Genomic DNA, 115,343 nt, shown 5'->3' with positions numbered 1-115,343 from the left:
CATGACCCCGTGTTCGGTCTCCGCGATCTCGAAGCGGAAGGACTCGAAGGCGAAGTCGGCGGCCAGCCAGACGTACCGGCAGCGGCCGGGCGTGACGCTCGGACCGTAGTGCCCGGCGCCGCTCTCCCGGGTCGCGCTGTGCACCCCGTCGGCGGCGATCACCAGGTCGTGGGAGGCCGCGAGTTCCCGGGCGTCCGGTGCCTCGGCCCGAAAGCGGAGGTGGACCCCGAGGCCGGCGCAGCGCTCGTGGAGGATCTCCAGGAGCCGGCGCCGTCCGAGGGCGGCGAAGCCGTGGCCGCCGGAGGTCAGCAGCCGGCCGCGGTGGACGACGTCCACGTCGTCCCAGCGGACGAACTCCGCGCCGAGGGCGGCGTGGACGACCGCGTCGGCCCGTTCGATGCCGCCCAGGGTCTCGTCGGAGAGCACCACGCCGAAGCCGAAGGTGTCGTCCGGGGCGTTGCGCTCCCAGAGCTCCACGGCGTGACCCTGCCGGGCCAGCAGCGCCGCCGCGTACAGTCCGCCCGGTCCGCCGCCCACGACGGCGACCCTCAGGGTCTTCTCGACGGCCACGGGGGCTACCTGCCCTTCCACTGCGGCGGGCGCTTGCCGGTGAAGGCGGCGTGGAACTCGGCGTAGTCGGCGCCGTTCATCAGCAGTGCCTGGGTGTTGGCGTCCAGCTCGACCGAGGCGGCCAGCGGCATGTCGAGTTCGGCGGTCAGCAACGCCTTGGTCTGTGCGTAGGCCAGGGCCGGGCCGGCGGCCAGGTGGGCGGCGAGTTCGGCGGCCCGGGTGTGGGCCTTGCCCTCCTCGGTCAGCTCGCTGAGCAGGCCGATCCGTTCGGCCTCGGGGGCGCGTACGGGTTCTCCGAGCATCAGCAGCCGGGTGGCGTGGCCGAGGCCGACGACCCGGGGCAGCAGGTAGGCGGCGCCCATGTCGCCGCCGGAGAGGCCGACGCGGGTGAAGAGGAAGGCGAAGCGGGCGGTGGGGTCGGCGATGCGGAAGTCGGAGGCGAGCGCGAGGACGGCGCCGGCCCCGGCGGCCACCCCGTGGACGGCGGCGATCACCGGGAACGGGCATTCGCGCAGGGCCCGGACCACCTGGCCGGTCATCCGGTTGAAGTCGAGCAGTTGGGCGGTGTCCATGGCGAGGGTGGCGCCGATGATCTCGTCCACGTCTCCGCCGGAGCAGAAGCCGCGCCCCTCGCCGCCCAGTACGAGGGCGCGCACGGAGCGTTCACGGGACAGTTCGGCGAGCAGATCGCGCAGGTCGGCGTAGGCGCCGAAGGTGAGCGCGTTCAGCTTGTCCGGTCGGTCGAGGGTGACGGTGGCCACGCCGTCCTGCCGGGTCACCCGGAGGTGGCGCCACCGTTCGGTCGCTGAGGTGGAACCGAGGAAGGGGCTCACCCGACCGACGGTATCACCGGTCCGTGACTCCCGTCACAGAAACGCGACACCCGACGCGGGCGTGTCCGCGCCCCGCGCCGAAGGTCCCCGCCGCCCGTGGCACTGGTCCCCCCGCGTTTCGGACGGGGTGCCCTACGGGGCCACACTTCGGGTTCGTATCGTTGAAACCGGGAGTTACCCACCCCCGGCCCGCCTCCCATGGAAAAGGACAGCCCCGCCTTGCCCGACCCATCCGCCTGGCGGATCGCCCTGCCGCACACGGCCGCCGCCGTGCCCCTCGCGCGCGCCCTGGTCCGTACCGCCCTCGCCGACGTCGAACCGTCCGCGGACAGCGACACCGCGGAGCTGCTGACCGCCGAGCTGGTCGCCAACGCCGTCGAGCACACCGCGGGCCGGGCCCCGATCGAACTGGTCGTGGAGCTGCTGGCGAACGGCTGCCAGGTCGAGGTGCACGACGGCGACCCCCGCCCCCCGGGCGATCTCGTGACCCGCCGGGACGACGCGCACCCCGATCCCTGGCAGGAGCACGGCCGGGGCCTGCTGCTGATCCGGACGCTGAGTTCCGCCTGCGGCCACCGGCCCACCGAGCACGGCAAGGCGGTGTGGTTCACGCTGGCCGCGCGCCGGCACGCGTGACGAGGCGGCGCGGCCCGCGGGAAGCACACGGCCGGAACCGTGCGACCCGGGTCCCGCGACCCGGGCCCAGCGATCCACGACCCACGACCCGCGATCCGCGATCCGCGATCCGCGATCCGCGATCCGCGATCCGCATGACTATGCGGGGAGATCCGCTCCCGGCTTGGCCAGCGTCGCGACCAGCACGGCCTTGATGGTGTGCAGGCGGTTCTCGGCCTCGTCGAAGACCACGGAGTGCTCGGACTCGAACACCTCGTCCGTCACCTCCAGGGACTCCAGCCCGTGCCGCTCGTGGATCTCCCGCGCCACCGCCGTCCCGAGGTCATGGAAGGCCGGCAGGCAGTGCAGGAACCGCACGTCCGGGTTCCCGGTGGCGCGCAGCACGTCCATCGTCACCGCGTACGGGGCCAGGGCCGCGATCCGCTCGTCCCAGACCTCCTTGGGCTCGCCCATGGACACCCAGATGTCGGTCACGACGAAGTCGGCCTGCGCCACGCCCTCGGCGATCTCCTCGGTGAGGGTGATCCGGGCGCCGCTGCGCGCCGCGAGGTCGCGGGCCGCGGCCACCACCGACTCGGCGGGCCAGTAGGCGCGGGGCGCGACGATCCGCACGTCCATGCCCAGCAGCGCGCCGGTCACCAGGTAGGAGTTGCCCATGTTGAAGCGGGCGTCGCCGAGGTAGGCGAAGGTGATCCGCTCCAGCGGCTTGGCACAGTGCTCGGTCATGGTGAGCACGTCGGCCAACATCTGGGTGGGGTGCCAGTCGTCGGTGAGGCCGTTGAAGACGGGCACGCCGGAGTACGCGGCGAGTTCCTCGACGATCTCCTGGCTGTCGCCCCGGTACTCGATCCCGTCGAACATCCGGCCGAGCACCCGGGCGGTGTCCTTGACGGACTCCTTGTGTCCCATCTGGGATCCGGTGGGGTCCAGGTAGGTGGTGTGGGCGCCCTGGTCCGCGGCGGCGACCTCGAAGGCACAGCGGGTGCGGGTGGAGGTCTTCTCGAAGATCAGCGCGATGTTGCGCCCCTGGAGCAGGCGCCGCTCGGTCCCGGCCCGCTTGGCGGCCTTGAGGGCGGCGGCGAGTTCGATCAGGCCGCGGAACTCGGCGGCGGTGAAGTCGAGCTCCTTGAGGAAACTGCGGCCGACGAGTTCGGTGGCCATGGGGACACTCCAGGGTGACACTGACAGGGGATGCTGGAAGTCTATACGATCCTCCGCATTGATATACAGCCGCATCGATGTACGGCGCACCCCCCGGCAGGTCACCGCCCCCGCCGCCCTCCGGCAGACGTCAGACCGGGTCCCGCTCCACCGGGCAGCTCATGCAGCGCGGCCCGCCCCGCCCCCGCCCGAGCTCGCTGCCCGGGATCTCGATCACCTCGATGCCCTCCCGCCGCAGATGGGTGTTGGTGGTGACGTTGCGCTCGTACGCGATCACGACCCCCGGCTCCACCGCCAGCACGTTGCAGCCGTCGTCCCACTGCTCCCGCTCCGCCGAGTGCACGTCCTGGGTGGCGGTCAGCACCTTGATCGAGTCCAGTCCGAGCGCGGCGGCGATGGCCCGGTGCATGTGCTCCGGCGGGTGGTCGGTCACCTTGAGTTCGCTCGCCTCGGATCCCGGCTCGATCGTGTAGGAGCGCAGCATGCCCAGTCCCGCGTACTGAGTGAACGTATCTGCGGCCACCATCGTCATCACCGTGTCCAGGTGCATGAAGGCCCGCCGCTTGGGCATGTCCAGCGCCACGATGGTGGTCGCCGACCCGGCGGCGAACAGTCCGCGCGCCAGCATCTCCACGGCCTGCGGGGTGGTGCGCTCGCTCATCCCGATCAGCACGGCGCCGTTGCCGATGACCAGGACGTCGCCTCCCTCGATCGTCGAGGGGTAGTCGGCCTGCCCCTGCGACCAGTAGTGGAAGGCGCCGGAGGAGGTGAAGAGGGGGTGGTGCCGGTAGATCGCCTCGAAGTGGACGGTCTCGCGCTGCCGGGCCGGCCAGCGCATGGCGTTGATGGACACCCCGTCGTAGATCCAGGCGGAGGTGTCCCGGGTGAACAGGTGGTTGGGCAGCGGTCCCAGCAGGAAGTCGTCCAGCTCCATCGCGTGGAAGCGGACCGACACCGGCTCGGCGTGCGCGTCCAGGAACTCCCGCTTGGTCATCCCGCCGACCAACGCCTCGGCGAGCGCGTGCGCGGACAGCCCGTCGAAGACCGACCGCAGGTGGTCGGTGGCCAGCGGCCCGTACTCCTTCTCGTCGAAGACCCGGTCGAGGACGAGGTGTCTCGCCTCCGGGATGTCGAGGGCCTGCCGGAGCAGATCGCCGAAGAGGTGCACCGCGACGCCCCGGTCGCGCAACACGTCCGCGAAGCCGTCGTGTTCCTGGCGGGCGCGCCGCACCCACAGGACGTCGTCGAAGAGCAGGGCGTCCTTGTTGCTTGGTGTGAGCCTCTTCAGCTCCAGGTCGGGCCGGTGGAGGATGACGCGGCGAAGCCGCCCGGTCTCGGAGTCGACATGGAATCCCATGCCGTACACATTCCCAGACCGGGCGGCTTTTTGACCTGGCGTCGGCTCAGCGACCTCGGCGCAGGCCGAGAAGCCCTCAGCGCAGGCCGAGAAGCGCCGCCGGGGCACCGGTGAGCTCGGGGGCGGTCAGACCCAGCTTCGGGGCGGTGAGCCGCGGGAGCCCGTGGTTGCTGCCGTCCGGCATGCTCAGCGGGGCGCCGATCACCGCGCCGGGGCTCTTGGCGAGCAGGGTGGTCGAGGGAGCCTCCACCGAACCCTCGCCGTCCGTCTCGGGGCTGCCCGCCAGGTTCGGCACCGGGGAGGTGACGAGGGTGTGACCGAGGTCGGTGCCGATCGGAACCACCGGGAGTAGTGGGGCCGGAAGCAGGTCTCCCTTGTGGTGGCGCGGGGCCTCGGGGGCGCCGACGACCGGCACCGGAACACCGGTGGCCACACGCGGGGTGTCCACGCCCAGCGTGGTCTCGACGGCCTCGAGCGGGACGGCGACGGGTACCGCGTCGGCCAGGGCCGGGGTGGCCGCGCCGGCAGCCGCCAGACAGGTCATGAGCGCCGCAATGCTTCCGCGCGCGGTCATCTTCATAGGTGGGGTTCCGTCCTTTCGGGGTCGCGGACGTTCCGCTGCCCTGGATGAACGATCCCGCCGGTGGTTTTCCCGGAGTTCTCCGCGAAAGTTCCCCCATACGACCTAATTCGAGGCCGTACGGGGGCCCTTGCTTTACGCGCCGTGCGGGGGCCTTGCTCTACGCGTCGTGCGGGCGGCCCGGCGCGCGCGGTGTCACAGTCGCGGGTCGACCGGCTCCGACTCCAACGCCAGGACGGCGAACACCGCCTCGTGCACCCGCCACAGCGGCTCACCGGCCGCCAGCCGGTCCAACGCCTCCAGTCCCAGGGCGTACTCGCGCAGGGCGAGCGAACGCTTGTGACCGAGGAACCGCCCGCGCAGCCGCTCCAGGTTGTCCGGGCGCGTGTACTCCGGACCGTAGATGATCCGCAGGTACTCGCGCCCGCGCACCTTCACCCCCGGCTGGACCAGGCGCCCCTTGCCGTCCCTGGCGTACGCCACGAGCGGTTTGACGACCATCCCCTCGCCGCCGGCGGCGGTGAGGTCCAGCCACCAGTCGGTGCCCGCCCGCACGGAGGCCTCGTCGCCGGTGTCGACCACGATCCGGCCCGTGCCGCGCAACAGCCCGGTGCCGGCGGCCTCGTCGGCGGCGACGAGCCGGTCCAGGAGGGCCAACTGCTCGTCGTGCGGCACGGCGGCCAGCGAGCGCCCGGCGGCCGCCAGGACCTGGAACGGCGCGAACCGTACGCCGTCCAGCCCGTCGGTGCTCCAGCAGTAGCGCCGGTAGGCGTCGGTGAACAGGGCCGCGTCGCCGGCCCGTTCGCGCTGGCGGGCGGTCAACGCGGCGGTGTCCACGCCCCGGGCCCCGGCCGCCTCCAGTGCGGCGAGGGCGTCGGGGAACACGGCACGGGAGGCGGCGCCCACGGCGGCGTACTGGTTGCGCAGCAGGCCGGTGGACTTCAGCGACCAGGGCAGCAGTTCCCCGTCGAGGAGCAGCCAGTCCGTGTCGAGTTCCTCCCACGTCCCGGCGTCGGTGACCGCCCGACGGATCCGGGTGAGCACCTCCTCGGTGACCTCGGGGTCGTGGAAGAAGGGGCGCCCGGTGCGGGTGTGGACGGAGCCCGTGGGGCCGTCCACACCGAACCGCTCACGGGCGGCCCCGGCGTCCCGGCACACCAGGACGGTGGCGCGGGAACCCATGTGCTTCTCCTCGCACACCACCCGTTCGACGCCGTCCTTGCGGTACTGCTCGAAGGCCTCGGCGGGGTGTTCCAGGTAGCCCTCCTGCCGCGAGGTGGCCGTGGGCGCCATCGTGGGCGGCAGGTACGGGAGCAGCCGCGGGTCCACCGCGAAGCGGCTCATGACCTCCAGGGCCGCCGCCGCGTTCTCCTCGCGCACGTTGACGTTGCCCAGGTGCCGGGTCTCGACGATCCGGCGGCCGATGACGTCGTCCAGGTCCAGCGGACGTCCGTCGTGTCCGCCCGGGGTCTCGGCGGCGAGCGGCTTGACCGGCTCGTACCAGACCTTCTCGGCCGGTACGTCGACCAGTTCGCGCTCGGGCCAGCGCAGGGCGGTCATCTTCCCGCCGAAGACCGCGCCGGTGTCGAGACAGATGGTGTTGTTGATCCAGGACGTGTTCGGGACCGGGGTGTGGCCGTAGACCACGACGGCCTTGCCCCGGTAGTCCTCCGCCCACGGGTAGCGCACGGGCAGGCCGAACTCGTCGGTCTCGCCGGTGGTCTCGCCGTACAGGGCGTGCGAACGGACCCGGCCGGAGGTGCGGCCGTGGTACTTCTCCGGCAACCCCGCGTGGCAGACCACCAGCCTGCCGCCGTCGAGCACGTAGTGGCTGACGAGACCGGCGATGAACGTGCGGACCTCCCGGACGAACTCCTCCGGCTCGCGGGCGAGCTGCTCGATGGTCTCGGCCAGGCCGTGGGTCCGCCGGACGTCGGATCCCTTGAGGTGGCGGCCCAGCTTGTTCTCGTGGTTCCCCGGTACGCACAGGGCGTTGCCCGAGCCGACCATGCCCATGACGCGGCGCAGGACTCCGGGGCTGTCCGGGCCGCGGTCGACGAGGTCGCCGACGAAGACGGCGGTGCGGCCCTCGGGGTGGACCCCGTCCTCGTAGCCGAGTCTGGTGAGCAGGGTCTCCAGCTCGGACGCGCAGCCGTGGACGTCGCCGATGATGTCGAAGGGGCCGGTGAGGTGGGTGAGGTCGTTGAAGCGCTTCTCCAGCACGACCTCGGCCGTCTCCACCTCCTCGACGGTGCGCAGGACGTGGACCTTGCGGAAACCCTCGCGCTCCAGTCCGCGCAGCGAGCGGCGCAGTTCGCGCCGGTGCCGCTGGATGACCTGGCGCGGCATCCCGGCCCGGTCGGGGCGGGCGGCGTTGCGTTCCGCGCAGACCCCCTCGGGCAGGTCGAGGACGATGGCGATGGGCAGGACGTCGTGCTCGCGGGCGAGGCGGACCAACTGTCGGCGGGACTCCTGCTGCACGCTGGTCGCGTCGACCACGGTGAGGCGGCCCGCGGCGAGCCGCTTGCCGGCGATGTGGTGCAGGACGTCGAAGGCGTCCTTGCTCGCGCTCTGGTCGTTCTCGTCGTCGGCCACCAGGCCGCGGCAGAAGTCGGAGGAGATGACCTCGGTCGGCTTGAAGTGCTTGCGGGCGAAGGTCGACTTGCCCGATCCGGTGGCGCCGATGAGCACGACGAGGGACAGATCGGTGACGGGGAGCACGCGCCCCCGGTCGGTGGTGGTGGCGCCGTCTTCGGTGGCGGTGGTGCCGTCTTCTGCGGCGGTGGTGCCGTCTTCGGTGGTCATGCTGCCTCGCCCTCCTTCGGGGTGTGGGTGTGGGTGTGGGTGTGCGGCGCGTCGGCCGCGGCGGTGTCCTCGCGGGTGAAGACGGCCATCTGGGTCGGCGGCCCGACCTGCGGGTCCTCGTCCCCGACGGGCGCGTGGGTGACGGAGTAGCCGTGCCGCGCGGCGACCCGGTCCGCCCAGGCGCGGAACTCCTCGCGGCTCCATTCGAAGCGGTGGTCGCCGTGCCGGACGTGCCCGGCGGGCAGGGACTCCCAGCGGACGTTGTACTCGACGTTCGGGGTGGTCACCAGGACCGTGCGCGGGCGGGCCGCACCGAAGACGGTGTACTCCAGGGCGGACAGCCGGGGCAGGTCCACGTGCTCGATGACCTCGCTGAGGACGGCCGCGTCATAGCCCGCCAGCCGCTTGTCGGTGTACGCCAGGGAGCCCTGGAGGAGGGTGAGTCGGGAGCTCTGCCGCTCCCCCATCCGCTCCGGCCGCAGCCGCTTGACGGCGGTGCCGAGCGCCCGCATGGACACATCCACCCCGACGACCTCCGTGAAGGACACGTCCTTGAGCAGGGCCTGCAGCAACTGCCCCTGGCCACAGCCCAGGTCGAGGACGCGGGCCGCACCGGCGGCGCGCAGCGCATCGAGGATCGCATCGCGACGTCGCACCGCGAGCGGCACCGGACGTTCCTCGGTGTCCTTCGTCTCGTCCACCGCGTTGTCGATCTCCTCGACCTCGCTGCCGTCCACCTCGGCGAGGCGGACCAACTCCAGGCGTTCCAGGGCATCCTGGGTGAGCCTCTTGTGGCGGGCGAGGTAGCGGGCGGTGATGAGCCCGTTCTCGGGATGGCCGGCCAGCCAGCCGTCACCGGCGCGCAGCAGCTTGTCCACCTCGTCGGGCGCCACCCAGTAGTGCTTGGCGTCGTCCAGCACGGGCAGCAGGACGTACAACTGGCGCAGCGCGTCGGCCAGGCGCAACTCGCCTTCCAGCACGAGCCGTACGTACCGGGAGTCGCCCCACTCGGGGAACCGTTCGTCGAGGGGTACGCGCGTCACGCCGACGGACTCCCACCCCAGCGGGCCGAACAGCCGGCGCACCAACTCCTCCCCGCCGCGGGCGGGCAGCGCCGGGATCTCGATCCGCAGCGGCCGGGTCTGCTCCGGCAGCTCCGGGCGGGCGAAGCACTGCCCCTTGAGGGCGCTGCGGAAGACCCCGCTGAGCGCGACGGCCAGCAGTGAGGAAGCGGCGTAAGGACGGTCGTTGACGTACTGCGCGAGGGCCGCGTCGGGCGCTCCGCCCCGCCCCTTGCCCTGCCCGCGGCGAACGAGTGCGACGGGGTCCACTTCCAGCAGCAGCGCCGCGGTGCACTCCTCGTCCGACGCCACGGGGTAGAACACGTGCGCGGTGCCGTGGGAGGTGGAGAACGCCTGCGCCTTCCCGGGATGCTTGTGCAGCAGAAAGCCCAGGTCGGTGGCGGGGCGTACGGGGGTGCCGGTCGTGGAGATCGTCAGGAACATGCGGTCGAGTATGTGCGGATCACGTCTTCCCGGACAACGGAATTCCGGTCGTGGGGGAACGCCGCTCCCCCTGCTCGATCGGCCTTCCGTCTCATTCCCCGTACACCGGCCGGCGCGCTTTGGCATTGTCGCTTCTTCGAACGCCATTCGGCCCACGCGCATCCCGGGAGACCCGTGTACCCACCGCCCCACGCCTACGCGCCCGCCCACCCCGTCAGACGGTGGTGGCAGCACCCCGCGCTGATCATCGGCGCCCTGGTCCTGCTGCCCCCGGCGGGCATCGTCCTCGCCTGGACGAGCCGTTGGAACCGGACACAGAAGATCGTCGCCACCGTGCTGTCCGGTGTGTGGTTCCTGATCATCATGCTGTCGGACCCGCCGAAGGAGCCCGTCGACGACGCGAAGCCGAAGGCCGCCGCGGTCGCCACGACCTCCCCCGCCGCCACCCCCTCGGCGAGCCCGAGCCCCACGCCCACCCCGAGCGCCGAGCCCGTGATGCCGGCGGTCGTCGGCAAGCCGTTCGGCGCGGCGGAGAAGGCGGTCGAGGCCCTGATCAAGGGCGAGTTGACCGCGCGCAGCGCGTACGCGGACGTCCCCCTCCCCGCGGACCACACCACCTGGCTCGTCTGTTTCCAGGGCTTGGGCGCGGGCACGCGACTCGGCGCGAACACGGCCGGCACGGACGTCCACCTCGTCGCACCGGGCACCGCCTGCCCGGCGTCGGTCGGCGCCGTGCTCCACCCGAAGCCGACGCCGAAGCCGACGCCCACCGAGCCCGCCGACGACTCGAACGGCACGGGCTCCGGCTCGGCGTCGAACTCGGGCTCCTCGACGACAGGCGGCGGCTCGTCCACCACAGGCGGCGGCTCGTCCTCGACCGGCGGCGGATCGTCGACCACGACCGGGGGCTCCTCCACCGGCGGCGGCTCCTCGACCGATGGCGGCTCCTCGACCGGCGGCGGAGACGTCTACTACCGCAACTGCGCCGCCGTGCGGGCCGCCGGCGCCGCCCCCATCCGGCGGGGCGACCCCGGCTACAGCAGGCACCTCGACCGGGACGGCGACGGCATCGCCTGCGAGTAGCCCTCCGGGCGGGGCGCCCTCCAGGCCTGTTTCGTGCTACCCCTCCCGCAGCCGCCCGGCCAGAGACGCGATCTCGGCCGGGCCGATGCGGCAGCAACCTCCGACGAGTCGGGCGCCTGCGGCGCGCCAGTCCTCCACGGGCCAGGGGGCCGGCGTGGCCGGCGCCTGCCAGGTGTCGGTGTCGGCCTCCCACACGGAGCCGTCGTTCGGGTAGGCCACGAGTGGTTTCCCGGTGGCCTCGGCCGCGGCCCGCAGGGACGGCAGCACGTCCCGCGGGTCGCAGCAGTTGACCCCGACCGCGATGATCCCGGGCGCCCCGGCGGCCAGGGCGAAGGCCTCGGCGAGCGGTTGCCCGGCCCGGGTCCGGCCGCCGGCCGGCGTGTAGCTCAGCCAGGCGGCGGCGCCCGTCTCCGCCACGACCGTGAGCAGCGCCTCGGCCTCGACGGCGTCCGGGACGGTCTCCAGGGCCAGCACGTCGGGTTCCGCCGCCCACAGCGCCTCGATGCGGGGCCGGTGGAAGTCGATCAGTTCGCGCACCCCGAGGCCGTAGCGCCCCCGGTACTCGGAACCGTCCGCGAGCACCGCCCCGTACGGCCCCACGCTCGCGGCCACCCAGACGTCCCGCTCGGCGGCTTCGGCGGCGGCCGCGGCCAGCCGTACGCTGCGACCCAGCAGGGCCGTGGTCCGGTCCCGCCCGTACCCCCGCGCGGCGAATGCCTCGTACCCGACCTGGTAGCTCGCGGTGATCAGCACCTCGGCTCCGGCCCGCGCGTAGGCCGTGTGGGCGGCCTCGATCAGGTCCGGTCGCTCGGCGAGCACCCGGCCCGTCCAGAGGCCGCCGGACAGGTCACAGCCCTCGGCGGCGAGCTGATTGCTCAGCCCGCCGTCGAGGAGCACGGGGGCGCCGGCCAGGGCTTCGGCGAGCGGGGAGCGGGCACGGGGCATCGGGTCCGCCTCCCTCAGCCGAGCTGGGACAGCACCTGGTCGGAGATCAGCTCCAGGTGGTCGAGGTCGTCGAGGTCGAGGAGCTGGAGGTAGATCCGGGAGGCGCCGATGGCCCCGTACGCGCCGATCTTCTCGACGACCTCGGCCGGTGAACCGGCCAGGCCGTTGGCCTTGAGCTCGTCCACCTCACGGCCGATCGCCGCGGCACGGCGGGCCACCTCGGCGTCGTCCCTGCCCACACAGACCACGAGCGCGTTGGAGTAGACGAGCTCTCCGGGCTTCCGGCCCGCCTGCTCGGCTGCGGCCCGGACCCGACCGAACTGCCGCTCGCTGTCGGCGATCGACGCGAACGGCATGTTGAACTCGTCCGCGTACCGGGCCGCGAGACGCGGTGTGCGCTTGGCTCCGTGACCGCCGATGAGGACGGGCACCTTGGCCTGGGCCGGCTTGGGCAGCGCCGGGGAGTTCTCCACCTGGTAGTGGGTGCCCCGATGGTCGAAGGTGGCCCCGGGCGCGGTGGCCCACAGTCCGGTGACGATGGCCAACTGCTCTTCGAGTCGGGCCATCCGCTCCGCCGGGAAGGGAATCCCGTACGCCTTGTGCTCGTCCTCGAACCAGCCCGCCCCCAGGCCGAGTTCGACACGGCCGCCGGACATCTGGTCGACCTGGGCCACCTGGATGGCGAGCACACCGGGCAGCCGGAAGGTGCCGGCCGTCATCAGGGTGCCCAGCCGGATCCGGCTGGTCTCGCGGGCCAGGCCCGCGAGGGTGATCCAGGCGTCGGTGGGACCGGGCAGGCCGTCGGCCGACCCCATCCGCAGATAGTGGTCGGAGCGGAAGAAGGCGTCGAAGCCGAGGTCCTCGGTGGCCTTGGCGACGGTCAGCAGGGTGTCGTAGCTCGCACCCTGCTGGGGCTCGGTGAAAATGCGCAGGTCCATGCTCCTATCCTGCCCCTCCGGCCCCGCCCGGGTGAATCTCCGTCAACCGGACGGTCCATCCCGGCCCCGCCGACGACCGGGATGGACGGTGATCGTCGCCCGGACGGCGATCATCGCCCGGACGGATCCGGACCACCCGCCCCGCGCACCGACCGGCCCGCGCACCGCCCGGCCCGCGCGCCCGCCCGGGAAGTCCCGCTCGGAGCGGCACGCCCCGGAAGTCCGGCCCGGCACCCCGGCCGGAAACCCCGCCCGGCACCCCGCCGACACCCCACGGGACCACCGCCGCATCACCACCGCACCACCGCCGCACCACCGCCGGAGCCTCGTCGCACCACCGCCGGAGCCTCGTCGCTCAGGACACGCCCGAGGCGGAACCCCGCTCCCGGACGGACATCTTGCGCAGTATCGCCCGCACCCGGTCGCTCGACTCGTCGGCCGCGTCGATGGACTCGATGCACTGCCAGTACAGACCCTCGTCGTCCGTTCCACAGGCCACCCCGACCAGTGCTATGCCGACCTCGCCGAGCAGCGCCTGGAGCCCCAGCAGCGCCTGCCGGACATCCGCCACCCCGGCCAGTTGCGCCGCTCTCGGCGGCAGCTCGGGCGTGCTGCCCTCGCCCCGCAGTGCCGCGCGATCGAGTACTCCGCAGCCTCTGCCACCTGCCTCTCCCAGTCCCCGTGACTCCGCTCTGAGCTCCGGCGGCCCGGTGACCGCCAGCCAACTCCCTATCCCCTGGGCGAGCGCCTGGGCCTGCCAGGCCTCGCCCACGATGTCCCACGCAGCCCCGCTCTGTGCCAGCGCGTGCCGGCCGGCCGCGATGAGCCGTACCGCATCCATATGCCGTCCCCCGTCCGCACGACATCCCACCGTTCCTCACTACCCAGAGTGAAGGCAACGAGCCAGTAAAGCCAGGGGTATTCGGAAATCTATGGACACAAACATGGTTGTGGACGACGCCATCACTCCGAAGAGTGACGATTCCGGCTCGAACCGCCCGGTGCCGGGAAACGGAGCTCGTTCCTCTCGATCTTCGCCGCGAGCGCGTCCAGCACATCCACCCCGAGGACCTCACAGAATTGCAGCAGATACGCGAGCACGTCGGCCACCTCGTCGGCCACGCGGTGCGCGCTTTCCGGCTTCTCCATGACCCGCGCCGACTGTTCGGGCGTCAACCACTGGAAGATCTCGACCAGTTCGGACGCCTCCACGCTCAACGCCACGGCCAGGTTCTTGGGTGTGTGGTACGGGGCCCAGTCACGGGCCTCCGCGAATTCGGCGAGCCTTCGCTGAAGCAGGTACAGGCGCTCTTCCCGGGGTTGCGTGTCACTCATGGGACCAGGTCTACCACCGAGACGCCGGGGAGTCCGCGCGCGGTTCCCGCACACCCCTCCCCGACGGAGGCCACCAGCCTGACCTGGCCGCGCGCGCAGCAGAGCTGGGCGAGTCGCAGCAGTTCGGCGCTCTGCCGCCGGTCCAGCCCGCGGTCCAGGTCGTCGGCGAGCACGGTCAGGGCCTGCCGCGCGGACAGCAGTTCGGCGACCGGGTCCATGGCCAGCACCCCGGGCCCGGTCAGCAGGACGAGCGCCAGGGCGAGGAAGCGCAGTTCGCCCGAGCCGAGGCGGTCCAGGCCGGTACCGGGTCGGCCGGGCCCCCGGTCCAGCAGCGCGGCGACGGAGCCGTCCGACAGGTCCCGTACGGTCAGCCCGGCCACCGGTCCCGCGCAGCCGGTGCGCGCGGCCTCGGCCAAGAGGGCGTGGCGGGTGCCGCATTCGTGACGGGTGCGGCGCAGGACGTCGGCCAGGTTCGCGCAGTCGCGGGCGAGCCTGCCGGCGCCGGGTGGGACGGCGGCCCGCATCCGCTCCGGGCGGGGGTCGCAGGGGAACACGGAGCGCAGCGCGACCACCACCTGCTCGGCGGCGGTCAGGACGCGCCGCTGCCCGGGGGTGGCCCCGGCGACGCGCAGCGGCAGCAGGGCGGTTCCGAGGCGGTCGTCCGGCAGTGGGGCGCGGGTCACACCGACGGTCCCGCCGGTCAGCCAGCTCGCCTGCACGGAGCGTCGGCCGGGGTCGCGCAGGGCGGTGCCGAGCAGGATCTGCCCGTCCTGCGCGAGCCGTTCGCCGACGACGCGGAGCGTGGGTTCGGCCTGGACGGCGAGGTCGAGCCGGACCGGTCCGGCGGGTCCGTCGACGGTGCAGCCGATCCGGAATCCGCGTCGGCGCTGCGCGTCGGGCACGGCCCGTTCGGGCACCCGGGCCGAGGGGTCCGGGAACACGGACTCCAGTGTCGCCCCGGAGGCGAGGTGGGCCAGCGCCTCATAGGCGCTCAGGGCCTGGGACTTGCCGCTGCCGCTGGGTCCGGCGAACAGGGTGACGGGGCCGAGCGGGAAGGCGGCCGAGCGGTGCGGGCCGAAGGCGGACAGCCGCAACTCGGTGACGGCGGGCCGCTGGTGCGCGACGGGCCGCGCGGGGGCGGATACCCCGGGGGTGTCACGGGGGAGGGATTCGGCGACGGGGGCTCCGGTGGCTGAGGCGTCGACGGCGGGGGCTTCGGCCAACCCTGTGCCCGCAGTGGCTTCCATGCGCCGGACGGTACGGCCGCCGGTGACCCCTCGGCACCGGCGAACCGTTCCGTCGCGCGGACCTTCCTACGATCGGGGGACGGCCGCCGCGGCGATGCCCTCGACCTCGGTGCCGACCGGCGCGAGCAGGAAGACGTTCCGGTCGACCCGGTGCATCCCGCTGCCCAGCCCGAAGACGACGCCGCTGCTGAAGTCCAGGATCCGCTTGGCCACCTCGGTGTCCGCGCCCGTGAGGTCCAGCAGCACCGGGATCTGGGCGATCAGATACTCGGCCACCTCCCGCGCGTCCGCGAAGATCTGGACCCGGATCACGACGAAGCGCCGCTGTTCCGCCGCCGACGCCCCGGGAGCCGTGGGGATCGTGCGGTGGTCCACCCGGGAGGGCCACTCGTTGCGACTGCGCAGGGGGACCACCTGCGCGAGTCCCTCCCACTGTTCGTCCGTGACGTCGTACCTGCTCACCGGGCCGCCTCGGCCGTGCGCTTCATGTGCATCGGGCCATCCTCTCGTGTTTCACCCGTTCAGCCCAACACCGACACGGCGAGCGTCGGGGCGCGCCGCCGCGAGACCCGAATCTTCACCCGAACAAATCGCCGAGCCGTCGGGTCGACCGGGGCGTGGGGTACTCCCCACGGGACGAATGGGTTAGGTTAGGCATACCTAACCTTCGGACGATGGAGAGATCCGCATGCGCATGTCCGGTGCCCCTGCCACGCCCGCCGCCGCGCCCACCGACGCCGAGCGGGTCCGGTCGATCCTGGCCGCCGCCCACTCCATGACCGTGGTCACGGACGGACTGCGCAGCGAGGTCCACCAGATGGAGGGCGAAGACCTGCTCGGTCGGCTGCACCTGCACCCCGCCGCCCCCGCGGCCGGCCAAGGGGCCGCAGCCGCCGCCGAGGACCGGCCGGTCATCCGGCTGGAGTTCACCGACATCGCCCCGACCCCGGTACGGGACCGGGTCCGCGCCCGGGTCACCGTCATCGGGCACCTGCTCACCCCCTACACCGAGAACAGCGCCGAGAGCACCTGCGTGGAGTACGGCCAGGCCGTCCTGGAGACGGCCGAGGGGACCTCGTACATCGGGTTGGAGGAGCTGGACCAGGCCTGGCCCGACCCGCTCGCCCCGTACGAGGCCGGGATGCTCACCCACCTGCTGGACGACCACCCCGAACTGGTCACCCTGCTGCTGCGGCTGGTCCGCCCGGCGCCCGCCGCCGCCGTGGTGCGCGCGCTTCCGCTGGCCCTGGACCGGTACGGCATCACACTGCGGCTGGAGGAGGCGAACGGTCACCGTGACGCGCGGCTGTCCTTCCCCTCCCCCCTGGACGACGTCGAACAGTCGGGGGCGCAGATCCAGGCCCTGCTCAGCGCGGCCCGACGGCGCTCGCACCGCAACACGCTGCCCGCCTGAACCCGCGCCGTACCCGAACTCCCTTGAGGAGCAGACGAGTTCTCCGGAGGTTTGGCGCGGCCCGGGAATAGAGTCCCGCGGGAACCGGGTTGGCGACGATCATGAAGGCCATCACTTACAGCGCGTACGGACCCGTCGAGAACCTCGAACTCACCGACGTGGCGGAGCCAAAGGTCGGACCGGGCGAGGTCCTCGTCCGGGTCAAGGCCGCCGGGGTGAACCCGGTGGACTGGAAACTCGCCCTCGGATACCTCGACCCCGTCCTGGAGGTCCGTTACCCCGTCATACCCGGCTGGGACGTCGCGGGGGTCGTCGAGGCGGTCGGCCCCGACACCTTCGACCACGCCGTCGGTGACGAGGTGTACGGCTACGTCCGCAAGGAATGGGTACAGCTCGGCACGTACGCGGAACTCGTCGCCGCACCCGTGCGCACCCTCGCCCGCAAGCCCCGCTCGCTGAGCTTCGAGCAGGCCGCCGGCCTCCCGCTGGCCGGCCTCAGCGCCTACCAGTCGCTCCTGCGCGTGGGGGCCGAGTCGGGCGAGACCGTCGTCATCCACTCCGCGGCGGGCGGCACCGGTTCGCTGGGCGTGCAGATCGCGGTCGCGCTGGGTCTGCGCGTCATCGGCACGGCCGGCGCGCACAACCACGACTACGTGCGCGGGCTCGGGGCCGAGCCGGTGCTGTACGGGGAGGGGCTGGCGGAGCGGATCCGCGCGCTGGCACCCGACGGTGTCGACGCGGGCCTCGACTTCCACGGCGACGGGGTGGAACTCCTCCAGTCGCTGGTCAAGAAGCGTGACCGGGTGTCCTCCCTGGCCGACCAGGAGGCCGCCGCCAAGGGCGCGCACCAGCCGTGGGTACGGCCCAGTACCGCCGACCTGACCTTCCTGGCCGAGCTGGCCGACGCCGGGCGGCTGACGGTCGAGGTGGCGCACGCCCTGCCGCTGGCCGAGGCCGCCCGGGCCTGGGAACTGAGCGCCTCCGGCAGGACCCGGGGCAAGATCGTCCTGACCGTGTGACGGCGCCCGGGACCGCCGCCCGGGCGTCGACCCCGGGCGGCGGGCGCGCTCACGCGGTCGGCGCGAGGTGACGGTTGGCCGGGCGGGCGAGGCCGTAGTTCTCGCGCAGGGTGGTGCCGGTGTACTCCGTACGGAAGAGACCGCGCTTCTGGAGGATCGGCACGACGTGGTCCACGAACGCGGTCAAGCCCGTCGGCAGGACCGGCGCCATGATGTTGAAGCCGTCCGCGGCGCCCTGGGTGAACCACTCCTGGAGCTGGTCGGCGATCTGCTCGGGCGTGCCGGCGTAGACCCGGTGTCCGCGTCCCGCGCCGAGCCGGGCGATCAACTGGCGCAGGGTCAGACCGTCCCGCCGGGCGAGTTCGGCGACGAGCGTGAACCGGCTCTTGTTGCCGTTGATGTCCCTCTCCTCGGGCAGCTCGGGCAGCGGCCCGTCGAGGGGGTGCCCCGAGAGGTCGACGCCGAGCATCCCGGAGAGTTGGGCCAGCCCGTACTCGGGGACCTGGAGGTCGGTGAGCTGCTGCTCCAGCGCCTTGGCCTCGGCCTCGGTGGAGCCGATGACGGGGGCGATGCCGGGCAGGACGAGCAGGTCGCTCTCGGCGCGGCCGTAACGCGCCAGCCGGGACTTGAGGTCCTTGTAGAAGGTCTGGCCGTCGGCGAGGGTCTGCTGCGCCGTGAAGACCGCCTCGGCGTACTGCGCGGCGAACTCCTTGCCGTCCTCGGAGGAACCCGCCTGCACGAGGAGCGGGTGTCCCTGCGGTGAGCGGGGCACGTTGAGCGGGCCGGCGACACCGAAGTACTCGCCCCGGTGGGCGGCCGGGTGCAGCTTGTCGGTGTCCGCGTAGACGCCGCGCTCCTTGTCGAGGACGATCGCGTCGTCCTCCCAGCTGTCCCAGAGCTTGACGGCGACGTCCAGGAACTCGCGGGCCCGGTCGTAGCGCAGGTTGTGTGCGAGGTGCTCGTCCTGGTTGAAGTTGCGGGCCTCGTCGACGGTGCCGGAGGTGACGATGTTCCAGCCGGCGCGACCGTTGCTGATGTGGTCGAGCGAGGCGAACTTGCGGGCCGTGTGGAACGGCTCGTTGAAGGTCGTGGAGACGGTCGCGATGAGCCCGATGTGCTCGGTGACGGCGGCGATGGCCGAGAGGAGGGTCAGCGGCTCGAACCCGCCGAGGGCGTTGTAGCGGGCCTTGCCCCACAGGGCCAGGCCGTCGGCGAAGAAGATCGAGTCGAGTCGTCCGCGTTCGGCGGTGCGCGCCAGCTCCTGGAAGTAGCGCAGGTCGGTGACGCGTTCGGGGCTGCTGTCCGGGTGTCGCCAGGCGGCGTCGTGGTGACCGGCGTTCATCAGGAAGGCGTTGAGGTGGAGGGTGCGGGGAGCGGTCATGTCGGTTCCTCGGGTCGGGTCGGCGCGCGCGGGGCACCGCCGGGTGGGAAAGGCGTGCGGGCGGCCCGGGGCGGCGGCCCCGGGCCGCCCCGCGGGGGCGCCGGTGTCAGGCGGGTACGCGCCACAGGCTCAGGCGGCGTTCGATCGTGACGAGCAGTTGGTTGAACGTCAGCCCGATCGCGGAGATGGTGACGATGCCCGCGTACATCTGCGGGATCGCGAAGTTGAACTGCGAGGCGTTGATCAGGTAGCCCAGTCCCGCCTTGGCGCCGATCATCTCGGCGGCCACGAGCACGAGGATAGACACCGCTCCCGCCAACCGGATCCCGGTGAAGATCGCCGGCACCGACGACGGCAGGATCACCTTCTGGAAGAGCCTCGGCGTGGACAGGTCCATCGACCGGGCCAGCTTCACCAGGGTCGGATCGGCGTTGCCGACCGCGCTGATCGTGTTGAGCAGGATCGGCCAGACGCACGCGTAGACCACGATGGACACCTTCGAGGTCTCCCCGATGCCCAGCAGCAGCACGAACACCGGCAGCAGCGCCAGTGCCGCCGTGTTGCGGAAGACCTCCAGCAGCGGCCCGAGCAGCGCCGCGACCGGCCGGTACCAGCCGATGAGCAGGCCGAGCGGTACCGCGATCACGACCGCGATGCCGAAGCCGCCGAAGGAGCGGACCAGGCTGGCCCCGGTGTGTTCGGCGAGCTGCCCGTCCCCCAGCAGCTCCCACCAGGCCGTGGCGACCTCGCTGACCGGCGGCAGGAACGTGGCGTCGACCAGGCCGAGCCGGGGCGCCGTCTCCCAGAGGGCCAGCAGGGCGAGGATGGCGGCCGAGCGCAGCACGGCGGCGCTCAGCCCGCGCCCGACGGCGGCGAGCAGACCGCGCCCGCGCCCCGGGCTCCGTACGGGGGCCTTCGCCACGACCGGCTCGGTACGGGCGGCCGGTACCCCGGCGGGAGCGGAGGCCGGCTCGGCGGGCACGGAGGCCGGCTTGGTGGACGGGTAAGCCGGCTCGGTGGACGGGGAGGCGGGCTCGGTGGACGCGGGGGGCCCTGAGGCCGGTACCTCGGCGGGCGCCGCCGGCCGCGCGGGCGACCCGACGGTCGGCTGCCCGGCGGGCCGGGCCGGATCCTCGGTCTCCGGCGGGGGTGCCAGGCCGGCCAGGGCGGCGGCGGTGATGTCGGTTCCGGTGGTCATACGGCGGCCTCCTCCTTCTCCAGTTGCTGAGCGCGGGCCACCTCGTCGTGGAGCAGGGTCCAGATCTCGTGGCGATGACGGGCGAACTCCGGGCTGGAGCGCAGGTCCTCGCCCGTGGCGCCGGTGGCACGGTCGCCGAGGTCGACCCGGACGACCTCCTTGACGCGGCCGGGGCGCGAGGTGATCACGGCGACCTTCTGCCCCAGGTACACGGCCTCTTCGATGCCGTGGGTGATGAACACGATCGTCTTGCCGGTCCGCTGCCAGATGCGCCGCAGTTCGTCCTGGAGGGATTCGCGGGTCTGCGCGTCCAGGGCCGCGAACGGCTCGTCCATCAGCAGCACGTCGGGGTCGTAGGCGAGCGAGCGGGCGATGGCGACCCGCTGGCGCATGCCCCCGGACAGTTCGTGGGGGTGGCGGTCCTCGAAGCCGGTGAGCCCGACGAGGTCCAGGAACTCCCTGGCCTTCTCGGTCCGTTGGCGGCGCGGGACGCCGGTGGCCTCCAGGCCGAACTCGATGTTGCCCAGTGCGGTGCGCCAGGGCAGCAGCGCGTACTGCTGGAAGACGATGCCCCGGTCGAGCCCGGGCCCGGTGACGGGTTCCCCGTCGAGCAGGATCCGGCCGGAGGTGGGGCGGGTCAGGCCGCCGAGGAGGTCGAGCAGGGTGGACTTGCCGCACCCGCTGGGGCCGACGACGACCACGAACTCCCCTGCCTCGATCTCCAGGTCGATGCCGTCGAGGGCGGTGAACTCCCGCTTGTTCCTCCTGTTCTTCCTGTCCTTCGTCGGGAAGGTCTTCGTCACGGAGTCGAACACGATCTTCGCCATGGCAGTCGGTCAGCCCTTCCCGTTCCCGTTGAACTCGTTGGTGTAGAGGTCGGCGGCCTTGAGCTGCCCCTTCTTGATCTCGCCGCGCTCGCCGAGCCAGTCGATCCAGAGCTGGAACTCCTTGTCGGCGATCCGGCCGCCCGGTTCGGCGACCCCGTACGAGCGCCAGTAGCGCAGGGTCGAGGTGTCCTCGTTGCGGCCTCGCTTCTTCACGATGTCGGTCAGCCGGGCGATGACCTCCTCGCGCGGGGTGGTGCGTGACCAGTCGATGGCCTTGCCGACGCCGGTGGTGAACGTCCTGACGGTGTCGGGGTTCTCCTTGATGAAGCGCCGGGTCATGACGTAGCTGCCGGCGCTGAACGCCCCCAGCAACTCGAAGTCCTTGAACAGCGGGCGTATCCCGCCGGCCGCGAGGGCCTTGTCGCGCAGCACCCCGCTGAGGACGCCCACCTCGATCTGCTTCTGGCGCAGGGCCTGTTCGGTGTTGACGGGCGGGACGACGAGGGATTCGACCTTGCCGGCGTCGGCCTTGGAGAGGCCGTTGCGTTCCAGGTAGATGTCGAGCAGGGCCTGCGCGTGGGCGCCCAGGGTGTTCATGCCGACCTTCTTGCCGATCAGGTCGCGGGCCGACCGGATCGGGCTGTCCTCCAGGACGTAGTAGCCGAGGTAGGTGTCCTTGTCGGAGCCGTAGTAGGAGATGACGGCCTGGATCTGCGCCTTGCTCGCGGCGAGCTTGACGATCGCGCCGTTGAACGCGCCGCCGAAGTGGGTCTGGCCGGTGGCCGCGGACTGGATGTCCTGGGGGCCGCTGATGGTGTTGCCGACCCAGTCGAGGGTGAGGTTCCCCAGGTACCCGAGATCGGCGGCCAGTTCGGGGAGCGTGACCGCGCCCACCGAGCCCTGGTACTTCAGGGACGTGACCTGCTTGCCGGAACCGCCGGTGGCGGTGGCCGTGCCGCAGCTCACCGCGGCCGCCGAGATGCCGAGCAGGGTGAGGAACTGGCGTCGGGAGGTGGAGGACGTGGTGAAGGCTGCGGGCATGACGGGTCCTTGTCGGTGCGTACGGGGTCAGTGAGCGGTGGTGAGGGCGCCCGCGGGGGCGAGGCGCAGCGCGTCGGCGAACTCGTCGACGGCCTGGTACAGGTCCAGTTCCGCCTCGGGCCGGAGCCGGTCCGGGCCGTCCCCGCGCTCGACGGCGGAGTCCAGGACGAACCGGCCGGCGGTGACGTGCCGGGCACCGAGCGCGGAGAGGACCGGGCGCAGGGCGTAGTCGATGGTCAGGACGTGGGCGAGGCTGCCGCCGGTGGCGATCGGCAGGACCGTCTTGCCGGCCAGGCCGTCCTGCGGGAGCAGGTCGAGGAAGGCCTTGAGCAGTCCGGTGTACGAGGCCTTGTAGATCGGGGTGGCGATGATCAGGCCGTCCGCCTCGGCCACGGCCTCCACCGCGCGGCGGATCTCGGGCTCGCCGCGGCGGGCGGAGAGCAGGTCGGCGGCGGGCAGTTCCCGTACGGCGAGGTGCGCGGTCTCGTACCCGGAGTGGGCCAGGCGACGCAGCACCTGATCGACGACCACGGCGGTACGGGAGTGGACGGAGGGGCTGCCGGTGAGGGCGAGCAGCTTGGGCACGGGGCTCTCCTTGTGCGGCGGGGGCGGGTCAGACGGAGGCTGAGGAGGCGCCGGAGGCGATGCCGAACTCCGGGTCGGGCACGGTCTCCGGGCTGATCAGGCGGGACGGGCGTCCGTCGGGGCCGACGGGCACGTCGCCGTCGACGGTGACGCGGCGCAGGGTGCGCTCGTGGTCGTCGGAGTCGTCGACGCCGTAGTGCTGGGTGGCGCGGTTGTCCCAGATGGCGACGTCGCCGGCCCGCCACTGCCAGCGGACGGTGTTCTCGGGGCTCTCGATGTGCGCCTGGAACAGGTCCTGGAGGACGCGGGAGTCCCGACCGGTGAGGCCGGTGATCCGCTGGACGAAGTTGCCGAGGAGCAGCGTGCGTTCGCCGGTCTCGGGGTGGACGCGGACCACCGGGTGCTCGGTGAGGAACGTGGTGGAGGTGAACACCTCGCGGTACTGGGCGAGGGCCTCGGGGAGCGCGTCGGGCCGCAGGGCGGCGTAGTCGTACTCGTTGGAGTGCACGGCGCGCAGGCCGTCGGCCAGGGCCCGCAACGGCTCCGGGAGGCCCGCGTAGGCGGTGGCGGTGTTGGCCCAGAGCGTGTTGCCGCCGTACGGGGGGATGGTGACGGCGCGGAGGATGGAGAAGGCGGGGTAGGCGGGGACGAAGGTGACGTCGGTGTGCCACTGGTTGGCGCGGGCGCCGTGGTCGGAGTCGATGCCGAGGGCGTACCGGCCGTCGGCGGAGGGCACGGTCGGGTGGGCGACCGGCGCGCCGAGCAACTGGGCGAACGCCTCGTGACCGGCCTCGTCGAGGTGGTCCTGGCCGCGGAAGAAGACGACCTTGTGGGCGAGCAGGGCGGCACGGATCTCGGCGACGGTCTCGGCGGGCAGCTCGCCGCCGAGGCGGACGCCGCCGATCTCGGCGCCGATGCGGCCGCCGATCCTGTCGACGGAGACAGCGGTGACAGTGGTCATGGGAACTCCCGGGTCAGAGATTTATTTCCGCAGGGGAAGAAATACCGGTGCGCGAACGGGGCGTGATGCGCGGCGAACGGCACGCACACGGGACGGGGCGGGGGCGGAGGCGGCCTCGGTGCACCGAGGGGTCACAGAACCCCTGAGCGGCGTCGCTCAGGCGCGGCGCGGGGCCGGGAGGCGGCCCTGACACTCGCCCGGCGCGGTACAGGAGCCGGGGGTGTGGAGCCGCGGGGCGAGGTGCTCGATCGCGGACATGGCTCGGAGCCTGTCAGCGCCCCCGGCCGGGGTCAACCCCCACCGCACCCCCCACCCCCGCCCGGCGCCGAAACCCCACACAGCAACCCTGACCTGCCGGTTCCCCCCGCCGAGAACCCCCAGGGCGCGGCCGAAAACCATGGCCGGATTTCACGCCCCCGCAACGCGGCCGCCACGACCCCACCGCCGACCCGCGCCTCAAACGCCGGCGAGGCTGGGATTGCCGGACGGAACCGGGAAAGTGGCTCGGCACCCGCGCCTCAAACGCCGGCGAGGCTGAATCAACGGGCCCGAACCGGAAGGGCCACCCGGCGCCGGCGAGGCTGAATTCGCCAGACCCCGACCGAACCGGAAGGGCGGCACCCGAGCGGCGGCTTGCACTCCACGGGGGTCGGACTGTCGGTCGGGGGCGGGGACGGGGTGGGGTGTCGGCCGGGACGTAGAAGTGGGATTTGTGGCGCGCAACCACCGCCCCACAGAACAACCCAACCCAGGGCGCCTAAATCACACAGTCCAGGACGACACCCCACCCCGGCACCGACCACGACCCCCCGCCCGACCCCCACCCCCCAGCCCCGCCGGCGCTTGAGGCCCCCGGCGCAGCCGGGACCCGCAGCCGGGACCCCGACACCCACCACCACCCGGCCGGGACTACGGTCACCCCATGCCCCCCACCCCCGGCGACAGCCGCGCGGCCGCCAACGCCGCCACCGTCCTGCGGACCGTCCTCGCGCACGGCCCCGTCGCCCGCAGCGGCATCTCCGCGCTGAGCGGTCTCAGCCAGGCCGCGGTCTCCCGCCAGACCACCGGCCTGCTCCGCAGCGGCCTGCTGCGCGAGCTCCCGCACCCGAGCGGAACGGGCGGAACGGGCGAGGCAGCCGGGATAGCCGGACCCAGGACGGCCGGACCCGGCACCGCCGGCCGCCCCCGAATCCCACTGGACCTGCACACCGGGGCCGTAGGCGGTCCGCTCGCCGCCGGACTGCACATCGGCGTGCCCGCCTCCAACTTCAGCCTGGTCGACCTCCGCGGCCAGGTGGTGGCCCGCCGCACCCTCCCGCACACGGACGGACCACCGACCTCCGCCCGTCTCGCGACGGAACTGGGCCGCTTCCTCCACGAGCACGGCCACACGACACCCGGCCACACAACGCACGGCCACACCACACCCGGCCACACGACACACGACCACTCCGCGCCCGACCACACGACACCCGGCCACACGACCCACAGCCACACCACACCCGGCCACGCCCCCCACGGCCACACCGGAACCACCACCGAGCCGCCCGCGAAGCCCGCCCACCGCCCCCTCCTGGGCATCGGCGCCGCGCTCGGCGGCTGGATCCGCCCCACCGAGGGAATCGTCGTACGGCACGAGGCACTCGGCTGGCACGACAAGCCGCTCGCGGCCGAGCTGTCGACCGCCCTGGGGCTGCCGGTGCACCTCGACAACCACGCTCGGGCCGTGGCCCGCGCCGAGATGCTGTTCGGGCACCCGTCGGCCCGCCGAAGCATCGTTCACCTGTTCATCGGCAACGTGGTGGACGCCGCGTTCGGCATCGAGGGCACCGTCCACCAGGGCCCCGGTTCGGCCGCGGGCGACGTCGCCCACCTCCCCGTCCCCGGATCGACGGCCCGGTGCGCGTGCGGCCGTACGGGGTGCCTCCAGGCCACCGCGTCCGACACCGCCCTGGGCGCCGAGGCCGTGCGCCTGGGGATCGTTCCCGAGCCGGCCATCGGGCTGATCGTGGACGCGGCCGCCACCGGCGATCCCCGCGCCGACCGGCTGCTGCGCGAGCGGGCGCGTGCGGTGGGGCGGGCCGCGGCCCTGCTGCTGGACGTGTTCAACCCCGCCGTGCTGCTGGTCTCGGAGCTGTCGAGCATCCTGCACGAGGGCTGTCTCGACGAGATCCGCGAGGCGGCGACGGCCCAGTCGCACGTCTGCGACGACCCGACCCGGATCATCGGCCCGCACGCGGGCCCGGCGGTCCTCACCCAGGCGTCGGCGACGGTCCTGCTCGACCCGCTGTTCCAGGATCCCGCCGCCGCGCCCGCCCTCGCCGCCGCCACCGCGCCCACCGGCCCGCCCGACATCGCCCCCCATACCCCTACTCGCGGGTAACTCACCCGCTGACCTGCGAGTGCGAGATCACATCCGGCGGTTCTGGTCTCGGTTGAGCGACCCCCCTAGCATTCGAGCCATGACGGTCCTGCCTGACGACGGGCTCTCCCTGGCCGCCGAGTTTCCTGACGCGACACATGAGCAGTGGCAGCGCCTGGTTGAAGGCGTACTGCGCAAGTCGGGCAAGGAAGCCTCCGGCGAGGCAGCTGAAGACGCGTTGTCCACCACGCTTGAGGACGGGCTCCGCACCCGCCCCCTGTACACCGCACGCCCCGACGCGGAGGACACCGGCTTCCCCGGGTTCGCCCCCTTCGTCCGAGGCGGCACGCCCGAGGGCACCAGCGCGTCGGGCTGGGACGTACGCCAGCGGCTCGCCGGCAGCGACCCCGTTCGGGTGAACGAGGCGGCCCTGGCGGACCTGGAGAACGGCACCACCTCCCTCTGGCTCACCCTGGGCCCCACCGGGCTCCCGGTCGACGGTCTCGCCCGCGCCCTGGAGGGCGTCTACCTCGACCTCGCCCCGATCACGCTCGACGCGGGCGCCGCGTACGCCGACGCCGCCCGCGCGCTGCTGGGTCTGTACGCCGACCGCGGGGTGGCCCCCGAGGCCGCCCGCGCCTCGCTCGGCGTCGACCCGCTGGGGCACGAGGCCCGTACGGGTGAACCGCTCGACCTCGCCGAGGCCGCCGCGCTCGCCCGGGAAACGGCCGCCGACTGGCCCCACGTACGCGCCCTGGTCGCCGACGCCCTGCCCTACCACGAGGCGGGCGGCAGCGCCGCCGAGGAGCTGGGCCTGTCCCTGGCCACCGGCGTCGCCTACCTCCGCGCCCTCACGGACGCGGGCGTGAGCACCGAAGAGGCCTTCGGGCAGTTGGAGTTCCGCTACGCGGCCACCGCCGACCAGTTCCTCACCATCGCCAAGCTGCGCGCCGCCCGCCGGCTCTGGGCCCGGATCGGCGAGGCCTGCGGGGCCCCGGAGGCCGCCGCGCAGCGTCAACACGCCGTCACCTCACCGGTGATGATGACCCGGCGCGACCCGTGGGTGAACATGCTGCGCACCACCGTCGCCTGCATGGCGGCCGGCGTGGCCGGCGCGGACTCCGTCACCGTGCTCCCCTTCGACCACGACCTGGGCCTGCCCGACGCGTTCGCGCGCCGCATCGCCCGCAACACCTCCACGATCCTGCTGGAGGAGTCGCACCTGGCCCGGGTGATCGACCCGGCCGGCGGCTCCTACTACGTCGAGCAACTCACGACCGAACTCGCCGCAGCCGCCTGGGAGTTCTTCCGGACGGTGGAGAAGGCGGGCGGCCTGCCCCAGGCCCTGCGTTCCGGCCTGGTCGCCGAACGCCTCGCGGCCACCTGGGCCGAGCGTTCCAAGAAGCTCGCCAAGCGCCGCGAACCGATCACCGGCGTCAGCGAGTTCCCGAACCTGTCGGAGAAGCCCCTCGTGCGCGAACCCGCGCCCGGGCAACCGACCGGCGGACTGCCCCGCGTCCGGCGCGACGAGGCGTACGAGGCCCTGCGCGCCCGCGGTGACGCGCACCTCGCGGCGACCGGGGCCCGGCCTCGGATCTTCCTGGCGGCCCTGGGGCCGGCGGCCGCGCACACCGGCCGCGCCACCTTCGCCTCGAACCTCTTCCAGGCGGGCGGCGTCGAGCCGGTGCACGACCCCGTGTCGGTGACCCCGGAGACGGCCGCCGCCGCCTACGCCGCGAGCGGCGCGGACGGCATGGCGGTGCTGTGCTCCAGCGACGCGTTGTACGAGGAGCAGGCCGAGGCGGTGGCCGCGGCCCTGCGCTCGGCCGGCGCCACGACCGTGTTCCTCGCCGGCAAGCCCGGTACCGCCGGGCAGGCCGTGGACGAGTACGTCTTCGCCGGCTGCGACGCGGTCGCCGTACTGTCCTCCGTACTCGACCGGATGGGAGTGGCCCCGTGAGCGGCATCCCCGACTTCTCCGAACTCGCGCTGAACGGCGACGCGACGGCCGGTGTCTCCGAGGGGCAGTGGCGCGCCGCCGTCAAGGAGTCCACCGGCAGCGGTGCCTCCGACCTGCTGTGGGAGACCCCCGAGGGCATCGGCGTCAAGCCGCTGTACACCGGGCGGGACCTGGAGGGCCTGGACTTCCTGCGGACGTACCCGGGTGTGGCCCCGTACCTGCGCGGCCCGTACCCGACGATGTACGTCAACCAGCCCTGGACGATCCGGCAGTACGCCGGTTTCTCCACGGCCGAGGAGTCCAACGCCTTCTACCGGCGCAACCTCGCGGCCGGCCAGAAGGGTCTGTCGATCGCCTTCGACCTGCCCACGCACCGCGGCTACGACAGCGACCACCCGCGCGTGACGGGCGACGTCGGCATGGCGGGCGTGGCCATCGACTCGATCTACGACATGCGGCAGTTGTTCGACGGGATCCCGTTGGACAGGATGACGGTGTCGATGACGATGAACGGCGCCGTGCTGCCGGTCCTCGCGCTGTACATCGTGGCGGCGGAGGAGCAGGGCGTCTCCCCCGACAAGCTCGCCGGGACCATCCAGAACGACATCCTCAAAGAGTTCATGGTCCGCAACACCTACATCTATCCGCCGAAGCCCTCGATGCGGATCATCTCCGACATCTTCGCCTTCACCTCGCAGAAGATGCCCCGGTACAACTCCATCTCGATCTCCGGCTACCACATCCAGGAAGCGGGGGCGACGGCCGACCTGGAGTTGGCGTACACCCTCGCGGACGGCGTGGAGTACCTGCGCGCCGGGCAGGCCGTGGGGCTGGACGTGGACGCGTTCGCGCCCCGACTGTCCTTCTTCTGGGCCATCGGGATGAACTTCTTCATGGAGGTCGCGAAGCTGCGCGCGGCCCGCCTGCTGTGGGCGCGCCTGGTCAAGCAGTTCGACCCGAAGAACGCCAAGTCGCTGTCGCTGCGCACCCACTCGCAGACCTCCGGTTGGTCGCTGACGGCCCAGGACGTCTTCAACAACGTCACGCGCACCTGTATCGAGGCGATGGCGGCGACCCAGGGGCACACCCAGTCGTTGCACACCAACGCCCTCGACGAGGCCCTCGCCCTGCCGACGGACTTCTCGGCGCGCATCGCCCGCAACACCCAGCTGCTGCTCCAGCAGGAGTCGGGGACCTGCCGGTCGATCGACCCGTGGGGCGGCAGCGCGTACGTCGAGAAGCTGACGTACGACCTCGCGCGGCGGGCCTGGCAGCACATAGAGGAGGTCGAGGCGGCCGGCGGCATGGCCCAGGCCATCGACGCGGGCATCCCCAAGCTGCGCGTGGAGGAGGCCGCGGCCCGTACGCAGGCGCGGATCGACTCCGGCCGGCAGCCGGTGATCGGCGTGAACAAGTACCGCGTGGAGACCGACGAGCAGATCGACGTCCTCAAGGTCGACAACTCGTCCGTGCGCGCGCAGCAGATCGCCAAGCTGCGGAGACTGCGCGAGGAGCGCGACGAGGCGGTCACCCAGGACACCCTGCGGGCGCTGACGAACGCGGCGGGCAGCGGCGAGGGCAACCTGTTGGCCCTCGCGGTCGACGCGGCCCGCGCCAAGGCGACCGTGGGTGAGATCTCGGACGCCCTGGAGAAGGTCTACGGGCGGCACGCGAGCCAGATCCGTACCATTTCGGGTGTGTACCGCATGGAAGCAGGCGAGTCCCCGTCCGTGGAGCGCACCCGTGCGCTCGTCGACCGGTTCGAGGAGGCGGAGGGCCGTCGTCCGCGCATCCTGGTGGCCAAGATGGGCCAGGACGGGCACGACCGCGGCCAGAAGGTGATCGCCACCGCCTTCGCCGACCTGGGCTTCGACGTGGACGTCGGCCCGCTGTTCCAGACCCCGGCGGAGGTGGCCCGCCAGGCCGTCGAGGCGGACGTCCACGTGGTGGGCGTGTCGTCGCTGGCGGCCGGTCACCTGACCCTCGTACCGGCGCTGCGCGAGCAGTTGGCGGCGGAGGGACGCGAGGACATCATGATCGTGGTGGGCGGGGTGATCCCGCCCGCGGACGTGCCGACGCTGCTGGAGATGGGTGCCACGGCGGTCTTCCCGCCGGGCACCGTGATCCCGGACGCGGCCCACGACCTGGTGACGCGGCTGGCCGCGGATCTCGGGCACGAGCTGTAGGCGGGCGTCGATGCCGAAGATCGACATCGAGGCATACGCGAAAGGGGTCCTCGACGGGAAGCGCGCGTTCGTCGCGCGCGCCATCACGCTCGTCGAGTCCACCCTGCCCGCCCACCGGGCGTTGGCCCAGCAGCTCCTGACGGAGTTGCTCCCGCACTCGGGGCGCGCGCGCCGGATCGGCATCAGCGGCGTCCCGGGGGTCGGCAAGTCCACCTTCATCGACGCGTTCGGCACGATGCTCACGGCACTGGGCCACCGGGTGGCGGTCCTGGCCGTGGACCCCTCCTCCACCCGCACGGGCGGCTCCATCCTCGGCGACAAGACCCGGATGGAACGCCTCGCGGTGGACCCGGCGGCCTTCGTCCGCCCCTCCCCCTCGGCGGGCACCTTGGGCGGGGTCGCCAAGGCCACCCGCGAGTCGATGATCGTGATGGAGGCGGCGGGCTACGACGTGGTCCTCGTCGAGACGGTCGGTGTCGGGCAGTCGGAGACGACCGTGGCCCGCATGGTCGACTCCTTCCTCCTGCTCTCGCTGGCCCGTACGGGCGACCAGCTCCAGGGCATCAAGAAGGGCGTCCTGGAACTGGCCGACGTGCTGGCCGTGAACAAGGCCGACGGCCCGCACGAACGCGAGGCGAAGGCGGCGGCGCGCGAACTGGCGGGCGCGCTGCGGCTGATGCACCCGACGGACGCGGCCTGGACCCCGCCGGTCCTGACGTGCAGCGCACGGGAGTCGGCGGGTCTGGACGAGATCTGGAACCGCCTGGAGCAGCATCGCCGGCTGCTGGAGGCGGGCGGCCGGCTCGCCGCGAAGCGGGCCGACCAGCAGGTCGAGTGGACCTGGTCGATGGTGCGCGAGGAGCTGCTGGAGCGGTTGCGCGCCGACCCGGCCGTACGCGACCTCGCACCCGCGCTGGAGGCCTCGGTACGGGAGGGCACCCTGACGCCGACCCTGGCGGCGGACCGGATCCTGAAGGCCTTCCACGCCTCCTGACGAGCCCGGATCCGGCGGGACGCGGCACGTCCGACGAACACGGCGCGTACGACGAACACAGGGCTCATGGCGAAGGGCGGGCCGGGGATTCCCGTGCCCGCCCCGCCCGCGTGTGAAGGCCAGGCCTGGTGCGAAGGCCAGGCTCGCGTGAAGGCCAAGCCTCGTGCGAAGGTCAGGCCTCGACCAGCACCGGCCCGCCGGAGGCCAGGGCGTCGCGCAGGACCCCTACCCGCTCGCCGGGCTCGACGTCCGCGAGCAGCGCGGACAGCACGGCGATGCGCACCTGACCCGCGCGCAGCGTCCCGGAGGGGACGGCCCCGGCGGCGACCAGGTCCACCGCCCCGCCGTGCGTGTAGATCTCCGTGACCGGTCCGGCGGCGACGCGTGTGGTCAGGGCGACCAGCACGCCCCGCTCGACGGCGTCCCGTACCGCGTCGACGATCTCGGGCGTGGCGTTGCCGGCCCCGGTGCCGACGAGGACGATGCCGCGCGCGCCCGCCTCGACGGCGGCGTTCAGGAGCACCGGGTCGCCGTCGGCGTGGTGCATCACCATGTCCACGCGGGGCGGCAGTTCCGGCATGGAGGGCAGGGCGAGCGGTGTCGGCCGCTGCGGAGTGCGCAGCATGGTGACCTTGCCGAAGCCGATCTTCCCGAGCAGTTCCTTCGAGGGGTCGGCGAACGCGTCCAAGGCGACGGCCTGGGTCTTCACGGTCCCGCGCGCGGCGTGCACCCGCCCGGCGAAGGTGATCAGGACGCCGAGCCCGCGCGTGGCGGCGGCGGTGAGCAGCGCGTCGTACAGGTTGCCCGGCCCGTCGCCGTCCGCGGAGCCCATGGGTAGTTGCGAGCCGGTGAACACGACGGTGCGCGGGTCGTGGTGGTGGAGGTCGACGAGGAAGGCCGACTCCTCCAGGGTGTCGGTGCCGTGGGTGACGACGACGCCGTCGACGTCGGGGTCGGCGAGGACCTCGTGGACCGTGCGGAGCAGGGTCAGCTGGTGGGCGGTGGTGAGCCGGGGGCTGTTGACGCTGAACAGGTCCACCACCTCGACGGTGATCCCCTCGGGCAGCGGCGCGGTGGCCATCACCTCGCTGCCGTCGGCGTCGGCCGCGAAGCCGGACCCCTGCCAGCGGCTGGCTATCGTTCCGCCGGTGCTGATGACGACGATGCGTCCCATGCCCGCCCTTCCCTCACGCCTGATCGCACACAATTCCGATAAAGGCAATGATAGTAAGATCTACGCGCAATGAGATTGCCACTTTCAGCGCTGGCGTAACATGCGGTGGTGGATGATTGCGTCATGGACGCCATCGATCGCGAAATCTTGCGCGAGCTTCAACAGGACGGCCGCCTCAGCAACCAGGAGCTGGCCCAGCGCGTCGGCCTGACCCCCTCCCCCTGCATGCGCCGGGTACGCCAACTGGAACAGGACGGGGTGATCCAGGGCTACCGCGCGGTGATCGACCCTGAGGCGGTGGGCCGCGGCTTCGAGGTGCTGGTCTCGGTCGAGGTGCGGCGCGACCGCGAGGCGGTCGAGGCCTTCGAGGCGGCCCTGCAGGACATCCCCGACGTCATCGAGGCCTACCGCCTGTTCGGCAGCCCGGGCTGCCTGCTGCGCATCGCCGTCGCAGACCTGCGCGCCTACGAGCGCCTGTGGATCGAACAGCTCACCGCGCTGTCCGGGATCACCGAGGTCAACTCCCAGATCATCATGAAGCGCGTCAAGGACCACACGGGCCTGCCGGTGGACCTGTGACCCGTGACCGGTGACCGCGGGCCCCGACCGGCGCGCGGCCCCGGCGCGGCCGCGCGCGGTCGGCGGCGGAACAGCACGGTGTCGCCTGCCACGGTCACCATCCGCCGGTCGTGCCCAGGCGCCCGGCCCCACCGCCCGCCCCGTACCGACTCCCCGCCACGGGCGACGGGGAGCGGGGGGGGACGGCCGGACCCGGGGGTTGGGCACCGGAACGTCTCGGGACGAAGGGTCGGGCCAGTCGACTCGGAGTCAGGGCAGTCGCCCCGGACCGCCCCGCTCAGAGCCGGCCGCTGTCGGGGGCCCTGCCCAGGGCCGTGACCAGCAGGGCGCCGGCCGCGAGCGCGCCGCCCAGCCACATCACCGCGCTGACCCCGCCACCGTCCGCCGCGAGCCCGCCGACCAGCGCGCCCAGCGCGATCGCCCCGTTGAACACGCCCACGAACAGCGAGGACGCGGCCTCCCGCGCGTCGGGCGCGGCGGCCAGCAGCCAGGTCTGGGTACTCACGGACACGCCGCCGTAGGACAGACCCCACACCGCGAGCAACACACCGGCCGTCAGCACCGAACCGCCCAGCACCGGCACCAGGGCGACCGTCGCCGCCAGGACCACGCTGATCACGAGCAGGGTGGCGCGCGGGGAGCGCCCGGCGCCGGCGCCCGCGGCGAAATTGCCGACGACGCCCGCGACTCCGTACACGAGGAGCAGCGTGCCGACCAGCCCCGCGCTCGCGCCGGAGACCTCCTCCAGCACGGGCCGTACGTACGTGTAGGCGGCGAAGTGGCCGGTCACCAGCAGGGCCACCACGATCAGCCCGGTCCGTACCGGCGGCCGGCCGAACAGCCGCATCAGCCCGCCCAGCCGGACCTCCTGCTCCGCGGGGAGCCGCGGCAGCAGCAGCGCGAGCGCCACCAGGACCACCAGGGCCAGGGCCGCGATCACCACGAACGCCGTCCGCCAGTCGGCCAGTTCACCGATGTACGTGCCCGCGGGGACGCCGAGCACGGACGCCACCGCGATACCGCTGAAGACCAGCGAGGTCGCGGGACCGACCGACTTCGGCGGCACCAGCCGTACCGCCAGACCCGCCGCGATCGACCAGACACCGCCCATCCCGATGCCGACGAGCACCCGCGCCACCACCATCACCGCGAAGTTCGGGGCCCAGGCCGCGATCAGGTTGCCCGCCGTCAACACCACCATCAACGCGCACAACACGATCCGCCGGTCGAACCGACCCGACAACGGGGTCAACAGCGGCGCGGACAGAGCGCCGACGAGCCCGGTGATGGTCAGCGTCAACCCGGCGGTGCCCTCGGTCACCCGCAGCGCGTCCCCGATGGGCGTCAGCAGGCCCACGGGCAGCATCTCGGACGTCACCACGGTGAAGGTCGCGCTCGCGACCGCCACGACGCCCGCCCAACCGCGGGCCGCCGAGCGCTCCGACACCCCGGCGGTGTCCGCAATTTCCTCAGTCTGTGCCATGCCCTCAGCCAACCCGCCGCGACCTGCGGGAACAACGGCCGATCCCTCATCCTTCGATGAGCGGGACCAATCGATCGGCCGCCGAGCGGCGGCAGTGTGGAAAGGAACACCATGAGCGGTGTGGAGATACGCGAGCTGGAGGTGTTCCTCGCCCTCGCACAGGAGTTGCACTTCGGACGGGCGGGCGAGCGCCTGTACGTCTCACAGAGCCGGGTCAGCCAACTGCTGCGCTCGCTGGAGAGCCGCATCGGCGCCCCGCTCGTCGAACGCACCAGCCGCCGGGTCGGCCTGACCCCCCTGGGCGAACGCTTCCTGGCCGAACTCCGACCCGCCTACGACGCCCTGCGCGCCACCGTGGACGACGCCCGCGCCGCCGCCCGCGGCATGGGCGGCACGCTGCGCATCGGCTTCCAGGGCACCGTCGACGACCACCTCGGCCAGGCCATCGCCCGCTTCGGCGACCGCTACCCCGACTGCGCGATCGACATCGTCGAGATCCCGCTCTCCGACCCGTTCGGACCGCTGCGCCGCCAAGAGGTCGACTGCGCGGTGGTCCTGCTCCCCGTCTCCGAGGACGACCTCGTCCTCGGCCCCGCCTTCTCCCGCCAACCGCAGACCCTCGCGGTCTCCGTCCGCCACCCCTTCGCCGCCCGCGACACCCTGTCCGCCGAGGAACTGGCCGACTGCCGACTCATCGGCATCGACGGCAACGCCCCCGCGTACTGGCGCCGGGCCCAGGCTCCCGACCGCACCCCGGGCGGCCTCCCCGTCCCCGCCGGCCCCAGCGTCAACACCCTCCAAGAGGGCCTCAGCCTGACCGCCGCCGACCGCGGCGCGATGCTCCTGTGCCGCTCCACCGCCGACTACCACGGCGGCCGCGACTCCCTGACCTTCGTCCCCGTCCAAGGCCTCCCCGACTCCGAACTCGGCCTGGTCCGCCCCCGCACCCGCCCGTCCCCCCCATCAGAAGCCTTCGCCGAAGCCCTGACGGAAATCACGAGCACCCCCTGACCGCCGAGCGGCGCCCCGCAAGAACCGTCTCCCGCCGGGCGCCGCCTTCGACCACTCCCCCGTCAGGCGCCCTTCGCCACCGGCTCCAGGACCGCCACGCACTCCACGTGGTGGGTCATCGGGACGGTGTGAAGGAGGCATGCGATCAACAAGACTTTTGGTCAGCGGCCCACAGGCGGCTCCGGTGGGGTGGCCGGGCGTCAGACCAGCGTCACGGCCCGGGTGCCGGAGCGCCATCTGCCCCGCTATCGAGCCAGGTCGGACAGCAGTGCGTCGAGAACTGTCTCCTCCTCGATGCGGACGCCCAGCTCCTCAAGCGCGTCGGGCAGACACGGGTCCCAGGGGGCTTCGGCCGGTCGTCCGGTGAGGGGCAGGCCACCCGGGTGGGTGAGTGCCGCGGCGCGGTAGTCGGCCGTCGTGTAGCGCCAGGGCAGCCACGGGACCCGGCGCAGCAGCGCAGCGGCGATGCGCAGGCCGCCCCAGTCGAAGTCACCGTGATAGTGCAGCGTGGTTCCGCCTTGGTGCAGGTGACGCATGAGGGTGATGGCCGCTACCGAAGGCTGTCCCTGGAGGCAAATCAACGGGGCGGAGTCGGCACCGTGGACGTCGGCCGCCGCCGCGAGCACGGTCGGGTTCTCGCAGATCCGGACCGACGCGGCGCAGATGGCAAGCGGATTGCGGATGAGTTGCCGCAGGGTCAGGACGGTTGGTTCGCCCGCGTCGGCCGCCCAGTCCAGAACGGGAGTGCCGCGCAGGTTCAGGGTGAGGACGGTCGAGGACAGCTCGTCTCGCAGCAGCCCGGCCGATGCCCAGGCCTCCCGGCGCCATTCGGCGCCCGCGCCATCGGGGAAGCCGGTCAGCGCTCGTATTCCGGCCAGGGTGACGGTTGCCCGGGGGGTGTCGTCGTCAAGAGCGTGGGCAGCGCCCAGAACCCGGGCCGCGAAAGCGGGGAGCGAGACGGGTGGGTCGGCAGGGAGGGCACGCAGGACGGTGACGACCTCGCCGAGGAGGCTGTGCGCGGCGGCAGGTGTGCCCACGAGGCGTCGCAACAGACCATCACCGCGCATACGAACGGTCCACGGGGCGAGGGCCGGGATCTCGTTCGCCATGGCGTCCAGAGGGGCGTACGCCTCCTGCCAGGCCCGGGCATCGGCTTCCTTCGCGCTGTCGAGCGCAACGACCGGCCCGGTGAGGGCCGTGACAGCAGCAGCAAGGCCATGCGGGCTCACGCCGGAACGGCGCAGCACGGCGTCCACGTCGTCGAGCCGGACAGTCAGGGACCGGCCACTGCCCGGGGAGCGGCCGAGCAACCGTTCGGCCGCTGCCCGCTGCTCCTCGGTAGGCGCGCTGAGGGAGACCGGGCCCGTGAGCGACTGCTCGCGCTCCAGGCGCCGACGCACCCGGTCGACCAGCCAGCTCAGGCCGGGGTCGCCCAGTAGGCGACGCAAGCGGGCACTGTCGACGGATACATCATCGAGCCTCAGGTCCACAACGGCTCCGGTCCGGCCGCATCCGCCTGCGTGCCCGCAGGCACGTCCGTCAACCGCACGGGGTCCTCGCCGCGCCGCCGCCTCGTGCCGTCCCATTCCCAGCGGGTGACGAGTACCGCCGCCACCTCGTCGATCCGCGACAACTGGGCGATCGCGACACCGGGCACCTGCGGGTAGCAGGCCCACTCGCGTTCGCTGGTCATCACCACGTCCAGATCGAACGCGTGGAGCAGTCCGAGGCACTTGGCGCGCGAGTCGTCGTCCACCCCTGCGAACGCCTCGTCGAGGGTGACCAGACGCGGCGCGTACGGACTGGCCGCGCTCGCGTAGTGCGAGGAGGCCGCGGCGAACAGCGGCACGGACACCGCGAGTACCCGCTCGCCGCCCGAGGCCGGGCCAGTGGCGGGGACCCAGCGGCCGTGCTGGTGCCGCTCGACCCCGAACTCGTGCCAGGCCCGGTAGTCGAGCGCGGCGGTGAGGTGTTCGAGCCAGCTGCCGGAGGTGTCGTCCGTCTGCTGCCTGGCGATCTGCGTTTGCAGGAACTCGCCCACGGCCGTCCGGTCCTCCGCGGTCCAGGCATCGGCGGACTGGCGCAGTCGCTCACGGGCCGGAATGAGCCCGGACGGGGCCCTGCGAGAGGCCCGCCAGACGAGCCTCAGCTTCATGCCGGTGGAGGTGGGCCGGTGCTCCAGTTCGGCATTCATGTCACGCACCTGTCGTTCGGCGGCCCCGATGAGTTCCTGGAGGGTGCCCGCCACCTCGGTGATCAGGTGGGTTTCGAGGATCTCCCGTTCGTGGGACGAAAGGATGCGGGTGAGTTCGCCGACCTCGGTGCCGAGCGCCTCGGCCAGTTCCGGTACGGCGCGTTCCCTGCCTTGGTAGACGATGTCGACGACCATGCCGTCCTCGACCATCCGGGCGGAGGCGGTGTGTCCGTGCCGGGACAGGGTGTCCTGCAGGGTCTTGAGTTCCTCGCTCAGTCGGCGCTGTACGCGTTCCCAGGCAGCGTCCGAGTCGTCGACCGCGGACAGGGCCGACTCGATCGCGCGGGCGAGCACGATCGCCGGGGTGGCCGCCCAGGGGCCATCGTCCGCGGCCGGCACGGGGAGTTCCGGCACGGCAACGGCGATCAGGCCGGTGGCGGTGAACCGCTGGAGCCCGGCGATCGCCTCCGCACGTGCCTCGGACGCGCCCGCCAGGCCCTTCTCCAACTGCTCGATGCGGCCTTCCGCCCTACTCGCGTCCCGGTCCGCCTCGGCGTGTTGCTTACGGCTGAGCCGCTGATCCGCGTCGCAGACGCGCAGAGCCTCGGCCGTCTCGGTGAGTCGTCGTTCGAGTTCGGCGACGGCTGCTCCGACGGTGGAGCGCAGTGTGGTGTGGCGCTCGTCCGCCGCGGCCGCCTCGCGCCCCGCCTCCTCGGTGCGCAGCGTGAGTTCGGTGGTCCGCTCCTGTGCCTGCCCGGCTTCGGCCCGTTCGTCCTCGGCCTGGCGGGCCGCCTCTGCGCGTTCGCGCAGGGTCGGCCACAGGGCGGCCAAGGCCACGGCGAGGGAGTCATGGGCCCGGCGCACTTCGGCCAGTCCGACCCGGTCGTCGGGCAGCCCCAGTTCGGCAGCGGTCACGGCGAGATCTGTCGCAGTTGCTTCGGCCCGCTCGGCCGCCTCCAGGAGGTCGGTGGCCCGCTCCTCACACCGCACGCGGGTCCGACGCACCGAATCGACGGCAGCGGCCACTTGGGCGTGCGCCCGGGCGAGGGGGCTCTCGTCGGGCACACGGGACAGCTCGGCGTCGATGGTGCGGCGCCGCGCGGCCACGTTCTCGGACTGCGCCCCGACGTCATCGGACTCCTGCTGGAGCAGATCGAGTTCACCCCGCAGGACGGCGATACGAGCCCTCCGCGCAGCCTCTCGCGCTCCCTCACCGACGTACTCGGCAGCGGGTTTGGCCCAACGGCCCGTAAGCGTGCCGACACGGAAGGACCCGTCCGTCCCCGTCCAGGTGCCTGCTCCGCCGTCTCCTCCCGCGCCGATGGCGTCGAGCAGCCGTGCCACCGTGGCCTCGCCCACCGTCGCCGCACGGGCGTCGCCCGCGTCCACCGCCGGACGCAGCAGTGCGCCGAGCGAGGTTCCGGTCACCGGCCCGGTCGTCGGGGAGAGAAGTACCTCGTGCCCCTCTGCGGTGAGGGCCGATCCGTCGGGCAGCACCCACGCATCCAGCAGTCCGGACGCTTCGAGCGCCGCTTCCAGTCCGGCGCGCTCCTGGCCCGTGAGTTGCTCCCGGAAATCCACCAGTCGCCACAGCGGTGCTCCGGGCAGCCGGTCCCGCAGACCCGGGGTGCGGGTGGGCGGGGGCTGGGGACCGCGTCGGCCGCCCGCCTCCAAACCGGTCAGCTCCTGCCGGACCCGGGCCGTGCGCGCCGCCAGGTCCGCTGTCCTGCGTGCCGCTTCGGCTGCCTGATCGGCCAGCAGTGCCGATGTCTCGCCGTGGGCCCGTACCGCCCGTGTGCGGGCCGGGTAGGGCCCGTCGAGGTGCCCCGTCCACTCCTGGAGTTCGTCGAGCAGGCCGGTCAGGTCGGGGTAGGTCAGTTCGGTGCAGGCGCGGGCGTGTTCCCGTACGTCGTCCAGCAGGGCCTGCCCTGCCCGTACGGCGGTTTCCTCCGCCAGGCCGTGCGCCGCAGTGGTCTGGTCGAGATCGGCATTCGCCTCGTCGAGGCGGACGGATGCCCGGCGCCGGCCCTCGGCGGCGCGCTCGGCCCTTTCCGCGAGGTCCTCCGCGTGGGCGAGCGCACGCTCGGCCCGGTCCTTCGCCTCCCCGGCCATCCGTCGCAGTTCGGACTCCGCCGGCCCGTTGTCCGCGGGCAGGTCGATCCGTGCGACAGCGGCCGCCTCCCGTGCTTGAGCGAGTGTGCTCTCGGCCAGTCGGCCGGCGGCCTGCAGCCGGTTCTCGGCGGCCCCGAGCCGCCCGAGGGCCCGGGTGTGCAGCGCTGCGGCCTGGTCCCGGTCGTCCCGGGCACGACCCAGGGCCTGCTCCGCACGTTCCACCGTCTTGGCCGCTTGCTCCAGCTCCCGGGCGCTGCGCATCTCGGGGCCCTCGCGCAAGGCCGCGTCCTGGGCTCGCAGGCGGGCCTCGGCCTCCTCCAGGACCGAGATCCGTTCCTCGGCAGCCGCCCTGTCCTCCTGGGCACGTGTCTGTTGGACCTGCGCCTCGGCGAGGTCCCGCTGCAGGTGCTCGTAGCGGGAGTGCTCGACGCGCGGGAGACGCGCACGCCGCCGGGTGGCGATGCGGGCGTAGCGCCGGTAGTGGTCCAGGAAGGCGGTGGCGGCCCGCTCGGCGGCGGAGGCCGCGGCCAGTTCCTCCTTCTCCTCGTCCAGGGACCGGAAGGCCTCGGCCACGTCGGCGATGACCGCCTGGTCCATGGGTGGTAGCGCCTCCGTGAGGGCCCGGGACAAGGCCGCCTCGTTGGGGCGCTTGGACAGCTGCGGCTGACGCAGCTGGATGAGCAGGTCCACCAGTGCGCCGTACCGCTGCTCGCCGAGTCCGAAGAGTGCCTCGTCGACGGCCCTGCGGTAGGTCTTCGCCTGGTCGTAGACCAGGCCGTACCCGGCGACGGCCTCGGCGAGCCGGTCCCGGGACAGGGCTGTGCCGGTGGCGTCGAGCAGGCGGAGTGACGTCTCGGCAGCGGCCTCCTGACCGTGGTCGACCCGCTGACTGGTGAGTGCGTACCAATGGCGTGCGATGCCCCGCCCGCTGACTGCCTTGAGTCCGCAGAGCAGCGTACGGAAGTGCTGCTCACCGCTCGTCTCGTCCCGCCTGCCGAACTCGATCCAGGTGTAGCCGAGCCGCTCGGAGTGCGGATGCTCCCCGCCGAGAAGGAGGTTCCACTCCATCCGCTTGCCCGGGTCGCCGTCGGGTTCGACGCGGCGCGAGCTGAGGTCCCCGTCGAGCAGGAAGGGCAGGGTCAGGGCGAGCACCTTGGACTTGCCGGTCCCATTGTTGCCCCGCAGGAGCAGCCGCCCGTCCCGGAAGTGGAACTCCTCGACGTCGTAGTGGAAGAGGTCGACGAGGCCGATGCGCATCGGCTGCCAACGGGAGCGCAGGGGGGTGGGGAGGCGGGTCACGGCTTGCGGGCCTTTCGCTGCGCGGGCATACGTGCGTTACCTGGTTCGAGTACGACGGTCTCACCGACCGCGTACCGGGCGAGGGCCGGCCGTGGGGCCACACCGTGGGCCGTACGGGAGACCAGCCCGAGGGCGGCGAGCCGGGCGACGGCCTGTTCCACGAGTTCGGCCTCCATTCCGGGCTCCCGCGCGGACTTGGCCCAGAACCCTCCGTGTTCGGCGGCGAGTTCGCGGACTCTGAGCGCCAGTCGGTCGGTGGTGACGGGGTCGCCCGCCGCGGCCAGGTGCTCGGCGAGCAGCAGGGTGACGTGACCGTGGGTGCCCTGTTCGGGCATCCGGACGTCGGTGAGGTCATCGTCGGGGTCGACCATGGCGATGCCCTCGGCGCGCACCTCGGGGACCAGTCCGGTCAGCTCGGTGATGCGGGCGGTGAGGAAGCCTCGCTGGCGGGTGAGGTAGCCGAGCTCGGCGTCGGTCAGCTCGTCGTAATAGAGCACGGGGTCGTCCAGCAGTCTGCGGGTCAGTGAGCGCCGCATCGCGCGGAAGCGCAGTTCATCGCTGTCGAGAGCGGTCTCGGCCACGAGTTCGGCCAGCCGGTCCCCGAGGGCCCGCGCGTGCACGGTGGAGGGTCCGCGGCGCGCGGCGAGCAGCCCGGCGAGCACGCGCCGTTCCACGTCGTACAGGACGTCGCCGGCTCCGCTGACGTACGCGTCCTCGTCACCGGCCACGCGCCGCAGCACGCCGAGGCCGAGCAGAAGCCGTACGACGGCGGCGAGGTCGAGGCGCTCGTCACGGCGGTCCAGGGTGAACTGGATGCCTGCTCGAACGAGGTGAGGGTCGGCGGCGTCGAGGACGACCTGGTCGGCGAGGCGGCCGAGCGCGATCTGGGCCTCGCCGCGTTCGAGGGCGGCGAGGGCGAGACAGAGAAGGACGTAGCGCCGCCGCGAGAACGGGGCGGCCGCGCGGGTCGCCTCGCGCGCGGGGTGCGTCGGGTCGCTGAGCACTCCCGGTATCTTCCGCAGACGGGCGGCCTCGGCATCCGTCTGAAGCGACCATCCGGTATTGCGGTCGAACCATTCGCGCAGCTCGGAGGCGTGTCGGCGGACGAGACGGAACTCGTCGGCGTACCGGCCGTGGGCCAGCAGGAGGGGCTGCTTGAGCAGGGCGCGGGCCGCCTTGCGGAGGTCGGCGGCGTGCTGGCCGTCGAGCACCTCGGCGAGCGGAGTGCTGTTCATCGGTCGCCGGCTCCGTCCGTCAGATCGATGATCTCGATGAGGTGGTCGGGACCGCTGAAGACGCCGCCCGGCGTTCGGATCTCCGCCGTGCCGCCGTCGGCCAGCGCGGTGAGCCGGATCTCCATGGAGCCGTCGTTGCTGGTGGCAGCGGTGTGGCGCATACCGGGCCGCCAGGTGGCCAGCGCGTCGCCGAGAAGTTGGAGGAAGAGCCCGAAGGAGGCGGGATCGAGTTCACCGATTCCGGAGAGCCGGGTGATTCCGTCGGTGACGAGCCGGGCGCGCGCCGCCGCGGTTTCGGCGGCCTGCTTGGCGGCCACCTCGGCGAGTCCGCGCCGCCGCTCCTCCCGGTCCTCGACCTTGCGGGGTTTGCCGCGCCGCTCGTAGCTGCCGGTGCGCCGCAACTGGGGGCTGATCCGCAGCGGCTCGGCCTCGGCCCACGGCGTGGATGCGGGCACGGGCCGTGCCGCACGGGTGGCCAGCGTCTCGGCGTCGACGGTGAGGTGGCGGGCGGGGTACAGCCCGAAGGCGGTGCGCCACAGCCGGTGGCGGGCGTCGTCGTCGGGGGCCTCGGCGAACCAGCGTGCCAGGGTACGGAAGTCGGCGGACCGGTCGGAGCGCCCGGCCCTGCGCTCGTTCAGTGCCCGTACGACGGCCAGCAACTGCGGAATCGCGCCGAGCGCCCGGCCACGCAGCAGCCGGGCCTGCGACTCGCGCCCGTCCCGGCTGATGAACCAGGCCGCGAGGCCGGCCCAGCGCCCCTCCCACCGTTCGTACGCCTCCTTCTCCGCGTGCTCGGCCTCCTCCGGCGAGGCATCGGCCGCCTCACGGGCCGCGGCGGCCCGCAGCAGCGGCCCGATGCTCCCTGCGTCTTCCAGCTCCAGGATCAGACGGGCGATCCGGCCGCCGAGGGTGATGAGATCCTGGATGAACCGTTCCAGGTACTGGATGAGCCGGTCCTTGTAGGCGAGGAAGACCTCCTCTTCCACATCATGGAGGTCGATGGTCCGCTGCAAGGACCCCATGAAAGCGCGGGCGTTGTCGGCGAGCGCGGCGAACCGGCTCGCGAGCGCGTCAAGCGCCAGATGCGCTTTGGCCGGATCTGCCTGTTCCTCGGCTGCCAGCACGAGCAGGGCCCGTAGCTGGGTCACGATGTCGTGCAGGGCGACGGCCTGCAGCGCGCCGCGCCGCCCGAGCGCCTCGTCATAGACGCCGAGCGCCTCCTCGGCGGCTTCCCCGGCCCGGGTGAGCTGGTAGATGAAACGCTTCCGATAGAAGTCCTCGACTGCGGTGACCCGCGCGGTATCGGGATCGGCGCGCAGATTCCCCCAGCCGACGAGGCTGTCCAGCGCCTTCACCACGGCATCGAGCTCGCAAGACCGCGCCTCGGCCGGCAGGGCGGCGTGCACGTCCTCCGGACGCAGATGGACGGCGAACCGCTCCTTGGCGACGACGAACGCCCGCATCACCTGCCGGTAGAGGCCGGTGTTCTGCACGGTCAGGTGGGCGAAGGGGCTGTAGCCGTCCGGTCGTGGGTCCGGGCCGGTGGTCGTGACGCTCATCGCGGTCATTGTCCCGCAATGACCGGAGCGGCCGACGGGGACGAAAGCACTTGGCTGATTCACGATGCAGTCTGCGACCTCCCGGCCCCCCGACCGGGCCGCACGTCGGCGACGAGTCGAGGTGAAAGGAGCCTGGAACGTCACACCACAGCCTGCCCCAGAAGCAGACCACCCTGCTCCGGCGGTCACGCCCGCCCCCGAAGCGGCGGCGATCATCCTGCCGAGCGACAGCCGACGGCTTGGGCAATGGAGCACCCATGTGCCGAGCAACCACCCGCCAAGTATCTGTTGACCACGTCAACGGATCTGTGTAACCCTCAGCGATAGCCGTTGGTATACACTCCATCCGGAATGTATCCATCTGGTGTGTGACGGGTGAAACACGGGGGAGGGGCAGTGGCCCTGGAGACGGTGGACACGCGGTTCCGGATCACGGAATTCGTCGGACGCGGGAACATGGGCGAGGTACACCGAGCCGAAGATCTCCATGCTGCCCCCGACTCCCCGCACAGGGAAGTCGCGATCAAGACAGTGCTGCGTGGGCGGACCGGGATCGCAGTCGACACCTCGGGGTCCAACACGGAGATCGACCGCTTCCGCCGCGAAGTGCGGATCATGCGCATGCTCTCCCACGGCCACCCGAACCTCACTCGTCTCATCGACGGTGGCGTCGACGAGACGCCTGGCGGCAGTGGTCTGCCCTACCTGGCCATGGAACTGCTGGACGGTCATCCGCTCGCCGATCTCATCGACGAGGAACCCCAGCTCCCGGTCTCCTGGGTCTCCGCCATCGGGGCGCAGATCGCCGCCGGTCTCACCGCCGCTCACACCGCCGGAGTCGTCCACCGGGATCTGAAGCCGGCCAATGTGATGCTGACCGGCGACGGCACCGTCAAGATCCTCGATTTCGGCATGGGTTCGATCGTCGACGATCCCGACCAGACGCGGCTGACGAGCACGGGCGTCAGCGTGGGCACGGCCCGCTACATGGCGCCGGAGCAGTTCCGGGCCGAACGCGTCTCCGGCCTCGCCGACCTCTACGCCCTCGGCTGCATCCTGTACGAACTCCTCATCGGGCAGCCGCCCTTCTCGGCACGAACCCCGTACGAACTCTCCGAGCAGCACCAGCACGACCGGCCGCCGATCCTGACCCTGGTACGTCCGGACCTCCCGGCAGAGCTGGTCCGCCTGGTGGAGCGGCTGCTGGAGAAGGACGCCGAGCTGCGGCCCGAGAACGCCGCCCTGCTCCGTGACGTGCTGGTCCCGCTGGCGTTCGCACCGGACGAGACGGCCGCCCTGTTGGCTCCGCACTGGCAGGTGATGGATCCGGTGAAGCGGCTGCGCGCCCTGCTTCCCGAACGCGCCCCGGCAGCACCCGTACCCGTGCCGCGCAGGCAGCCGCGGCTGCCCGAGACGATGGACGTCTTCGGCATCCACTCGGAACTGATCAACGAGTACGAAAGCTTCACGAAGAGCGCGACGGTGATCCGGGACCCCCGTATCGAGGGCTTCGTCAAGGACGACCTGGCAAAGAAGTCACAGTGGCCGGACCCCTGGTTGTCTCTGAATCCGTTCTTCGCCGACGGCGGGCAGGTCACCGATCTCGTCCGGGACGGCGTGCTGCACCCCCGGTGCGCCGAGATCTTCCAGGCGGGAAAGAAGGAGAGCGCGCGGCGTCCGGACGGGCGGCCGCTCACCTTTCACCTGCACCAGCGGCAGGCGATCGAGGCCGCCCAGGCCGGCGACTCCTACGTGCTGACCACGGGTACCGGTTCCGGTAAATCCCTCTCGTACATCGTCCCGATCGTGGACCACGTCCTCAAGGAGCGCGAGACGGCGGGCCCTCAGGCGGGGGGCCGGGTGCGCGCGATCGTCGTGTATCCGATGAATGCCCTGGCCAACTCGCAGCTCATGGAGCTGGAGAAGTACCTGCGCCACGGCTTCGGCGCGGGCCACGAGCCGGTCACCTTCGCCCGCTACACCGGGCAGGAGTCCGACGAACAGCGCCGGGAGCTGCGCAAGAGCCCTCCGGACATCCTGCTGACGAACTACGTGATGCTGGAGCTGATGCTGACCCGGCCGGACGACCGGTCGAGTCTCATCCGCATGGCGGACGGGCTGCAGTTCCTCGTCTTCGACGAGCTCCACACCTACCGGGGACGACAGGGCGCCGACGTGGCGTTCCTGATCCGCAGGGTCCGCGAGGCATGCCGTGCCTCCGCCACCCTGCAGTGCGTCGGCACCTCCGCGACCATGTCCACCGAGGGCTCCTGGGAGGACCAGCAGCGCGAGGTAGCCAAGGTCGCCGGACGGCTGTTCGGGACGACCCTGCTGCCGAAGCGCGTCATCGGCGAGACTCTCGTCCGGGCGACCGAGGAAGCTCCGGCGATCGTGCCCGCCGAACGCCTGCGGGTACCGGCAGCTCCTCTCTCGTACGAGGCTCTGACGAAGGACTCGCTGGCCCGCTGGCTGGAGTCGCGGTTCGGGCTGGAGCGCGAGAAGGAAACGGGGCGGCTGCGCCGTTGTGCCCCCGGGACCGTCGAGGCCGCGGCCGTCGATCTGGCCGACGAGTCCGGGGTACCCGAGGAGAAGGTCTGCGAGGCGATCCGCACCACGCTGGAGGCAGGCTCCCGGGCGAAGCATCCGGTGACGGAACGCCCCCTGTTCGCCTTCCGGTTGCACCAGTTCCTCTCCAAGGGCGACACCGTCTACACGACGCTGCAGGATCCGCTCAGCAGGCCGCTCACCCGCACGTACCAGCTGGAGCAGCCGAACAGCGGCGGCATGCCGCTCTTCCCGCTGGCGTTCTGCCGGGAGTGCGGGCAGGAGTACCTGACGGTCTGGCGCACCGAGGACCAGGGTTCGTTCCGGTACGAGCCGCGCCGGGACACGTCCGCCTCGGGCGGCCGTGACGGCGAGGGGTATCTGTACCTCGGCATCCCCGGCGAGGACTACGAATGGCCGGCGGAGCCTCAGACGGCTGTGGACGACCGGCGGTTGCCGGAGTCGTGGCTGGAGCCCGATGCGCAGGGTGTGACCGTCGTCAAGAAGTCGTACCGCCCTCGGGTTCCCAAGCGCGTCGTCGTGGATCCGTTCGGGAACGAGTCGGGAGAGGGTCTGACGGCCGCGTTCGTCCCGGCGCCGTTCCTGTTCTGCGTGCACTGCCAGGTTTCCTATGAGCAGACGCGCGGCCGGGATTTCGCCAAGCTGGCCACGCTGGACCAGGAGGGCCGTTCCTCGGCCACCTCCCTGATCTCGGCGTCGATCGTCAAGTCCCTTCGGGCCGTACCCGAGGACAGTCTGGGCAAGGAGGCACGCAAGCTCCTCACCTTCGTCGACAACCGCCAGGACGCCTCGCTCCAGGCCGGACACTTCAACGACTTCGCGCAGGTGACCCAGTTGCGCGGAGCCCTCTACGAGGCCGCCCTGCGGGCAGGTGAGGAAGGGCTGCACCACGACGACCTCGGCGAGGCGGTGACCGCCGTGATGGGGTTGTCGACGCGCGAGTACACCGGAGGGGCGTCCCTGGCCCCGTCGATGGAGCGCCGGGCGGCGAAGGCCTTCCGGGACGTCGTCGGGTACCGGCTCTACCGGGACCTGGAGCGCGGCTGGCGCATCACGATGCCGAACCTCGAACAGACCGGGCTGCTGCGGATCGACTACGAGGACCTGGCCTGGATCGCCGCGCAGCCGGACCGCTGGGAGTCCACGCACGGGGAGCTCCGCAACGCCGATCCCGCCCTGCGGGAGGAGGTCGCCCGGACGCTTCTCGACCACATGCGGCGGGCTCTCGCCATCGACGTCCAGTACTTCCGCGACGACTTCGACGCCCTGCAGCGGGCGAGCGAGGAGCGCCTGACCGGTCCGTGGGTGCTCAGCGAGGGCGACCGGCCCGCGGTCGGTACCGCCTACCCGTACGGCTCGCGCCCGGGCATGGAGCGCACCGCTCTCTTCTTGTCCGCCCGCGGCAAGTTCGGCAAGTACCTCCGCCGGAACATGCCCGAGCTGCGCGATCTCCCTCCAGAGGACGTCCAGGGCATCATCGAGGACCTCTTGAAGGTGCTGCTCGCGGCGGAACTGGTCCGCGAGGTGGATGCGACGCCCGAGCGCTCCGGACCGGCCTTCCGCCGGACGGCCGCACAGAAGCGGACCGGATACCGGGTGTCGGCCGCCGCCCTCGTCTGGCGCGCGGGGAACGGCGAGCGCGGCGCTGTCGACCCGCTGGCCCGTACCTACAACCAGGGCGAGGGCCCCCGTGTCAACCCCTTCTTCCGCGACCTCTACCGGACGGCGGCAGCGGAGCTGGCAGGGCTGTTCGCCCGGGAGCACACCGCGCAGGTCACGCCGGAGGACCGGCTGGAACGCGAGCGGCAGTTCCGCAGCGCCGAACTCCCGCTGCTGTACTGCTCGCCGACGATGGAGCTGGGCGTGGACATCTCCTCGCTCAATGCCGTCCTGATGCGCAACGTACCGCCGACGCCCGCGAACTACGCGCAGCGTTCGGGTCGGGCGGGCCGTTCCGGTCAGCCCGCGCTGGTGGCCACGTACTGCGCCACCGGTAACAGCCACGACCAGTACTACTTCCGCCGTTCCGAGAAGATGGTGGCCGGGCAGGTGACGCCGCCGCGTCTCGAGCTGGCCAATGAGGACCTGGTCCGCTCCCATCTGCAGGGCATCTGGCTGGCCGAGACCGGCATGAAGCTGGGGACCGCGATCCCGGACATCGTCGACGTCGCCTATGACCCCGATGCCGGCGACCGGCCCGATCCGCAGATGGCGCTGCCGCTCGTCGACGGAATCCGCGACCTGTCGCTGGACGAGGGGGCCCGCCGCCGCGCCGCGGCAGCCGCCCGTACCGTCCTCAACCCGCTGATCAATGACCTCGCCGCCACCACGTGGTGGTACGACGAGTGGATCGAGGATCGGATCGAGCGCGCCCCGCAGCGGTTCGACGACGCCTTCAACCGCTGGCGCGAGCTGTTCCGGGCGGCTGTCATCGACCAGTACGAGCAGAACAGGCGCGTCGTCGACCACACGCTTTCGCCAGGCGAGCAGGGCCGGGCTCGTACCCGTCGCCGTGAGGCCGAGACGCAGACGAACCTGCTGCTGAACCGCTCGTCCGACAACAAGTCGGTGATGAGCGACTTCAACCCGTACCGGTACCTGGCGTCCGAGGGGTTCCTGCCCGGCTACAGCTTCCCGCGGCTGCCGCTGGCCGCGTACATCCCGCGCTCCGGCAACCGCCGCAACGCCGATGGCGACTATCTGCAGCGTCCCCGCTTCCTCGCGATCCGCGAGTTCGGCCCCGGGGCGCTGATCTACCACGAGGGTGCCCGCTACCAGGTCACCCGCGTTCAGCTGCCGCCGGACGCCTCGGGGGATCTGGCAACGGCGGAGGCGCGACGCTGCGACGGCTGCGGCTATCACTACGCGGTCAAGGTCGGCGCCGACGTCTGCGACATGTGCGACGAGCCGCTGAGGAGCAAGCGGACCGGACTTCTGCACCTGCACACCGTGTACACCACGCCGCGCGAGCGGATCTCCTCGGACGAGGAGGAGCGCCGCCGGGCCGGTTTCCGGCTGGAGACCTCGTACGCCTTCCAGGAGCACGGCGCCCGCAAGGGCCGCCTCACCTCGCACGTCACCGACGCGGAAGGAGCACCTGTCCTCGACCTGGACTACGGCGATTCGGCGACCGTCCGCATCACCAATCTCGGCCGGGTCCGGGACAAGGAAGGTGAGCCGGACGGCTACTGGCTCGACCTGGGCGACGGCCGCTGGCTCAACGACCGGGCCGCCGCGGACGCCATCGAGGGGACCGGCATGCCGGTGGTCGACGAGGACGGGAACGAAAAGCGCCGCAAGCGGCGTGTCCTGCCCTATGTGGAGGACCGTCGCAACATCCTCGTGGTCACCCTCGACGAGCCGCAGCCCGAGCCGGTGGCCCTGTCGGTCATGTACGCGCTGGAACGGGGCATCGAGGCGGCGTTCGAGCTGGAGGACTCCGAGCTCACCGCCGAGCTGCTGCCTCCGGACGACGGTCCGCGGCGGCGCATCCTCTTCATGGAGGCGACCGAGGGCGGCGCCGGTGTGCTGCGGCGCATCCAGCACGACAAGGGCGCCCTCGCGAGGGCGGCCAGGACCGCCCTGGAGATCTGCCACTTCGACCCGGTGACCGGCAAGGACGAGGCCGAGGACGAGGACGGGCATTCGACCGACGAGCAGTGCGCCCGGGGCTGCTACGTCTGTCTGCTCAGCTACGCGAACCAGACCCACCACCGCCGGCTCAGCCGGCACAGCGCCAAACCGCTGCTCATGCGGCTGGCCGGGGCACACACCGAGCGGGAGGACCGGGGCGAGTCGCGCAGCGAGCAGTTCCGCAGGCTCGCGCCGGTGGTCGACGTCGCACGCGGCGCGCAGCCGTCCACGGCGCCGACACCGACACCGACGCCGCTGGAGGCCGATCTGGGGGCACTGGTCGCCGGTGGCGACCTGCTCGGCTGGCTCAGGGCCAAGGGCTACCGGCTGCCCGACGAGGTCGAGGTCTTCGTCCCGGAGGCGGGGGCCCGCCCGGACCTCGTCTTCCGGCTGGACGGAGCCAGCCTCGCCGTGTTCGTCGACGGCCCCGGCCCTACGGCCGACTCGATGCGCGACATCGAGGCCGGCTACCGTTTGGAGGACGCCGGCTGGGATGTCCTGCGGTTCCCCACGGACGCGGACTGGGACGCCATCACCGGGCACAACGCCGATTACTTCCACCTGCGTTGACCCACCTCCCCAGACCTTCCTTTCTCGACCTCTAGGAACTGAGACAACTCATGAGCCTCACGTACTCGGCCGGCTCCCTGGTCACCGCCCGTGGCCGGGAATGGGTGGTGCTGCCGGAGAGCACCGACGCCATGCTGGTGCTGCGCCCGCTGGGCGGGAGCGATGACGACATCGCGGCCGTGTTCCCGTTCGAAAAGGTGGAGCCGGCCGAATTCGCGGCTCCGAACCCGGCCGACCTGGGAGACCAGCGGGCCGCCGGCCTGCTGCGTACGGCGCTGCGCATCGGGTTCCGTTCGGGTGCGGGCCCGTTCCGCTCGCTGGCGTCGATCGCCGTGGAGCCCAGGGCCTACCAGCTCGTGCCGCTGCTCATGGCACTGCGGCAGCGCACGGTGCGGCTGCTGATCTCGGACGACGTCGGCATCGGCAAGACGGTCGAAGCCGGTCTGATCGCCAAGGAACTGCTCGCGCAGGGCGAGGCGAGCCGCCTCGCGGTGCTGTGCGCCCCGGCCCTCGCCGAGCAGTGGCAGTCCGAGCTGCGGGAGAAGTTCGGCATCGACGCCGAGCTGATACTGGCCTCCACGGTGTCGCGCCTCGAGCGTGGTCTTGAGCTGGGCCAGTCCCTGTTCGACAAGCACCCGTACACGATCATCTCCACGGACTTCATCAAATCGACCCGGCACCGCGAGGACTTCGTCAAGCACTGCCCCGACCTGGTGATCGTCGACGAGGCCCACTCCTGCGTGTCCGCCGACGACAGCGCCCAGGGCGGTGCCTCCTCCTCGGCGAACCAGCTCCGCTACGAGCTGCTGCGCCGCGTCTCCGCCTCCCCCGACCGGCACCTGCTGCTGCTGACCGCGACCCCGCACTCCGGCAAGGAGGCCGCGTTCCGCAACCTGATCGGCCTCGTGCGGCCCGAACTCGCCACGCTGGACCTGGAGTCCCCCAAGGGGCGGGCGGAGCTCGCCAAGCACTTCGTGGCCCGCAAGCGCGCCGACGTCCGTAACTACCTCACCAAGGAGGACGGCCTCGCCGACGACTCCCTGGCCGAGCGGACCGCGTTCCCGTCGGACCGCTGGACGAAGGACGAGCCGTACAAGCTGACGCCTGCATACCGGGCGCTGCTGGACGACGCCATCGCCTACGCGCGCGATCGCGTCACGGCGGCCGGGGAGCAGGGCAAACGGGAGGCCCGGATCGCCTGGTGGTCGGTGATCGCCCTGCTGCGCTCGATGGTGTCGTCACCGGCGGCCGCCGCCCAGACCCTCAAGACCCGCTCGGAGTCGGCGGCCGCCCGCACCGCCCAGGAGGCGGATCTTCTGGGCGCCCCCGTGGCCTCCGATTCCGCCGAGAACGACCGCCTGGAGGGCATGGACGTCGCCCCGGGCGCCGCCGAGTCGGAGGAGGCGGGTGCGCGGCTGCTCGAACTGTCCCAGCGGGCCGCGCAGCTCGTCGGTCCGGCCGAGGACGCGAAGCTGAAATCCCTCATCCGGCATCTGAAGGGCCTGATCGCCGACGGCTACCACCCGATCGTCTTCTGCCGCTACATTCCCACCGCCGAGTACCTCGCCACGCAGCTGGAGGGAAAGCTCGGCAAGAAGGCCCGGATCGCCGCGGTGACCGGCACGCTCTCCCCGCAGCAGCGTCTGGAGCGCATCGAGCAGCTCGCCACCGGCTCGGCCGAGGACGCCGCCGATCCGGCCGTGCGCCGCGTGCTGATCGCCACCGACTGCCTGTCCGAGGGCGTCAACCTCCAGCACCACTTCGACGCCGTCGTCCACTACGACCTGGCCTGGAACCCGACCCGGCACGACCAGCGCGAGGGCCGGGTCGACCGGTACGGGCAAAAGCGCGACCAGGTCCGGGTCATCACCATGTTCGGCGAGGACAACGGCATCGACGGCAAGGTCCTGAAGGTGCTGTTCGAGAAGCACCGTCAGATCCTGAAGGACCTCGGTATCTCCGTCTCCGTCCCCGACGAGACCGCCTCCGGTGTCACCGACGCCGTCGTGGAGTGGCTGCTGCTGCACGGACGGCAGGGCAGCCAGGAGAGCCTGTTCGAACTGGACGGCCACCAGGACTCGTTCGACCGGATCGAGCGCGAGTGGAATTCCGCCGCCGAGCGGGAGAAGACGTCCCAGTCCAAGTACGCCCAGCGCACGATCCACCCGGAAGAGGTGGCACGCGAGGTCGCCGCCGTACGGACCGCGCTCGGCGGCGCCGACGAGGTCCGCGGCTTCGCCCTGGAGGCGTTGCGGGACCTGGACGCCCTGGTCCGCACTGTGACGTCCTCTGGGCGCGACGGCTCCGGTGACTTCACCGCCCAGCCCGGCGGCACCCCGGCCGGTCTGCGGGACGCGCTCGCCGCCACGCTCGGCGGGCGGATCGTAGAGGAGGACCGCGAGATCCCGTTCCGCACCACGCCGGCGATCGCCCGCGGTGAGGCGGCGCTGGTCCGCACCGACCCGGCGATCGGCGCGATCGCCTCGTACGTCCTGGACTCCGCGCTGGACGCGAAGACCCCCGGCCCCCGTCCCGCGCGCCGCTGCGGCGTGGTCACCACGGACGCCGTGGCCGTCCGCACCACGCTCCTCCTGGTCCGCTACCGGTTCCACCTGACGCTGCCGTCCCGCAAGGGCGATCAGCAGCTGGTCGCCGAGGACGCGCGGCTCCTCGCGTACGAGGGGATGCCCGCGCGCGCCCGCTGGCTGGACGACGACGCGGCGGCCGCTCTCCTCTCGGCCCGCGCGAGCGGCAACACCCACGAGCTCGCCGCCCGCAACGCCATCACCAAGGCCCTGGACGGCCTGCCGGACCTGACCGCGCATCTCACCGCGTACGGAACACGCCTGGCCGGCGAGCTCGACGCCTCGCACCGTCGGGTACGCAAGGCCAACGAGGAGATCGTCCGCGGCCTCAAGGTCGTCCCGCAGGAGCCCGCCGACGTCCTCGGCGTGTACGTCTACCTGCCCCCCGTCGCATCAGCCCCTACCGTTTCCGGAGCCGAAGCCTGATGTCCGCCGCCACCCGCACCGCCCTGGCCTTCACCGCCGTCGCCCCGGTCGGCGGTCTGCTCCCCTCCGACATGCTGCTGCGCATCGCCGAGGCACGGAACCTCCCGGGCACCAAGTCCGCCGACTACGGCCTGCCCGCATCGGTACCCGTACGGTTCGAGGCGGAGCGTGCCTGGGAGTACCTCAAGCCGCTCTGGCGTGACCTGCGCGCCGCCCTGCCCTCGCACCCGGAGACCGGAGCGCCCGCCGCCGATCCGACGGGCCGCGCCGGCAACGACTGGCTGGCGCAGCTTTTCCGCAAGCTGGACTTCGGCGCGCTGACGGAGGTCGGCGCGGAGGGCATCGCGGCCGACTCCGACCCGGACAAACGCTTCCAGGTCTCCCACCGCCACGGCCCGGCCCTCATCCACCAGGTCCCTTGGAACCAGGACCTCGACAAACGCCCGGCCCCCGGCCAGGTCCCCGCCCAGTCGATGGTCCAGGACTGCCTCAACCGCACCGAAGCCCACCTGTGGGCGGTCGTCACCAACGGCCGCCGGCTCCGACTGCTGCGCGACTCGTCCTCGTTCTCCACGGCGGCCTACGTAGACGTCGACCTCGAAGCCCTCTTCGACGGCGAGCTGTTCAGCGAGTTCGTCCTCCTGTACAGCCTGCTGCACGCCTCCCGGTTCACGGTGCCGGAGGGCACGACGCCGGCCGGGTGCTGGCTGGAGAAGTGGCGCGCCGAAGCCGTCACCTCCGGCACCCGCGCCCTGGACCAGCTGCGCCTGGGCGTACAGAACGCCCTGACCGTCCTCGGCACCGGCTTCCTGCGCCACCCTGACAACGGCGCACTGCGGGAGGACACCGACCCGAGGGCTTTGCGGGACGCCCTGCTGCGTCTCGTCTACCGGCTGCTGTTCATCTTCGTCGCGGAGGACCGCGGCGCGCTGCTGGACCCCGAAGCCGGTGAGGGGCCTCGGGACGCCTACGAGCGGTACTTCTCCTCCGCCCGTCTGCGCGAGCGCGCCCGCCGCCGCCAGGGCACGGCCCACGGCGACCAGTACGAGGCCCTGCGCATCGTCCTCGAAGCCCTGGGCACGGAGGGCGGCCGCCCCGAGCTGGCGCTGCCGGGCCTCGGCGGCCTGTTCTCCGACACCGACACGGATGCTCCGCTGGGCGGCCTGAAGCTGTCCAACGAGTCGCTGCTCTCCGCCGTCCGCCACCTCGCCCAAGTCCGCGACCAGGGCGCGCGACGGTGGCGGCCCGTCGACTACCGCCACCTCGATGCCGAGGAACTGGGCTCGGTGTACGAGTCGCTGCTGGAGCTGGAGCCGAAGCACTCGGCGACGGACCGCTCCTTCGAGCTGGTAGAGGTTGCGGGCAACACCCGCAAGACGACGGGCAGTTACTACACCCCGTCCTCCCTGATCGAGTGCCTGCTCGACACCACCCTCGACCCGGTGATAGACGACGCGGTCAAGCGGGGCGAACAGCGTGCCACCACCGCCGGCCACCCCGACCCGGCCGACGACATCGTCGCGGAGCTGCTGTCCCTGACGGTGTGCGACCCGGCCTGCGGCTCCGGCCACTTCCTAGTCGCGTCAGCCCGGCGCATCGCCAAGCGGGTTGCCTCGGTGCGCGAACGCAACCCGGAGCCGGCGGACGGCGCAGTGCGGCACGCGCTCCGCGAGGTTGTGGCCCGCTGCATCTACGGCGTCGACCTCAACCCGATGGCGGTGGAGCTGGCCAAGGTGTCGCTGTGGCTGGAGGCGATGGAACCGGGCAAGGCGCTCGGCTTCCTGGACGCCCACGTCAGGCATGGAAACGGCCTGATCGGCGCGACCCCGAAGCTGCTGGCCGACGGTGTACCTGACGACGCCTTCAAGCCGCTTGAGGGCGACGACCGAAAGTACGCGTCTGCCCTCGTCAAGCGCAACAAGGCCCAACGCGGAGGCCAAGACGAGCTTCTGTTCGACACGGAGCCCCTGCCGGGCAACGAGCGGTATGGCGTTGAACTCGCCCGGATCACCGCCGCTCCGTCCGACTCGCTGGAGGATGTGCACGCCCAGGAGTCTGCCTACCGCGCGTATACCGAATCGTCCACGTACGTCCAGGATCTCCATGCCGCCGACGCGTGGTGCGCAGCGTTTGTGTGGCCGAAGTACGCGGGGGCGCCGGAGGCTCCGACGGACCAGATGTTCCGGGCGCTGCGAGGCCGGGACCGGTCGGCTGTGCCGGACGCGACCGACAAGCAGATCCTGGAGTTGCGCGCCCAGTACCGGTTCTTTCACTGGCACCTAGAATTTCCGGAGGTATTTGCCGTCCCGGAGTCGGGGACCAGCGTCCAGCAGGGGGCCGGGTGGGACGGCGGGTTCGACGCGGTGGTGGGGAATCCACCGTGGGAGCGGGTGAAGCTCCAGGAGCAGGAGTTCTTCGCCCAGCGTGACCCGCGCATCTCCGAGGCCAAGAACGCCGCCGCGCGGAAACGACTCATTGCCGACCTGCGCGACGACCGCGACGGCGCCCGCCTCTACGCCGAATTCGAGGTCGCCAAGCGGCGCGCAGAGGGCGAGAGTCACTTCCTGCGCACCAGCGCCCGCTTCCCACTGACAGGGCGTGGCGACATCAATACGTACGCTGTTTTCACGGAGACGGACCGCACGCTGACGGGACCGCGGGGGCGGACGGGCGTGATCGTGCCCACGGGTATCGCTACGGACGCGACGACGCAGTTCTTCTTCAAGGACGTCGTCACGAATGGCCAGCTCGCCGCCCTCTACGACTTCGAGAACGAAGACAAGGTCTTCCCCGAGGTCCACAACCAGCTGCGGTTTTGCCTGTTCATGCTGCGCGGCTCAGGAAGCCTCCATGAGCCGATCCGGCTGGTGTTCAAGGTACGGCAGCCGGAACAGATCACCGATCGGAGCTATCTACTGGGGGCCGAGGACGTCCTGACCATGAACCCGAACACCGGAACCTGCCCTGTGTTCAGCCACAAGCGGGACGCGGTCATCACTCTGGGGATCTACAGACGGGTTCCCGTGCTAATCAACGAAGCGAAGCCGAACGGAAACCCCTGGGGCATCTCGTTCATGACAATGTTCCACATGTCGAATGATTCCCACCTGTTCCGTCCCTCGGCTCAGGACAACGAAGGCTTCGACGACCTACTCAAGACCGGCTGGACCCTCGAAGGCAACGTACTCGTTCGCGGCGAAGAGTACATGCTTCCGCTGTACGAAGCGAAAATGCTGCATCACTACGACCACCGTTTCTCCACTTACGAGAGCGCCACGGAGAAGCAACTCAACAAGGGCACTCTCCCTCGCTTCACCATGGAAAAGCACCAGGACGCCTGCGCCGTCCCTATGCCGCGCTACTGGGTGCCAGAGCGGGATGTTCCGACTGGCGAGCTCGACAAGGACGGCAATCCGGTCATGGAGCCTGGCGTCCGCAGTCGACTGACGGTCAAGGGGTGGAGCCGGGGCTGGGTGCTGGGCTTCCGAAAGATCTGCCGCGCATCAGACGAGCGCACCGCAATCACGTATGTGTTCCCTCGTGCGGGCCTCGGCGACTCCGGCAACATCTTGATCCCTCGGGACTTCGAACATGCACCACTGCTTTACGCCAACAGCGTCTCAATGGTGCTTGACTATGTGCTGCGACAGAAGCTCGGTGGCGCCAACTTGAACTTCTTCCAGTTCGAGCAGCTACCTTTCATCGCCCCGGAAGCAATTGCTGCGCACGCAAGTTTCTTGATCCCGCGCATCCTTGAACTCACCTACACGGCGCACGACATGCGCACGTTCGCCCACGACCTCAGTGACACTGGGAACCCCTTCCGCTGGGACCCCGACCGCCGAGCCGTCATCCGTGCCGAGCTGGACGCCCTCTTCTTCCACCTCTACGGCATCACTCGCGAGGACACCGCCTACATCCTGGACACCTTCAACGTCACCCGCGACAACGACGTGAAGGCACACGGCGAGTACCGCACCAAGAATCTGATCCTCGCCGAGTACGACCGGATGGCCACAGACGGCTTGGCCGAGTACCGGTCCACCCTCACCCCGCCCCCCGGCCAGGGCCCCCGCCACGACTGATCCGCCTCTGGGGTGGCCGCGTTCCGCGGTCACCCCAGGGAGTGCCACCCGCTCAACCTCAATTCATCGGTCCCGTGCACCCTGCCGTCACCCTCGAAATGGAGAATCTCATTGAGCATTCACACGGCCCCACCCTCGATGAGCACGTACGAGGAACAGGTGTGGAAGGCGCTCAACGAACACTGGGAGCGCCGCAACAACCGTCGTGGTCTGCCCAAATGGGCGACCAACGCCCTCGACCGCACCGGGGAGGTCGCGGGAAGCGCCGGGCGTCGAGTAAAGGAGGCCGTGCCGGAAGCGGTCAAGGAGCCCATACGTCGCGCGGGTGACGCGATCGCCGATGCGGCCCTGCGACCTGCGGCCGCGGGCGCGACGGCGCTGCTCGACCTGGTCAACGACTGGGCGTTGGAGCTCAACGACCCGAAGAGCGTCGAGAAAATCGCCCGAAAGCAAGGGCTCGAGATCGACAGCTTCGCCGATCTGCGGGAGCAGGACCTCAAGGTCTGCGACCGTCTGCTGGGCGCCAACACCATGAAGTGGCGGACCGCCGGCGCGTTCGAGGGGGGCGCCATGGGTGCACTGGCCATGGTCCCCGTCGCCGGTATCCCTGCCGCGATGACGGCGGACATCCTCGTCATCCAAGTCCTGAGCGCGTCGATAGCCGCGCGCATCGCGTACTCCTACGGCTATGACGCCAAGGACCCGGATGAACAGCTCTTCATCCAGCGCCTGGTGCACCAGTCCTTCAAAGCGCAGGTGGCCAAGGCCGAGCCGCTGCGCCAGACCGCTCAGGCGGCGCAGGCACTCAAGGGGCGCGTGAGGTGGTCGGACAAGCTCCGTCACGACCACAAACTCGCGGCCGCTCTTGAAAAGTTGATGAAGCACCTGAGCCCGGCGGGCTCCAAGGTGTCGGTCAAAACCGTGGCCAAGGTCGTGCCGTTCGTCGGCATCCTCGTCAGCGCCGGCCTGAACTCCGCCGTCCTCGGCCGCGTGGCCTCCGAGGCCCAGCGGTACTGCCAGACCCGCTTCCTGTGCGAAAAGTACGGGCTGCCGCTGCCGGCCGCACTGGCGGCCGATCCGGACGACGACCTCGAGACCGACTTCGCGTAAGCGCCACACCCCCTGAAGGAACGGTGTGCCGCCATCGCAGGCGGTGCACCGTTCGTTCAGCCACCCGCCACGAACCTCACACCCCTGGAACTCCAACTCCAACGGCACCACCTGGCGTCACGTTGCGCGGAGCGGTGAGCTCAAGCACGTGGTCCAGCATGCTCGCATGTAGCGCCGTCCCGCCCAGCCTGTGCCGGAACACATTGCTGCTCCACGAGGAAGCTGAACGGCACGGTCACCCGTTCCCGCGCCTTCCACTGCCGCTCCATCCGTGCGGTGAGCTGGTCCTCCGTCTGCTCATCGCTCAGCAGCGGGATGCTGTTGTCGAACACCGCCCGCGTATACGTCTCCGACTGCAGCAACCCCGGTACCAGCCGGCTCGCGCTCCAATTCCACCCGTCGGCCGAAGTGCTCCGCGTGGACTTGACCGACGCGCACGGGAGGCGGTTTCCTCGGCGCCCCCGCCCTCACGACGAGGACATCCCGCCCCTCGCGCTGCACACCGGCGGGTACGGCCTCGCGCTCGTCGCTGCCCTCGCCGACTACTGGGAGACGGTCCCCCACCCGCCCAGCGGCAAGACCGTCCGGGCCGTACTGAGGACTTCGGCATCGAGCCTGCGCGACCGTCCCGCCCGACGGTGCCCGTCACCCTCAAAGGTGGAATCACGCCAAGATCGCCCGATGTGCAGAGAAGTGCGTTGACGTCGCCAACACACCTCCCTACGGTGGTTCTTGTTACGTGGGGGATCCAGGGGGCGGCAGCGCATGCAGGCGGACGAGACCGGTGGACCTGACTGGGACGTCACAGCCGAATCCCTGTTGGATGCCGCCGTAGAGGCTTTCCTGCGAGCCGAGTTCAACATCGTGCAGCCGATTCTGCAGCGACTGCGACACGAGTTCGGTGTACCCGACATCGGGTCCACCGCCGTTCGCCACGACACGCTCCTCGCTGCGCTCGCCGCGCGGGTCGGGAACTGGCCGGACGTACTGCGCCGGTGCCCCGACTTCGACCTTGTCGAGGCGGACACGGGAATCGTTCACGCCCTCGCCGTAATCGCTCTCCGCGAGCTGGCTCAGGAGGGGCAGCACACCGATGCTCGCACCGCGGCGGTCGTGATCGTGCTGTGGGCGTACCTCCTGGACGAGGAGGACTCGGACGACTTCCGCGCTCTGCTCACCGAGCGGCGGGGTGAGCCCGTGCCCGATGCGGCCTGGGAGCAGGCCCACGCCCAGCTCCGCAACCGGATCTCAGAGCTGCTGCGCGCCTTGGACGTCCGGGCCGGGCGGGACGTCCTTTCCGCCTGGAGCACGGCTTGGGAGGCCGAGTGCGAGGGCGGCGCGGTCTCCTTCGCCGACCTTCCCGCGGACGCCGGACCGGATGCCCTGACCACTCTCGCAGACGCTGCTGAGTACCTCGTTCGCAACGGCCGCGGCGCCGAGCTCCTCATCGCCTACGAGGCCCGGCACCCCGACTCCATGCCGGCTGACCTGCCCGGTCATGACGCGTGCACCGTATCCCTGGCCCGGGCTCTCGCGGGCCGGGGCCGGGACCTGGCGCGGGCCTGCAAGTGGAGCGAGGCCCTCGCCGACCTCGATGCGGCGGTATGGCTCGGGCACACCCTCAAGGACGACGAGCGGGCGGCCGTCCTGCAAGCGGGAAGGAACGTGGGCCGGAGCCGCACCGGGCTCGACTACTCGTCCCGGGTACGGATCGCCGGACTGGAACAGGCCCACTCCCTCCTGCCCCAGGACACCTCCCTGGCCGACGAACTCACCGCCGAACTGGTGGCCGAGGGCAAGAGAGTCGAGCGTTCCGACCCCCGGGAGAGCCGGAGCCGTTTCGCGCGCGCCCTGGCCGTGACACCCGCGCACCCGGAGGCCCGGGCAGGCCTCGACAGTCACCTGACCGCCGACTTGGAGAAGGCGATCAAAAGTACGCACGCGGGGGACGCGATCCTGGTCGACGAGGTGCGGGGCCTCCTCGCCCGCGACCCGGAATGCATGCCGGCCCGGCTGTGGCTCAGCAAGCACCACGCCGAGCGGGCCGTGTCAGCGGCCGCACTCGGGCGTACGGACGAGGCACGCGGCGCCGTCCGGGAGATTTTCCGGTACGACGGCCCGGAGAGGTCTCCCGGCGAGCGGCTCGTCGACGACCGGCTCGTGGGCATCCTGGTCGCCGCGGCCCGGATCACCGGCATCGCAGACGCCCGCGCCGGCCTGGAGCGCCGCGTACAGCTGCTGCACACGGCCGCGTCCGTCCCGAGCCACACCCGGGGCCACGTCAGGGAGGACCTGAACGAGGCGCTCCTGCATCTCGCCGAGCACCTGGAGGATGCGGCTTCTCCCTCGGACGTCATCGAGCTGTTCCTCCGGGACCTGATGCGGACGGGGGTCAGCGCACGGTTCGACCAGATCGTGGAGGCCGCCTACCGCAACCGTGCCCGGGTCCGGGAGACGGCCGGAGATCCCGGTGGGGCGCTTCGGGACCGCAGGTGCGCGGAGCGGGTCGGCGCCGGGCTGCCGGACCAGGGGTTTCTCTTCGGTCCCGCCTCCGCCAGACCACCACGGCGCAACGCCGACACCGGACAGGACACTCTCTTTTGACCACCGGAGCACCTTCCCCGAAGCACGCCGACTCCGAGCCGCCCGCGCTCCCCTGGTTCGGTCCCACGCTCCACGAGCTCATCCCCGGCACCCCGCTCGGCGCCCGGCCGCTGGTTCTCCGGAAGCAGGCGGCCCGGGAGCTGAGTGCCGCCCGGAAGGACCCGGCCAGGCACGCGCTCGTCGAGCGGGCCAACCAGAACTCCCACACGCCCGCCGACGCCCTCGTCGCCGAGATGCTCACTCCGCCCCTGCCCCGCCAGCACACCGAGGAACGCCCGTGACCCGTCCCGTCCCCGTCGACGCCGGCAGCACGCCGTCCGAGCTCGACAAACTGCGACACAGGGTGGCCGCCCTGTCCGGTAAACGGGACGAGGCCGAAGCCCGTCTGGACACCCTGCTGGAATCGCTGCTGCGGCTCGACGACCTGCTCGCCGATACCCGCCGCCGCGTCGGAGCCCTGCACGAGGCTCGCTCCGCCCGGGAGACGGCATCGGCCGCCGCCGTACTGGGCGAGCAGATCGACTCGGCCCATGTGATGCTGCGCGGCGAGTTCGCCCTGTACGACGTCAGCCCGATCGAAGTCCTGGGCAGGGCAGCGGACCCTGCGGAGATGCGCGTCGTGGGCACTGAGCCGCATCCGACCCGCCCGGACGGCACCGTGCTGCGGGAGAAGGTCACCGGCTTCCGGCGGGGCTCCGTCACGCTGCGGCCCGCGGATGTGGTCGTCGCGGTGCCGGGTCCGGCACCGGAGCCCGTGGCGGAACCCGCACCCGAGCCCGTACCCGAGTCCGGGCTGCCCCCGGCGAGCAGCGCAAGGAGCCAGCCCCGGCGTAGGACCCGCTCCCAACGGCGGCTTCCCCGCAAGGCGTCGGCCGGACGGGGACGCCGTTCCCGCCGCGCCTGACCGGGCACCGCCCCTCCACCCAGTACTGCCGCACCTCGACGTTCAGGAAGCGACTCGCATGCACCGGACCCTCGGCATCGACCTCGGTACCACCAACTCCGTCACGGCATGGATGCGCGACGGCGTCCCCCTCGTCCTGCCCAACCGGGACGGCGGCCAGGCCACCCCTTCGGCCGTCGGGCTCGACTCCCGCGGCGCCCTGCTCGTCGGCCAGGAAGCCCTCAACTGGCAGCTCGGCAACCCCCTCTCCGTGATCACGGAGGTCAAGCGGCTGATCGGGCGGCGCTGGGCGGACGAGCTCGTCAAGCAGGCCCTCGAGGCGCGGCCCGACGACGCCCCGCCCGTACGGGAGAGCGCCGACGGCTCGGTGGAGATCCGGCTCGGCACGCACTACCTCTCGCCCGTGCAGGTCTCCGCCATTCTGCTGCGCAGGCTCAGGAAGGACGCCGAGGACGCGGCGGGCGTGCCGTTCCGGCGGGCGGTGATCACCGTGCCCGCCTACTTCGCCGAGCCGCAGTTCGACGCGGTGCGCGAAGCGGGGCGACTCGCCGGCTTCCACGTGGCGCGGATCGTGCAGGAGCCGACCGCGGCCGCGCACGCCTTCGGAGTCCGGCCCGGCGAGGACGGACTCAAGGACTACGCGACCGTGCTCGTCTTCGACCTGGGCGGCGGCACCTTCGACGTATCGCTTCTCACGATCGGGCCCGGGCACTTCTCTGTGGCCGGACTCGGCGGGGACAACCTCCTTGGCGGAGCCGACTTCGACGCGCTGCTCGACGGCCACGTACGCAAGCAGCTCGTCGGACGCGCCCTCGACGGTGATGGTGACGACTCCCGTATCCGGGCCGCCGCCGAGCGGGCGAAGGTCGAATTGTCCGGGCAGGAAGCCGTCGACGTCGTTCTCGCTCCGCTCGGACGTCAGGGCGGAGCCTGGTCCGGATCGGTGCGGCGCGCCGACTTCGAGGAACTTCTGGCCGGGCACCTGCACCGGATGCGGGAGACGGTCGAGACGGTACTGACGGGGTACAGCGCGACGCCCGAGGACGTCCAGCGGGTTCTGCTGGTCGGCGGTTCCACCCGTATTCCGGCCGTCCGGCGCGGCCTCCAGGACCTCTTCGGCAAGGACGCGGTGTCGGACGCCGTCGATCCCATGACCGCCGTCGCGCACGGCGCTGCAGTGGAGGCGGGTCTCCTCGACACCCTCGGCTGCTCGTCCGCAACCTGCACCACCGACGGCATCCCCGTCGACTCCGAGGCCTGCCCGGACTGCGCCACCCCGCTCCTCGGCGCCCTCACGGTCGACTGCCCGGGCTGTCACGTCCCCGCCCCCGAACTCACCGCCTCCTGCCCCGTGTGCGCCGCGGACCTGTCCGGCCTGCGCGCGGCCGCCCCGGTCGTGGCCCTCGCCGAATGCACGGCCTGCGGCCGCGACGACAACCCCGCCGGTGCCTCCGTCTGCCTCGACTGTGACGCGCCGATGGACACGGGCGGCCTGAAGTGCCCTTCGTGCAATCTGGTCAACGCCCCCGGGCTCAGCGCCTGCTCGTTCTGCGACGGCGACTTCGGCACCGCCCTCCCCCAGCAGATCACGGCCCAGCACATCGGCATCGAGCTGGAGGATGGCACCGTGGAGGTCCTGATCCCCGCCGGCACCCTGTACCCGACGCAATGGCACCAGGTGGACACTCTGGGAATCCACGGAGCCGACGGCACGTCCGTACGGTTCAACGTCTGGGAAGGGCCGCACCTGCGCTCGGCCCAGCGCAACGAGTTCTGCGGGGGCTTCGTCGACCCGAGTCCAGACGGGCTGCGGGGCGATGTGCCGCTCACTCTTGAGGTACGGCTCGACGCCGACCGGACCATCGACCTGCGCTACCGCATCGGTTCCGAGGACTGGTCCCTTGCCCGGCTCCGACGCAACATGATCTCCGAAGCCGTGCGCCGGAAGGGCGTAGGCCTGCTGAAGCGCTACTCCGAGTTCCTGGACGAATGGAGGCAGGAACTCACCCACGCCGAGAAGGACGCGCTCACCGAGATCGCGGCAGATCTCGAGGCTCTCGGGCGGGGAGAACCCCTGAGCCGGTCCCTGGACGGGCTGCTGGATTCCGCCCGCGACACCCTGGAGCTGTGCCGGGGGGCTCGGGGCGCCCAGGCCGGAGCGCGCATGGCCGCCCGGCGAGGGAACGGCCTCCTGCCGTCGCAGTCCGTGCGGGACATGACGGAAGCGGCCGAGGACGTCAAGGACGCGCGCGAGGCCATGAACACCAGGGGGATGCGGGAAGCCTCGGACCGGGTGGACAGCCTCATGGCCGGAATCGACCCGGTGGTGCGTGCCGCGCTCTACGCCATCCATCTCGCCGAGCAGAACGCCTATCCCGCGACCCTGCGCGGCGAGGTCCTGGCCGCCCGCGATGCCCTGCTCGGCGCGAAGGACGACGATCAGGACACCCGGGACACCCAGCTCGTCCGCCTCGGCCAGCTCTACGAGAACGGCCGCCACCTGTTCGCCGACGGCAGCACGTTCTCGCTCCCGTCGAGCGTCCTGCCCTCCCGGCGGTGAGCAATTTCCCGTACGGCATGATCCTTTGACAGTGTCAACAAGTAGGCTCTGCGATAGTGCCCGCAGGTCCGCCCCGGAAGGTCATCCATGCCCCAGCCCGAATTCCTCCCCGGCGCTCCGGAGTTCCACATCACACTCCCCAGGGGCGGCGGGGTGGCGCGGGGCCGGCTCCTCACCGAATTCGGCGGCAACGGCACCCACAAGTTCCTCCTGCTGGCGGAGTCGATGGCGGCTGCCGACACATGGCCCGGCCTGGGCGAACACCGGCGCCGCTCGCGCGCGGCACTCCGGGCGAACGGCGCGTTCACCGACGCCCCGGCGAGCCCCGACCTGCCGGAGGCACCCGCACGGTGGGTGGCGACCCGGGACATCACGTGCAACTCCTCGTCCGCGGCGGCGGGACTGGTCTACGGGTACGACGCCTCCGGTCCCGAATCCTGGCGGACCGCCGAGGGCCATCCACTCGGCGACTACCTCTCCACCAGCTGGCGGGCACCGCGCAAGGCATGGCTGGTGCGCGGTTCCAACGTGTCGGGGCACAACCTGGTGCGGCAACTGTGGCTGGAGGAGCGGCTCGTCTCGCTCTCCGGGGCTCATCTGCCGCCCGTCGAGGAGGACGATCCGACCAAGAGCGCGTTGCGCCGTTACGTCGAGGACGGCTACGAGGGGGCGGCCTCCTACAACCAGAAGCGCGGCCTCGTCGACGAACTCCACGCATTCCTCACCCAGATGCGGGTGGGCGACACGGTGACGACCATAAGCGACGGGCGCCTGCACGTCGGCCGGATCACAGGCGACGCCGTGCAGACCGCCTCCCCGGGCGGGCTGTCGAATTTGCGGCGGACAGTGTCCTGGCTGCCCGTCAGCCACCCGTACGAGGAGCTCCCCGAGGAAGTTCAGCAGAAGCTGTCGGCACAGCATGACGTCGTCGACCTCACCGTTGTCCTGGAAGCACTGGACACACTGTCCGGGTCCGTCGGCACGGACGAGGGCAGTACCGCCGTCCTGCTGCCTTCCGCCGAGGGCGCGGCCCAGCGGGAGCTGGTCCTGCCGGAGGTCACGGACGACCTGCTGGCCGAACTCCTCGTCCATGAGCGGGATTGGCTTGACGAGGTGCGCGAGCTCCTCATCGACGACCGTCAGCTGGTGCTCTACGGCCCGCCGGGCACGGGCAAGACCTATCTGGCCATGAAGCTGGCGGAGCACTTCGGCGGGGGCCCCGAGCAGGTCAAGATCGTCCAGTTTCACCCGTCCTACGCCTACGAGGACTTCTTCGAGGGGTTCCGGCCCGTGGAGGACCCCGAGACCAGGGAGGTGGCCTTCCGGCTGACCGCCGGACCGCTCCGCGAGCTGGCGGACCTCGCCTCCCGCGAGGGCAACCGGCACGTCCCCCATTTTCTGATCATCGACGAGATGAACCGCGCCAACCTGGCCAAGGTCTTCGGCGAGCTGTACTTCCTGCTGGAATACCGCAAGCGGTCCGTCCGGCTCACCTACTCGGGGGACGACTTCGGGCTGCCGCCCAACCTCTTCGTGATCGGCACCATGAACACGGCCGATCGGTCCATCGCACTGGTGGACGCGGCCATGCGCCGCCGGTTCGCGTTCGTGGAGCTGTCACCTCGTACCGAGCCGACCGCCGGTCTTCTCGCACGCTGGCTGGAGCGCGAGAAGAAGGACGAGGAACCCGCCCGGCTCCTCGATGCCCTCAACGTCCTCATCGACGACCCCGACTTCGCCGTCGGCCCGTCGTACCTGATGAAGCCGGGCGTGTACCGCGAGGGCGGCCTCGACCGGACGTGGCGCACGAAGATCCTTCCCCTCCTGGAAGAGCACCACTACGGCGAGGGTCTCGACATCGCCGCCCGCTACGGCCTCGACGCCCTGCGGAAGAAGCTCGTGTGAGCTCGGAGGACGTGTCATTGCGCGAGCACGGTCCGGCCGTCTCCGTTCCTCTCACCACCGACGCCGGACGGGCCCTCGCCGCGGCGAGCATCCTACGGAGCGCCACCCCCGATCCCGGCCGGGAGGGGCACTGGCTCCTGCGGGCGGGGAGCACCATCGGCGCGGTGCGGGTCCCCGGCGGTCCTGTCGTACGGATCGCGCCCAAGACGTCCGTGAGCCGGCTGTTCTTTTTGCTCGGCTTCAGTCTCGACCCGGCACGGGCCTGGCGGGACAGCCGGGAGGGCACGATCGACACCGGAGGGCACGACGACGTCGTTCCTTCGCTCGCGCACGCCGTGGAACGGCAGATCGACGCGGCCCTGCGGCTAGGCGTTCTTCAGGGTTACCGGACGGTGGAGGAGTCCGCTCCCTTCGTCCGTGGACGGATACGGGAGGCCGATCAGGTCCGACGGCATTTCGGCCGGACACCGCCCGTCGAGATCAGCCATGACGACTACACGGCCGACACCGCCGAGAACCGCATCCTGCGCGCCGCCGTTGAACGGCTGCTCCACCTGCCGGGGGTGAGCGGGCCCGTCCGACGCCGACTGGCCCGCCATCGCGTCCGCCTCGCGGATGCCCTTCCCCTGGTGCTGGGCAGGGAACTGCCCCGATGGCAGGCGACGCGTCTCAACTCCCGTTACCAGCCGGCCTTGCGGCTGGCCGAGGCCGTCCTGCGCGGCACGTCCCCCGAACACCGGCCGGCCGGAGCTGCTCCACTCGCCATGGACGGCTTCCTGATCGACATGAACCGGCTGTTCGAGGACTTCGTCACGGTCGGACTGCGCGAGGCCCTGCGGGAGCACGGCCTGACCGCGCGCCTGCAGGACCCTCACCACCTCGACACCGCCGAGAGCGTCCGCATGCGTCCGGACCTGGTCGTGCGCACCGGCGACGGCCGCACTCCCGTCGCCGTCGTCGACGCGAAGTACAAGGTGGTGAAGGCCGACGGCCACCTCAACGACGACCTGTACCAGGCGCTCGCCTACGCCGCTGTCCTTGGGCTGGGTGAGGCCCACCTGGTGTACGCCGCGGGCCGCGTTCCCCTGCGCGTCCACGAGGTACGCGGAGCGGGGATCCGGCTGTACCAGCACAGCCTCGACCTCTCGTGCCCGGCCGAAGGGCTGCTGTCGGAGCTGGAGCGCATCGCCGGGCAGCTCGCCGGGACCGAGGCACGTCTTTGATCACGACCCATCGTCAGGCAGACACGGGAGGACCTCATGCCCCGGCTCGCATTCGCCCAGAGCTTCTGGGACGGTTACGAGAGCTTGGAGAAGCCGGTGCGCGCCGGTGTGCGCAAGGCCATGGCGAAGTTCCAGGCTCTGAGCGCGGCCGAGCTCCATGCGGACAAGGGGTTGCACCTGGAGTCCGTCGAGAAGGCGCGCGACGCCCGGATGCGTACCATCCGCATCACCGACTTCTGGCGGGGTGTCGTGCTCGCCCCCGACGACGGCAGCGATGTGTTCCTCCTCGTCAATGTGCTTGCGCATGACGACGCCTACACCTGGGCTGCGAAGCGGCTGTACAGCGCGAACTCCGCGACACGGGCGCTGGAGGTCCGCAACGCAGTCGCTCTGGACGAGCTGACTCCGCTGTACGAGACAGCCTCGCTCCGGGTGCCGCGGCGGCTGTTCGCGAAGGTGTCCGACGGAACCCTCCGTGAGCTGGGCGTCGACGATCAAGTACTGCGCGCCGCGCGCTCGCTGGTGGACAAGCAGCAGCTCAACGCCTTCGCCACGCTCCTGCCGGAGGATCAGCTGGAGGTTCTCCAGTACCTCGCCGAAGGCTTCAGCCCCGAGGAGGTGTACCGGGACGTCGTGGCCGTCCGACGGCCGGCGGACGCCCCGGCCGAGCCTGTCGAGGACCTGGCGACGGTCATCGCCAACACCGCCGCCCGCATCCGTCTGATCACGGGACCGCAGGAACTGGAGGAAATCCTGGAAAAGCCGTTCGAGGCTTGGCGGGTCTTCCTCCACCCCTCCCAGCGCCGCGTCGCCTACCGCGCTTCGTACGGCGGTCCCGTCCAGGTCACCGGTGGACCCGGCACCGGCAAGACGGTGGCGGCCCTGCATCGGGTACGGCATCTCCTCAGCCGGTCCGAGAACGGCCGTATCCTGCTCACCACTTACACCAACGCACTCGCCTCCGGACTGCGCGACATGCTCGGTCTGCTCCTCGACGAGGACGAGAAGGCACTCGCGCGGGTGGATGTGACGACGGTCGACGCCTTCGCGAACGGAATCGTACGGTCGGCTTCGGCAACCGCGCTCAAGCCGGTCGGGGACCGGGAACAGCTGCAGCTGTGGGGCAAGGCGATCAAGCAGCTCGGCCTGCCGTTCAGCGCTCAGTTCCTGGCGCAGGAGTACCGCCACGTCGTCCTCGGTCAGAACCTGCGTGGTCTCGATGCATACCTCGGCGCGAGCCGCCGCGGCCGCGGCACCGGCCTCGGAGCCGCTCGCCGTCGCCAAGTCTGGAGCGGCGTCGAGCGCTTTGAACAGCTCCTCGGCGGCCGGGGCGAGACCACACACCTGCGGATCTGCGCGCGTGCGGCGGAGCTCCTCGGGGCCGGGTCGACGCCATACGCTCACGTCGTGGTTGACGAGGCCCAGGACCTTCACCCCGCGCAGTGGCGAGTGCTGCGCGCCGCCGTTCCTGCGGGTCCCGACGACCTGTTCGTCACCGGTGACCCGCATCAACGAATCTACGACTCCCGGGTGGCTCTCGGTACCCTGGGCATCGCCACCACCGGTCGCAGCTTCCGGCTACGTGTCAACTACCGCTCCACCGAAGAGATCCTCACCTGGTCGGCGGAACTCCTCGCCCCGATCGCCGTCGACTCACTGGAGGGCGAAGGAACGGACTCGCTGTCCGGGTACCGTTCGCTGCTGCACGGGAAACGGCCTCGGTCCCGGGAGTACACGACGCAGGCAGAAGAGGTCGAGGCCCTGGTGGACCAAGTCCGCTCGTGGGTGGCCGGAGGGCTCGCGCCGCACGAGATCGGCGTCTGTGCACGCTTCAACCTCTTGCTGAACGCCGCCGAGGAGAAGCTGAGGTCAGCCGGTATCCCGGCCGTACGCGTCAAGGGGCAGCTACCGCCTGGAACCGAGGGCGTACGGCTGGCGACCATGCACTCGATGAAGGGGCTCGAATTCCGGGCGGTCTCCGTCCTCGGCGTCAGTGACGGCACCATCCCGTTCGCCCGCGAGATCACGGCTCGGGAATCGGACGCGCTGCAGCACGAGGCCGACCTGCTCCGGGAACGCTGCCTGCTCTTCGTCGCCTGCACGCGCGCTCGCGAAGCACTGGTCGTCACCTGGAGCTCCGATCCGAGCCCCTTCCTGCCCCCTTCCGCCCGCTCCACCTGACCGGCACCAGTACCGATTGCCACGGATACGGGTGCGCCTCCGCAGCACACCTCACCCCTCGGGCGCCAGTCCCCCCGTGGCCAGCCCGTCCCGCGCGAGATCGGCGAGATGCCCGCTCAACTCGACGATCTCGTGCACGTCCCGCTCGAACTCGGACAGCACGCGGAAGGCGGAGCCGTAGCGACGTTGCTCGTCGATGCCCATCCGGGGGATCCGCGCGCCGCGAGAATCCAGACGGTAGCTCCCGCTGGCACTCGTGGACCGACGAGTGTTCACGGAGCTGCGCAAGAACCCCCGCAGGTAGTCCGTGTCGAGCTGATCGCTGGCCGAGACCGGCTCCGAGTCCTCGTAGCTGACCAGCCCGGCCCGAGCGAGATCCGCGACGCTGGTGGTCGCGCCGTCAAGCGAGCCCGGTCCACCGCCGTCGGCCAGCTCGGGCAGCAGAGTGACCAAGCGGCGGACTCTCTTCTCTACTTCCGCACGGAGCGCGGAGTACTCCGCGCAGTAGTCACGGTGCCGGGACCGGAGGTGCGCACCGGGGGTGAGATCGACGGTGTCGTCGAGGAGTTCGATCAATGGCACGTCGGCGATCTGATCGGGGCGGGGATCCAAGCTGCCGTCAGGGCTGTTGCCGGTCAGATCGACCATGTGCACCGTGTGGTTCGTGTCGGCGTGTCCGGAACCCTCCGGGCGCTGGAGACACCAAACGTGCACCGGAAGGGAGTGCGAGGTGGCCGCGCCCGGCGGGAGGGCCACCACTTGTCTCAGGATGCCGCGGCGCACCAGCTCCGAGCGGATCCGGCGCCCTGCCTTGCGATAGGCGACTGAGGCAGGCATGACCATGAGAACGTGGCCGCCCGGCCCGGTGTGCGCGTAAGCATGCTGCAGCCAGGCGAGCTCACTCTCGGCCTTGGAAGGCGTGCCCAGCTCCCAGCGGGAGTCAAGCAGCAACTCCTCCCGCCCCCACTCGGTGATACCGGCCGGCGGATCGCAGACCACGAGATCGGCCCTCAGATCCGGCCAGGCGTCCGCACGCAGGGAATCCCCGGCCGCAACGGTGACGCGTGTTCGTCCCAGGAGATCGGCGCGGAGCTGCGCGAAACGAGCGCTGTCCGCGTCCGACTCCTGACCACAGCAGCGCGTGTCCGCTCCCGCGCCTACAGCCAGGAGCAGGACTCCGATCCCACACGCAGGGTCGAAGACGGTGGCACCCCGGGGAAGATCGGGGACGAAATGGCGTACGGCACGCACGATGCGTTCGGGGGTCACCTGATCCGATCCTGCCCGCCGCGCCGAGTCCATGAACCGCTCGGTCAGGCCGTTCACAAGATTGACAGGCGCTTCGCTCTGGGCGAGTCGACGCACACGTGCCACCAACTCGTCCGGCAGGCCGGGCGAGGGCGCCCCGGCGAGGGTCGCAGCCACTTCCGCCAGTCCCGCGACCATCTGCTCTCCGCAAAGCGCCCTAAGAGCTTGCCACAACTCGACCTCGGGCGAGAGCTCTTGTCCCTTGCGTTGCTTGTCGAGCCAGGCCTGGACCTCGACCAGTGCGAAGAGCGGGCTGTTCGCCGCCCCTGCCGCCGGCACGGGGAAGTCGTCGTGGCGCCGACGCCAGTTGGAGACAGCCGCCCGGGTGACACCGGCGAGGCGAGCGATCTCAGCTCCGGTAACCAAGGCGCCGACTGATGCAGCGGCTTTCTCCGTCATGGCCCCAGCGTACACGGGCAGGAGAAGGTCCTCCAGAGTGCAATCAGTTGACGTTGTACACAGACACATGTCAACCTCAGTCGTGTACGGCGTGTCCCACAGGGATGCGCCGCGAGGGCATGTCCGCATGGGCTGTGCATTCCTCGCCCCTGTTCCACGGAGGCCCGCGATGACCACGAACACCGAAGTGCGCACCATCTACCGGTTGAGTTCCGTCGCTCCCACACCAGAAGCCATGTTCGACGTCTTCGATGCGGCGACGCTGGACGAGCGCGGAGCGGACGTCCACTTCCCCGAACTGATCGGCGTCCCCGCTGTGTACATCACCTGCGGAATGGAGATCGACGAAGCTGCATGGTGCGCGCCCATGGCGCGCACCACCGGCATCGCAGTCACCGAGAATGTCCGCCGAACCGCGGCCGTCCTGCTGCTCGCCGTAGACGCCACGGTGTACGGCATCGGCTGCGACCAGGGGTACCGACTGATTCCCGACCACCTCAAGGACAAGCGTTTCGGTCTGTCCTTCGTCATCCGGCAGATGGATCCGGCCATGATCCGCGGCGTGGTCTCGAAATCACTCGGGCATGCACGTACGGACATCGCGCTGGTTCCCGGTGGTGCGCCAGTGCCCCTGCTCGGCATCCGCGACCACTCGCGCATCGTGCGGAGCCTGGGTGGATACCTCGACGGCGTGCCGCTCACCCGCTCGCGCTATGCGCGGGGGAAGGCCGTCAGCGCCCAGGGCGGCTGCGGATTGAAAATCGCGCTCGGGATCGAGCCCGGCGAGCTGCTCTCCGACCTGCGCACCATCACCGCCATCTGCCACGAGGACGCCCCCCATCCGGAGCTGGAGTTCATCGACCGCATCGCGCCGGTCGGCGACCCTTCCACCCTCGAAGCCCTCGAACGGACTCTGGACGACCGTCTCGGTCTGACCGGCGGCGAACGGATCGCCATCTCCGTTCCCTTCGACCACCACGAGGCGTACACGGAGGCCACGACGTACCTCACACGGATCAACAGCACGGAGGCCAGGCGTTCCGACAGCTTCGACCTCTGTTACGTCCTCGAACGGGCCCGACTGGCACCATCCGGTAGGCGCCTCGCAGTACTGCGGGAGGGGACTGTCACGCTGGCGCGGGACCGCCGGGGTAGCGCCGGCGAGATGCTCGCCGTCACCAACGCCCTGTCGTGGTTGGAGGCGGAGGTCTCCCTGGGTCCCCTTCGGTTCTTCCTGCTGGATGGCGAGTGGTACGAAGTGGGAGCGACCTACGTGGAGGAGTGCCGGGCCGCGGTCACCGCCATGCTGTGCCGTTCGCCCTCGATCACGCTGCCCACCTGGAACGATGATGAACACGAGAAGGCGTACAACAACAGGGTGGCCGACGAACGGCCGGGGTGGCTCTGCCTCGACACCAAGAACATCACCAATCCTCTCCGAAGGAAGGACCAAGTCGAGATCTGCGACCTCCTCACGCCCGACGGCACCCTGGTCCTGGTCAAGCGCGCGAGCGCTTCAGGTCCGCTGAGTCACCTGTTCCAGCAGGCCAGGGTCGCGGTGGAACTGCTCCAGGAGTCCGCCCGAGCCCGTTCGGATTTCACTGCGAAGGTCGCCCGCCTCAGTCAGGACCAATACGTGCTTCCAAAGGACTTCACGCCCTCGCGCATCGTTCTTGCCATCCAGCTCAGGAACCGCGAGAGCCTGACTCCGGAGTCGCTCTTCGGCTTCTCCCAGATCACGGTAGTCCAGACCGTAAAGGCCCTGCTGGCTCGAGGCGTGACCGTTGAGGTGACGGGCATTCCGGAAGGTGGTGCTGACCCGATCCCCGACACGTCGCATCATGCGCACATCAGTGCGGGCGCCCCCTGCTGAGCACCCCGGACACCGTTTCATTCACCCTGACAGGTGCCTGGCCTTTGACAATGAGTCAGATCGCAACATCGCTCCCTTCCGGATGGATCCGCAGGTAAGGCGCGTATGGCGACCAGTCTCGCGCTTCACCTGTTGGACAGCCGGAAACAGGTGAAGCGGACCACGACGGCCACAAAACCGCAGATCAGGCGCCCTTCGCCACCGGCTCCAGGATCGCCACGCACTCCACGTGGTGCGTCATCGGGAAGAGGTCGAAGACGCGCAGCGTGCGGACCTTGTATCCGTTCTCCTTGAAGTAGCCCAGGTCGCGGGCCAGGGCCGCCGGGTCGCAGGCCACGTACGCGACGCGGCGCGGGGTGAGGCCGGCCACCTGGCGGACCGTCTGCTTGCCGGCGCCGGCGCGGGGCGGGTCGAGGACGACCAGGTCGCACTCGGTGATGCCGGTCTTCGGGAGGATCTGCTCGACCTTGCCCTGCTCGATCCGGACCCGCGGGAAGTCGGTCAGGTTGTGGCGGGCGTCCTCGACGGCGCGCTTCGTCGACTCGATGCCGAGTACCGCGCCGGTGTCGCCGAGGCGTTCGGCGAGGGCGCCCGCGAAGATGCCGACGCCGCAGTAGAGGTCGAGGGCCATCTCGCCCTTGCGCGGCATCAGGCCCTGCATGACGGCCTTGATCAGGGTGTCGGCGGCTTGCGGGTGGACCTGCCAGAAGCCGCCCATGCCGACGCGGTAGGTGCGGCCGTCGGCGCGCTCGCGGACGAAGGGGCGGCCGTGGACGCGGTGGACTCCGCCGTCCTTCTCCTCGATGCGCAGGACCGAGACGGGCTTGTCGAGTTCGACGAGCGGCAGCCGGCCGCCGGGGCGGGGGGTGAGGACGACCTGGCGGTCGTTCGAACCGGAGGCGGCGATGGCCTCCACCGACGCCATCTGGGGCCAGTCCTGCTGTTCGATGCCGAGTTCGCTGACGCCGGGGGCGGCGATCATGCAGTGGTCGACCGGCTCGATGTCGTGCGAGCGGTGCTTGCGCAGGCCCACCCGGCCGTCGTCGTCGATCGCGAACTGGACCCGGGTGCGCCACTGCGGCACCTGGCCGGCCGGCAGCTTGTCGCCTTCGGCGGGCATGACCGTGCCGTCCCAGCCGGCTTCCTCCGGGCTGAGGCCGGCGAGCCGCTTCAGCTGTTCGGCGACGACCTCGCCCTTGAGCCGGCGCTGGGCGCCCGGCTTGGCGTGCTGCCAGTCGCAGCCGCCGCACTTGCCGGGGCCGGCGTACGGGCAGGGCGCCTCGACGCGGTCCTTGGAGGGGTCCAGGACGGTGATGGCGTCGGCGCGCAGGAAGCGGGAGTCGACGTCGCCTTCGGTGACCTTGGCGACGACCTTCTCGCCGGGCAGGGTGTGGCGGACGAACAGGACCCGGCCCTCGGCGGTGCGGGCGATGCAGTGGCCTCCGTGCGCGACGGGGCCGACCTCGACCTCGTACTCCTCCCCGACCAGTGACTGCTTCTCGATCTGCTCGGTCATGGTGGGGAGACTCCAAAAAGCTGAAAAGGGAACGGCCGGACGACCGACCCACCAGTTTACGTGGATCTCGTCCGGCCGTTCACCAACCCGGACCCGGGACCATCCGGCCCCGGACCCTGCCTCTGCTTCGCCTACTTCGCCGAGTCCTTCGACCGCGACCGCGGGGTGTCCACCGGTCCGCGGCGCACCGCGCCCGGCGCGTTCCAGTCCTGGCGCTTCTTCGCCCGTCGCTTGGCGAGCTCCGAGGACTCCAGCTGGTACGGCACGGAGGTGACCATCACGCCGGGGGTGAAGAGCAGTCGGCCCTTGAGCCGCAGCGCGCTCTGGTTGTGCAGGAGGTGTTCGTACCAGCGGCCGACGACGTACTCGGGGATGTAGACGCTGACGGCGTCGCGCGGGTTCTCGCTGCGCAGCCCCTTGACGTACTCGACGACCGGTCGGGTGATCTCGCGGTAGGGCGAGTCGAGGATCTTGAGCGGGACGTTGATCCCGCGCTGCTCCCAGTCCGCCTTCAGTGCCTTGGTCTCGGCCGGGTCGACGCTGATGCTGAGCGCTTCCAGGGTGTCGGAGCGGGTCAGCTTCGCGAAGGCCAGGGCCCGCAGCGTGGGCTTGTGGACCTTGGAGACGAGGACGATGGAGTGGACCCGGGAGGGGCGCACGCTGTCGTCGCTGGGGCCTTCGGCGGCCGCGATCTCGGTGGAGACGCGGTCGTAGTGCTTGCGGATGGCGGTCATCGTTCCGTAGAAGATGACCATGCCCAGCAGGGCGACCCAGGCGCCGTGCGTGAACTTGGTGGCGAGGACGACGACGAGCACCATGCCGGTGAAGAACGCGCCGAAGGTGTTGATCGCCCGTGAGCGGTGCATGCGGCGGCGGGCGGCCTGGTCGCGCTCGGAGCGCAGGTGGCGGTTCCAGTGCCGGACCATGCCGATCTGGCTGAGCGTGAAGGAGACGAAGACGCCGACGATGTAGAGCTGGATCAGCTTCGTCGAGTCGGCGTCGTACAGCCACACGAGCAGCATGGCGGCGCCCGCGAGGAGCACGATGCCGTTGGAGAAGGCGAGCCGGTCGCCGCGGGTGTGCAGTTGGCGCGGCAGGTAGCGGTCCTGGGCGAGGATCGAGCCGAGCAGCGGGAAGCCGTTGTAGGCGGTGTTGGCGGCCAGGAAGAGGACCAGCGCGGTGGCGATCGCCAGGATGATGAAGAGGAAGCTGCCGCTGCCGAAGACGGCCTCGCCGACCTGGGAGATCACGGGGTGCTGGACGTAGTCGGCGCCGACGGGGACGCCGTTGTCCAGGAGGTCGACGGGCGGGTTCTCGGCCATCTTCACGTCGGTGGCCATGGCCAGGCCGATGATCCCGCAGAACATGGTGACCGCGAGTCCGCCCATGAGGGCGAGGGTGGTGGCGGCGTTCTTGCTCTTGGGCTTGCGGAAGGCCGGGACGCCGTTGCTGATGGCCTCGACACCGGTGAGGGCGGCGCAACCCGAGGAGAAGGCGCGCAGCAGCAGGAAGACGAGGGCGAATCCGGCGAGTCCCTGGTGTTCGGGTTTGATCTCCAGATCCGCGGTGGGTGCCTTCATGTCGTCGCCGAGGACGAGGCCCTTGAAGGCGCCGTAGGCGATGAGGACGAAGACGGCTCCGACGAACACGTAGGTGGGGATCGCGAAGAGTTTCCCGGATTCCTTGACTCCGCGCAGATTCATCAGCGTGAGAAGGATGATCATGATCATCGCCGAGAGCACCTTGTGCTCGATGACGAAATCGACGGCTGATCCCAGGTTCTCCACGCCGGAGGAGATGGAGACGGCGACCGTGAGGACGTAGTCGACGAGCAGGGCGCTCGCCACGGTGAGGCCGGCTTTGGGCCCGAGGTTGGTGTTGGCGACCTCGTAGTCGCCGCCGCCGCTCGGGTAGGCGTGGACGTTCTGTCGGTAGGAGGCGACGACGGTGAACATGAGCACCACGACCGCGACCGCGATCCAGGGGCTGAAGTGGTACGCCGACACACCCGCGATCGAGAGGACCAGCAGAACCTCGCCCGGGGCGTAGGCCACGGACGAGAGCGGGTCGGACGCGAAGACGGGAAGGGCGATCCGCTTGGGGAGGAGTGTTTCTCCGAGGCGGTCGCTGCGTAGCGCCCGGCCGATCAGGATCCGTTTGGGCACGTCGGTCAGTTTGGACACGCAGAGGATCGTAAGCGTTCGAAATCCGCCTGACGAACCCCCGGTCCCTTTACAGGGCAATGAGCGGCGAATGAGGGTCTCCCCGCACCCCAAATGGTCACACTGGTGACCGCCCGTGTGTAGCTTGGGCCATGGTCTGAGACCCTGTTTAGCCAGAGCATGCAATGAGGCTGGAAATCAGCGAGCCGCTGTCAGCCGGAAGGACGGCCGTGCACATCGTCATCATGGGTTGCGGAAGAGTGGGCTCCGCCCTCGCGCAGACCCTGGAACAGCAGGGGCACACGGTCGCGGTCGTCGACCAGGACCCCACCGCATTCCGTCGACTGGGGGCATCGTTCGGCGGCCGCCGCGTCACGGGGGTCGGCTTCGACCAGGACACCCTGCGGGAGGCCGGCATCGAGGAGGCGGGTGCCTTCGCCGCCGTCAGCAGTGGTGACAATTCCAACATCATCGCGGCTCGGGTGGCCCGTGAGATGTTCGGCGTCGAGAACGTCGCCGCCCGCATCTACGACCCCAAGCGCGCCGAGGTCTACCAGCGCCTCGGCATCCCCACCGTCGCGACCGTGCGGTGGACCGCCGACCAGATGCTCCGCCGGCTGCTGCCCTCGGGCGCGGAACCGCTGTGGCGCGACCCGAGCGGAGGTGTCCAGCTCGCCGAGGTGCACACCTCCGAGGCGTGGATCGGCCACAAGGTCAGCAAGCTGCAGGAGGAGACCGGCGTACGTGTCGCGTTCCTCACCCGTCTGGGTGAAGCCACGCTGCCTACGTCGGCGACCGTCCTCCAGGAGGGCGACCTCGTCCACGTGATGATGCGTACGGACGAGATCGACAAAGTCGAGGCGGCCTTCGCCGAGGGGCCTGAGGAGGCACACGCATGAGGGTCGCGATCGCCGGAGCCGGCGCGGTCGGCCGCTCCATCGCGGGTGAGCTGCTGGAGAACGGTCACGAGGTGCTGCTGGTCGACAAGGCGCCCACCGCCATCTCCGTGGAGCGGGTGCCGCAGGCGGAGTGGCTGCTGGCCGACGCGTGCGAGATCACCTCGCTGGACGAGGCCGCCTTGCAGCGCTGCAACGTGGTCATCGCCGCCACGGGGGACGACAAGGTCAACCTGGTCGTCTCGCTGCTGGCCAAGACCGAGTACGGGGTTCCCCGGGTCGTGGCGCGGGTGAACAACCCGAAGAACGAGTGGCTCTTCAACGAGTCCTGGGGCGTCGACGTCGCGGTCTCCACCCCGCGTCTGATGTCGGCCCTGGTCGAGGAGGCCGTCAGCGTCGGCGACCTCGTACGGCTGCTGCGCTTCAGCCACGGCGACGCCAACCTGGTCGAGCTGACCCTGCCCGCCGACTCCTCGGTCGCGGGCACCCAGATCAGCGAGATCAACTGGCCCGAGGACACCTCGCTGGTCACGATCATCCGCGGCAACCGGGTCCTGACCCCGCACGGCGAGGAGACCCTGGAGCCCGGCGACGAGCTCCTCTTCGTGGCCGCCCAGGCCCGCGAGGAGCAGCTGGAGGACCTCCTCCAGGCCCGTCACTAGATCTCGGCGTACGGCGTGTGAAACGTGGGAGGGGCGGGCAGCCCATCGGCTGCCCGCCCCTCCCACGTTTCGTCGGCGCGTCCCGGCGACTACGGCGCCCGGTGGCGTCCCTCGGTCGAGGCGTTGGCCGCCTTCGCCGCCTTGGCGGCCGCCTTGGTCTCCTTCTCGGCGGCCTCCTCGGCCTCCCACTCCGCGATCACGTCGATCGGCGGCGGCGCCTTCGCGAGGAACACCCACGTGAAGTACACGGCGAGCACCATCGGCGGGAGCTTGAGCGCGATGAGCACCCACCCCAACTGCGTGGCGTCCCCCCACCAGTACAGCGGGAAGAGGATCGCGTACTTGGCGAGGAAGATGAGCCCCCATGCCAGGCTGGCCTTGGTGTAGGCCTTCTTGCGGCCCGGGTTGCGGGTCCGCCAGGACAGGTTCTCCTTGAAGACCGGTCCGAGGATCACGCCGAGCAGCGGGAAGCCGACCAGTGCCGAGACCGTGAACGCGAAGCCCAGGCCGACGCCGTAGATCATGCCGGGCAGGTAGAAGCCCTTCGCGCTGCCCGTGAAGAGGGCGAAGGCCACACCCACGCCCACGCCGAAGACCCCGCTGAAGGCGTGCTTGACGGTGTCCTTGCGCAGCAGGCGCACGATCACGAGCAGGACCGCGACGGCGCCCGCCGCGATGGCGGAGCTCTTCACGTCCTTGTTGATCGTGTAGATCATGACGAAGAGCAGGCCGGGGAGCATCGTCTCCACGGTGCCGCGGATGCCGCCGAAGGCGTCGAAGAGCGCCGCCTGCGTCACCGCCTTCTGGTCCGCCGTGGGCTCCGGCGGATCCGCCGGCGTGGTCGGTTTGTCGAGTGACGTCACCGGTTACTGCTCCTGTCCGAGCGGTCGGAGTTCGTACTTCGGGTTGAAGAGGACCCGACGCCCATGGCTCATCGAGATCCGGCCGGAGGCGATCATGCGCCGTCCCGGCTCGATTCCCACGATCGAGCGACGTCCGAGCCACACCACGTCCAGCGGGGCCGAGCCGTCGAACAGTTCCGCCTCCAGGGCGGGGACCCCCGCGCGCGGCCGCAGGGTCACGGTGCGCAGCGTTCCGGTCACCTTGACTATCTGGCGGTCGTCGCAGTCGCAGATCCGCGTACATCCCGCGGCTTCTGCGTCCTCCTGCAGCTCCGCCGAATGCAGCTCCTCCTGCGAGGTGGAAAGCCGCTCTATCATCCGGCGGAACCGGCCCGCCGGCCTGGCCGGTTTCGCGGGCTTCTCGGGACGCGGTTCAGCACTCATACAGGAAGCGTACCGGCGCGCACGCTACCTCTCGAAGCGGTATCCCATGCCCGGTTCGGTGATGAAGTGGCGGGGGTGCGAGGGGTCCGCCTCCAGCTTGCGCCGCAGTTGTGCCATGTAGACCCGCAGGTAGTTGGTCTCCGTGCCGTACGAGGGCCCCCACACCTCCTGGAGCAGCTGCTTCTGGCTGACGAGCTTGCCGCCGTTGCGCACCAGCACCTCCAGCAGGTGCCATTCCGTGGGGGTGAGGCGTACGTCGCGCCCCGCGCGCACCGCCTTCTTGGCGGCCAGGTCCACGGTGAAGCCCTCGGTCTCCACGACCACCTCGTCCTCGCCCGCGGCCGGCTCGGCCCGGCGCACGGCCGCGCGCAGCCGGGCCAGCAGCTCGTCCATGCCGAAGGGCTTGGTGACGTAGTCGTCGGCGCCGGCGTCCAGGGCCTCGACCTTCTCGTCGGAGCTGTGCCGGGCGGAGAGGACCAGGATCGGCACACGGGTCCATCCGCGCAGCCCCCTGATCACCTCGACGCCGTCCATGTCGGGCAGGCCCAGGTCCAGCACGACCACGTCGGGGTGGCGGGCGGCGGCGAGTTCCAGGGCGCTCGCCCCGTCGGCGGCGGCGTCGACCTCGTACTTGCGCGCCTTCAGGTTGATCACGAGGGCTCGGACGATCTGGGGTTCGTCGTCCACCACGAGCACCCGGGTCATTGAGGACCTGCCTTCTGTCGTACGGAGGGATCGACCGGTCGATCGAACGAGCGGGAGGGAGAGGGGGATGCGGGTGACGGGGCGGGAGCGGGAGGGCCGGCCCCGGCCGGGCCGGTCCGCCCCTCGCCGTCCACCGTGACACGTGCGGGGGCGCGTTCCCCCGTCACCGCGCGCAGCGTGAGCACCATGGTCAGGCCGCCGCCGGGGGTGTCCTCGACGTCGAGGGTGCCGTCCATGGCCTCCGCGAAACCGCGGGCGACGGCCAGGCCGAGGCCCACCCCGGAGCCCCGGGGGGAGTCCCCGTACCGCTGGAAGGGGGCGAAGATCCGGTCCTTGGCCTCGTCGGGCACCCCGGGGCCGCGGTCCACGACCCGTACCTCGACCCGGTCGCCGAGGAAGCTCGCCGCGACCACCACCTGCTCCCCCGCCGGGCTGTACTTGACGGCGTTCTCGACCACGTTGGCCACGGACCGCTCCAGCAGCCCCGGGTCCACGGCCACCATCGGCAGGGTCTCGGGGACGTCGAGCACCACGCTGTCCTCGGGGACGCCGCCCAGCGCCATCGGGACCACCTCGTCGAGGTCGATCTCGCGGATCAGGGGGGTGACCGTGCCGGTCTGGAGCCGGGACATGTCGAGCAGGTTGCCGACGAGGTGGTCGAGCCGGTCGGCGCCGTCCTCGATGCCTTCGAGGAGTTCGGCCCGGTCCTCCTCGGACCATTCGACGTCGGCGGAGCGCAGGGAGCTGACCGACGCCTTGATGGAGGCCAGGGGTGTGCGCAGGTCGTGGCTGACGGCGGCCAGCAGCGCGGTCCGGATGCGGTTGCCCTCGGCCATCCGGCGGGCCTCCTCGGCCTGCCCGACCAGGCGCTGCCGGTCCAGGACCACGGCGGCCTGGGCGGCGAAGGCGCCGAGCACCCGGCGGTCCTCGGCGGGCAGCACGCGCCCCGACAGGGCCAGCGCCATGTGGTCCCCGATCGGCATGTCCACGTCCGCGTCCTCGGGCCGGGCCGCGGGGCGCGGGCCCACGCTGCCCGCCGGCGACCAGGGCTCGACGTCGCTCTCCCGCTCCAGCAGGGCCACCGACTCCATGGCGAAGGTCTCGCGCACCCGTTCCAGCAGCGCGTCCAGGGTGGTTTCGCCGCGCAGGACGCTGCCCGCGAGGAAGGAGAGGATCTCGGACTCGGCACGCAGCCGGGCGGCCTGTTGGGTCCGCCGGGCGGCGACGTCCACGACGGAGGCGACGGCGACCGCGACCCCGAAGAAGACCGAGATGGCGACGATGTTCTTGGGGTCGGAGACCGTGAACCGGTGCACCGGCGGTGCGAAGAAGTAGTTGAGCAGCAGCGAGCCGAAGGCCGCCGACGCCAGTGCGGGCACGAGTCCGCCGAGCAGGGCGGCGGCCACGGTCAGCGCGAGGAACAGCAGCATCTCGTTGGCGAGTCCGGGGTCGCCGTCGATGTTCGCCAGGACGAGGGCGAGGAGGGCGGGGCAGAGCACGCCGACGATCCAGCCGGCCACGATCCGGGGTCGCCCGAGTCGGGCGGCCGTGCGGACCACGGGCAGCCCGCGCCCCTTGGCGACCTCCTCGTGCGTGACGATGTGGACGTCGAGGTCGGGCCCGGATTCCCGGGCCACGGTGACGCCCACGCCCGGCCCGAAGACGTACTGCCAGGTCTTGCGGCGGCTGGAGCCGAGGACGATCTGGGTGGCGTTGACCCCGCGGGCGAAGGCGAGCAGGGCGTCGGGGATGTTGTCGCCGATGACGTGGTGGAACGTTCCGCCGAGGTCTTCGACCAGGGTCCGCTGGACCGCGAGTTCCTTCGGCGAGGCCGCGGTCAGCCCGTCGCTGCGGGCGATGTAGACGGCCATGATCTCGCTGCCCGAGCCCTTGGCCGCCATCCGGGAGGCGCGCCGGATCAGGGTGCGGCCCTCCGGCCCGCCGGTGAGGCCGACGACGATCCGTTCGCGGGCCTGCCAGGTGGAGCGGATGTCGTGCTCGCCCCGGTACTGCTGGAGGTACTCGTCGGCCCGGTCGGCCACCCACAGCAGCGCGAGCTCGCGCAGGGCGGTGAGGTTGCCGGGGCGGAAGTAGTTGGACAGGGCCGCGTCGACCTTGTCGGACTTGTATATGTTGCCGTGCGCCATGCGGCGGCGCAGGGCCTGCGGGGACATGTCGACCAGCTCGATCTGGTCGGCCCGGCGGACCACCTCGTCCGGTACGGTCTCCCGCTGCCGCACGCCGGTGATCGACTCGACCACGTCCCCGAGTGACTCCAGGTGCTGGATGTTCACGGTGGACACGACGTCGATGCCCGCGCGGAGCAGTTCCTCCACGTCCTGCCAGCGCTTGGCGTTGCGCGAGCCCGGCACATTGGTGTGCGCGAGCTCGTCCACCAGTGCCACGGCGGGTCTGCGGGCCAGCAGCGCGTCCACGTCCATCTCCGTGAACCCGGCGCCCCGGTAGGTCAACTCCCCGCGCGGCACCTGTTCCAGCCCGTGCAGCATGACCTCGGTGCGCGGCCGCCCGTGGTGCTCGACGAAGCCGACGACGCAGTCGCCGCCGCGCTCCACCCGGCGGTGGCCCTCGGAGAGCATGGCGTACGTCTTGCCCACACCGGGTGCCGCGCCGAGGTATATCCGTAGCTTGCCGCGTCCCATGCGCCCATTCTCGGGGACGTCCCCGCGGTTCACGCGCCGATGTACGGCGATGGGCGCATCCCTGACGGATCCCTGACGCGACGGCCGGGAACGGCGGTGGGCCGTACCCCCGCGGGGGTACGGCCCACCGATCTGAACCGGTCGTCGAGCGAGGTCAGCGGACCTCGGTGATCTCCGGACCGCGTTCCAGCTGACCCATGCCGCCGCCGAAGCGGGAGCCCTCGGGCTCCTCGGTCGTCTGCACGCCGTCCGGCACCATCTGGGCGTCGTTCGGCAGCTTCAGGACGATGGGGTCACGGGGAGCCATCGGGCCGTCGCCGCGGAGGACGACGGTGTCCCGGAAGATCTGCTCCAGCACGCCGGCCGACTCCGGGCGCACCGCGCCCTGGCCGGAGATGACACCGCGCAGGAACCAACGGGGACCGTCGACACCGACGAACCGCACCAGCTGCGCGCCGGTCTGGCCGTCGGGCAGCGGTACGGGGACCTGCGCGCGCAGCTCCCAGCCCAGCGGGCCCTGGACCTCGTCGATGATGCCGCCCTGTTGGGTGATGCCCGTGGCGATCTCGTCACGGACCTCGCCCCAGATGCCTTCCTTCTTGGGCGCCGCGAAGGCCTGGAGCTGCACGGCGCTGTCGCCGAGGACCACGGTCGCGGCCACGATCGCGTCACCGGCGACCTCGACGCGCAGTTCCATGCCCTCGACACCGGGTACGAGGATGCCCCCGAGGTCGACACGGCCGTCCTCCGGATCGCCGATCACCTCGGAAACGTCCCAGGGGCCGTCCGGCCTGGGGGCCGGCGGCAGGTTCATCCGTCGCGGCTTGGCGTCGTCGTCGAGCGCCTCGGCGTCGTCCCGCTCATCGGCGCGTGCGCCGTCGACGACCTGCTCGGCCGCGCCGCCGTCCCTGACGGAGTCGTTCTTCTTGCGACGTCCGAACACGTCACTGTCCTTCCCGGTCGGTTACGACCGAAGCGTAGCCATTCCCACCCTGCTGACCAGCCTCGGATCCGGCCACGGCCGCATGACCGCCGGTGGAGCCGAAACCCCCCTCGGCCCGGGCCGAGCCGGGAAGTTCCGCCACCTCGTGGAAGCGCACCTTCTCGACCCGCTGGACAACCAGCTGGGCAATGCGGTCGAAACGCTCGAACCTGACGCTCTCGCGCGGGTCGAGATTGACCACGATCACCTTGATTTCCCCACGGTACCCGGCATCCACCGTCCCCGGGGCATTCACCAGCGCCAGGCCGCAACGGGCGGCCAGGCCCGAGCGCGGGTGCACGAAGGCGGCGTACCCGTCGGGCAGCGCGATGGAGATGCCCGTGGGCAGCACGATCCGCTCGCCGGGCGCGAGCTCGGCGGCCTCCGTGGTCACCAGGTCGCAGCCCGCGTCACCGGGGTGACCGTAGGCCGGCATGGGCACCTCGGGGTCGACGCGGCGGATCAGCACGTCGACTCCCCGGCGGGCGTCGTGGTTGTTCTGAGACATCAGGGGTTCACCTCGAAGGCGCGTGCGCGCCTGACCTGGTCCGGGTCGGCCATCGCCGCCCGGATCTCCTCGGGCCGTCCGTTGTCGATGAAGTGGTCGACCTTCACCTCGATGAAGAGGGCGTCGGCGCGTACGGCGACCGGTCCCTCGGGACCGCCTATTCGGCCGACCGCGGAGCAGTAGATCTTCCGTCCGGCCACGGCGGTCACCTCCGCCTCCAGGTACAGCACGGTGTCCACGGGAACGGGCCGTACGTAGTCGGTCTCCAGCCGGCCGGTCACCGCGATGACGCGCAGCAGCCAGTTCAGCGAGCCGAGCGTCTCGTCGAGCGCGGTGGCGAGGACGCCTCCGTGGGCGAGACCGGGGGCGCCCTGGTGGGCCTGCTTGACGGTGAACTCGGCGGTGACGCGCACGCCCTCGCCCGCCCGTGCCTCCAGGTGGAGCCCGTGGGGTTGTCCCTCGCCGCAGCCGAAACAGTGCTCGTAGTGCGCGCCGAGGAGTTCGCCGGGCCCCGGGGCGTCGGGGTGCCGGACCGGCGCCGTGGCATCGGCCGGCGGCGTCAAGGCTGTGTTTCGTCCACTCACAGCCGCTGACCTTACCCGCGCGGCGGTTCGACGGTCGCCTCGTGGCAGGCTTGGACCCATGCATCCCTCCCCCGCGCACCACGACGAACGCCTGACCGCTCCCCGCGCCTGGTGGGGCATCGCCGTGCTCCTCGGCGTCGCGTGCGCGCTGATGCTGTTGCCGCTGGGCACGCTGCCGATGCTGCTCGGTCTGGTCGGGGGCGGCGTGCTGGCGGGGATGGTGGTGAGTTCGTACGGCTCCGCGCGCGTGCGCGTGGTGAACGGCGCGCTGGCGGCGGGTGACGCGCGGATCCCGGTGACGGCCCTGGGCGAGCCCGAGGTCCTGGAGGCCGAGGAGGCGCGCGCCTGGCGCACGTACAAGGCCGACACCCGCGCCTTCATGCTGATGCGCAGCTACGTTCCGACGGCCGTCCGCGTCGAGATCACCGATCCGGCCGACCCGACTCCCTACGTGTACGTCTCCACCCGCGAGCCGCAGGCCCTGGTCGCGGCCCTTCGCGCGGCGAAGAACAGCCCGGCCGCGCCGGCGGCCGGCTGAGTCCGGGAGGTCGGGGGCGGCGGCCCGGGGGCGGTCGTCAGCCCCGCCGGTCCGCGTCGGGGCCCTCGATGACCCTGCGGGTGGCCTCGGGAAGGGGCTGGGCGGGCCGCTCAAGGGGCGGCAACTGCGGGAGGGCGTCCCAGGCCACGGCGCGGGTCCGCAGGTCCGCACGCACCTTCTCGGCGAGTTTGCGGGTGTCCCGGCGGTTCATGACCGCGCCGACGGCGGCGCCCACCATGAACGGCATCAGGTTGGGCAGGTTGCGGAACATCCGCTTCATGATCTGTTGGCGCAGTTCGCGCTTCATCTGACCGCCGAGCGCCAGGTTCAGCGTCGTCGGCTTGGTCAGGTCGACTCCGCGTTCCTCCGTCCACGACGTCAGGTACGCGAAGCTGCGTTCCCCGAGGTTGCCCGGCGCTCGGAGCCCGTAGACCTCGTGGAGTTCGGCGAGGAGCTTCAGCTCGATCAGCGCGACCCCGGTGATCTCCGCGGCCATTTCGGCCGGCATCGCGGGCGGCACCGGCAGCATCGCCGCCGCGCCGATGCTCGCACCGACGGCGGACGTGGCGTTGGCGGCGCCGGTGATCAGTTTGTCGGCGAGCCGATCGGGATCGAGGTCCGGGAACTGCGCGCGCAGGGTCGCGAGGTCCCGAACCGGAACGCGCGGTGCGTTCTCGATGATTCGGTCGGTGATGTACAGGGCGGCGGCCTTCGCACCTTCGCCGCCCTTGCGCACACCGTTCTTGACGGCTTGCACCCGACGAGCCCCGAACGACTGCCGGGACTCCTCGTCGGCCGCTGTGGCCGACGGCACCGCCGCGGCGGTGTCGGAGGGCACGGCGGGTACGCCGGGGGCTCCAGGGCCCGTTGCCGGGTCCGTGGTTCCCACCTGCGTCTCCGCCGGATCACCAGATTTCCGGAAGCGTCGCTTCCGAAATGGCGTCGAGCCTGTCACGGCCGACGCCTCTCAGTCGCAGTCGCGACAGATCGGCTGACCGTTCTTCTCACGTGCCAGCTGGCTGCGGTGGTGCACCAGGAAGCAGCTCATGCAGGTGAACTCGTCGGCCTGCTTGGGCAGGACCCGTACGGCCAGCTCCTCATTGGAGAGGTCCGCACCGGGAAGCTCCATGCCTTCGGCCGCGTCGAAGTCGTCCACATCGACGTTCGACGACGACTTCTCGTTGCGCCGGGCCTTCAGCTCTTCGATGCTGTCGTTGTCAACGTCGTCGTCGGTCTTGCGTGGGGTGTCGTAGTCCGTTGCCATTGTTCGCTCTCCCCCTCTGGGATTTAGCGGTGTCTCAGCGCACGTAACGCGCGAGAGGCCGGACTTGTGCCCGACCTGAGGCGGAGATTTTGCCTCACATCAAGGTCTGTTACTCAATCGACACCCAGCCGCACGCCCGAAGGCGCATTTGGCTGGGATGACGACCGGGACCGTACACGGTCCGGGGGCCGTCTTGCACAAACGCCACCCCGTGTATTTCCCGCCATCACGGGGGCCGGAAACCCGGACTTCCCGGGCTTTCCGGCCTTCCCCGGGTCACTGAACGCACATGACCCGACACTCGACAATGTGATCGATCACACAGGGCCCCTGGCCACGACCGTTGTGCTGTTCAGCCAACAGCGAACACACGGGACCGCAGGTCACAGGGGCAACGTGACACGCATCACCAGGCCACCGCCCTCGCGAGGGGTCGCCTGGATGCGGCCCCCGTGTGCGCGGGCCACGGAGCGCGCGATCGAGAGACCGAGCCCCACACCCTTGTCACTGCCCGTTCGTTCGGTACGCAGCCGCCTGAAGGGCTCGAAGAGGTTCTCCACCTCGTACGCGGGAACAACGGGACCCGTGTTCGATACGAGCAGCACCGCGTGACCGTGCTGGACCTCGGTGGTGACCTCCACCCAGCCGCCCTCCGCGACGTTGTACCGGACGCCGTTCTGCACCAGGTTGAGGGCGATCCGCTCCAGCAGCACGCCATTGCCCTGGACGACCGCCGGGGCGCGTTCGCCGCGGATCTCCACGCCCTTGGCGCCGGCCTCGCCGCGCGCCTGGTCGATGGCCCGCGAGGCGACCTCGGCCAGGTCCACGGGCTTGCGTTCGATTATCTGGTTGTCGCTCCTGGCCAGCAGGAGCAGGCCCTCGACGAGCTGCTCGCTGCGCTCGTTGGTGGCGAGCAGCGTCTTGCCGAGCTGCTGGAGCTCCACCGGGGCCCCCGGGTCGGAGAGGTGCACCTCCAGGAGCGTCCTGTTGATCGCCAGTGGCGTCCGCAGCTCGTGCGAGGCGTTGGCGACGAACCGCTGCTGGGCCGTGAAGGCCCGCTCCAGCCGGTCCAACATCTCGTCGAAGGTGTCGGCCAGTTCCTTGAGCTCGTCGTCCGGCCCGTCCAGCTCGATCCGCCGGGTCAGGTCGGAGCCGACCACCCGGCGGGCGGTACGGGTGATCTTGCCGAGCGGCGAGAGCACCCGGCCGGCCATCGCGTAGCCGAAGGCGAAGGCGATGATGCTGAGGCCCAGCAGGGCCATCAGCGACCGGCTGAGCAGGTCGTCCAGGGCGTGCCTGCGCTGTTCCAGGACGCACGCGTTGATGGCGGCGTTGAACTGGTCGAGTGGCTGGCCCTTGCCGGCCACCCCGGGACAGGTGTTGCTGATGACCGTGACGTCGGTCCCGTCCACGATCTTGAAGGGCGTGCCGTTGCCCTCGCGCAGCGCCTGCGCCGCCAGCAGGTAGATGATCGACAGCAGCAGGATGCCCGCGATCAGGAACATCCCGCCGTACAGCAGGGTGAGCCGTATCCGGATCGTCGGCCGCAGCCAGGGGAAGGGACCCTCGGGCTGTCCGGGGTCCCAGGTGGGTTTCGGTGGCGCCGCGGGCGGCGCCGGTGTCGCTGCCATCCCCGTCAGATCCGGTATCCGGAGCCCGGGACGGTGACGATCACGGGCGGCTCGCCGAGCTTGCGCCGCAGGGTCATGACGGTCACCCGGACCACGTTGGTGAAGGGGTCGGTGTTCTCGTCCCAGGCCTTCTCCAGCAGTTGCTCTGCGGAGACCACCGTGCCCTCGCTGCGCATGAGGACCTCCAGCACCGCGAACTCCTTCGGCGCCAGCTGTACCTCCTTGCCCTCGCGGAAGACCTCGCGGCGGTTCGGGTCCAGCTTGATGCCGGCCCGCTCCAGCACGGGCGGCAGGGCCACGGTCGTACGCCGCCCGAGCGCCCGCACGCGAGCGGTCAGCTCGGTGAAGGCGAAGGGCTTGGGCAGGTAGTCGTCCGCCCCGAGCTCCAGCCCCTCGACACGGTCGCTCACGTCACCGGAGGCGGTGAGCATCAGGACGCGGGTGGGCATGCCGAGCTCGACGATCTTGCGACAGACGTCGTCGCCGTGCACGAGCGGGAGGTCCCGGTCGAGCACGACCACGTCGTAGTCGTTCACTCCGACGCGCTCTAGGGCCGCGGCGCCGTCGTACACGACGTCCACGGCCATGGCCTCCCGGCGCAGGCCGGTGGCCACCGCATCGGCGAGCAGCTGCTCGTCCTCGACGACGAGTACGCGCACGTCGTTTCCTTCCTTCGAGCCCAGAAGGGCACACCTGTATTGCGTCGACCATCCTGCACGTTTCGGCGGTAAACCGGCTGTAAGGCGCCGCTCGGTCGCCTCCCCCCGGGTGGAAGTGGGGATTCCCCGGCCTCGCGAGGTTTCTGGGCCCGGGGCGCCGGGGAGGACGACTGCACACCCCGACCACTCCCTGACGGCGGACTGCCACGTGCTCACCCGTCGCCGACCCATGAAGAGGGGGCGCACCCACCATGGACGCATTCACCGCAGGCCTTCTGCAGCGCATCGAGGCCACCCAGTCCGACCTCAGCAAGGCCCGTGAGACGGGCGACGACCACCTCGCGGACGTGGAACAGGCGGAGCTGGAGGACCTCCAGCGCCTGGCCGCCGAACACGGGGTATCCGTGGAACACGGCGTATCCGTCACGGCCGCCTGATCCCACCCCGCCCCGGACCCCCGACCCCGGCCGCCCCCTGGGCGCCCGGGGTCCTTCCGTGGGCCGACCCGCCGGACCGGGCCACCGGGGGGCCTCAGTCGCGCCAGGCCTCCGCCTCGTCCAGCAGCGGTTGCAGCGAGGCGAACACGGCCGGGGTGGCCGCCAGCGCCAGCTCGCCCGACGCGGGCAGTCCCGGCCGGCCGCCGGTCAGCGCCCCCGCCTCGCGCGCGATCAGCTCGCCCGCCGCCAGGTCCCAGGGGTTCAGCCCCCGCTCCCAGTAGCCGTCCAGCCGCCCGGCGGCCACGTCGCACAGGTCCACGGCCGCCGAGCCGCCCCGCCGGATGTCCCGCACCAGCGGGATGATCCGCCGGGCGACCTCGGCCTGGTGCGCACGCCGCGCCTGCACGTACGCGAATCCGGTCGCGACCAGCGCCTGGTCCAACGGCGCCGCAGGCCGGCATGCGAGGCGGGCGTCGCCCAGCCACGCCCCGTCCCCGAGCACCGCGTGGAACGTCTCCCCGCGCATCGGGGCCGCGACGACCCCGACCACGGTCTCGCCCCGGTACTCGGCGGCGACCGACACGGACCAGCTCGGCAGCCCGTACAGGTAGTTCACGGTGCCGTCGAGCGGGTCCACGACCCAGCGCACCCCGCTGGTCCCGGGGGTGTCCGCGCCCTCCTCGCCGAGCAGCCCGTCCTCGGGACGCCTCCGGCCGAGGATCTCGGTGATCAGCTTCTCCGCCGCGATGTCCATCTCGGTCACCACGTCGATCGGGCTGGACTTGGTCGCGGCCACCGCGAGGTCCGCCGGTCGCCCGTCGCGCAGCAGTTCACCCGCCCGCCGGGCCGCCTCCAGACCCACGTCGAGCAGCTCGGCCTTCAGTTCCGCGGAAATCATGGTCGTGCCACTCCCTGGGGTCGGTCAGGCGTACGGACTGTCCACGCCCGCGGCGGCCGGCCGCGGGGCTCGCGCCGGGCAACAGCCCACCGCGCACAGATCATGACTCGGGCCGAGCAGTCCCAGCGCGCACCGTTCGACCGGCTCGCCGCGCTCGGCCGCGGCCCGCTCCAGCAGCAGGTCCCGTACCGCCGCCGCGAACCGCGGGTCGGCGCCGACCGTCGCCGAGCGGGCGATCGGCAGGCCCAGTTCGGCGGCCTTGGCGGTGGCCTCCGTGTCGAGGTCGTAGAGGACCTCCATGTGGTCCGAGACGAACCCGATCGGCACCATCACGACCGCCGGGGTGCCCCCCGCGTGCAGGGCCTCCAGGTGGTCGCAGATGTCCGGCTCCAGCCACGGGATGTGCGGGGCGCCGCTGCGCGACTGGTAGACGAGGTCCCAGAGCGGCTCGGTGCCCGTCTCGGCGCGCACCGCGTCCGCGATCACGGTGGCCACGTCCAGGTGCTGGCGGACGTACGCACCGCCGTCGCCGTGCTCCTCCACCGGGCCCGAGGTGTCCGCCGAGGCGGTCGGGATCGAGTGCGTGGTGAACACCAGGCGCGCCCCGGCCCGCACGTCCCCCGTCAGTTCGGCCAGGGAGGCGAGCACCCCGTCGATCATCGGCTGCACGAACCCCGGGTGGTTGAAGTAGTGCCGCAGCTTGTCCACCCGCGGCAGTTCCTCCACCCCCTCCTCGGCCAACCGCGCCAGGGCGTCGGCGAGGTTCTCCCGGTACTGCCGGCAGCCCGAGTACGAGGCGTAGGCGCTGGTCGCGAGCACCGCGATCCGGCGGCGGCCGTCGGCGGCCATCTCGCGCAGCACGTCGGTGAGGTACGGGGCCCAGTTCCGGTTGCCCCAGTAGACCGGCAGGTCCAGCCCGTGCTCCGCGAAGTCCTTGCGCAGCGCGTCCAGCAACTCGCGGTTCTGCCCGTTGATGGGGCTGACGCCGCCGAAGCCGAAGTAGTGCTGCCCGACCTCCTTGAGCCGCTCGCGCGGGATGCCGCGCCCCCGCGTCACGTTCTCCAGGAACGGAACGACGTCGTCGGGGCCCTCGGGGCCGCCGAAGGAGAGCAGCAGGAGGGCGTCGTAGGGGGCCGCGAGGCCCTCGGCCGCTCGGGGGGCGCAGGCACGGAGCTGGTCAGACATGCTCGAATCCTGCCACCCGCCGGCTCGGGCCGGGAATCGGACCCGGCGCGTCCGAGACCGAAGATCAAAGGTAAGGTCACCCTAACTTCCTGTCTGGATTTTCCCCATGCGGGCGCCTTGTCGGCGACCGTAACCTGTGGGGGCCACAGACGTCCCTTACGGAGCGCAACGTGCCCAGTCCCTACCGCGCGATCTTCGCGACCCCCGGCACCAAGGGGTTCACGGCCGCCGGCCTCATCGGTCGGATGCCCCTGTCCATGGTCGGCATCGGTGTGCTGACGATGATCACCGAGCTCGGCGGCAGCTACGCCCTCGCGGGCGGGATCACCGCGACCATCGCACTCTCGGCCGCCGCCGTGGGCCCCCAGGTGTCCCGGATGGTGGACCAGTACGGACAACGGCGGGTGCTGCGCCCGGCGACCCTCGTCGCGGCGGGGGCGGTGACCGGCCTGCTGCTCTCGGCGGCGAACGAATGGCCCCGCTGGACCCTCTTCGTCTTCGCCGTCGTCGCGGGCTGCGTGCCCAGCGTCGGCTCGATGGTGCGCGCGCGGTGGACGGCGCTCTTCCGGGACACCCCGCAGTTGCACACCGCCTACTCGTTCGAGTCGATCCTCGACGAGCTGTGCTTCATCGTCGGTCCGCCGCTCGCCGCGACCCTGTCCGCGAGCTGGTTCCCGGAGGCCGGCCCGGTGGTCGCCCTCGTCTGCCTGCTGACGGGGGTGTGGTGGCTGACCGCGCTCACCGCCACCGAGCCCGCGCCCCATCCCCGCCACCCGCAATCGGACCGCTCCTCGGCGCTGCGCTCCCCCGGCCTCCAGGTCCTGGTCGCCACCTTCGCGGCCACCGGCGCGATCTTCGGGTCCGTGGACGTGGCGACGCTGGCCTTCGCCGAGGAGCACGGCAACAAGTCCCTCGGCGGGGTGTTCCTGGCGATCTGGGCCTTCGGATCCTGCCTCGCGGGGATCGTCTTCGGCCTGTTGCACTTCAAGGGCAAGGCCGAACCTCGCTGGATGCTGGGCATCAGTGCGATGGCCGTGAGTATGATCCCCCTCCTACTGGCCGGGAACCTTCCGTTCCTTGCCGTGGCGCTCTTCGTCTCGGGCCTCGCCATCGCTCCCACGATGATCACCACGATGGCCCTGATCGAGGCGCACGTACCTCACGCGAAGCTGACCGAGGGCATGACCTGGATCAGCACCGGCCTCGCGGTCGGCATCGCGCTCGGGTCCTCCGTGGCCGGCTGGGTCGTCGACGCGGCCGGCGCGCGGACCGGGTACGTCGTCTCGCTCTCGGCGGGGGTGACCGCGGCAGCGGTGGCGTTCGCGGGATTCCGCCGGCTGACGAGGCCGGCGCAAGGGGAGGAGCCAGGCACCGATGGGGACGGCGACAGCAGGGCAGAGCGGGTACGCCGGGACGGCGAGGACGCCGGCCACGTGGCGTAACTGGGCGGGGAACGTCAGTGCCACGCCCGCCCGCGTGGTGACCCCGACCTCGGTCGGGGAGCTTCAGGAGGCGGTCCGTCGGGCCGCCGAGGACGGGTTGAGGGTGAAGGCCGTCGGCACCGGCCACTCCTTCACGGCGGCCGCCGCCACCGACGGCGTGCTGATCCGTCCGCAGTCCCTGGCCGGCATCCGGTCCGTGGACCGGACGGCCGGGACCGTCACGGTGGCGGCGGGGACGGTCCTCAAGGACCTCAACCAGGCCCTGGCCAGGGAGGGCCTGTCGCTCACCAACATGGGCGACATCATGGAGCAGACGGTCTCGGGTGCCACCAGCACCGGCACCCACGGCACCGGCCGCGACTCGGCCTCCCTCTCCGCGCAGATCCGCGGATTGGAGCTGGTCACGGCCGACGGCCGGCTGCTGGCGTGCTCGGAGAAGGAGAACCCGGAGGTCTTCGCGGCGGCCCGGCTCGGCATCGGCGCGCTCGGCATCCTCGCCTCGGTCACCCTCGCGGTGGAGCCGATCTTCTTCCTGACCGCCCGTGAGGAGCCGATGTCCTTCGACCGGGTGACGGTCGAGTTCGACGAGCACTTCGCGGAGAACGAGCACTTCGAGTTCTACTGGTTCCCGCACACCGGGAACTGCAACACCAAGCGGAACAACCGCAGCCAGGGCCCGGCCGCACCGCCCGGGCCGGTGAGCGCGTGGGTGGAGGACGAACTGCTGTCCAACGGCCTCTTCCAGGCGGTCAACTCGCTGGGGCGCGCCGTCCCGGCGACCGTCCCCGGCATCGCCCGGATCGCCAGCCGCGCCCTGTCGGCGCGCACCTACACGGACATCCCGTACAAGGTGTTCACCAGCCCGCGCCGGGTCCGGTTCGTGGAGATGGAGTACGCGCTTCCCCGTGAGCGCGTCGTGGAGGCGCTGCGCGAGCTGAAGGCGATGGTCGACGGATCCGACCTGCGCGTCAGCTTCCCGGTGGAGGTGCGCACCGCACCGGCCGACGATGTCACCCTGTCCACGGCGTCGGGCCGGGAGACGGCCTACGTGGCGGTCCACATGTACAAGGGCACCCCGTACCAGGCCTACTTCACGGCGGCGGAGCGCATCTTCACCGCGCACGGCGGACGGCCGCACTGGGGCAAGGTGCACACGCGGGACGCGGAGTACCTCGCCGGGGTGTACCCGCGCTTCGCCGAGTTCACGGGGCTGCGGGACCGGCTGGACCCGGACCGGCTGTTCGGCAACGACTACCTGCGGCGCGTGCTCGGGAGCTGACTCCGGTTCAGGAGGGGCTCGGCGCGGGTCCGGTACCGGTGCCCGTCCCGCCGGAACCGGATCCCGAGCCACCGGTCGACTTCCCCGGGCTCGGGGTCGGGGTCGGAGTGGGCGTCGGGGTCGGGTCGGGCTTCGGCGGCGTCGGGTCCGGGCTCGACTCCCCGGAACGGGAGGGAGTCGGGTCCGGTCCCGGGCTCTCGCCGCCCGGGGAGGTCGAGGGGTTCGGGGACTTCTTCCCGGTCCCCGGGCTCTCGCCGCCCTTGCCGTCCCGTTCACCCTTGCGGCCGTCGCCGTCGTCGGTGCCCCGACCGGGTTCCTCCCGCGGGGTGCTCGGCCTGTGATCGGCGGCCTTGCGGGTGCCCCCGGACAGGATGGTGCCGCCGCCCTGGCTGACCGAGGTACCGGCGATCGCCTCGTAGGTGCCGAGTCCGCCGAGCGCGATGGCGAAGGCGACTCCGGAGGCGACCGCCGTGCGCTTCCAGCCCCGTACGCGGGTGCCGTGCACGGTCGCGTCGCCGAACTCCTCGGAGGGCAGGGCCGCGCCCGGCAACAGCGAGCCGTCCGCCGCCTGGTCCTTGTGCACCTCGGGCACCTGCCGGGCCTTGGGGCGGGCGGTCTCGCGCAACTGGTCGCCGGTACGTCGGAACAGGTGCTGGACGACGGGCCCTCCCGCGGTGGCGACCACGCTCACCACGCCGGCTCCGAGGATCGTGCCGTAGACCCCCATCTGCGAGGCGAGCAGGGCAGCCGCGACGGTGGCGGTGGAGGTGCCCGCGATCTGCGCCACGCTCAGATCGAGCTTCTTCTTCTCCGGTTCCGCGTCCACCGTGTCCCGCGTCGTCTTCTGACCCATCGCCATCCCCTGCGTGCCCTGCCTCTCGCGCTTCTCCTCTTCCAGCAGTTACTGACACCTGAGCGAAACGGAAAGTTCCGTTTCGGGGGATTCTGTGAAGCAAGACACCCTCAAACCGACCGGGGCGCAGGTCCGACCGGTTACCGACCGCATTCAGGGCAGCTCAACTCCCGCCGCCCGAGACAAGTTCGGCGGCGCGGCGGTCCACCTGCGTGGCCCGAATGGAGTACTGTGGCGAGCCCTGGGGCCGTCCTTCCTTTCGGATGTCCGGACTCGGGAGAGGGGGCCGGACGATGGAGAAACGGCACTCGAGACCGGCGATGCCGCGGTGTTGCACGGGTTCCTGCTGCGCACAGTAATCGTTCGGTCACTGTGCGTACCCAACAGGTAACCGTGCCATAACGGCGATCAAGGGCGCATGCCCGACACGCCGGTTTAACTCGGCAAGGTTGTGGCAGGCTGCACCCGGGCAGGCCACACTCGACTAGCGGAAGCAGCGACGCACGTGACGTCGGCAGGCACCACCCGGGAGGTCCCCATGCCCGAACTGCGTGTCGTGGCCGTCTCCAATGACGGCACACGACTGGTGCTCAAGGCTGCGGACAGCACGGAGTACACGCTTCCGATCGACGAGCGTCTCCGGGCCGCCGTACGCAACGACCGTGCGCGCCTGAACCAGATCGAGATCGAGGTGGAGAGCCACCTCCGCCCTCGCGACATCCAGGCCCGCATACGAGCCGGCGCCTCCGCGGAGGAGGTCGCTCAACTCGCGGGCATCCCCGTCGACCGGGTACGCCGGTTCGAGGGCCCCGTGCTCGCGGAGCGCGCGTTCATGGCCGAACGCGCCCGCAAGACTCCCGTGCGCCGCCCCGGCGAGAACACCGGCCCCCAGCTCGGCGAGGCCGTGCAGGAACGGCTGACACTGCGCGGGGCCGACAAGGAGTCCGTGCAATGGGACTCCTGGCGCCGAGACGACGGCACCTGGGAGGTCCTGCTGGTCTACCGGGTCGCCAGCGAACCGCACGCGGCGAGCTGGACGTACGACCCGCCCCGCCGACTGGTCGTGGCCGTGGACGACGAGGCCCGCTCCCTGATCGGCGAATCGGACGACCTGCCCGCGACGCCCGAGCCGAGCTTCCCGTTCGTGCCGAGGATCGCGCGCCTGCCCCGCGACCGTCCGCTCGACCGCGCACTCGACCGCCAGATGGAACGCCCCGCCCCGCCGCCGGAACCGGAGGAGGAGCGGGACACCCTGACCAGCCTGCTGGAAGCCGTGCCGAGCTTCCGCGGCGACATGGTCGTTCCGGAACGCGTCGACCTGCCGGCCGAGGAGCCGGAGGTCGAGGAGGCGCCGGCCGCCTCCGCCGGAGCCGGCAGCGCGTACGCCGACGTCCTGATGCCGCGCACCGTGGCGGGCCACCGCGACCGGTTGACCGGCACCACCGACCGGCAGGCCGAGGCCGACGGCGTCCGCCCGGGCCGGCGCGCCGCGGTGCCGAGCTGGGACGAGATTGTCTTCGGCACCCGGCGCAAGAAGCAGGAGTAGCGGGAACACCCGTATCGAAGGGTCGGGAGCGCGGCGCACGCGGCGCTCCCGACCTTCCGTGTGCCCGCCCTACGGCGTCGGGCCCGTGGCGACCGGGCGGGCCGGATCCGAGGACCAGTCCGACCAACTGCCCGCGTACAGCGCGGACGCGATGCCCGCGACGTCCAGGGCCAGCACCTCGTGCGCGCCGGAGACCCCCGAGCCGCAGTAGACCCCGACCGGGCCCTCCCCCGCGGCGCCGAGCGCCTCGAACCGTGCGCGCAGTGCCTCCGTCGACAGGAACCGTCCGTACGCGTCCACGTTCTCCGAGGTCGGAGCGGACACCGCACCCGGTACGTGGCCGCCGACCCGGTCGATCGGCTCGACCTCGCCCCGGTACCGCTCCCCCGCCCTGGCGTCCAGGAGGACACCCGAACGGGCCAGCGCGGCCGCCCCGTCCGCGTCGAGGACCTCCATCGCGCCCGGGTTTGGCTTGAAATCACCCTCGGTGGGGGTGGGCGTGTCGGTCGTCACCGTGCCCTCGGCCGCCGTCCAGGCCGTCAGGCCCCCGTCCAGGACCCGAACGTCCGTGTGCCCCGTCCAGCGCAGCAGCCACCACGCCCGGGCGGCGGCCCAGCCCTGTCCGCCGTCGTACGCGACCACCGGCACGCCGGCGCGGACCCCGGCCCGGCGCATCACCGCGCCGAACGCCTCCGGGTCCGGCAGGGGGTGGCGCCCACCAAGTCCCTTCGCGCTCACGGGACCTGCCAGTTCGTGGTCCAGGTCCACGTACACGGCACCCGGCAGGTGTCCCGCCTCGTACGCGGGCCGCTGGTCGGGGCCGCCCAGTTGCCAGCGGACGTCCAGGAGCACCGGTGGGGTACTTCCGGTCATTTCGCTCATCAGTTCGGAAGCCGAGAGGATCGCAGTCATGGGGCACATCTTCCTCCCCACTCCGGCACCCCGTGTAACAAGCCGGACATCAACGCGCCGCGACGGGCCGCACTGATTCGGTCATCTCTCCTCCGCTCCCGGGAAACGCGGCCCGGTCGAGGCGCGCCGAACCCCTCGGAGTGGAAGCATCACTTCGAGGACAGGCCCACGACTGAGGAGACGGCTGACATGACCGAGGCAGCGAAGGCAACCAGGCGTCAGCCCGGTACACCGTGCTGGGTGAGCCTGATGGTGCACGGCCTCGGCCCCACCGAGGAGTTCTACGCCGACCTCTTCGGCTGGGACTACCAACCCGGCCCGGAGCAGTTGGGCCCCTACGTCAGAGCGGCGCTCGACGGCCGAGAGGTGGCCGGCATCGGCGAAATGCCCCCGGACCGGCACCTTCCGGTCGCCTGGACCACGTACCTCGCCACGGATGACGCCGATGCCACGGCCGAGGCGATCCGCGCCTGCGGAGGCACGGTCGCGGTGGGCCCGCTGGACGCCGGCATCGCGGGCCGGGTGGCGATCTGCTCCGACCCGCTCGGCGCCATCTTCGGCATCTGGCAGGCGGGCAGTCATCTCGGCACCGCGCTGCACGGTTCCCCCGGCACCCCGGTCTGGAACGAGCTGGTCACGCAGGACACCACGGCGGTCGGCAAGTTCTACGAGCACGTCTTCGGCCACGAGGCCCGCCAACACCCGGACGCGACGGACGACTTCGACTACCTGACCCTGCGCCTGGACGGCCGCCCGGTCGCAGCCGTGCACGGGGTGGGCCGCTCGCTGCCGCACGACCGGGGGCCGCACTGGATGACGTACTTCGAGGTCGAGGACACCGACGCGGCCGCGGCCCGGGTGATCGACCTCGGGGGCCGCGTCGTCCAACCGCCCCGCGAGGGCTTCAACGGCCGGCTGGCCACCGTCGCGGACCCGGAGGGGGCGATCTTCACCCTGGTGCACTCCCGGAACTGACTCCTCGCCGCACTCTCGGTGGCGCCCACGTTGTCACGGGCAGCCGCGGTCGGAATCTGCGCCGACGCACGGGCTGTGACCTGCGCCGGGGTCAGACCGACAGGCCCCTCTGCCTCGCGCCGGATGGAGCCGTGACAGGTCTCCGCCCCGTCCAGGGAACCGCGCGGGATGATGGCCGTGTCAGGCGTGGTTGACCGGGAGGACGTCCGGGGAGAGGGCGCCCGCATGGGCCGCGGCGGAGGTCATGTGGCGGCGGTGGCGGCGGCGACACAGGACCTCGTAGCCGATCTCCTGCTCTGGAGCGCCAGTGTGCTCTTACGTGACCATCCACCACCTCGCGCCGCGTTTCAGCGCGGCCGAGGCAGTCAGGCCTGGCGATCCGCGACGGGGTCACCACCGTGGGGCGCTGCCACCCACCCGCATCGTGTGCACACGGCAACCCGTGGGGCGACCTGGCACCGGTCTCGTTTCAGGCGTCGTCTCTCAGCCGCCGGGCGATGTCGATGTCGTTCTGGAGCGCGCTGAGACGGGGAAACGGCTCGCGGGTGGCGTCCAGCACGCAGACGTGGAGCTTGTCGCCCGCCTGCGGTGGCGCTACGTTCTCGTCCCGCCAGGACGGATGCTTCACCTGGTCGATGAATCCGAAGAGGCCGACGGATCCGTCCACTTCCACCTTCGCGCCCACGGGAGCGACCGCGACGACCCTCACGTCGAGTTCCTGGTGGTCACGGAACCTCAATTGGGCCCTCCAAAGATTTTGACCCAGCTACGGTCCCGGGTGAGCTCGTTGAACCGGTCGAGCTTGTCCACCGGGATCTCGAACTCGATCCGGCGGCGCGCCGTTCGGCCCGTTCCTGTCGTGGATCTTCGCATGGTCGGCGAACTCCTCGAGGAACGACGGGTGCATTTCATACCTCACCATTCCCTTGGCGAAGTTCGCTCCCGTCGGGCCGGCGTACTCGGCAGCCACCGCCCGTTCGCCGAAGTAGATCTTGCCGTCCGAGATGATTCCGCCGCCGATGTCCACCCCGGGTTGATGGTTGGCCGGGTTCGGCCCGTGGTCGAGCTTGTACTGGGCGTGGGCCCCCTTCGGCGTCCGGTAGATCGGAAAGCAGTCCGGTGCCAGGCCCAGGCAGTCCGTCCACGCGTGCGGATTCGTCACGTAGGTGGAGGGGTTCGGCGCCGGGGTGAGGCCGAGGGGGTCCTGGAACAACACGCTACCGGGGACCCCACTGGTTCCCTCAGGCCCCCTGCGAAGGCCCTGTCAGGCGTGGTTGACCGGGAGGACGTCCGGGGAGAGGGCGCCCGCATGGGCCGAGGCGCTCGTCATCTGCTTGCGGTGGTGGCGGCGGCACAGGACCTCGTAGCCGATCTCCTCCGCCGGGCGGTTCACGTCACCGACCACCACCTGGGCGCCCTCGACCACCATCTCCCCACCCACCGTGCGGGCATTGTGCGTGGCACGGGATCCGCACCAGCACAGGGCCTCGACCTGGAGCTGCTCCAGGCGGTCCGCCAGCTCGATCAGGCGCTGCGAGCCCGGGAAGAGCTTCGTGCGGAAGTCCGTGGTGATGCCGAACGCGAAGACGTCCAGGCCCAGGTCGTCCACGATGCGCGCCAACTGGTCGATCTGGTCGGGCTCCAGGAACTGGGCCTCGTCCACGATCACGTAGTCCGCCTTGCCGCCCTTCGAGAGCTGGGCGACCAGGTACGCGTACAGGTCCATGCCCTCCGGCGCCTCCACCGCCTCCGTCACCAGGCCGAGGCGCGAGGACAGCTTGCCTTCGCCCGCCCGGTCGTCACGGGTGAAGATCACGCCCTGGAGCCCGCGCGCATCACGGTTGTGGGCGATCTGGAGCGCCAGTGTGCTCTTTCCGCAGTCCATCGTTCCGGAGAAGAACACCAGCTCGGGCATGGGAAGTACGGGACCTTTCGGTTCGGGGCACAAGGGTGGGCGGAGACGGTCGGGTGACGCGTGGGTCAGGTGCGGACTTCGAGGAGCGGCACCAGTTGCTCGGCCGCGGTCATGGAGCCGTGCATGCCGACGAGCGCCGACTCGTTGGGCTCGTTGCGGGACGCGGTGATCGCGACATCGGCGTGGGCCGCTGCGACGACGTCGCCGATCCGGCCCAGCACACGCTCGTCGCACTCCCCCGGGGCGCCGAACCAGCCGAGTTCCAGGGCCTCTTCGCGGCTCGCGATCCAGAAGCGGTCCCCGAGCACCTCGCGCCACACGGTGAGCACGTCGGCCTCGGCTCCCGGCACCGCGTAGACGTGTCGGGCCCGTCCCTCGCCGCCCAGCAGGGCCACGCCCGCGCCCAGTTCCCAGTCCTCGTCGAAGTCGATCCGCGAGTCCTCGTCGAAGGGGACGTCCACCATGCCGTGGTCGGCGGTCACGTACAGGGCGGTGCGGGGCGGCAGTTGTTCCGCCAGGCGCTGCACCAGCCGGTCGACGTGCATGAGTTGACCGCGCCACACGTCGGAGTCCACGCCGTGCCGGTGACCGGCCCCGTCGAGTTCGCTGTAGTAGGTGTACACGAGCGAGCGTTCGCCGGCGGCGAGTTGGATGGCCGCGAGGTCCATCCGCTCCTCGCCGGTCATCCGGCCGTGGAAGGTGCCGCCGCTCAGCGCGATCTTGGTGAGCGGAGTGGTCTGGAAGCCCGGCGCGGACACCTGCGCGGTGTGCACGCCGGCGGCGTCCGCGAGCTGGAAGACGGTGGGGTACGGCTGCCAGGTCTTCGGCTGGGTCCACGGCTGCCAGCGGAGCTGGTTCATCAGTTCGCCGGAGGCCGGGTTGCGCACGGCGTAGCCGGGCAGGCCGTGCCGGGCGGGCGGCAGGCCCGTGCCGACGGAGGCCAGCGAGGTGGCGGTGGTCGCCGGGAAGCCCGAGGTGATCGGGAGACCGGTGCCGCCGCGCGAACCGGCGAGCAGGGAGGCCAGGTACGGGGCCTCCTGTGGGTGGGCCTTGATCTGCTCCCAGCCCATGCCGTCGACCAGGAAGACGCAGTTCCGGTCGGCCGGGGTCAGTTCGGCGATCCCGGCGGCGAGGCCGGGAACGCCCTGTCCGGCCGCGAGGGTCGGCAGCAGGTCGGCGAGCGAGCCGGTGCCGTAGTGCGGGACGGGGGCGCCGGCGAGGTCCAGCAGCTCGGGCTCGTCCCAGTTCGCGGGTGCGGAGGAGAACATCAGCGGCCGGCGGCGGGCGAGGCCGCGGTGGCCTCGGACAGGGCCTGAGCGAAGACCAGGGTCTGGCGGACCGTCTCCGGGCCGTCTCCGGCCTCGCTGACCCGCAGGCTGAGGTCGTCGGCGGTGGAGTTGCCGGTGTAGCCGTGGTCGGAGTCGCAGTTCGGGTCGCCGCAGGCGGCGGGCTCCAGGTCGATGCGCGAGACCGCGCCCCAGCCGATGGTCAGCACGACCTCGCGCGGCAGGGTGCCGGCGGTGTACGACTCGGGGTTGGCGACGACGCGGCTGAGCACCACGGAGGAGATGCTGCCGAGCTTGACCGACTCGGTGGACGTGGTCGCGTACGGGGACGGCGATCCCGCGTCGGCGGCCTGCTCGTCGGTGTGGCTCACGATGAAGCGGTTGCCGGTGAGGACCAGGACCGTGACGTGCCGGCGCACCTCGTTGGAGTCGAAGGTCGTCTCCTGGTGGACCAGGTACGACGAGATCGGCTCGCCGCCCACCGCGGCCTCCACGGCCTCGGCCACGAGGGTCGGGTAGTAGCCGCTGCGCTCGATCGCCGCGCGCAGCCCCTGGGTCGTCGTACCGGATTTCGCCATGAGGTCCATCCTAAGGCCCGTCCGGGGCAGCCGGACCGCGCCGGACCGGTCCTGTCGCCGGCCGGACCGGTCCGGCCGGCGCCGGACCGCTCCTAGTAGCTGGGGAGGGTGCGCGGTCCGAGGTCGGTGCGGACGGGCGGACGGGCCACGCGGACGGTGGCGCTCAGCACGGAGAGCCCCTCCGTGGCGACGACGACGGGTTCCAGGGACACCCCGATCACCTCGGGGTGGTCGTGGACCAGTCGGGACAGGCGCAGGAGCAGCTCCTCCAGGGCGGGCGTGTCCACGGGGTCGCTGCCGCGCCAGCCGAAGAGGAGGGGTGCGGCGCGGATGGACCGGATCAGGGCGGCCGCGTCCCGGTCGGTGGCCGGGACGAGGTGGTGCGCGGTGTCGCCGAGCAGCTCGGAGGGCACGCCGGCGAGGCCGAAGGAGAGGACGGCGCCGGCGGCGGGGTCGATGACGGAGCGCACGACGGTGTCGACGCCGCGGGGCACCATCGCCTGGACGACGGGAAGCAGCTCGGCCGGCTTTCCGAGGGCCTGGGTGAGTTCGTCGTAGGCGCGCCGCAGTTCCGCCTCGGTGGTCAGGGCCAGGCGTACGCCTCCCAGGTCGGCGCGGTGGCGCAGGTGCGGGGCGGTGGTCTTCAGGGCCACCGGGTAGCCGAGGGTGCGGGCGGCCCGTACGGCGGCGTCGGCGTCGGGTGCGGGCAGGGTGGGGAGGACCCGGATCCCGTACCGGGCGAGGAGGGTGATCGCGTCGGCCTCGTCGAGGGTGATCGCGGAGTCCCCGGCGCCGGCCAGGAGAGCGGCGAGCTGTGTGGCGGCTCCGGCCTCGTCGATGTCCTCGTACTCGGGCACTTGGCCGGCGTCGGCGAGGGACCGCCGCCACTGCGCGTACCGCACGGCTTCGGCGACGGCCCGGACGGCCCGCTCGGCGGCGGGGTAGGCCGGGATCCGTCCCTCGCCTGCGGTGCCGGGTCGCGCGGCGGGGTCGGCCGCCGGCGGGGTGTCGGCCTGCCTCGGGGTGCCCGGCGGCGGGGTCTGCGCGGCCGGGGCACCGGGGGCGGGGACACCGGCGACCGGGGCGGTCGGGGTCACCGGGGCGGTCGGCGTGATCGCGTTCGCGGGGCGGGGCGCGACGGTTCCGGCGGCCGTGGAGAGGGCCTGCGCCAGCGCACCCAGCTCCACGTGCACCACCGCGACCGGCTTGCCGGGGTGCTCGGAGACGGCGTCGCGCAGTGCGCCCGCCAGGTCGTCGGCCGGCGCGTTCTCCCCCACCCAGGGGATCGCCGTCACGACGACCGCGTCGCAGTCCGGCGAGGCCAAGGCGTCGGCGAGGGCGGTACGGAAGTCCCGAGGCGTGGCGGCGGTGGTCAGGTCCAGCGGCGGCAGGGGCCGCAGCCCCCGGGTCAGGCACGCGTCGTAGGTGAGCACGCCCAACGATTCGGAGTTCCCGAGGATCGCCACCCTCGGGCCGGCGGGCAGCGGCTGCCCGGCCAGCAGCAGCCCGACGTCGACCAGTTCCGTGACCGTGTCGACCCGGATGACGCCCGCCTGCCTGAGCAGTTCCGAGACGGTGGATTCGGGCAGCCGGGTCCCGGGGACCACGTGTCCGGCCGGGGTGTGCCGGCCGCCCCGGGCCACGACCACGGGCTTGACGGCGGCCGTGCGCCGGGCGAGGCGGGTGAACTTGCGGGGATTGCCCAGGGTCTCCAGGTACATCAGGGCCACGTCGGTGGAGTCGTCGTCGTACCAGTACTGGAGGATGTCGTTGCCGGAGACGTCGGCCCGGTTGCCGGCCGAGACGAACGAGGACAGCCCCTCGCCGCGCCGCAGCAGTCCCGAGAGCAGGGCGATGCCGATCGCGCCGGACTGGGTGAACAGGCCGATCCGGCCGCGTGCGGACGCCGGGGTGGGGGCCAGCGAGGCGTTCAGCTCCACGTCCGGCGCCGTGTTGATGACCCCGAACGCGTTCGGGCCGATCAGTCGCATCCCGTACGAGCGGACCTGCCGCACCAGCTCGCGCTGCCGTTGCAGCCCGGCCGGACCGCTCTCGCCGTATCCGGCGGACAGCACCACCAGCCCCTGCACCCCGTGTTCTCCGCACGCGCGGACCGCGTCCGGGACCCGGTCCGCCGGGACGGCGACGACCGCGAGGTCGACCGGGGCGCCGATGTCGGCGACGGTGCGGTAGGCGCGTACGCCGTCCAGCAGGTCGGCGGAGGCCGCCTCGTTGACCGCGTACAGGTGTCCCTGGAAGCCGGTGTCCCGCAGGTTGCGCAGCGCCGCCGCGCCCACGCCGCCGCCGGACCGGCTGACTCCGATCACCGCCACGGAGCCGGGGGCCAGGAGTCGCTGGACGGAGCGGGCCTCGGCGCGCTGTTCGCGGGCGCGCTGCACGGCGAGGGACTCGGCGGTGGGTTCGAGGTCGAGGGTGAGGCGGACGGCGCCGTCCTCGAAGCTGCGCTTCTGCTGGTATCCGACGTCCGTGAACACTTTGATCATCTTGCTGTTGGCGGGCAGCACCTCGGCGGCGAACCGGCGGATGCCGCGCTCCCGGGCCACCGCGCCGATGTGTTCGAGGAGGGCGGAGGCGACGCCGCGGCCCTGGTGCGCGTCCTGGACGAGGAAGGCGACCTCCGCCTCGTCGGCCGGCGCGGAGGCGGGCCGGCCGTCGGGGCCGATGCGGTCGAAGCGGACGGTGGCGATGAACTCGCCGCCGATGGTCGCCGCGAGGCCCACGCGGTCCACGTGGTCGTGGTGGGTGAAGCGGTGGACGTCGCGGTCGGACAGGCGGGGGTACGGGGCGAAGAACCGGTAGTACTTCGACTCGTCGGAGACCTGTTCGTAGAAGCTGACCAGGCGTCCCGCATCCTCGGTGGTGATGGGCCGGATCCGGGCGGTGCCGCCGTCGCGCAGCACGACGTCCGCTTCCCAGTGGGCCGGGTACGAGGGGTCCGACTCGGTGGTCATGGCCACACCTTAAGGGGCGGACCAACCGAACGGTGCGCGCGCGGCGCGTGCGGCACACGGGGGCAAATCAGTGCAAGCTGGGGAGGGTCCAACGGCGGTGGATCCGAGCCGAAGGCCGGTTCGAGCATTCCGGGTGCCGTGAGAGACTGGTCTAGACAACCGCTAGCACCTGAAGGGCATCACCATGGCAGAGCGCCGCGTCAACGTCGGCTGGGCCGAGGGCCTGCACGCTCGTCCCGCCTCGATCTTCGTCCGGGCGACGACCGCTTCCGGCGTCCCGGTGACCATCGCGAAGGCCGGCGGCGACCCCGTCAACGCCGCTTCCATGCTGGCGGTTCTGGGCCTGGGCGCCCAGGGCGGCGAGGAGATCGTCCTCGCGTCCGAGGCCGAGGGCGCCGACGTCGCGCTGGACCGCCTCGCGAAGCTCGTCGCCGAGGGTCTCGACGAGCTCCCCGAAACGGTCTGATCCCAGACGGTCCGACCCTTCGGGTCACCCACACGTGGCGATGCCGCGGCCCCGGCGCGCAGGGGGCCGCGGCTTCGTTGTCTCAGGAATGCGCCGACGCGAATGCGCCGACGTGAATGCGCCGACGTGAATGCGACACGACGCGGGATATCGGGGCGACTTTTACCGCACGCCGAAAATACCGCCATCGAATCCGGCCGACGAAATAGGGCGCGCCGAAGTCGAGCCGACCGGAATAGGGCGGCCGGTCCGAGGCGCCGAAACCCTCGGCACATCCATTCTTTGTATACGGGCTTTGTTAATGCGGGCCGCTCGCCATGTTTACGGCAGGTTGCGAAGTCCTCACGCGCCGCCGGTGCGCCGCGACGGCGTGCTCGGCGTGCAGGGCCGTCAGGGACCGGGCCCGCTCGGCGTCGCCGCGCGCCACCGCGTCCACGATCGCGCCGTGCTCGGCCCAGGAGTCCACGGGGCGCGTCGGGGCCTCCACCGAGAACATCCAGGCGATCTTGTGGCGCGTCTGCGTCAGCAGGGCGATCAGCCCGGGGCTCGCGGACGCCTGGGACAGCGTCTCGTGGAACCAGCCCCCCAGGGCCCGCAGATCCTCCCCTTGGGCTCTCCTGGCCCGTTCCTGGCCCAGCCTGACCAGTCCGCGCAGCACCTTCAGGTGCGCCTCGGTGCGTCGGCGGGCCGCCCGGGAGGCGGCGAGGGGCTCCAACAGCATCCGCAGCTCCAGGAGGTCCGAGGCCTCCTGCTCGGTCGGCTCGGCCACACAGGCGCCGGCGTGCCGGCGGGTCGTGACGAAGCCCTCGGACTCCAGGGTGCGCAGGGCCTCGCGGACCGGGACGCGCGAAACCCCGTAACGGCGGGCCAGCACTTCCTCGGTGAGGCGGCCGCCGGGCCCGAAGACCCCGGAGATGATGTCGTCGCGGATTGCTGTGCATACCGCGTGCGCAGGAATTCGCAAGACCGGACCTCCGCTTGATTTCGTGACCGTGCCGCGACTCTATTGCAACACACGATAATTTCCGAGGACGGCCCTGGATGTGAAACATTTTCCCGCCAACGCGAAAGGCCCCGGCTCGATGAGCCGGGGCCTTCAGCGAAGAGTCGCGGAGCGATCAGACGTTGACGTCGTGCGAGCGCAGGTATGCGATCGGGTCGATGTCCGAGCCGTACTGCGAGCCGGTGCGGGCCTCGAAGTGCAGGTGCGGGCCGCTGGAGTTGCCCGTGGAGCCCGACAGGCCGATCTGCTGGCCCGGGGTGACCTGCTGGCCGACGGAGACGTCCAGCGAGGACATGTGCCCGTACTGGGTGTACGTGCCGTCGTTGTGCTTGATGACGACGTTGTTGCCGTACGCGCCGCCGTAGCCGGCCTCGACGATCGTGCCGGCGCCCACGGCGTGGACCGAGGTGCCGGACGCCGCGTGGAAGTCGATGCCCGTGTGGCTGCCGGAGGACCACATGCCGCCGCCCGCGTGGTACTGCGTGCTGACGTAGGAGCCGTCGACGGGAGCGACGAAGGTGTTGAGGCGCTTGCGCTCGGCCTCGCGGGCCGCACGCTCCGCGGCCTCTCGCTCGGCCTTCGCCTTGGCCTCGGCGAGGCGCTTGGACTCGGCGGCGCGCTGCTTGGCGTCGGCCTCGGCCTGCGCCTTCGCGGCGGTGATGTCGGCGGCGCGCTGCTGGGACTCGGCCTGGGTCTCGATCTCACCCTGGAGGTCCTCGGCGACGACGACGGCGTTGAGGCCGGTGTCCTCCACCGTGGGGGCGGCGGGCTCGCCCGCGGCGAACGCGGGGCCGGCCAGCGTGCCCACGACGCCGGTGGTGGCGAGGGCGGCTATACCGGCGTAGCCGGCGGTCTTGCGGCTCAAACGGCTCGAACCGCGGTGCTTACCGGCGACACGATTGCTGCCAAACGCCATGAAGAGGTTGATCCTTTCCTTCCTTCTCGCCTACCGGGTTAGCTGACGGGTTCGGAGCAGGAAGGTCTCCTACGGGCCCCCTCTTGCGAGGCGGTCCGATTCACCCCAGGGACACATGTGGGTCCCCGGCTCCCCAGGCTCGCGCCTGACGGGGACTCGGCGATCGCTGTCCGGTGCCGCGGGTGCGGCGGGCACAACTGACGAACAGCACGGCCGACGCTAGGCGGATCTTCAGTCAATCGCCAAACAGGTGCGCGCTTTTGTTACCTACGCCACACCGCATACAAGCAACCTCACCACTAAATGGACAAAAGGGGCTCAGGCGACAAGTCGCCTGAGCCCCTTTGATTTCAGGTCAGTTGCCGACGACGCTCACTTCGCCGATCCCCAGCGCCCGCACGGGCTCCGCGATCTGCGACGCGTCGCCCACGAGGATCGTGACCAGCCGGTCCACGGGGAAGGCGTTGACCACGGCCGAAGTCGCCTCCACCGTTCCCGTCGCGGCGAGTTGGGCGTACAACCGGGCCTGGTAGTCGTCCGGCAGTTCCTGCTCCACCTGATCGGCGAGGGTGCCCGCGACCGAGGCGGCGGTCTCGAACTTCAGCGGGGCCACGCCCACCAAGTTCTGCACCGCCACGTCCCGTTCGGCATCGGTCAGACCGCCCTCCGCGAGGGTGCGCAGCACCGTCCAGAGGTCCTCCAGCGCCGGGCCGGTGTTCGGGGTGTCCACCGAGCCGCTGATGGCCAGCATCGACGCGCCCTTGCCGTCGGCGGTCGAACGCAGCACCTGCCCGAAGGCGCGCACGCCGTAGGTGTACCCCTTCTCCTCGCGCAGCACCTTGTCGAGGCGCGAGGTGAGGGTGCCGCCGAGGCAGTACGTGCCGAGCACCTGGGCCGCCCAGACGCGGTCGTGACGGTCCGCGCCGATCCGGCCGATCAGGAGCTGCGTCTGGACCGCTCCGGGGCGGTCCACGATGACCACGCGGCCCGTGTCGTCGGCCGTCACCGGCGGCACCGGGAGCGGATCGGCGGAATTGCCCGTCCAGGCGCCCAGGGTGTCCGCCAGGACGGCGTCCAGGTCGATCCCGGTCAGGTCGCCCACGACCACCGCGGTGGCGGTCGCGGGGCGCACGTGGGCCTCGTAGAAGGCGCGTACGGCACCGGAGTCGATGCGGGCGACCGTCTCCTCGGTGCCCTGGCGGGGCCGGGAGATCCGCAGGTCGGCCGGGAACAGCTCCTTGGAGAGCTGCTTGGCGGCGCGGCGCTGCGGGTTGGCCGACTCGTGCGGGATCTCGTCGAGTCGGTTGCGCACCAGCCGGTCGACCTCGCTGTCCGCGAAGGCCGGGGCGCGCAGTGCCTCGGCGAGCAGGCCGAGCGCCTTCGCCAGGCGGGAGGCGGGAACCTCCAGCGAGACCCGCAGGCCCGGGTGGTCGGCGTGCGCGTCGAGGGTCGCTCCGCAGCGCTCCAGCTCCGCCGCGAACTCCTCGGCGGAGTGCTTGTCGGTGCCCTCGGACAGGGCGCGGGCCATGATGGTGGCCACCCCGTCCAGGCCCTCGGGCTCCGCGTCGAGCGGGGCGGCGAGGTTGATCTCGACGGCGACGACCTGCTGCCCCGGACGGTGGCAGCGCAGCAGGGTCAGCCCGTTGGCGAGCGCACCGCGCTCGGGGGCCGGGAAGGCCCACGGCCTGGCCTCGCCGGCCTCCGGCCGCGGGTGGAAGGTCATCGTGACGGCTGCGGTGTCGCTCACTGCTCCGCCCCTTCGTTCTCGTCGTTCTCGTCGGACTCGTCGGCCGGCAGGGGCTCGTAGACGAGCACCGCGCGATTGTCCGGGCGCAGTCGGGCGGCGGCCACGGCCTGCACCTCCTCGGCGGTGACGTCCAGGACGCGGCCGACGGCGGTCAGGGCGAGCTGCGGGTCGCCGAACAGCACCGCGAAGCGGCACAGTTCGTCGGCGCGGCCGGCGACCGTGCTCAGCCGGTCCAGCCACTCCCGTTCCAGCTGGGCCTGGGCCCGTTCCATCTCCTCGGCGGTGGGGCCCTCGGCGGCGAACCGCGCGAGTTCCTCGTCCACGGCCGCCTCGATGGCGGGCACCTCGACCCCGCTGGAGGTCTTGACGTCCAGCCAGCCGAGCGACGGCGCGCCCGCCAGGCGCAGCATGCCGAATCCGGCGGCCACGGCGCTCTGGTCGCGGCGGACCAGGCGGTTGTGCAGCCGCGAGGACTCGCCGCCGCCGAGGACGGTCAGCGCCACGTCGGCGGCGTCGCACTCGCGGGTGCCGTCGTGCGGCAGCCGGTAGGCGGCCATCAACGCGCGGGCCGGGACCTCCTCGACGATCTCCTCGCGCAGTTGGCCGCCCATGACCTCGGGCAGCGAGCCGTCGCGCGGCGGCTGCTTGCCGTCGTGCGAGGGGATGGAGCCGAAGTACTTCTCGACCCAGGCGAGCGCCTGCTCGGGGTCGATGTCACCGACGACCGAGAGCACCGCGTTGTTGGGCGCGTAGTACGTGCGGAAGAAGTGACGCGCGTCCTCCAGGGAGGCGGCGTCCAGGTCGGCCATGGAGCCGATCGGGGTGTGGTGGTACGGGTGTCCCTCGGGGTACGCGAGGGCGGTGAGCCGCTCGAACGCGGTGCCGTAGGGCACGTTGTCGTACCGCTGGCGGCGCTCGTTCTTGACGACGTCGCGCTGGTTCTCCATGGACTCGTCGTCCAGGGCGGTCAGCAACGAGCCCATCCGGTCCGCCTCCAGCCAGAGGGCGAGCTCCAGCTGGTGGGCCGGCATCGTCTCGAAGTAGTTCGTGCGCTCGAAACTGGTGGTGCCGTTCAGCGAACCGCCGGCGCCCTGGACGAGCTCGAAGTGCCCGTTGCCGGGTACGCTCGCGGACCCCTGGAACATCAGGTGCTCGAAGAGGTGAGCCAGACCGGTCCGGCCCTTGACTTCGTGGCGCGAGCCGACGTCGTACCAGAGGCAGACCGCGGCGACCGGGGTCAGGTGATCCTCGGAGAGCACCACGCGCAGGCCGTTGGCCAGCCGGTGCTCGGTCGCTGTCAGGCCGCCGGAGCCGGCCTGGGCTGTGGCCGTGTGACCCATGGGCATGTGGTCCCTTCGATCGCGATGCAGAGATTTCTGTCAGACCTGCCACTGTATGCAAGCGCGTCGGCCACCGGAGAAGTTCCCGGGTTCACTCCTGGGTCGGAGTCGGCGTTGTCGGTGCCTCGGGACACAATGGTCCGCGTCACCACTGTCCGGAAGGCCGACCCAGCCTTGCGGCCACAGCCCGTCAGTCCCCGTCAGACCCCGAGTACACCCCCCTTTCATGGTTAAGGAGCCGCGCAGCGATGGCCCGCCGCAGCACGAAGACCCCGCCGCCGGAGGATTTCGAGGAGAAGATCCTCGACATCGACGTCGTCGACGAAATGCAGGGCTCCTTCCTCGAGTACGCGTACTCGGTGATCTACTCCCGTGCCCTGCCCGACGCCCGTGACGGCATGAAGCCGGTGCACCGGCGCATCGTCTACCAGATGAACGAGATGGGCCTGCGCCCCGACCGCGGCTACGTGAAGTGCGCGCGCGTCGTCGGCGAGGTCATGGGCAAGCTGCACCCCCACGGTGACGCGTCGATCTACGACGCCCTGGTGCGCATGGCCCAACCCTTCTCGATGCGGCTGCCGCTGGTCGACGGCCACGGCAACTTCGGTTCACTCGGCAACGACGACCCGCCGGCCGCGATGCGTTACACCGAGTCGAGGATGGCCGACGCCGCGTCACTGATGACGGACGGCATCGACGAGAACACCGTCGACTTCGCCGCGAACTACGACGGCCAGGAGCGCGAGCCGGTCGTCCTGCCGGCCGCGTACCCGAACCTGCTGGTCAACGGCGCGTCCGGCATCGCGGTCGGCATGGCCACCAACATGGCCCCGCACAACCTCGGCGAGGTCATCGCGGCCGCGCGCCACCTGATCCGCTACCCGGAGGCGGACCTGGAGGCGCTGATGCGCTTCGTGCCGGGTCCCGACCTGCCGACCGGCGGACGCATCGTGGGGCTCGCCGGCATCAAGGACGCCTACGAGAACGGTCGAGGCACCTTCAAGATCCGCGCGACCGTGGCCGTGGAGGACGTGACCCCGCGCCGCAAGGGCCTGGTCGTCACCGAACTGCCCTTCACGGTCGGCCCCGAGAAGGTCATCGCGAAGATCAAGGACCTGGTCGGTTCCAAGAAGCTCCAGGGCATCGCGGACGTCAAGGACCTCACAGACCGCTCGCACGGCCTGCGCCTGGTCATCGAGATCAAGAACGGCTTCCACCCGGAGGCCGTCCTGGAGCAGCTCTACAAGCTGACGCCGATGGAGGAGTCCTTCGGCATCAACAACGTCGCGCTGGTCGACGGCCAGCCGCTGACCCTGGGCCTCAAGGAGCTGCTGGAGGTCTACCTCGACCACCGCTTCGAGGTCGTCCGGCGACGCAGCGAGTTCCGGCGGGGCAAGCGGCGCGACCGCCTGCACCTGGTCGAGGGGCTCCTCGTCGCGCTGCTCGACATCGACGAGGTCATCCGCCTCATCCGGGACAGCGACAACTCCGCGCAGGCGAAGGAACGCCTGATCGAGCGCTTCTCCCTCAGCGAGATCCAGACCCAGTACATCCTGGACACCCCGCTGCGCCGGCTCACCCGCTTCGACCGGATCGAGCTGGAGTCCGAGCGGGACCGGCTGGCCGGCGAGATCGACGAGCTGACCGGGATCCTGGACTCCGACAACGAGCTGCGCAAGCTCGTCTCCTCGGAACTGGCGGCGGTGGCGAAGAAGTTCGGCACCGAGCGCCGGACGGTGCTGCTGGAGTCGGCGGGCACGGCCATCACGGCGGTTCCGCTGGAGGTCGCGGACGACCCGTGTCGGGTCCTGCTGTCGTCCACGGGTCTGGTGGCCCGTACGGCGAACGCCGAGCCGCTGCCCGAGGAGGAGGGCGGGGCCCGTGCGAAGCACGACCTGATCATCTCGCAGGTGGCCGCGACCGCCCGCGCCGACGTGGGTGTCGTCACCTCGTACGGTCGCCTGCTGAGGCTGTCGGTGATCGACCTGCCCCAGTTGCCCGACACCCACTCCGCGCCGAACCTGGCGGGAGGCGCGCCCGTCTCGGAGTTCCTGACCGGGCTGGAGGCGGACGAGACGGTGGTCTGCCTGCTCTCGCTGGACGAGTCCTCCCAGGGCCTGGCCCTGGGCACCGAGCAGGGCGTGGTCAAGCGGGTCGTGCCGGACTATCCGGCGAACAAGGACGAGCTGGAGGTCATCACCCTCAAGGAGGGCGACCGGATCGTCGGAGCGGTCGAGTTGCGCACGGGCGAGGAGGACCTGGTCTTCATCACCGACGACGCCCAACTGCTGCGCTACCCGGCGGCCCAGGTGCGTCCGCAGGGCCGCCCCGCGGGCGGTATGGCGGGCATCAAGCTCGCCGACAACGCCAAGGTGATCCACTTCTCGGCCGTGGACCCGGGCCGGGACGCCATGGTGTTCACGGTCGCGGGCTCGCACGGCACCCTGGACGACTCGCTGCTGTCGGCGAAGCTGACCCCCTTCGACCAGTACCCGCGCAAGGGACGGGCCACCGGCGGCGTGCGCTGCCAGCGGTTCCTGAAGGGCGAGGACGTGTTGGTGCTCGCGTGGGCCGGGGGCGCCCCGGTCCGGGCGTCCTCCAAGAACGGGGCGCCTGCGGCGCTGCCGGCCGTCGACCCGCGCCGTGACGGGTCGGGAACGGCGTTGCCCGCCCCCGTCGGGGCACTGGCGGGCGGCGCTCTGTAGCGGGACGCGCTGTGCGGGGATGCCCTGTGGGGCGACGCCTCGCGGCGTGCGGCGACTGACGTGTCAGGGGCCGGGGCGTGCGGGGTGCGGGGTCTTCGGGCCGCGCACCCCGCGCGCCCATTAGTGTTTTCTTGATACATATCGGTGGGGGCGGGAGAGCGGATCTGATGAGTCGTCGGTCGAGCGGGTTGATCGGGGTCTGGGCCGAGGCCCAGCGCCAACAGCAGCGGACTCAAGTGATCCAGCAGCGCGAGGCCGAGCGCAGGCAGCGCGCCCACGAACGGGACGTGGCCCGCGGGCAGCGGGAACAGCAGGCCGCGTACAAGCAGCACCGCGAGACCGAGGCCAGGCGCAGGACCGAGCGCCTCGACGCGGAAGTGGCTTCCCTCCAGGGATTGTTGGCGGCCGGCTGCCGGGCTCCGGCTTTCCGCATGGCCGCCCTGGTCCGCTCCGAGCGGCTGGAGCCCTTCAACCCGGGCACGCTCGCCCACCCCGTACCGATGCCACACCTCCAGCAGTTCCAGCAGCAGGGCGGCGGCTGGGGAATCGGTTCGAGCCGGCGGGCTCAGGCGGAGCGCGAGGCGCACGAGCAGTACACCCGTGCCTGGCAGGCGGCCCACGCGGCGGAGCAGCAGCGACAGCAGCAACTGGCCGCCTACCGACGTCAGTACGACGAGTGGGCGGCCGGGCAGCTCGCCGACGTCCGGGCGCACAACGGTGGTCTGGCCGAGCTCGCCGACGCCCTGCGGACCGGGGACGCCGAGGCCGCGGTGGAGTACTTCTCGGCGGCGCTGTACTCCTCCACGGCGTGGCCCGAGGACCTGCCGAGGCAGGTGTCCGCCGCGTACGACCCCGCGGCCCGGCAATTGGTGCTGGACTGGGAACTGCCTCGGTACGAGGTGGTCCCCGAGGCCAAATCGGTGCGCTACGTCCCGAGCACCGACCAGGACAAGGAGACCGCCAGGCCGGCCACCCAGCGCCGGGCCGTGTACCGGGACCTGCTGGCACAGTGCGTGCTGCTGGTGCTGCGCGAGCTCTACGCGGCCGACGAGTTCGGCGCGCTGGACTCCGTGGTGGTCAACGGTTTCGTGGACGACCACGATCCAGTGACCGGCCGGGAGGCGCAGATCGTCCTGGCCACCGTCCTCGCGGCGCGCTCCGACTTCACCGGGCTGCGCCTGGAGCAGGTCAGCGCGGTGGACTGCCTCGTCGACGGATTGCGGGGGCAACTGTCGACCCGGCCCGACCAGCCGGCCGGCGTACGGGCGGGCCGCAGGCCGGCTGAGGTCGGCGCGGTCGTCAGCCACGGCGGGCACGCGGGCGACGGCGCGGAGG

At 71.3% G+C, this 115,343-nt stretch carries 86 protein-coding genes, 2 pseudogenes and 1 riboswitch (2 of these 89 cut by a window edge); of the genes and pseudogenes, 33 read left to right on the top strand and 55 right to left on the bottom strand.

Annotated features, from left to right (window positions below):
• Positions 1 to 570, bottom strand: the start of a protein-coding gene (locus ACFYW3_RS00885) for a bifunctional salicylyl-CoA 5-hydroxylase/oxidoreductase (protein WP_389385145.1). It extends 1,689 nt beyond the left edge of the window; 570 of the gene's 2,259 nt are visible here — the first part of the coding sequence; its start codon is at positions 568 to 570; its stop codon lies beyond the left edge, outside the window.
• Between the two features lie 5 nt (positions 571 to 575).
• The gene (locus ACFYW3_RS00880; RefSeq protein ID WP_351758766.1) at positions 576 to 1,403 is read right to left on the bottom strand and encodes an enoyl-CoA hydratase family protein; all 828 of its coding nucleotides are present in this window, start codon (positions 1,401 to 1,403) and stop codon (positions 576 to 578) included.
• A 198-nt stretch (positions 1,404 to 1,601) separates the two neighbouring features.
• Between ACFYW3_RS00880 and ACFYW3_RS00875 the strand changes: the two genes are divergently transcribed.
• Complete coding sequence (locus ACFYW3_RS00875; protein ID WP_351758763.1) at positions 1,602 to 2,039, top strand: ATP-binding protein; 438 nt, start codon at positions 1,602 to 1,604, stop codon at positions 2,037 to 2,039.
• Between the two features lie 138 nt (positions 2,040 to 2,177).
• On the opposite strand, the gene argF is transcribed toward ACFYW3_RS00875, so the two are convergent.
• The 5 genes from argF to ACFYW3_RS00850 form a co-directional block, all read right to left on the bottom strand.
• Positions 2,178 to 3,200 (bottom strand): ornithine carbamoyltransferase, encoded by a 1,023-nt coding sequence (argF, locus tag ACFYW3_RS00870; protein ID WP_351758760.1) that lies wholly within the window; start codon positions 3,198 to 3,200, stop codon positions 2,178 to 2,180.
• A 130-nt stretch (positions 3,201 to 3,330) separates the two neighbouring features.
• Positions 3,331 to 4,557: an arginine deiminase gene (locus ACFYW3_RS00865; RefSeq protein ID WP_389385144.1), complete on the bottom strand. Its 1,227-nt coding sequence runs from the start codon at positions 4,555 to 4,557 to the stop codon at positions 3,331 to 3,333.
• 76 nt (positions 4,558 to 4,633) lie between these two features.
• Positions 4,634 to 5,137, bottom strand: a complete 504-nt coding sequence (locus ACFYW3_RS00860) for a hypothetical protein (RefSeq protein ID WP_351758754.1) — start codon at positions 5,135 to 5,137, stop codon at positions 4,634 to 4,636.
• A gap of 195 nt (positions 5,138 to 5,332) precedes the next feature.
• A complete protein-coding gene (locus ACFYW3_RS00855) occupies positions 5,333 to 7,942 on the bottom strand; it encodes a polynucleotide kinase-phosphatase (RefSeq protein ID WP_389385143.1) in 2,610 nt (869 codons plus the stop codon).
• The gene (locus ACFYW3_RS00850) at positions 7,939 to 9,447 is read right to left on the bottom strand and encodes a 3' terminal RNA ribose 2'-O-methyltransferase Hen1 (protein ID WP_389385142.1); all 1,509 of its coding nucleotides are present in this window, start codon (positions 9,445 to 9,447) and stop codon (positions 7,939 to 7,941) included. Before ACFYW3_RS00850 ends, ACFYW3_RS00855 begins: the two co-directional genes overlap by 4 nt.
• Before the next feature lie 174 nt (positions 9,448 to 9,621).
• Here ACFYW3_RS00850 and ACFYW3_RS00845 point away from each other — a divergent pair, with 174 nt between their 5' ends.
• Positions 9,622 to 10,530, top strand: coding sequence for an excalibur calcium-binding domain-containing protein (locus ACFYW3_RS00845; RefSeq protein ID WP_389385141.1), 909 nt, complete (start codon positions 9,622 to 9,624; stop codon positions 10,528 to 10,530).
• A gap of 36 nt (positions 10,531 to 10,566) precedes the next feature.
• Here ACFYW3_RS00845 and mmuM read toward each other — a convergent pair whose 3' ends face one another.
• From mmuM to ACFYW3_RS00815, 6 genes are all read right to left on the bottom strand, one after another.
• Positions 10,567 to 11,475, bottom strand: coding sequence for a homocysteine S-methyltransferase (gene mmuM / locus ACFYW3_RS00840; protein ID WP_389385140.1), 909 nt, complete (start codon positions 11,473 to 11,475; stop codon positions 10,567 to 10,569).
• A 14-nt stretch (positions 11,476 to 11,489) separates the two neighbouring features.
• Positions 11,490 to 12,413: an LLM class F420-dependent oxidoreductase gene (locus tag ACFYW3_RS00835; protein WP_351758743.1), complete on the bottom strand. Its 924-nt coding sequence runs from the start codon at positions 12,411 to 12,413 to the stop codon at positions 11,490 to 11,492.
• A 355-nt stretch (positions 12,414 to 12,768) separates the two neighbouring features.
• Complete coding sequence (locus tag ACFYW3_RS00830; protein ID WP_267801125.1) at positions 12,769 to 13,254, bottom strand: DUF6099 family protein; 486 nt, start codon at positions 13,252 to 13,254, stop codon at positions 12,769 to 12,771.
• A 122-nt stretch (positions 13,255 to 13,376) separates the two neighbouring features.
• Positions 13,377 to 13,748, bottom strand: coding sequence for a nucleotide pyrophosphohydrolase (locus ACFYW3_RS00825; RefSeq protein WP_389385139.1), 372 nt, complete (start codon positions 13,746 to 13,748; stop codon positions 13,377 to 13,379).
• Positions 13,745 to 14,995 carry an ATP-binding protein gene (locus ACFYW3_RS00820; RefSeq protein ID WP_389385138.1) on the bottom strand — a complete coding sequence of 417 codons (1,251 nt, stop codon included), beginning with the start codon at positions 14,993 to 14,995 and terminating at the stop codon, positions 13,745 to 13,747. The genes ACFYW3_RS00825 and ACFYW3_RS00820 overlap by 4 nt, the downstream gene beginning before the upstream one ends.
• A 66-nt stretch (positions 14,996 to 15,061) precedes the next feature.
• A complete protein-coding gene (locus ACFYW3_RS00815; protein WP_053684615.1) occupies positions 15,062 to 15,457 on the bottom strand; it encodes a cell division protein SepF in 396 nt (131 codons plus the stop codon).
• A 226-nt stretch (positions 15,458 to 15,683) separates the two neighbouring features.
• On the opposite strand from ACFYW3_RS00815, the gene ACFYW3_RS00810 reads away from it, so the two are divergent.
• Together ACFYW3_RS00810 and ACFYW3_RS00805 are read left to right on the top strand one after the other, a co-directional pair.
• Positions 15,684 to 16,409: a DUF2470 domain-containing protein gene (locus tag ACFYW3_RS00810; protein ID WP_389385137.1), complete on the top strand. Its 726-nt coding sequence runs from the start codon at positions 15,684 to 15,686 to the stop codon at positions 16,407 to 16,409.
• Between the two features lie 101 nt (positions 16,410 to 16,510).
• A complete protein-coding gene (locus ACFYW3_RS00805) occupies positions 16,511 to 17,428 on the top strand; it encodes an NADP-dependent oxidoreductase (protein ID WP_351758732.1) in 918 nt (305 codons plus the stop codon).
• A gap of 49 nt (positions 17,429 to 17,477) precedes the next feature.
• Here the strand turns inward: ACFYW3_RS00805 and ACFYW3_RS00800 are convergent, their stop codons facing one another.
• The 6 genes from ACFYW3_RS00800 to ACFYW3_RS00775 all read right to left on the bottom strand — a co-directional run bounded on the left by ACFYW3_RS00800 (position 17,478) and on the right by ACFYW3_RS00775 (position 23,421).
• On the bottom strand, positions 17,478 to 18,809 hold the full coding sequence (locus tag ACFYW3_RS00800) for an LLM class flavin-dependent oxidoreductase (RefSeq protein ID WP_389385136.1): 1,332 nt from the start codon (positions 18,807 to 18,809) through the stop codon (positions 17,478 to 17,480).
• Between the two features lie 106 nt (positions 18,810 to 18,915).
• Complete coding sequence (locus tag ACFYW3_RS00795) at positions 18,916 to 20,007, bottom strand: ABC transporter permease subunit (RefSeq protein WP_389385135.1); 1,092 nt, start codon at positions 20,005 to 20,007, stop codon at positions 18,916 to 18,918.
• Positions 20,004 to 20,834 (bottom strand): ABC transporter ATP-binding protein, encoded by an 831-nt coding sequence (locus tag ACFYW3_RS00790; RefSeq protein ID WP_351758725.1) that lies wholly within the window; start codon positions 20,832 to 20,834, stop codon positions 20,004 to 20,006. Before ACFYW3_RS00790 ends, ACFYW3_RS00795 begins: the two co-directional genes overlap by 4 nt.
• Positions 20,835 to 20,843: 9 nt before the next feature.
• Positions 20,844 to 21,875 carry an ABC transporter substrate-binding protein gene (locus tag ACFYW3_RS00785; RefSeq protein WP_389385134.1) on the bottom strand — a complete coding sequence of 344 codons (1,032 nt, stop codon included), beginning with the start codon at positions 21,873 to 21,875 and terminating at the stop codon, positions 20,844 to 20,846.
• Between the two features lie 27 nt (positions 21,876 to 21,902).
• Entirely contained in the window at positions 21,903 to 22,460 is a 558-nt protein-coding gene (gene ssuE / locus ACFYW3_RS00780) for an NADPH-dependent FMN reductase (RefSeq protein ID WP_351762378.1), read from the bottom strand.
• A 28-nt stretch (positions 22,461 to 22,488) separates the two neighbouring features.
• On the bottom strand, positions 22,489 to 23,421 hold the full coding sequence (locus ACFYW3_RS00775) for a TauD/TfdA family dioxygenase (protein WP_351762377.1): 933 nt from the start codon (positions 23,419 to 23,421) through the stop codon (positions 22,489 to 22,491).
• A gap of 922 nt (positions 23,422 to 24,343) precedes the next feature.
• On the opposite strand from ACFYW3_RS00775, the gene ACFYW3_RS00770 reads away from it, so the two are divergent.
• The 4 genes from ACFYW3_RS00770 to meaB all read left to right on the top strand — a co-directional run bounded on the left by ACFYW3_RS00770 (position 24,344) and on the right by meaB (position 30,923).
• A complete protein-coding gene (locus ACFYW3_RS00770) occupies positions 24,344 to 25,804 on the top strand; it encodes an ROK family protein (protein WP_389385133.1) in 1,461 nt (486 codons plus the stop codon).
• 79 nt (positions 25,805 to 25,883) lie between these two features.
• Positions 25,884 to 27,743 carry a methylmalonyl-CoA mutase family protein gene (locus tag ACFYW3_RS00765; protein ID WP_389385132.1) on the top strand — a complete coding sequence of 620 codons (1,860 nt, stop codon included), beginning with the start codon at positions 25,884 to 25,886 and terminating at the stop codon, positions 27,741 to 27,743.
• Positions 27,740 to 29,929: a methylmalonyl-CoA mutase gene (scpA, locus tag ACFYW3_RS00760; RefSeq protein WP_351762367.1), complete on the top strand. Its 2,190-nt coding sequence runs from the start codon at positions 27,740 to 27,742 to the stop codon at positions 29,927 to 29,929. Before ACFYW3_RS00765 ends, scpA begins: the two co-directional genes overlap by 4 nt.
• A 10-nt stretch (positions 29,930 to 29,939) precedes the next feature.
• Positions 29,940 to 30,923, top strand: coding sequence for a methylmalonyl Co-A mutase-associated GTPase MeaB (gene meaB, locus ACFYW3_RS00755; RefSeq protein ID WP_351762365.1), 984 nt, complete (start codon positions 29,940 to 29,942; stop codon positions 30,921 to 30,923).
• Positions 30,924 to 31,095: 172 nt separating this feature from the next.
• Here meaB and ACFYW3_RS00750 read toward each other — a convergent pair whose 3' ends face one another.
• On the bottom strand, positions 31,096 to 32,097 hold the full coding sequence (locus tag ACFYW3_RS00750) for an asparaginase (RefSeq protein WP_351762362.1): 1,002 nt from the start codon (positions 32,095 to 32,097) through the stop codon (positions 31,096 to 31,098).
• Between the two features lie 123 nt (positions 32,098 to 32,220).
• On the opposite strand from ACFYW3_RS00750, the gene ACFYW3_RS00745 reads away from it, so the two are divergent.
• Positions 32,221 to 32,676 carry an Lrp/AsnC family transcriptional regulator gene (locus ACFYW3_RS00745; protein WP_351762359.1) on the top strand — a complete coding sequence of 152 codons (456 nt, stop codon included), beginning with the start codon at positions 32,221 to 32,223 and terminating at the stop codon, positions 32,674 to 32,676.
• A gap of 277 nt (positions 32,677 to 32,953) precedes the next feature.
• On the opposite strand, the gene ACFYW3_RS00740 is transcribed toward ACFYW3_RS00745, so the two are convergent.
• Complete coding sequence (locus tag ACFYW3_RS00740; protein ID WP_389385131.1) at positions 32,954 to 34,159, bottom strand: MFS transporter; 1,206 nt, start codon at positions 34,157 to 34,159, stop codon at positions 32,954 to 32,956.
• 111 nt (positions 34,160 to 34,270) lie between these two features.
• Here ACFYW3_RS00740 and ACFYW3_RS00735 point away from each other — a divergent pair, with 111 nt between their 5' ends.
• Positions 34,271 to 35,170: a LysR family transcriptional regulator gene (locus tag ACFYW3_RS00735; protein ID WP_351762355.1), complete on the top strand. Its 900-nt coding sequence runs from the start codon at positions 34,271 to 34,273 to the stop codon at positions 35,168 to 35,170.
• A gap of 245 nt (positions 35,171 to 35,415) precedes the next feature.
• Here ACFYW3_RS00735 and ACFYW3_RS00730 read toward each other — a convergent pair whose 3' ends face one another.
• Genes ACFYW3_RS00730 through ACFYW3_RS00715 form a run of 4 tightly spaced genes read right to left on the bottom strand, consistent with a single transcriptional unit; the run spans position 35,416 to position 43,569 of the window.
• Positions 35,416 to 36,618, bottom strand: a complete 1,203-nt coding sequence (locus ACFYW3_RS00730; RefSeq protein WP_389385130.1) for a TIGR02679 family protein — start codon at positions 36,616 to 36,618, stop codon at positions 35,416 to 35,418.
• A gap of 32 nt (positions 36,619 to 36,650) precedes the next feature.
• Positions 36,651 to 40,775, bottom strand: coding sequence for a TIGR02680 family protein (locus tag ACFYW3_RS00725; protein ID WP_389385129.1), 4,125 nt, complete (start codon positions 40,773 to 40,775; stop codon positions 36,651 to 36,653).
• Entirely contained in the window at positions 40,772 to 42,010 is a 1,239-nt protein-coding gene (locus ACFYW3_RS00720; protein WP_351762347.1) for a TIGR02678 family protein, read from the bottom strand. The genes ACFYW3_RS00725 and ACFYW3_RS00720 overlap by 4 nt, the downstream gene beginning before the upstream one ends.
• Positions 42,007 to 43,569, bottom strand: a complete 1,563-nt coding sequence (locus ACFYW3_RS00715) for a TIGR02677 family protein (RefSeq protein WP_389385128.1) — start codon at positions 43,567 to 43,569, stop codon at positions 42,007 to 42,009. The genes ACFYW3_RS00720 and ACFYW3_RS00715 overlap by 4 nt, the downstream gene beginning before the upstream one ends.
• Positions 43,570 to 43,965: 396 nt before the next feature.
• On the opposite strand from ACFYW3_RS00715, the gene ACFYW3_RS00710 reads away from it, so the two are divergent.
• The 4 genes from ACFYW3_RS00710 (at position 43,966) to ACFYW3_RS00695 (ending at position 58,543) form a co-directional block, all read left to right on the top strand.
• On the top strand, positions 43,966 to 50,337 hold the full coding sequence (locus tag ACFYW3_RS00710; RefSeq protein ID WP_389385127.1) for a protein kinase: 6,372 nt from the start codon (positions 43,966 to 43,968) through the stop codon (positions 50,335 to 50,337).
• A gap of 50 nt (positions 50,338 to 50,387) precedes the next feature.
• On the top strand, positions 50,388 to 53,348 hold the full coding sequence (locus ACFYW3_RS00705) for a DEAD/DEAH box helicase (protein WP_389385126.1): 2,961 nt from the start codon (positions 50,388 to 50,390) through the stop codon (positions 53,346 to 53,348).
• A complete protein-coding gene (locus tag ACFYW3_RS00700; RefSeq protein ID WP_389385125.1) occupies positions 53,348 to 57,433 on the top strand; it encodes an Eco57I restriction-modification methylase domain-containing protein in 4,086 nt (1,361 codons plus the stop codon). Before ACFYW3_RS00705 ends, ACFYW3_RS00700 begins: the two co-directional genes overlap by 1 nt.
• 138 nt (positions 57,434 to 57,571) lie before the next feature.
• Complete coding sequence (locus ACFYW3_RS00695; protein ID WP_351761203.1) at positions 57,572 to 58,543, top strand: EcsC family protein; 972 nt, start codon at positions 57,572 to 57,574, stop codon at positions 58,541 to 58,543.
• A gap of 78 nt (positions 58,544 to 58,621) precedes the next feature.
• On the opposite strand, the pseudogene ACFYW3_RS00690 reads toward ACFYW3_RS00695, so the two are convergent.
• Positions 58,622 to 58,920: pseudogene (locus tag ACFYW3_RS00690) on the bottom strand (Scr1 family TA system antitoxin-like transcriptional regulator); the annotation flags it as partial.
• Between the two features lie 388 nt (positions 58,921 to 59,308).
• Between ACFYW3_RS00690 and ACFYW3_RS00685 the strand changes: the two are divergent.
• The 7 genes from ACFYW3_RS00685 to ACFYW3_RS00655 all read left to right on the top strand — a co-directional run bounded on the left by ACFYW3_RS00685 (position 59,309) and on the right by ACFYW3_RS00655 (position 69,920).
• The gene (locus tag ACFYW3_RS00685) at positions 59,309 to 61,147 is read left to right on the top strand and encodes a hypothetical protein (protein ID WP_389385124.1); all 1,839 of its coding nucleotides are present in this window, start codon (positions 59,309 to 59,311) and stop codon (positions 61,145 to 61,147) included.
• Positions 61,144 to 61,428 carry a hypothetical protein gene (locus ACFYW3_RS00680; RefSeq protein ID WP_351761209.1) on the top strand — a complete coding sequence of 95 codons (285 nt, stop codon included), beginning with the start codon at positions 61,144 to 61,146 and terminating at the stop codon, positions 61,426 to 61,428. The genes ACFYW3_RS00685 and ACFYW3_RS00680 overlap by 4 nt, the downstream gene beginning before the upstream one ends.
• Positions 61,425 to 62,051, top strand: coding sequence for a nucleotide exchange factor GrpE (grpE, locus tag ACFYW3_RS00675; protein WP_389385123.1), 627 nt, complete (start codon positions 61,425 to 61,427; stop codon positions 62,049 to 62,051). Before ACFYW3_RS00680 ends, grpE begins: the two co-directional genes overlap by 4 nt.
• A gap of 58 nt (positions 62,052 to 62,109) precedes the next feature.
• Complete coding sequence (locus ACFYW3_RS00670) at positions 62,110 to 64,611, top strand: Hsp70 family protein (protein ID WP_351761215.1); 2,502 nt, start codon at positions 62,110 to 62,112, stop codon at positions 64,609 to 64,611.
• Between the two features lie 87 nt (positions 64,612 to 64,698).
• Complete coding sequence (locus ACFYW3_RS00665; protein ID WP_389385122.1) at positions 64,699 to 66,516, top strand: AAA family ATPase; 1,818 nt, start codon at positions 64,699 to 64,701, stop codon at positions 66,514 to 66,516.
• Positions 66,513 to 67,739, top strand: coding sequence for an McrC family protein (locus ACFYW3_RS00660; protein WP_389385121.1), 1,227 nt, complete (start codon positions 66,513 to 66,515; stop codon positions 67,737 to 67,739). The genes ACFYW3_RS00665 and ACFYW3_RS00660 overlap by 4 nt, the downstream gene beginning before the upstream one ends.
• A gap of 36 nt (positions 67,740 to 67,775) precedes the next feature.
• On the top strand, positions 67,776 to 69,920 hold the full coding sequence (locus tag ACFYW3_RS00655; protein ID WP_389385120.1) for a UvrD-helicase domain-containing protein: 2,145 nt from the start codon (positions 67,776 to 67,778) through the stop codon (positions 69,918 to 69,920).
• A gap of 51 nt (positions 69,921 to 69,971) precedes the next feature.
• Here ACFYW3_RS00655 and ACFYW3_RS00650 read toward each other — a convergent pair whose 3' ends face one another.
• Positions 69,972 to 71,627, bottom strand: a complete 1,656-nt coding sequence (locus ACFYW3_RS00650; RefSeq protein WP_351761225.1) for an N-6 DNA methylase — start codon at positions 71,625 to 71,627, stop codon at positions 69,972 to 69,974.
• 169 nt (positions 71,628 to 71,796) lie between these two features.
• On the opposite strand from ACFYW3_RS00650, the gene ACFYW3_RS00645 reads away from it, so the two are divergent.
• Entirely contained in the window at positions 71,797 to 73,500 is a 1,704-nt protein-coding gene (locus ACFYW3_RS00645; protein WP_389385119.1) for a TIGR04141 family sporadically distributed protein, read from the top strand.
• A 184-nt stretch (positions 73,501 to 73,684) separates the two neighbouring features.
• On the opposite strand, the gene ACFYW3_RS00640 is transcribed toward ACFYW3_RS00645, so the two are convergent.
• Positions 73,685 to 75,016 carry a class I SAM-dependent RNA methyltransferase gene (locus tag ACFYW3_RS00640; RefSeq protein ID WP_389385118.1) on the bottom strand — a complete coding sequence of 444 codons (1,332 nt, stop codon included), beginning with the start codon at positions 75,014 to 75,016 and terminating at the stop codon, positions 73,685 to 73,687.
• A 131-nt stretch (positions 75,017 to 75,147) separates the two neighbouring features.
• The gene (locus ACFYW3_RS00635) at positions 75,148 to 77,199 is read right to left on the bottom strand and encodes an APC family permease (RefSeq protein WP_351761234.1); all 2,052 of its coding nucleotides are present in this window, start codon (positions 77,197 to 77,199) and stop codon (positions 75,148 to 75,150) included.
• Between the two features lie 209 nt (positions 77,200 to 77,408).
• On the opposite strand from ACFYW3_RS00635, the gene ACFYW3_RS00630 reads away from it, so the two are divergent.
• Entirely contained in the window at positions 77,409 to 78,077 is a 669-nt protein-coding gene (locus ACFYW3_RS00630) for a TrkA family potassium uptake protein (RefSeq protein WP_053676315.1), read from the top strand.
• On the top strand, positions 78,074 to 78,736 hold the full coding sequence (locus ACFYW3_RS00625; RefSeq protein ID WP_351373912.1) for a TrkA family potassium uptake protein: 663 nt from the start codon (positions 78,074 to 78,076) through the stop codon (positions 78,734 to 78,736). Before ACFYW3_RS00630 ends, ACFYW3_RS00625 begins: the two co-directional genes overlap by 4 nt.
• A gap of 89 nt (positions 78,737 to 78,825) precedes the next feature.
• Here the strand turns inward: ACFYW3_RS00625 and ACFYW3_RS00620 are convergent, their stop codons facing one another.
• From ACFYW3_RS00620 to ACFYW3_RS00590, 7 genes are all read right to left on the bottom strand, one after another.
• Positions 78,826 to 79,599, bottom strand: coding sequence for a DUF3159 domain-containing protein (locus ACFYW3_RS00620; protein ID WP_351750777.1), 774 nt, complete (start codon positions 79,597 to 79,599; stop codon positions 78,826 to 78,828).
• A 3-nt stretch (positions 79,600 to 79,602) separates the two neighbouring features.
• Entirely contained in the window at positions 79,603 to 80,022 is a 420-nt protein-coding gene (locus ACFYW3_RS00615) for an OB-fold nucleic acid binding domain-containing protein (protein WP_078998499.1), read from the bottom strand.
• Positions 80,023 to 80,046: 24 nt separating this feature from the next.
• Positions 80,047 to 80,727, bottom strand: a complete 681-nt coding sequence (locus ACFYW3_RS00610) for a response regulator (RefSeq protein WP_351373916.1) — start codon at positions 80,725 to 80,727, stop codon at positions 80,047 to 80,049.
• Positions 80,724 to 83,387, bottom strand: a complete 2,664-nt coding sequence (locus ACFYW3_RS00605; protein ID WP_351750775.1) for a sensor histidine kinase KdpD — start codon at positions 83,385 to 83,387, stop codon at positions 80,724 to 80,726. The genes ACFYW3_RS00610 and ACFYW3_RS00605 overlap by 4 nt, the downstream gene beginning before the upstream one ends.
• Before the next feature lie 154 nt (positions 83,388 to 83,541).
• A complete protein-coding gene (locus tag ACFYW3_RS00600) occupies positions 83,542 to 84,330 on the bottom strand; it encodes a DUF3710 domain-containing protein (RefSeq protein ID WP_351750773.1) in 789 nt (262 codons plus the stop codon).
• Between the two features lies 1 nt (position 84,331).
• Positions 84,332 to 84,877: a dUTP diphosphatase gene (dut, locus tag ACFYW3_RS00595; protein ID WP_351373921.1), complete on the bottom strand. Its 546-nt coding sequence runs from the start codon at positions 84,875 to 84,877 to the stop codon at positions 84,332 to 84,334.
• Positions 84,877 to 85,461: a PaaI family thioesterase gene (locus tag ACFYW3_RS00590; protein WP_267828290.1), complete on the bottom strand. Its 585-nt coding sequence runs from the start codon at positions 85,459 to 85,461 to the stop codon at positions 84,877 to 84,879. Before ACFYW3_RS00590 ends, dut begins: the two co-directional genes overlap by 1 nt.
• A gap of 58 nt (positions 85,462 to 85,519) precedes the next feature.
• Here ACFYW3_RS00590 and ACFYW3_RS00585 point away from each other — a divergent pair, with 58 nt between their 5' ends.
• On the top strand, positions 85,520 to 85,999 hold the full coding sequence (locus ACFYW3_RS00585; protein ID WP_351750771.1) for a DUF3093 domain-containing protein: 480 nt from the start codon (positions 85,520 to 85,522) through the stop codon (positions 85,997 to 85,999).
• 37 nt (positions 86,000 to 86,036) lie between these two features.
• Here ACFYW3_RS00585 and ACFYW3_RS00580 read toward each other — a convergent pair whose 3' ends face one another.
• From ACFYW3_RS00580 to ACFYW3_RS00565, 4 genes are all read right to left on the bottom strand, one after another.
• Positions 86,037 to 86,954 carry a hypothetical protein gene (locus tag ACFYW3_RS00580; protein ID WP_389385117.1) on the bottom strand — a complete coding sequence of 306 codons (918 nt, stop codon included), beginning with the start codon at positions 86,952 to 86,954 and terminating at the stop codon, positions 86,037 to 86,039.
• 12 nt (positions 86,955 to 86,966) lie between these two features.
• Positions 86,967 to 87,263, bottom strand: coding sequence for a DUF4193 domain-containing protein (locus ACFYW3_RS00575; protein WP_053676268.1), 297 nt, complete (start codon positions 87,261 to 87,263; stop codon positions 86,967 to 86,969).
• 383 nt (positions 87,264 to 87,646) lie between these two features.
• Positions 87,647 to 88,894 carry a HAMP domain-containing sensor histidine kinase gene (locus ACFYW3_RS00570; protein ID WP_351750767.1) on the bottom strand — a complete coding sequence of 416 codons (1,248 nt, stop codon included), beginning with the start codon at positions 88,892 to 88,894 and terminating at the stop codon, positions 87,647 to 87,649.
• 5 nt (positions 88,895 to 88,899) lie between these two features.
• Positions 88,900 to 89,553 carry a response regulator transcription factor gene (locus tag ACFYW3_RS00565; protein WP_030008767.1) on the bottom strand — a complete coding sequence of 218 codons (654 nt, stop codon included), beginning with the start codon at positions 89,551 to 89,553 and terminating at the stop codon, positions 88,900 to 88,902.
• A gap of 251 nt (positions 89,554 to 89,804) precedes the next feature.
• Here ACFYW3_RS00565 and ACFYW3_RS00560 point away from each other — a divergent pair, with 251 nt between their 5' ends.
• Complete coding sequence (locus tag ACFYW3_RS00560) at positions 89,805 to 89,990, top strand: hypothetical protein (protein ID WP_351750765.1); 186 nt, start codon at positions 89,805 to 89,807, stop codon at positions 89,988 to 89,990.
• 94 nt (positions 89,991 to 90,084) lie between these two features.
• Here the strand turns inward: ACFYW3_RS00560 and ACFYW3_RS00555 are convergent, their stop codons facing one another.
• Both ACFYW3_RS00555 and ACFYW3_RS00550 read right to left on the bottom strand, forming a co-directional pair.
• Complete coding sequence (locus ACFYW3_RS00555; protein WP_351750763.1) at positions 90,085 to 90,888, bottom strand: inositol monophosphatase family protein; 804 nt, start codon at positions 90,886 to 90,888, stop codon at positions 90,085 to 90,087.
• A 24-nt stretch (positions 90,889 to 90,912) separates the two neighbouring features.
• Positions 90,913 to 92,073 carry a ferrochelatase gene (locus ACFYW3_RS00550; protein ID WP_389385116.1) on the bottom strand — a complete coding sequence of 387 codons (1,161 nt, stop codon included), beginning with the start codon at positions 92,071 to 92,073 and terminating at the stop codon, positions 90,913 to 90,915.
• Between the two features lie 170 nt (positions 92,074 to 92,243).
• Between ACFYW3_RS00550 and ACFYW3_RS00545 the strand changes: the two genes are divergently transcribed.
• Positions 92,244 to 93,515: an MFS transporter gene (locus ACFYW3_RS00545; protein ID WP_389385115.1), complete on the top strand. Its 1,272-nt coding sequence runs from the start codon at positions 92,244 to 92,246 to the stop codon at positions 93,513 to 93,515.
• Positions 93,448 to 94,794 carry a D-arabinono-1,4-lactone oxidase gene (locus ACFYW3_RS00540; protein WP_351750759.1) on the top strand — a complete coding sequence of 449 codons (1,347 nt, stop codon included), beginning with the start codon at positions 93,448 to 93,450 and terminating at the stop codon, positions 94,792 to 94,794. The genes ACFYW3_RS00545 and ACFYW3_RS00540 overlap by 68 nt, the downstream gene beginning before the upstream one ends.
• A gap of 7 nt (positions 94,795 to 94,801) precedes the next feature.
• Here ACFYW3_RS00540 and ACFYW3_RS00535 read toward each other — a convergent pair whose 3' ends face one another.
• Positions 94,802 to 95,647 carry a hypothetical protein gene (locus ACFYW3_RS00535; protein WP_389385114.1) on the bottom strand — a complete coding sequence of 282 codons (846 nt, stop codon included), beginning with the start codon at positions 95,645 to 95,647 and terminating at the stop codon, positions 94,802 to 94,804.
• A 538-nt stretch (positions 95,648 to 96,185) separates the two neighbouring features.
• On the opposite strand from ACFYW3_RS00535, the gene sepH reads away from it, so the two are divergent.
• Positions 96,186 to 97,193: a septation protein SepH gene (sepH, locus tag ACFYW3_RS00530; RefSeq protein ID WP_351750756.1), complete on the top strand. Its 1,008-nt coding sequence runs from the start codon at positions 96,186 to 96,188 to the stop codon at positions 97,191 to 97,193.
• A gap of 69 nt (positions 97,194 to 97,262) precedes the next feature.
• On the opposite strand, the gene ACFYW3_RS00525 is transcribed toward sepH, so the two are convergent.
• Positions 97,263 to 98,105, bottom strand: a complete 843-nt coding sequence (locus ACFYW3_RS00525; RefSeq protein WP_389385113.1) for a sulfurtransferase — start codon at positions 98,103 to 98,105, stop codon at positions 97,263 to 97,265.
• A 189-nt stretch (positions 98,106 to 98,294) separates the two neighbouring features.
• Here ACFYW3_RS00525 and ACFYW3_RS00520 point away from each other — a divergent pair, with 189 nt between their 5' ends.
• Positions 98,295 to 99,080, top strand: coding sequence for a VOC family protein (locus ACFYW3_RS00520; RefSeq protein ID WP_351750754.1), 786 nt, complete (start codon positions 98,295 to 98,297; stop codon positions 99,078 to 99,080).
• Between the two features lie 180 nt (positions 99,081 to 99,260).
• Here the strand turns inward: ACFYW3_RS00520 and ACFYW3_RS00515 are convergent.
• The 7 genes and pseudogenes from ACFYW3_RS00515 to ACFYW3_RS00485 all read right to left on the bottom strand — a co-directional run.
• Positions 99,261 to 99,380, bottom strand: a pseudogene (locus tag ACFYW3_RS00515) (thymidine kinase); the annotation flags it as partial.
• 169 nt (positions 99,381 to 99,549) lie between these two features.
• Positions 99,550 to 99,819 (bottom strand): hypothetical protein, encoded by a 270-nt coding sequence (locus ACFYW3_RS00510; protein ID WP_389385112.1) that lies wholly within the window; start codon positions 99,817 to 99,819, stop codon positions 99,550 to 99,552.
• Positions 99,820 to 99,846: 27 nt separating this feature from the next.
• Entirely contained in the window at positions 99,847 to 100,296 is a 450-nt protein-coding gene (locus tag ACFYW3_RS00505; protein ID WP_389385111.1) for a hypothetical protein, read from the bottom strand.
• Between the two features lie 48 nt (positions 100,297 to 100,344).
• Positions 100,345 to 100,995 (bottom strand): thymidine kinase, encoded by a 651-nt coding sequence (locus ACFYW3_RS00500; RefSeq protein WP_389385110.1) that lies wholly within the window; start codon positions 100,993 to 100,995, stop codon positions 100,345 to 100,347.
• Between the two features lie 65 nt (positions 100,996 to 101,060).
• Positions 101,061 to 102,263 (bottom strand): nucleotide pyrophosphatase/phosphodiesterase family protein, encoded by a 1,203-nt coding sequence (locus ACFYW3_RS00495; protein WP_351750748.1) that lies wholly within the window; start codon positions 102,261 to 102,263, stop codon positions 101,061 to 101,063.
• Positions 102,263 to 102,859, bottom strand: coding sequence for a DUF5998 family protein (locus tag ACFYW3_RS00490; protein WP_053676318.1), 597 nt, complete (start codon positions 102,857 to 102,859; stop codon positions 102,263 to 102,265). Before ACFYW3_RS00490 ends, ACFYW3_RS00495 begins: the two co-directional genes overlap by 1 nt.
• A 92-nt stretch (positions 102,860 to 102,951) precedes the next feature.
• A complete protein-coding gene (locus ACFYW3_RS00485) occupies positions 102,952 to 105,831 on the bottom strand; it encodes a GNAT family N-acetyltransferase (RefSeq protein ID WP_389385109.1) in 2,880 nt (959 codons plus the stop codon).
• Positions 105,832 to 106,015: 184 nt separating this feature from the next.
• Here ACFYW3_RS00485 and ACFYW3_RS00480 point away from each other — a divergent pair, with 184 nt between their 5' ends.
• A complete protein-coding gene (locus tag ACFYW3_RS00480) occupies positions 106,016 to 106,297 on the top strand; it encodes an HPr family phosphocarrier protein (RefSeq protein WP_053676283.1) in 282 nt (93 codons plus the stop codon).
• A gap of 298 nt (positions 106,298 to 106,595) precedes the next feature.
• Here ACFYW3_RS00480 and ACFYW3_RS00475 read toward each other — a convergent pair whose 3' ends face one another.
• The 4 genes from ACFYW3_RS00475 to ACFYW3_RS00460 form a co-directional block, all read right to left on the bottom strand.
• Complete coding sequence (locus ACFYW3_RS00475; protein ID WP_389385108.1) at positions 106,596 to 107,261, bottom strand: GntR family transcriptional regulator; 666 nt, start codon at positions 107,259 to 107,261, stop codon at positions 106,596 to 106,598.
• Between the two features lie 154 nt (positions 107,262 to 107,415).
• Complete coding sequence (locus ACFYW3_RS00470; protein ID WP_351750743.1) at positions 107,416 to 108,216, bottom strand: M23 family metallopeptidase; 801 nt, start codon at positions 108,214 to 108,216, stop codon at positions 107,416 to 107,418.
• 12 nt (positions 108,217 to 108,228) lie between these two features.
• Positions 108,229 to 108,388: riboswitch (cyclic di-AMP (ydaO/yuaA leader) on the bottom strand.
• Between the two features lie 183 nt (positions 108,389 to 108,571).
• Positions 108,572 to 109,939 carry a pitrilysin family protein gene (locus ACFYW3_RS00465; protein WP_351374179.1) on the bottom strand — a complete coding sequence of 456 codons (1,368 nt, stop codon included), beginning with the start codon at positions 109,937 to 109,939 and terminating at the stop codon, positions 108,572 to 108,574.
• Between the two features lie 20 nt (positions 109,940 to 109,959).
• Positions 109,960 to 111,303 (bottom strand): pitrilysin family protein, encoded by a 1,344-nt coding sequence (locus ACFYW3_RS00460; protein ID WP_351750741.1) that lies wholly within the window; start codon positions 111,301 to 111,303, stop codon positions 109,960 to 109,962.
• Positions 111,304 to 111,551: 248 nt separating this feature from the next.
• On the opposite strand from ACFYW3_RS00460, the gene ACFYW3_RS00455 reads away from it, so the two are divergent.
• Together ACFYW3_RS00455 and ACFYW3_RS00450 are read left to right on the top strand one after the other, a co-directional pair.
• The gene (locus ACFYW3_RS00455) at positions 111,552 to 114,008 is read left to right on the top strand and encodes a DNA topoisomerase (ATP-hydrolyzing) subunit A (RefSeq protein ID WP_389385107.1); all 2,457 of its coding nucleotides are present in this window, start codon (positions 111,552 to 111,554) and stop codon (positions 114,006 to 114,008) included.
• Between the two features lie 167 nt (positions 114,009 to 114,175).
• Positions 114,176 to 115,343, top strand: partial view of a restriction endonuclease gene (locus ACFYW3_RS00450; RefSeq protein WP_389385106.1) — the 5' portion only. Its footprint extends 1,052 nt past the window's final position; only the first 1,168 of its 2,220 coding nucleotides appear in the window; its start codon is at positions 114,176 to 114,178; the stop codon falls past the right edge of the window.

The sequence above is a fragment of the Streptomyces sp. NPDC002602 genome (assembly GCF_042889445.1).
Lineage (GTDB): Bacteria > Actinomycetota > Actinomycetes > Streptomycetales > Streptomycetaceae > Streptomyces.
The sequence above is the reverse complement of the archived record's forward strand: the minus strand, read 5'-3'. Positions and strand labels throughout refer to the sequence as shown.

What these genes read in the sequence shown, in the direction of transcription:
- ACFYW3_RS00875 (WP_351758763.1), top strand. Translation starts at nt 1,602, where the DNA reads ATGGAAAAGGACAGCCCCGCCTTGCCCGACCCATCCGCCTGGCGGATC.
- argF (WP_351758760.1), bottom strand. Translation starts at nt 3,200, where the DNA reads ATGGCCACCGAACTCGTCGGCCGCAGTTTCCTCAAGGAGCTCGACTTC.
- ACFYW3_RS00865 (WP_389385144.1), bottom strand. Translation starts at nt 4,557, where the DNA reads ATGGGATTCCATGTCGACTCCGAGACCGGGCGGCTTCGCCGCGTCATC.
- ACFYW3_RS00860 (WP_351758754.1), bottom strand. Translation starts at nt 5,137, where the DNA reads ATGAAGATGACCGCGCGCGGAAGCATTGCGGCGCTCATGACCTGTCTG.
- ACFYW3_RS00855 (WP_389385143.1), bottom strand. Translation starts at nt 7,942, where the DNA reads ATGACCACCGAAGACGGCACCACCGCCGCAGAAGACGGCACCACCGCC.
- ACFYW3_RS00850 (WP_389385142.1), bottom strand. Translation starts at nt 9,447, where the DNA reads ATGTTCCTGACGATCTCCACGACCGGCACCCCCGTACGCCCCGCCACC.
- mmuM (WP_389385140.1), bottom strand. Translation starts at nt 11,475, where the DNA reads ATGCCCCGTGCCCGCTCCCCGCTCGCCGAAGCCCTGGCCGGCGCCCCC.
- ACFYW3_RS00835 (WP_351758743.1), bottom strand. Translation starts at nt 12,413, where the DNA reads ATGGACCTGCGCATTTTCACCGAGCCCCAGCAGGGTGCGAGCTACGAC.
- ACFYW3_RS00830 (WP_267801125.1), bottom strand. Translation starts at nt 13,254, where the DNA reads ATGGATGCGGTACGGCTCATCGCGGCCGGCCGGCACGCGCTGGCACAG.
- ACFYW3_RS00825 (WP_389385139.1), bottom strand. Translation starts at nt 13,748, where the DNA reads ATGAGTGACACGCAACCCCGGGAAGAGCGCCTGTACCTGCTTCAGCGA.
- ACFYW3_RS00820 (WP_389385138.1), bottom strand. Translation starts at nt 14,995, where the DNA reads ATGGAAGCCACTGCGGGCACAGGGTTGGCCGAAGCCCCCGCCGTCGAC.
- ACFYW3_RS00810 (WP_389385137.1), top strand. Translation starts at nt 15,684, where the DNA reads ATGCGCATGTCCGGTGCCCCTGCCACGCCCGCCGCCGCGCCCACCGAC.
- ACFYW3_RS00805 (WP_351758732.1), top strand. Translation starts at nt 16,511, where the DNA reads ATGAAGGCCATCACTTACAGCGCGTACGGACCCGTCGAGAACCTCGAA.
- ACFYW3_RS00800 (WP_389385136.1), bottom strand. Translation starts at nt 18,809, where the DNA reads ATGACCGCTCCCCGCACCCTCCACCTCAACGCCTTCCTGATGAACGCC.
- ACFYW3_RS00795 (WP_389385135.1), bottom strand. Translation starts at nt 20,007, where the DNA reads ATGACCACCGGAACCGACATCACCGCCGCCGCCCTGGCCGGCCTGGCA.
- ACFYW3_RS00790 (WP_351758725.1), bottom strand. Translation starts at nt 20,834, where the DNA reads ATGGCGAAGATCGTGTTCGACTCCGTGACGAAGACCTTCCCGACGAAG.
- ACFYW3_RS00785 (WP_389385134.1), bottom strand. Translation starts at nt 21,875, where the DNA reads ATGCCCGCAGCCTTCACCACGTCCTCCACCTCCCGACGCCAGTTCCTC.
- ACFYW3_RS00775 (WP_351762377.1), bottom strand. Translation starts at nt 23,421, where the DNA reads ATGACCACTGTCACCGCTGTCTCCGTCGACAGGATCGGCGGCCGCATC.
- ACFYW3_RS00770 (WP_389385133.1), top strand. Translation starts at nt 24,344, where the DNA reads ATGCCCCCCACCCCCGGCGACAGCCGCGCGGCCGCCAACGCCGCCACC.
- ACFYW3_RS00765 (WP_389385132.1), top strand. Translation starts at nt 25,884, where the DNA reads ATGACGGTCCTGCCTGACGACGGGCTCTCCCTGGCCGCCGAGTTTCCT.
- meaB (WP_351762365.1), top strand. Translation starts at nt 29,940, where the DNA reads ATGCCGAAGATCGACATCGAGGCATACGCGAAAGGGGTCCTCGACGGG.
- ACFYW3_RS00750 (WP_351762362.1), bottom strand. Translation starts at nt 32,097, where the DNA reads ATGGGACGCATCGTCGTCATCAGCACCGGCGGAACGATAGCCAGCCGC.
- ACFYW3_RS00745 (WP_351762359.1), top strand. Translation starts at nt 32,221, where the DNA reads ATGGACGCCATCGATCGCGAAATCTTGCGCGAGCTTCAACAGGACGGC.
- ACFYW3_RS00740 (WP_389385131.1), bottom strand. Translation starts at nt 34,159, where the DNA reads ATGGCACAGACTGAGGAAATTGCGGACACCGCCGGGGTGTCGGAGCGC.
- ACFYW3_RS00735 (WP_351762355.1), top strand. Translation starts at nt 34,271, where the DNA reads ATGAGCGGTGTGGAGATACGCGAGCTGGAGGTGTTCCTCGCCCTCGCA.
- ACFYW3_RS00720 (WP_351762347.1), bottom strand. Translation starts at nt 42,010, where the DNA reads ATGAACAGCACTCCGCTCGCCGAGGTGCTCGACGGCCAGCACGCCGCC.
- ACFYW3_RS00715 (WP_389385128.1), bottom strand. Translation starts at nt 43,569, where the DNA reads ATGAGCGTCACGACCACCGGCCCGGACCCACGACCGGACGGCTACAGC.
- ACFYW3_RS00705 (WP_389385126.1), top strand. Translation starts at nt 50,388, where the DNA reads ATGAGCCTCACGTACTCGGCCGGCTCCCTGGTCACCGCCCGTGGCCGG.
- ACFYW3_RS00700 (WP_389385125.1), top strand. Translation starts at nt 53,348, where the DNA reads ATGTCCGCCGCCACCCGCACCGCCCTGGCCTTCACCGCCGTCGCCCCG.
- ACFYW3_RS00695 (WP_351761203.1), top strand. Translation starts at nt 57,572, where the DNA reads ATGAGCACGTACGAGGAACAGGTGTGGAAGGCGCTCAACGAACACTGG.
- ACFYW3_RS00685 (WP_389385124.1), top strand. Translation starts at nt 59,309, where the DNA reads ATGCAGGCGGACGAGACCGGTGGACCTGACTGGGACGTCACAGCCGAA.
- ACFYW3_RS00670 (WP_351761215.1), top strand. Translation starts at nt 62,110, where the DNA reads ATGCACCGGACCCTCGGCATCGACCTCGGTACCACCAACTCCGTCACG.
- ACFYW3_RS00665 (WP_389385122.1), top strand. Translation starts at nt 64,699, where the DNA reads ATGCCCCAGCCCGAATTCCTCCCCGGCGCTCCGGAGTTCCACATCACA.
- ACFYW3_RS00655 (WP_389385120.1), top strand. Translation starts at nt 67,776, where the DNA reads ATGCCCCGGCTCGCATTCGCCCAGAGCTTCTGGGACGGTTACGAGAGC.
- ACFYW3_RS00650 (WP_351761225.1), bottom strand. Translation starts at nt 71,627, where the DNA reads ATGACGGAGAAAGCCGCTGCATCAGTCGGCGCCTTGGTTACCGGAGCT.
- ACFYW3_RS00645 (WP_389385119.1), top strand. Translation starts at nt 71,797, where the DNA reads ATGACCACGAACACCGAAGTGCGCACCATCTACCGGTTGAGTTCCGTC.
- ACFYW3_RS00640 (WP_389385118.1), bottom strand. Translation starts at nt 75,016, where the DNA reads ATGACCGAGCAGATCGAGAAGCAGTCACTGGTCGGGGAGGAGTACGAG.
- ACFYW3_RS00625 (WP_351373912.1), top strand. Translation starts at nt 78,074, where the DNA reads ATGAGGGTCGCGATCGCCGGAGCCGGCGCGGTCGGCCGCTCCATCGCG.
- ACFYW3_RS00615 (WP_078998499.1), bottom strand. Translation starts at nt 80,022, where the DNA reads ATGAGTGCTGAACCGCGTCCCGAGAAGCCCGCGAAACCGGCCAGGCCG.
- ACFYW3_RS00610 (WP_351373916.1), bottom strand. Translation starts at nt 80,727, where the DNA reads ATGACCCGGGTGCTCGTGGTGGACGACGAACCCCAGATCGTCCGAGCC.
- ACFYW3_RS00605 (WP_351750775.1), bottom strand. Translation starts at nt 83,387, where the DNA reads ATGGGACGCGGCAAGCTACGGATATACCTCGGCGCGGCACCCGGTGTG.
- dut (WP_351373921.1), bottom strand. Translation starts at nt 84,877, where the DNA reads ATGTCTCAGAACAACCACGACGCCCGCCGGGGAGTCGACGTGCTGATC.
- ACFYW3_RS00585 (WP_351750771.1), top strand. Translation starts at nt 85,520, where the DNA reads ATGCATCCCTCCCCCGCGCACCACGACGAACGCCTGACCGCTCCCCGC.
- ACFYW3_RS00575 (WP_053676268.1), bottom strand. Translation starts at nt 87,263, where the DNA reads ATGGCAACGGACTACGACACCCCACGCAAGACCGACGACGACGTTGAC.
- ACFYW3_RS00570 (WP_351750767.1), bottom strand. Translation starts at nt 88,894, where the DNA reads ATGGCAGCGACACCGGCGCCGCCCGCGGCGCCACCGAAACCCACCTGG.
- ACFYW3_RS00560 (WP_351750765.1), top strand. Translation starts at nt 89,805, where the DNA reads ATGGACGCATTCACCGCAGGCCTTCTGCAGCGCATCGAGGCCACCCAG.
- ACFYW3_RS00555 (WP_351750763.1), bottom strand. Translation starts at nt 90,888, where the DNA reads ATGATTTCCGCGGAACTGAAGGCCGAGCTGCTCGACGTGGGTCTGGAG.
- ACFYW3_RS00550 (WP_389385116.1), bottom strand. Translation starts at nt 92,073, where the DNA reads ATGTCTGACCAGCTCCGTGCCTGCGCCCCCCGAGCGGCCGAGGGCCTC.
- ACFYW3_RS00540 (WP_351750759.1), top strand. Translation starts at nt 93,448, where the DNA reads ATGGGGACGGCGACAGCAGGGCAGAGCGGGTACGCCGGGACGGCGAGG.
- ACFYW3_RS00535 (WP_389385114.1), bottom strand. Translation starts at nt 95,647, where the DNA reads ATGGGTCAGAAGACGACGCGGGACACGGTGGACGCGGAACCGGAGAAG.
- sepH (WP_351750756.1), top strand. Translation starts at nt 96,186, where the DNA reads ATGCCCGAACTGCGTGTCGTGGCCGTCTCCAATGACGGCACACGACTG.
- ACFYW3_RS00525 (WP_389385113.1), bottom strand. Translation starts at nt 98,105, where the DNA reads ATGACTGCGATCCTCTCGGCTTCCGAACTGATGAGCGAAATGACCGGA.
- ACFYW3_RS00520 (WP_351750754.1), top strand. Translation starts at nt 98,295, where the DNA reads ATGACCGAGGCAGCGAAGGCAACCAGGCGTCAGCCCGGTACACCGTGC.
- ACFYW3_RS00500 (WP_389385110.1), bottom strand. Translation starts at nt 100,995, where the DNA reads ATGCCCGAGCTGGTGTTCTTCTCCGGAACGATGGACTGCGGAAAGAGC.
- ACFYW3_RS00495 (WP_351750748.1), bottom strand. Translation starts at nt 102,263, where the DNA reads ATGTTCTCCTCCGCACCCGCGAACTGGGACGAGCCCGAGCTGCTGGAC.
- ACFYW3_RS00490 (WP_053676318.1), bottom strand. Translation starts at nt 102,859, where the DNA reads ATGGCGAAATCCGGTACGACGACCCAGGGGCTGCGCGCGGCGATCGAG.
- ACFYW3_RS00485 (WP_389385109.1), bottom strand. Translation starts at nt 105,831, where the DNA reads ATGACCACCGAGTCGGACCCCTCGTACCCGGCCCACTGGGAAGCGGAC.
- ACFYW3_RS00480 (WP_053676283.1), top strand. Translation starts at nt 106,016, where the DNA reads ATGGCAGAGCGCCGCGTCAACGTCGGCTGGGCCGAGGGCCTGCACGCT.
- ACFYW3_RS00470 (WP_351750743.1), bottom strand. Translation starts at nt 108,216, where the DNA reads ATGGCGTTTGGCAGCAATCGTGTCGCCGGTAAGCACCGCGGTTCGAGC.
- ACFYW3_RS00465 (WP_351374179.1), bottom strand. Translation starts at nt 109,939, where the DNA reads ATGACCTTCCACCCGCGGCCGGAGGCCGGCGAGGCCAGGCCGTGGGCC.
- ACFYW3_RS00460 (WP_351750741.1), bottom strand. Translation starts at nt 111,303, where the DNA reads ATGGGTCACACGGCCACAGCCCAGGCCGGCTCCGGCGGCCTGACAGCG.
- ACFYW3_RS00455 (WP_389385107.1), top strand. Translation starts at nt 111,552, where the DNA reads ATGGCCCGCCGCAGCACGAAGACCCCGCCGCCGGAGGATTTCGAGGAG.